Origin of the sequence: Pseudomonas sp. NFPP24 (genome assembly GCF_900112095.1) — a bacterium.
Lineage (GTDB): Bacteria > Pseudomonadota > Gammaproteobacteria > Pseudomonadales > Pseudomonadaceae > Aquipseudomonas > Aquipseudomonas extremorientalis.
Genome location: NZ_FOKD01000009.1, coordinates 171,449 through 271,923 on the forward strand (window position 1 = coordinate 171,449; position 100,475 = coordinate 271,923).

Sequence of the window (100,475 nt, forward strand, 5' to 3'; positions counted from 1 at the left end):
TGGGTACGCGGCTCGATCACCGCCTCGCCACGGCCCTGGATCGCCAGGCTGGCTTCGATGGCGCTAAGGATTTCATCGTTGGAGAGACCCAGTTCGTCGATGTCGAGGCCGTTGAGAAAATCGATGTAGATCGGTTGCATGGTCTGCTCACTGATTAAGGGCTTTTGTGGTTGTGGCAAGCCCGCTCACCACACATTCATGGCGCCTTGAAGACGGCTTGCTGCACGTCGACCTTTTTCGGGATCAGGCCGTTGGCGAAAAACAGGTCCGCTGTGCGTTGCTGGGTCGCGACGTCCGAGGCTTGCAGCGGCCGGATCGGCGCGGGCGAGCGGTGTTCGAAGTAGCTTTTCACCACCGCCGGTTGCAGGCCCAGGGTCTTGGCCATCAGTGCGATGCTTTCTTCGGGCTTGTCGAGGGACAGGCGCTGCGCCTTGCCCAGGGTCTGGATGATCGTGCCGATGGACTGCGGGTACTGCTTGGCAAACGGGCTGCTGACCACAAAGAAACTGCCGGCCGGGTTGAGGCCCTGTCCGTCACCCAGCACACGGGCGGAGCCGTCGACCACGGCGGCGGAGTAGTACGGGTCCCACACCACCCAGGCATCGACTTTGCCTTGCTCGAACGCAGCACGACCATCGGACGGCGACAGGTACACCACGTTCACGTCCTTCCATTGCAGGCCGGCGCGCAGCAGGCTTTTGAGGAACAGGTTGTGCGCGCTGGAGCCCTTGAGCAGCGCCACGCGCTTGCCCTTCAGTTCAGCCACGCTCTGCACCGGACTGGCCTTGGGCACCAGCACCGCTTCGGTCTTGCCCTCGTTGGGCTCGACGGCGAAGTATTGCAAGTCGATGCCGGCGGCCTGGGCAAAGATCGGCGGGATGTCGCCGATATTGCCGATGTCCAGGCTGCCGCCATTCAGCGCTTCGATCAGCGGCGGGCCACCGAGGAATTCGATCCACTGCACCTGCGTGCCGGGCAGCGCCGCTTCGAAGAGTTTGTGCTCACGGGCCAACACCATGCTCACCGAGCTTTTCTGGTAACCGATGCGCAAGGTGGAGGGCTCGGCCGCCAGCACGTGACCGGCGATCAACGAAAGTACAGCTGCAGCGAAGACTTTAAGCATCAGAGCGCTCCCTTGACCTTGGCCGCGACATCCGCCGGCACCCATTGTTGCCAGACGTCTGGATGGTCCTTGAGGAACGCCTCAGCCACCTGGAGGGGCGGCGTGCGTTTCTCGCTCATGTCGCCGAGAATGCCGTTGAGCAGATCAATCGGCAGGTCGACCTTTTCAAACACACTCACCAGTTGCGGGTACTGCGCCTTGAACGGCGCCGACACACCAATCGCCAGGCGTGCCGGCATCGAGCGGGTGCCGATGGGGTTGGGGTTTTTCGCGTCGGACAGGGTCTTCCAGGCATCAGCGTTGAACGGCGGCTCTTCCAGCTTGACCAGCTTGAACCGGCCCAGCAGCGGCGTTGGCGACCAGTAGTAGAACAACACCGGCTTGCCACGGCGGATCGACGAGGCCACTTCGGCATCCAGCGCCGCGCCGGAGCCGGTGCGGAAGTTGACGAAGCTGTCAGTGAGTTTGTAGGCCTTGAGTTTCTGGCTGTTGACGATCTCCGAGGTCCAGCCGGTGGGGCTGTTGAGGAAGCGCCCACGGCTCGGATCTTCGGGGTCGCGGAACACATCCTTGTAGCGCGGCAGGTCGGCCACCGACTTCAGGTCCGGCGCCAGGGGCTTGATACCGCGCGCCGCATCGCCCTTGATCACGAACTCCGGCACCCACCAGCCTTCGGTAGCGCCTTTGACCGTGTCGCCCAGGCCGAACACCTTGCCCTCGTTTTCCGCCTTGACCCACGCCGGACTGCGCCCGGCCCACTCTTCGCCGATCACCTGGATATCGTCCTTGGCCAGGGCGGCTTCCAGGCTCACGGTGCTGCCGGGCAGGGTGTCGGTGGGCAAGCCGTAGCCCTTCTCGACGATCAGGCGCAGCACCTCGGTGATCAGGCTGCCGCTTTCCCAGGTGATGTCACCGAAGTGGATGGGTTTGACGGCTTCGGTGGCGTGGACGGTTGGGGACAGCAGGCTCAGGGCCAGCAGGCCGCCGCCCAGGAGTTTCTTCAGATGCTTCATCGGCAACCTCATAGTTGTGCGGTGATGTTCGTTAAAAGTCATAACTGAGCCGCGTGTAGTAGAACGCCCCTTCCGGCGCCGACGGCGACAGGTAGCTGTACTGCTGGCCCGGGGTCTGGCGCAGGCGGGTGTTGAAGTCGTCGGGTTTGCTGTCGAACAGGTTGTTGGCGCCGATCGACAGGCTCAGTTGCTGGGTGAACGCGTAGTTCACGTCCAGGTCGGTGTTCCATTGCGCGGCGAAGGTCTGGTCGTACTGGGCATTGGCTGCGCTGGCGGCGTATTTGCGGTACTCGCCGTAGCGGGTTTCGCTGAGGGCGATGGTCCAGGCGCCGATGCGGTGGGTGGCGCCGAGCACCAGCTTGTCTTCGGGGTAACCGTGCTCGAGGAAACCACGGGCTTCGCGGGTGAGGATGTCGAACCCGTTGGGGTTCTCGTGGACCTTCTCAATCGTGGTGCGCGCCTTGGTGTAACCGGCCGACAGGCTCAATGCGCCGTACTGCGCCAGGTCCAGGTTGTACTTGCCGACGATGTCGACACCCCGCGTGCGCGTATTGGCCGCATTGGTCATGAACTGCGCCCAGGTGTACTGGCCAAACCCGGCCTGCTGCAGGATCTGTTCGGCGCGCGGCCCGGAAATGCCGCCGCTGTAGAGCAGGCGGTCACGGATCGAAATCTGGTAAGCGTCAATGGTCAGGGACGCGTTTTCGACCGGCCGCAGCACCAGGCCCAGGGAGTAGTTGGTGGACTTCTCGGGCTTGAGCGGCTCGGCGCCCAGGGCACGGGCGGCCGGGTTGTCGGCGGGCAGCATGCGCGTCAACACCGGGTTGCCGTTGATGTCGACGTTGGTGGTGGTGGTCCACGACGTGCCGATCTGGCCCAGGGTCGGTGCGCGGAAGGAGTTGTTCACCGTGGCGCGCAGGCCCACCTGCGGGGTGAAGTCATAACGCGCCGAGAGCTTGCCGGTGGTGGCCGAACCGAAGTCCGAGTAGTGCTCGGTACGCCCGGCCAGGCCGATCTGGAATTTATCGGTGAGCTGATGTTCGAGGCCGAAGTACACACCGCCGACTTCACGCTTGTAGGTGCCGGCGTCATCCGGCGTGAGCCCGGAGGCTTGCACCGCACCGACCTGCACGCCGTTGATGCCGCCAAAGGAGTAAGACTCGTAGTCGCCCTCTTCCAGCCGATATTGCTCATGGCGGTAGGCAATGCCCGCCGAGACGGTCAGCGGATGGCTCGACCAGTTGACGTCCAGATCCTTGGCGTAATCCAGGCCGAGGTTGGTCTGCTCGTTGACCAGGGTGGCCACGTCGAACTTGGTCGGGCTGTTCAAGCCGTAGCTGGGGTTGACCGTGTTGAAGGCCAGTTCATCGTGCTGGTCGCGCCCATAGGTGGCACTGAGGTCGAAGCGGCCGAGGGTCTCGTCTTCGTAGCGGGTGCCGACGGTCAGCGCACCGTCTTCATAGCGGTAGCGGTACTTGGGAATGGTGCCGTTGGGGTAGATGCCCGGCACGTTGTTCGGGTTGTTGGCCAGCAGCGGCGGCGTGTTGTTCACCGACTTGTCCTGGCCGAAGGTGGCGAAACTGTAGAGCCGCCACTGGTCGTTCAAGCCGATTTCGGCATTCGCCGCCAGGTTGAATTTATCGCGCCCGGCACCGCCCCAGCGGGGGTCTTGCAGTTGGCCGTCGGCGACATATTTGTCGCCAATGTCGGTGGGTTTGTTGTTGAGGGTGTTGAAGCTCAGCGTGAGGAAACCATCCCCCGGCAAGCCCAGGCCGTACCAGCCATCGGTGGTCTTGCTGAAGCCGTCGCCCTGGGCGTATTTGCCCAGCTGGGTGTTGACCTGGCCGCCGCTGTCACGCTCCTTGAGCACGATGTTGACCACGCCCGCCACCGCATCCGAACCGTATTGCGCCGAGGCGCCATCGCGCAGCACTTCGACGTGGTCGATGCTGCTGATGGGGATCATGTCCAGGTCCACCGGCTGCGCGCCAATGAACGGTACGCCACCGGAGATGTTCACCACCGCCGAAGCATGGCGGCGCTTGCCGTTGATCAGCACCAGCGTCTGGTCCGGGGCCAGCCCGCGCAGGGAAGCGCCCTTGGGGTTCTGGCCACGGGTGGCGCTCTGGTTCTGCGGAAAGTTGAACGACGGCAGCAGTTGGAACAAAGCCTGGTTGAGGCTGGTGGCGCCGGTCTGCTTGAGTTCTTCGGCGTTGATCACATCCACCGGCGCGGCGCTGGTGAGGGCCGTGGCGTCACTGCGCCGGGTGCCGATGGCGACCACGCGGTCCAGGGTCGGTGCTTGCGCGGCACTGGTTTGCGCTTTGACGTCGCGGGTGGCGTTGTTGCTCGCGCTTTCCTTGATGATGAACGCGCCGTCCGGGCTGACCTGGACGTGCAGGCCGGTGCCCTTCAGTGCGGCGTCGACGGCCTGTTGCGCCGACAGCGAACCGTCTACGCTGGACGAAGAATAGTTCGCCAACTGTGGCGTGAACGAGATCACTTGGCCGCTTTGCCGGCTGATATCGAGCAGTACTTCATCCAACGGGCCAGGGGCAATGTGGTAGACCTGGCGCGCCTCTTCGGCACTGGCGGCGAACGAGAAAAACAGACTGGCCAACGGCACCAGGGCAAAGGTTCGACGCGGCACACGGTTGAACTGACTCACTTTGGCTCCCCCCAAGGAAACTCGAGAACGCTGCTCCCCGCAGCGCTTACGGGAGTGATGTGGCACGGCCGGGGGAAAACTTGCAGATCGTTTGGTTATGTCGATAGAACCAAGGTCACGCGGCATTGACGTTCACCCACAGACCGGTGCGGCGAGTGATGTGGATCGGCAAGGTTCGCGCCAGGGTATCGAGGATTTGCTGGGGGTTGTCCAAGCGGTACAGGCCGCTGACACGCAGGCCCGCCACGGAGGGGTCCAGGCGCAACACGCCATTGTGGTAAGGCCGCAGCGCCTCGATGACTTCAGACAGCGGGCGGTCGCGCACTTGCAGGAAGCCGTCGACCCAGGCCGTGGCTCCGGAGGAGCTGGCCTGCACCGGGCCGAAACCGGCACGGTCATAGCGCACCTCATGGCCGGCGGCAAGTTGCAGGCGCTCGCCGTTCTGGCTGTCGATTTCCACCGCGCCGTTCAGCGCGACGACCTGGCCGTGCCCTGCCCGCTCGCGCACCAGGAGGCGGTTGCCATAGGCACGCAAACGCGCCTGGTCGGTCTGGATCATAAAAGGCCGAATGCGATCGCCAGCCACCTTGGCCAGCAACTCGCCTTCGCGCAGGCGCACCAGGCGCCGTTGTGGGTCGAACTGAATATCCGCCGCGCTTTGCGCGTTGAGCGACAGCTCGCTGCCGTCGTCCAACGTGACGGTGCGGCGCTCGCCGGTGCCGGTGCGGATATCCGCCGTGAGGTCCGCCAACGGCACACCCAGCGGCTTGGCCAACCAAGTCGCGCCGGCAGCCACACCAGCACCGACCAGCGCGACCTGTAACACCTGGCGACGGCTGGACGGTGCGTCCAATGCCTGCTGCAACAGCTGGCCGCTGACCCCTTGTGCCTGGGGAATCTGGAACACGCCGAGGCGCGTTTCCAACTGCCGGCACAACGCGTCATGGCGTGGGTCGGCGGCACGCCAGAGTTGGTAGCGCTGCCAGTCGCCCGCCGTGGCCTGGCCGGAACGCAGCAGCACGTACCAGCGCGTGGCGTCGTTGATCAGGTCGTCGTTCATTCCAGGCACAGCCGCAGGCAACGGTTGAAGGCGCGGGTCATGTAGTCGCTGACCGAGCGCTGGGAAATCCCCAGCTCGGCGGCGATTTCCGGGTAGGTCAGGCCATTGAGTTGCGAAAGCAAAAAAGTCGCCTTGACCTTGGCCGGCAAGCCGTCGAGCAGCTGGTCGATGGCGTGCAGGGCTTCGAGCATTTGTGCCAGCTCTTCCGGGGATGGCGCGGTAGACGTCGTATCGTTGTCGAGGGCATCAAGGTAGGCACGTTCCAGGTCACGGCGACGCCACAGCTGGTACATCAGGCGCTGGGCGATCGTAGTGAGCAAGGCGCGGGGCTGGCGGATCGGCACCACACCCGGCGCACTCAGGAGCTGGACGAAGGTGTCGGCGGCAATGTCTTCGGCGTGGGCGCGGGAATCAAGGTGGCGGTGCAAACGGCTGCACAGCCAGCCGTAATGACTGCGGAACAATCCGCCCACGTAATCGCTGTGAGAAGTGTCGGCGCCGGACATAGTGGCTCCATTTGAGAGGGTTGCACGTTATGTCCGGTGTTCCGGTGGAGCGATCCTAGCAAGGCTGCTTATTCTTTAATAATATTTAAAAGGTATTTTTATATAACTCTATTGAAGTACAGGATAGCCGACGCTGACGGCCTGATCCTGGTAGGTCAAGAGCACTGCGTAGTCGTCTTCGCTGGCGGGGAATACTTCATGCAAGCCCAGTGTTTCGGCCACCTCGGGTAAGTCCTGCAACGCCTGGTTCATCGCCTGGCGGACCTGGACCACCTGTTCATCGCTCAAGCCCGGCGGGCCGATGTAGGGCAAGGTCGGGCTCGGCGCGCTGTGGGTGACGATGCGCAGCCCCGCCACCTCTTGCGGCGCGAAGCGGGCGAGGTAGTCGTAGGTCACGCTGTCGATAGCGGCGAGGTCGGCACGGTCTTCGCGCAGCCAGCGCAGGCTTTCGCGATGGGCGCCGCTGATGCCGACACTGGCGAAGAAACGCCCGTCGCGCTGCAACGGCGCCAGGCGTTCGCGCAACAGGTTCATGCCGCTGTTGGAGTCGTGGCCGTTGATCACGCCACGGCTGTTGTAGAAGTCCGCCAGAGGGTGGCGCGGGTTGTCGTCGCGGGTCAGCAACAGGCTGCAATGTTCGCCCCGGCTGCTGTGGGGCAGCTCATAGCGCGGTCGACCGATCACGCGGACCTGGCCGCGCAATTGGGTCATCAGTGGATAACCGCAGGTTTGGGTCACCAGCAATTCGGGGGCGAGCCACAGGCCGGGCAAGTCCAGATGATCGGCATTGAGACGGCGCAGTCCGAGGTGTTCAAGGATGCGCTCCAGCCACTGTTGGTTGGCCTGCCGGATCGGCTCGGGCGCGACATACATCAGCAGTTCGGCGTAGTGCTCACTCATGCTCGTCTCTCACGCAAAGGGGTGCCGGGGGCTGTCGATGGCCTTGAGCCCGTGGCGGCCGATCAACTGGCCGTAGCCTTGCACCAGGAAGCCGCCGCTGCGCGCGATCCATTGTTCACGCCGGGCACGGTAGACCGTGGGCAGCAAGTACCAGGGCAGTTTCGGCAAATCGTGGTGCACCAGGTGCAGGTTGTTATTGAGGAACAGCCAGGTCCACGGCCAGGACGCTTCGTTGAGCACGCTGCGTTGCTCGGGCCGGGGGTGCGGGCGGTGTTCATAGTAGGAACGGATCGAGGCCAGGGACAAGGCCGGCACGCTGACCAGCAGCAGGTAATGCCCCACCGACAGCGCGCTGCAGTGGGCGATGAATATCAACATCAGCATGGTGACGGCACCGTGGGCCAGCCACATCGGCCATACCTGGGGCAGGCGCTGGCATTCGTGGCGGATCAGGCGGCCAATTGCCAAAGGGGCAGAAAGCAGGAAGCGGCCGAGCACGGTCTTGGTCACCCCGTGCACGCCGCGTTCGAACAGCGAGCTATGGTCCCATTGCTGCTGGGTGAGGTAGCGGCTTTCCGGGTCGATGCCCGGCAGGGTCAGGTCTTCGTCGTTGTGGTGCAGCAGGTGGCTGTCGCGGTACAACGTGTAGGGGTACCACACGGCAAAGGGTGCATAGCCGAGAAGTTTATTGAGCAGCAGCGAACGGGTGGGATGGCCGTGGAGCAGTTCGTGTTGGACCGACAACCACAGCGTCACGAGCGGGATCAACAGCAGTGTGCTCAACCACGGGCCCAGCCAGTGACTGCCAAGGATCACGGCAAACCAGCCGGCGTATACGCCGATCAACAGTAGCCAGGTCGGCCATTCGGTTCTGGCGGTAAAGCATTGGGCCAGGGTTTCGATTTCCCGGCGTTGGGCAGGATCAAGGTAGTGGGCCATCGGCAGCTCAGAGCAGGTGTTTCCTGCTCTGTGCAATGGCGCGGGAAAATCTTGCAGATCGTTTGGCTATAAGCTTGTAACTCAGTGACCGAACAGGCCTGTCTCGGTTTTCTTGGCTTTCTTGTCGGCGCGTTTTTCATCCGCGGTCTTCGCCGGTTTTTTCTTCGCGGCTTTCTTTGAATCCATACCTTTGGCCATGATGCGTACTCCACTTTAAGGGGTTGCAGTCATGGGTATACCACCTATTGCCTCGCACAAGGCGTTTATAATCCCCGGCCCTTGATCACGCTGCCTGAAGACCATGCCCCCATTGCACATCGAACCGCTGGCCGAGCCCTTGTGGCCCCTGCTGAACAAGTTTTACCGCAGCCACAATTCGTCGATGAAAGCACTCAAGGGCGGGCGCTTGTGGGTGGCGCGCGACAGCGAGATTGTCGCCGGCCTGTGCCTCACGCCCGTGGTTGGCGGGCAGTGGTTGACCGGGGTGTTCGTTGACCCGGCCTATCGCGGCCAAGGCTTGGCGGCGCGGCTGATCACGGCGGCTGCGGCCGATGTGGACGGTATGTTGTGGTTGCTGTGCCATCCGGAACTGGAAGGGATGTACCGGCGCATGGGCTTCACCCAGGACACGCTGTTGCCGCAGTCGCTCAACGAACGGCTGGTGCGCTACAAGCGCAACAAACCGATGATCGCGATGGGCTTAGATCGTTTGGTGAGGTCGACCACCGATAATGTGTGATCAGCATGTACAGGGCCCATGCTAGCCTCGGCGGCACAATGGCCCTTTACAGGATGATCATGAAAACGACGCTCGCAGCTCTCTCCCTCACCGCCCTGCTCGCCCCGGCCTTGAGCCAGGCCGCCGATGCACCGATCAGCGCCCGGCAGTACCAAAGCGTGCTGGCCGGCAGTTGGCGCGACCCGGCCAACAGTGCCCGCGACGGCTATCGCCACCCGCAACAGACCCTGGAGTTTTTTGGCCTGGGCGCCAGGCAAACCGTGATCGAGATCACCCCGGGCGGCGGCTGGTACAGCGAAGTACTGGCGCCGCTGCTCAAGGATCACGGGCAGTACATCGCCGCCGTGCAGGCCGCGAGCAGCAGCGCCTACGCGCGCACGTCGGAAGAGAACCTGAAGAAGAAATTCGCGGCCGACCCTACGCGCTACGGCAAGGCCTCGGTGGTGGAGTTCGATCCCAAGGCGCCGGTATTCGGCAAACCCGCTTCGGCGGATGCGGTGCTGACGTTTCGCAATGTGCATAACTGGGTAGCGGCAGGCACCGCGCCGGCCACCTTCAGTGCGTTCTACCGGGTACTGAAACCGGGCGGTGTGCTGGGTGTGGAAGATCACCGGGCCAAGGACGGGGCGGATCTGCAGGCAATCAAGGACAGCGGCTACCTGACCACCGCCCAGGTGGTGAAGCTGGCGACCGATGCCGGGTTCAAGCTGGCGGGACAGAGCGAGGTGAATGCCAACCCGAAGGACACCAAGGATTACCCGGCGGGCGTGTGGACGTTGCCGCCGACGTTGAAATTGGGAGAGCAGGACAAAGCGAAGTATGTGGCGATTGGCGAGTCGGATCGGATGACGTTGCGGTTCGTCAAACCGACCCAATAACCCGCCTTGAAATACAGTCACCCTGTGGGAGGAGGCTTGGCCCCCTCCCACAGGGTGATCTCAGTATGTCTGAGAGTTAGTCGTCGGCGGTGGGGTCCATGTCCGGGAACATCACCTCGATAAACCCGAACTTGCTGAAGTCGGTGATCCGCGACGGGTACAACCGGCCGATCAGGTGATCGCACTCATGCTGCACCACCCGCGCATGAAAACCGTCGGCAAACCGCACAATCGGCTCGCCCTTGGGATCAAACCCTTCATAGCGAATCTGCTGATAGCGGTTTACCGCACCACGCATACCGGGTACGGACAGGCAACCTTCGTACCCCTCTTCCAACACCGGGCTGAGGGGGGTAATCAACGGGTTGATCAGGATCGTCTGCGGCACCGGTGGCGCGTCCGGGTAACGTTCGCTGGCCTCGAAGCCGAAGATCACCAATTGCAGGTCCACGCCGATCTGCGGTGCGGCCAGGCCTACGCCGCCCACGTGCTCCATGGTCTGGAACATGTCATCGATCAATTGCCACAGCTCGGGGCTGTCGAACATTTCCGGCGGAACCGGAGGCGCGATACGCAGCAAGCGCTCGTCGCCCATTTTCAGGATTTCACGGATCATCGATCAGACTTCGTCAGGGGTGGGCTTGGAGTGGTCCCGGCCGAGGCCGGAGACGTGCTGTTTTTCGCCGACAGGCGGCGCGGACTGATCGAATTCCTTTTCACCCGGGTCCTTGCCTTCGGCGGACATGTGTTCGATCACCGCGTTCATTTCCGCCCCCAGCAGCAACACGGCGGCGGAAATATAGAAATACAGGAGCAGCACGATGATCGCACCGATACTGCCATACATGGCGTTGTAGTCGGCGAAGGTTTTGACGTAGTAGCCAAAGCCCAGGGACGCGACAATCCACACCACCACCGCCAGCACGGAGCCTGGGGTGATGAAGCGGAATTTCTGCTCGACGTCCGGCATCACGTAGTACATGAGGGCCACGGCGAACATCAACAAAATCACGATCAACGGCCAACGCAGGATGGTCCACAGGGTCACAACGAATTCCTGCATGCCGATCTGCCCGGCCAGCCACTCCATCACTTGCGGGCCCAGTACCATCAGCGCGGCCGCGGCCAGCAACATGCCGGCGATGCCGACGGTGTAGAAAATCGACAGCGGGAAGCGCTTCCAGATCGGCCGACCTTCCACCACGTCGTAGGCGGCGTTCATCGCGCTCATCATCAGGCGCACACCGGCCGAGGCGGTCCACAGCGCAATCACGATACCCACCGACAGCAGGCCACCCTTGGATTGCTGCAACTGGTCGATCACCGGGTTGACCTGCTCGAGGGCCTGGGGCGGCAACACCAGCTCCGATTGCAGGCGCAGCCAGGTGAAGAAATCCGGCAGGTGCAGGAAACCGATCAGGGCAATCAGGAACAGCAGGAAGGGGAACAGCGAGAACAGCATCTGGTAGGCCAGTGCCGAAGCGTAGGTGGGCATTTCGTCATCGACGAATTCCTTGACGGTACGCAACAGCACTTTATGCAGCTTGAGACCATCGAGAACCGGAAAAATCATAGCGTCTCCTTTCGCCGCATAAAGGTTGAGTTTGTGGGCGACTCAGGGGCCGTTTTCTACATCAAGGTAGCCTATTTGGCGACCTTGAAACAATTTCGAAACTTTAATCACGCCATGTGACATAAAAACGGCCATCCGTGGATGGCCGTCAGGTTGCGCAAAAGCAGGCCTATTTGGTCGCTTTTTTTACTGCATCCTTGGTATCGCCGACGGCTTTTTCCACCTGGCCTTTCTTTTCCTGCACCACGCCTTCAGCGCGCAGTTTGTCATTACCGGTGACTTTGCCGACGCCTTGCTTGATATTGCCGACGGCCTCGTCTTTCAAACCTTTTGCCTTATCCGCTGTGCTGCCCATGGTATTTCTCCGAAAGAACAATCAAAGGGTTTTGGTCATTACCTAAAGATTGACCCGGGGCCGTTCGGCAGAGTTTCAATTATTTTCGTCGGGCATTTCATCGCCGACCGCAGGTTTGGCTTTATGTTTTGCGGCCAACCCACGAGAATGCCCGGCACATTCAGGCTGTAACGCTGAATAACAGATCCCGTAGGAAGGTTATGAAACTCAATAAAGCACAGGCCATCGCCCGCAGAAACACCGAACTGGGCGGTGCCGTACTCGGCGTCAACAACTGCCACTTCACCGACCTGGACCGCAAGCGCAACATCTGGTGGTTCGACCTGCCAGTGGGCCGGATTGCCGTGGGCCAGTACGAGTGGATCCACCTGTTGATGCACAACGCCGAGACCGATCAGTTGCTGCACCTGAAGGTGCCGACGGTGTTCCTGCGTGAAAAGCTCGAAGGCCTGGTGGTGCGCAATGCGGGCAAGCGCAAGCCTGAGATCACTCTGGAGCTGAGCGCGGACAAGGACTCGTTCTTGAAAGATGTGCGCCCCGCCGGGGCTGGCGTGAGCTTCGCGCAGTTCGCCCTATAGAAACCGCTGTTCAAAATGTGGGAGGGGGCAAGCCCCCTCCCACATTTGTATAGCGTTACTTTTTAAGACCGAGCTTCTTCAACTCTTCATCACGCAGCTCACGCCGCAGGATCTTGCCTACGTTGGTGGTCGGCAGGGCATCGCGGAACTCGACAGCCTTGGGCACTTTATAGGCCGTGACGTTGGCGCGCATATGCTCCATCACTTGGTCCTTGGTCAGGGTGGCACCCGGCTTGACCACGATAAAAAGCTTGATGTGCTCCCCGGACTTCTCGTCCGGCACACCAATGGCCGCGCACTGCAGCACGCCCGGCAGGCCCGCCAGTACGTCTTCCAGCTCGTTGGGGTATACGTTGAAGCCCGAGACCAGGATCATGTCTTTCTTGCGATCGACAATGCGCATGTAGCCGTCCGGCTGGATGATCGCGATGTCACCGGTCTTGAGCCAGCCTTCGCTGTCGAGCATCTCGTCGGTGGCGTCCTGGCGCTGCCAGTAGCCCTTCATCACTTGCGGGCCTTTGACGCACAGCTCGCCGGTTTCACCCAGTGCGAGTTCGGTGCCGTCGTCGGCGATGACCTTGCAGACGGTGGACGGCACCGGGATGCCGATGGTGCCGATCTGGATATGCTGGATCGGATTGACCGTGGCCACCGGGCTGGTCTCGGTCATGCCGTAGCCTTCGCAGATGCCACAGCCGGTCACGGCCTTCCAACGCTCGGCCGCCGCCAGTTGCAGGGCCATGCCGCCGGACAGGGTGACTTTCAGCGCAGAGAAATCCAGCTTGCGGAACGCCTCGTTGTTGCACAGCGCCACAAACAGCGTGTTCAGGCCGACAAAGCCGCTGAACTTCCACTTCGACAGTTCCTTGACCATCGCCGGCAGGTCGCGCGGGTTGCTGATCAGGATGTTGTGGTTGCCGATCAGCATCATCGCCATGCAATGAAAGGTGAACGCGTAAATGTGGTAAAGCGGCAGCGGCGTGATCAGGATCTCGCAGCCTTCATTCAGGTTGGAGCCCATCAGCGCCTTGCATTGCAACATGTTGGCGACCAGGTTGCGGTGGGTGAGCATCGCGCCCTTGGCGACGCCGGTGGTGCCGCCGGTGTATTGCAGCACGGCCACATCGCTGCTGGCCGGGCTGGCATCGCTGACCGGTTGGCCGTGCCCCTTGGCCAGCACGTCGTTGAACTTGATCGCCTTGGGCAGGTGATAGGCCGGGACCATTTTCTTCACGTACTTGATGACGCTGTTGATCAGCAGGCGCTTGAGCGGCGGCAACAGGTCGGCGAGTTCGGTGACGATCACATGCTTGACGGCGGTCTTGGGCACGACCTTTTCCGCCAGGTGCGCCATGTTGGCAAGGCACACCAGGGCCTTGGCGCCAGAGTCGTTGAATTGGTGTTCCATTTCCCGCGCGGTGTACAGCGGGTTGGTGTTGACCACGATCAGGCCGGCGCGGATGGCGCCGAACACGGCGACCGGGTATTGCAGGACGTTGGGCAGTTGCACGGCGATTCGGTCGCCGGGCTTCAAGTCGGTGTGCTGTTGCAGGTACGCGGCGAAGGCGCCGGACAGTTCGTACAATTCACCGTAGGTGATGGTCTTGCCCAGGTTGCTGAAAGCCGGTTTGTTGGCGAAGCGCTGGCAGGACTGCTTCAGTACCGCCTGAATATTCGGATACTCGTCTGGATTGATTTCTGCGGCAATCCCGGCGGGGTACTTATCCTTCCAAAAGTCTTCGTTCATGGAAGCCCACTCCTCAGCGACGTCAGCGACGCGAATTCATCATCGCATTTGATGCGATTATTATTGGTGTATGTTTTTTTAGGTGAATCTGGCGCTTTCAAGCAGGCCGAGACGTCACAAAGCGCGCCGAGAGTAGCAGCTTTGCCAAAGGCCGCCTAGAGCCAAAAGAGGGGGTCACGGTCATAAACACGACTGTCCTACAATATTTGGTCACACTTTAAACCAAGCTGAAATAGCGGCATAGATGGCTCTGGAACGGGGCTTTCAGAACAACACAGTACAAATGTGGGAGGGGGCTTGCCCCCGATGGCAGTGGTTCAGTCTACGCAACTGGTGACTGACCCACCGCCATCGGGGGCAAGCCCCCTCCCACTTTTTTTCAGCATATTTCAGGTCAAGCGATATCGCGCAACTCACGCCGCAAGATCTTGCCCACCGGCGTCATCGGTAACGAGTCGCGCAACACGATGTGCTTGGGCACCTTGTATCCCGTGAAGTTGGTCTTGCAGTATGCCTTCAACTCTTCAAGGCTCACCCCTTGGGCACGCGCCACCACGAACAGCTTCACCGCCTCCCCCGTGCGTTCATCCGGCACGCCGATCACCGCGCAGTTGGCCACCGCCGGGTGGGCCATCACGACATCCTCGATTTCGTTGGGATACACGTTGAAGCCCGAGACGATGATCAAGTCTTTCTTACGGTCAACGATGCGCACAAAGCCATCGTCATCGATCACCGCGATATCACCGGTCTTGAGCCAGCCTTCGGCGTCCAGCGCCTCGGAGGTGGCGGCCGGCTGCTGCCAGTAGCCCTTCATCACCTGCGGGCCCTTGATACACAGTTCTCCGCGCTCGCCCAATGGCAGCTCGACACCCTGATCATCGATCACTTTCATCGCCGTGCCCGGCACCGGAATGCCCACCGTCCCCAGGCGGGATTTGCTGCCGTAGGGGTTGGTGCTGGCCACCGGTGAGGTTTCTGTCAGGCCATAACCCTCGCCAATCGCGCAACCGGTAATCTGCTGCCAGCGTTCGGCCGTGGCCTTGATCAGCGCAGTGCCGCCGGAATTGGTGAGCTTGAGGTGGGAGAAGTCCAGGGTCTTGAAGTCCGGGTGGTCCATCAACGCCACAAATAGCGTGTTGAGCCCCAGCAGCCCGGTGAACCGCCACTTTTTCAGTTCCTTGATGAAGCCGCCGATGTCTCGCGGATTGGTGATCAGCACGTTGTGATTGCCCGAGACCATCATGCACATGCAATTCGCCGTGAAGGCATAGATATGGTAAAGCGGCAGCGGCGCGATCATCACCTCCTGCCCTTCCTTGATCAGCGGATGACCGTCATCGCCGGTCTGGGACATACAGGCGCGCACCTGTTGCATGTTCGCCACCAGGTTGCCATGGGTGAGCATCGCGCCCTTGGCCAGGCCGGTGGTGCCGGCGGTGTATTGCAGCACCGCGATGTCGTCCAGTGTGACGGGGTGGCGGGTCACGCCCAGCCCCGCGCCCATGTGCAGGGCGCGCTTGAATGACACCGCGCGCGGCAGGTTGTAGGCCGGCACCATCTTCTTGACCTTGTCGACCACCGTGTTGATCAGCCACCCTTTGGCAGCGGGCATGAAGTCGCCCATCTTGGCTTCGATCAGGTAGTCGATCTCGGTGTCGCTGCACACCTCCTGCACCCGCGAACCGAACAGGTTGAGGTAGACCAGCGCACGCACGTCGGCGTCCTTGAACTGGTGACGCATCTCGCGCGGGGTGTAAAGCGGGTTGGTATTGACCACGATCAGCCCGGCGCGCAAGGCGCCGAACACCGCAATCGGGTAATGCAGCACGTTGGGCATCTGCACCGCGATGCGCTCGCCCGGCTTGAGGTCGGTGTGCTGCTGCAGGTAGCCGGCGAACGCGGCGCTCTGGCGTTCCAGTTCGGCGTAGGTCAGGGTGATGCCCATGTTGCTGAATGCCGGACGGTCGGCGAAGGCCTTGCAGGAGCGCTCGAAGACTTCGATCACCGACTTGTAGGCAGAGAGGTCAATGTCGTTGGGAACGCCCGCTGCGCGTTTGTCATTCCAGAAATCAGGTTGCATTATTCTTGTCCTCTTACCTGAGTGTGTCCGGCCGCTTTCTGACTGCTATGAAAAGCGGAGCTTTGGGGACGTTAGCAGCTATGGCCAAACAGGCAAATACAGGAAAGAGCGTCATTAATTGCGTGAATCTTCCTACAAGGCTTCGCACTGATCAGACGCAGCCGTGCGGATGAGCTATACACTGCAACGACGCTGAGCAGACCTTGAGCAGACCTTGAGCAAAGGAACCGCCATGAACCACACCTCCTTCTGGCTGACCGCGAATGACCGCAGCCGCCTGTACGTCAATCAATGGATGCCCGACGGTCCGCCCAGGGCGCTGGTGATGCTGTCCCATGGCATGGCCGAGCACAGCGGGCGCTATGCGCGCCTGGCGCAAGCCCTGTGCGACGCTGGCTACGGTTTATATGCGCCGGACCAACGGGGTCACGGCCGCACCGCCGACGAAGGCACCCTGGGCCTGTACGCCGAGCACGACGGCTGGAACAAGGTGGTGGGCGACCTCGCCAGCCTCAACCAGCACATCGGCCAGCAGCAGCCGGGGTTGCCGATCATCTTGCTGGGGCACAGCATGGGCAGCTATATCGCCCAGGCCTATCTGCTGCACCACAGCGCCAGCCTGGATGGGGCGATTCTCAGCGGTTCGAATTTCCAGCCGGTGGCGCTGTACCGCGCGGCGCGATTGATCGCACGGGTCGAACGACTGCGCCAGGGATTGCGCGGGCGCAGTGCGCTGATCGATTTCCTGTCGTTTGGATCGTTCAACAAGGCGTTCAAACCCAATCGCACCGCTTTCGATTGGCTCAGCCGTGACCCGGCCGAAGTGGACAAGTACATCAACGACCCGCTGTGCGGGTTCCGCTGCACCAACCAGCTGTGGATCGACTTGCTCGGCGGCTTGCAGCAAATCAGCAAAGCGTCCAATCTCGCGCAGATCGACCCGGGCCTGCCGATCCTGGTGATGGGTGGCGAATGTGATCCGGTGAGCGAAGGCAAGCGTCTCAACAGCCTGGCCGACGCCCTGCGTGAAGCGGGCTGCCAGCACCTGCAACTGAATATCTACCCGCAGGCGCGCCATGAAGTGTTCAACGAAACCAACCGTGATGAAGTCACGGCGGATGTACTGAGCTGGCTCGGCCAGGCCCTGACCTTGCGCAGACCGACGCGCTGCGAATAAATTTTCGATTAAAATCAGTCAGTTAAATTACCGATTAGCCACAGGATGCACGTTTAGATGACCCAGGTAACCAACACCCCGTACGAAGCCCTCGAAGTCGGCCAGACCGCCAGTTACAGCAAGTTGGTGGAGGAGCGTGATATCCAGCTGTTCGCCGCCATGTCCGGCGACCACAACCCGGTGCACCTGGATGCCGAGTACGCCAAGGCGACCATGTTCAAGGAGCGTATCGCCCACGGCATGTTCAGCGGTGCCCTGATCAGCGCAGCCGTTGCCTGCGAGCTGCCTGGGCCGGGCACGATCTACATCGGCCAGCAGATGAGCTTCCAGAAGCCAGTGAAAATCGGCGACACCCTGACCGTGCGCCTGGAAATCCTCGAGAAGCTGCCAAAGTTCCGCGTGCGCATCGCCACGCGTGTGTTCAACCAGCGCGATGAGTTGGTGGTGGATGGCGAGGCGGAAATCCTGGCGCCGCGCAAGCAGCAGGTGGTGACGCTGACCGAGTTGCCGCCGATCAGCATTGGCTGAAGTCTACGCAAGACAAATGTGGGAGGGGGCTTGCTCCCGATAGCGGTAGATCAGTCGATATTTCAATGACTGAGGCACTGCTATCGGGGGCAAGCCCCCTCCCACATTCTTTTACAGCGCAGGGCTTACGACTGAGCGCGAGCCTGGTTACGCAGAGCTTTCACCTGGTCGTGGTTGCGTTGCACGCCGTGGTACTGACGCTCAACCAGGTCACGAATGCCCAGCAGGTTGTGCTTGTTGATCTTCTCGATCGCTTCCTTGTAAGCCTTCAGTGCGTGGTCTTCACCGCGCTCGGCTTCGTTCAGCACCGCTTCTTCATCTTTACCGGTGAGCATCGACTTCACGTCGACCCAACCACGGTGCAAAGCGCCGGCAACGCTGCCGGAATCTTCCGGATCGCCACCCAGGGCACGCACGGCGGTTTTCAGCTCGGCGGCAGCGGTGGCGCAGTCGGCGGAACGCTTGGCGAACAGGGCTTTGAGCTCTGGGTGCTTGATGTCTTCAGCGCACTCCTTGAAACCCTTTTGGCCGTCGATGCTGGTTTCGATCAGGTCGTTCAGTACGGAGATCGATTCTTTATTGATGTCAGTCATTTTTCAATTCCTTGTACGGGTTAGAAGGTTGTCTTAGTGATTGCAGCGCCCGTGCCAGGTTTTAAAAAAACAAAATACATATATATTTCAATTACTTAAGATTAATTGAACCATCTGTATGTATGTTATTTGCATGATCTGTCATTTGGCCTTCATGCAGAATGCCTGTATTTTCCAAGGTCACGACTCAACCTTCCGAGCCTTCATGAATCCCGAAAAACTCGCACTGCTGATCACCCGCGAAATGCCCTTCGGCAAATACAAGGGACGGATCATCGCCGACCTGCCCGGCCCCTACCTCAACTGGTTCGCCCGTGAAGGTTTCCCCCACGGCGAACTCGGCGGCTTGTTGGCGTTGATGCAGGAAATCGACAGCAACGGATTGTCCGAGTTACTCGAACCGCTACGTGCCAAACACGGCAAACCCGCCCCGCGCCATTGAGAGCTCCCAATGCCACGCAACGCTGACAACGAACAACATTGGCAGGTCGTTTCCGAGCGCTACGCCTTGGAGCCCGGCCCGATCAACCTGGAAAACGGTTACTTCGGGCGTATGAGCCGAACGGTGCAATCCCATTACCTGGACCAGGTTGCGTTTATCAACCGGAGTAATTCGCTGCATGTGCGCCAGCGCTTCGAGCAAGGCGAGAACGTCGAGATTCGTCGGCAACTGGCCGAGCTGATTGATGTGGCCCCGGAGTCGGTGGCCTTTACCCGCAACGCCACCGAAGCCTTGCAATCACTGATCCGCAACTACAACCGCCTGCAACCGGGCGACCAGGTGCTGATCAGTGACCTGGAGTACGACACGGTCAAGGGTGCCATGCGTTGGCTGGCCGGCGTTCGCGGGGTGGAGGTGATCGAACTGTCCCACGTACACCCGGCCAGTTTCGACAGCCTGGTGCAGACGTATCTTGATGCGTTCGTCCAGTACCCACGTCTGAAGCTGATGGCGCTGACCCACGTCACCCACCGCACCGGCCTGGTGATGCCCGTCGAAGCGGTCGCCAGGGCGGCGCGTGAGCATGGCGTGGACGTGATCCTCGATGGTGCCCATGCCCTGGGCCAGATCGAGTTCAATCTGGCCGAGCTGGGCATTCAGTTTGCCGGCTTCAACCTGCACAAATGGATCGGCGCGCCACTGACCCTGGGCTTCCTGTACATCGCCCCGGAGCGCCTGGCCGATATCGACCCGGACATGGGTGAGTTTCACTACCCCGCCACCGATGTGCGTGCGCGTACGTCCTACAGCACGCCGAACTTTCCGGCGCTGATGACCTTGCCGCTGGTGTTTGAAGAGCATCGCCAATTAGGTGGCTCGGCGGCAAAAGGCGCACGGGTGAATTACCTGCGGGACCTGTGGGTCAGCCAGGTGCGGGCATTGCCGGGGATCGAGGTGCTGACGCCGGATGATCCGAGGGTGTATTGCGGGATTACGGCGTTCAAGTTCAGCGGGCGGGATCAGCAGGCGATGGTCGATAGACTGCTCAAGGACTACAACCTGTTTGTCACTACTCGAACCGGTGCGTCGTTCGGCACCTGTATCCGGGTGACGCCGGGGCTGGTGACGTCGGCAACCGAGATCGCCGTGCTGATCAAAGCCATCACCGAGTTGAGCGTCGGCTAAGCGCCTTTTCTACAGACAAAAAAAAGCGGTACACCGACCAAGTGCACCGCAAAAATGCCGTCAAGCACAGCAACAACGATTCAGTAAAAGCAGATCAATCCAGCAGGGCCAGCGCCTGCGCGGTAACTTCCTGGATACGCGCCCAGTCGCCGTTCTTGACCCATTCCGGGTCGAGCATCCAGCTACCGCCCACGCACATCACGTTTTTCAACGCCATGTAGTTTTTGATGTTGGCCGGGCCCACGCCGCCGGTCGGGCAGAATTTCACTTCGCCGAACGGCCCGCCCAAGGCCTTGATCGCCGCCACGCCGCCGCTGACTTCCGCCGGGAACAGCTTGAAGCGGCGATAACCCAGGCCATAGCCTTCCATGATGCCGGAGGCATTGCTGATGCCCGGCAGCAGCGGGATCGGGCTGTGTACCGAAGCTTCCAGCAAGTCGCGGGTGATGCCGGGGGTGACGATGAATTGCGAGCCGGCCACTTCGGCTGCTTCGAGCATGTGACGGTCCAGCACGGTGCCGGCACCGGTGCACAGTTCAGGGCGTTGTTCGCGCAGTACCTGAATGGCCTTGAGGCCGAACTCCGAACGCAGGGTCACTTCCAGTGCGGTCAAACCGCCGGCTGCCAGGGCATCGGCCAGCGGCAGGATGTCCTGTTCGCGGGCAATGGTGATCACCGGCAGGATCCGCGCCTTGGCGCAGAGGCTGTCGATCAAGGCAACTTTATCCGCCATGGACACGGTCGGTTGAGGGCTTTTCATAGCGGCTGATCCTTGGCTCATGGGCACCAGTAAATCTCTAATGTAGGTTGCAGAAACGCGCGAATCGGCATGGCAGCGACGTCATCGCTGGCCAGCGCGGCGCTCAAGGTGGTCAATTTCGAACTGCCGGAAATCGACAGTACGGTGTAGTTCGCCGTGGCCAGCAGCGCGCGACTCATGGTCAGGCGCTGGTGCGGCACGGTCGGCGCCAGCATCGGCCAGCAACGGCGGGTACCGTCGGCCTTCAACGCTTCGCCCAGGTTGGGACTGTCGGGGAACAGCGATGCGGTGTGGCCGTCATCGCCCATGCCCAGCACCAGCACGTCAATGGCTGGCAATTCGGCCAGCAGGCGATCGGCCTGCTCGGCTGCGTCTTCAAGATTGGCCGCGGCGCTGTACAGGCTCAAGAACCTGGCCTTGGCCGCCGGGCCTTGCAGCAGGTGCTGCTTCAACAGGCCGGCATTGCTGTCGGCATGTTCCACCGGCACCCAGCGCTCGTCGGCCAGGGTGATGGTGACCTTGGACCAGTCCAGGCCCTGCTTGGCCAGGTGCTGGAAAAACGCCACGGGGCTGCGGCCACCGGACACCACCAGGGTCGCTTCGCCACTGGCACTGATGGCCGTGCGCAGTTGCTCGGCCACGTCATTGGCCAGGCCTTCCGCCAACAGCACCGGGGTGCGGTACTCGTGAGGGTTTACGCCCTGGGGCAGTTTCAAATCAGATATCGCCATACCACGACCTCCCATCCCGCGTGATCAGTGCAATCGAGCTCATCGGCCCCCAGGACCCGGCCGCGTACGGCTTGGGCGCATCACCGGATTTTTTCCACCCGGCGATCAGCTGGTCACACCACTTCCACGCGGCTTCGATTTCATCTTTGCGAACAAACAGGTTCTGATTGCCGCGCATCACTTCCAGCAACAACCGCTCGTAGGCATCCGGGATACGGGCGCTGCGGTAGGTGTCGGAAAAATTCAATTGCAACGGGCCGCTGCGCAGTTGCATGCCCTTGTCCAGGCCCTGCTCCTTGGTCATCACTCGCAAGGAAATGCCCTCGTCCGGTTGCAGGCGGATGATCAGTTTGTTGCTGATCTGCAGGCGCTGCTCGGGGGCAAAGATGTAGTGGGACGGTTCCTTGAAGTGGATGACGATCTGCGACAGCTTCTGCGGCATGCGCTTGCCGGTGCGCAGGTAGAACGGCACCCCCGCCCAACGCCAGTTGCGGATATCGGCACGCAGGGCAACGAAGGTCTCGGTGTCGCTCTGGGTGTTGGAGTTCTCTTCTTCCAGGTACCCCGGCACCGGCTTGCCGGCGCTGTAGCCGGCGATGTACTGGCCGCGCACCACCTGGGTGGTCAGGCCGTCCGGGCTGATCGGCGCCAGGGCCTTGAGCACCTTGACCTTCTCGTCACGGATGCTGTCGGCGGACAGGTCCGCCGGCGGGTCCATGGCGATCAGGCACAGCAGCTGCAGCAAGTGGTTCTGGATCATGTCGCGCAGCTGGCCGGCCTTGTCGAAGTAGCCCCAACGGCCTTCGATACCGACCTGCTCGGCCACGGTGATTTCCACGTGAGAGATGTAATTCTGGTTCCACTGGGTTTCGAAAAGGCTGTTGGCGAAACGCAGGGCGATCAGGTTCTGGACGGTCTCTTTGCCCAGGTAGTGGTCGATGCGGTAGGTGCGGTTCTCCGGGAAGAACTGGGCCACGGCGTCGTTGACCTTGCGCGAGGACTCCAGGTCCGAACCAATCGGTTTCTCCAGCACCACGCGGGTGTTGTCCGCCAGGCCGACCTTGGACAGGTTCTCGCAGATAGCGCCGTACACCGCCGCCGGTGTGGCGAAGTAGGCGATCAAGCGTTGTTCGGTGCCGGCGACTTCCGCCAGGGCCACGTAGTCATCGGCTTTCATGAAGTCGACGTGAACATAGGTCAGGCGCGCCAGGAAACGCTGGGCGATGGTTTCGTCCAGTTCCTTGCCGACGTATTTACGCAGTTCTTTTTCAATGTGCGCCAGGTGCTGTTGCTCGGAACCGGCTTCGCGGGCCAGGGCCAGGATGCGCGTGTCGTCGTGCAGGAGCGCGGCGCCATCGAGTTGATAGAGGGCAGGAAATAACTTGCGCAGCGCCAGATCACCCAAGGCGCCAAACAGGGCAAAGGTGCAGGGTTCTACGGTTATCGAAGGCATGATGTTTGTTCTTTTATCAAGTTAAGCTACAAATACCTTTTTTCAAGGCATCACTCAAGGAAAAATGTAGTAATAACCATAACATTTTCCCGAAATACGCATTCCGAGTGGTGGTGTTCAGCTACCCTCAGTAGGATAGGCCACCGCAAAAGGCCACTCGTCGATTGGTTGCCACCCTAATTTGCATCGTCGCCCGAAGGAAAGACTGAATGGACCGCGTGCGAAATCTTCTGGAACAGATCCAGAACCGCCTCGAAGAATTGAACAAGGCCGAGAAAAAAGTTGCCGAGGTCATCCTGCTCAACCCGCAGCAGGCGACCCGCTTCTCCATCGCCGCCCTTGCCCAGGCCGCCTCGGTCAGTGAACCGACGGTCAACCGTTTCTGCCGTTCGTTCGGCGTGAGCGGCTACCCTGAACTGAAATTGCAGCTGGCGCAAAGCCTGGCCAGCGGCGCGGCGTATGTCAGCCGCGCAGTGGAAGCCGATGATAACCCCGAGGCCTACACCCAGAAGATCTTTGGCAGCGCCATCGCGTCGCTCGACAGCGCCTGCCAGGCCCTGGACCCGGCCCTGATCAGCAAGGCCGTGGACCTGTTGATCCAGGCGCGGCAGATCCACTTCTTCGGCCTGGGCGCTTCGGCCCCGGTGGCGATGGATGCGCTGCACAAGTTCTTCCGCTTCAACCTGGCGGTCACCGCCCATGCCGACGTGCTGATGCAGCGCATGATCGCCTCGGTGGCACACACCGGCGAGTTGTTCGTGATCATTTCCTACACCGGGCGTACCCGTGAACTGGTGGAAGTGGCGCGCATCGCCCGTGGAAACGGCGCTTCAGTGTTGGGCGTGACCGCCGAAAACTCGCCGCTGGCCAAGGCCAGTACGGTGAGCCTGAACATTCCACTGCCCGAAGACACCGACATCTACATGCCGATGACCTCGCGGATCATCCAGTTGACGGTGCTGGACGTATTGGCCACCGGCATGACCTTGCGTCGCGGGGTGGATTTCCAGCCGCATTTGCGCAAGATCAAAGAGAGTTTGAATGACAGCCGGTATCCGGTGGGGGATGAGTTCAACTAGGCCTGCCTTTGTGTTGGCTGTACTGGCCTCATCGGGGGCAAGCCCCCTCCCACACTTCGACCTGTGAATACATTCAAAATGTGGGAGGGGGCTTGCCCCCGATGAGGCCACCAGCAACACAGCTAAACCCCAGCCCTGGCCTGCAAACTCAAATGCGCCCTCTCCCCCGGCGCCAGGCTCGCCCCGGCCATCGCCGACTCCACGCACACAAACCCCGACGCCTCGTTGAAGCTCACGCCCAACAGCGGTCGGCTGCCCGGATGCCACACCACCGTGTCGGCGCTGTCGCCGGTGTCGATGCACAGTTCGCGCTGCCAGGCGTGGTCCTTGAGTTGCAATTCGCCTTCGTGCTGGAACACCCGCTGGCAACCGCCTTCTACCCGCAACTCACCCTCCTGCTGGCAGACCTGGCGGTTGAGCTGGTCGTAACCTTGCGCACCGTCGAGTCCAGACAGCGCTATCTCATCAACATGACCAATACGCCAGTAAGCGTGCAATGCATGGCTCAGTTGGCACGGCAACTCATCCTGATGCTCGGTGCTCAGGCGCAGCTCCAAGGTTTCGCCCAGGTGCGCGTGCAGGTCGACCTGCCAGTCGCACAGCTGCAATTGCCAGTGCAGGCGCACACCGTCGTCGTCAGTGCTGCTGTCGAGCAATTTCCAGTCGATCAAGCGCGCCCAGCCATGGGATGGCCAGGCATTTTCACTCGGGTGACGGCCATACCACGGCCAGCACACCGGCACGCCTCCACGGATGGCGCCGACTTGCGGCCACTTGGCGGCACACCACAACCACGGTTTCTGGCCGGTAGGCTGAAAGTGCAGCAATTGCGCGCCCTGGCGACTGAACACCGCCTGGCACAGCGGATGATCGATCACCAACACATCACGCATCTGAAAACGCTCCCAGGCGAACACCGGACGCTCGCGCAGGGATTTGAAAAAGCGTTGCAGCGGTTGCTCATGCATGTGCCACGGTCCTGATTGTCTTCACAGTGCGACCCAAAAAAAGCGGGTAGCCATGGCTACCCGCAAAATGCGCACAGAGAGAAGGAGCTTATCGCAACAGCGTTAGAACGTAGACTGAATTTTCAGGCCCGCCACCAACGCGTTGTCGACTTTGTCCACGCCGCCAGGCTGGACAACGTATTGCAGGTTAGGACGCACGGTCAGCCAGTTGGTGACGTGGAAGCCGTAGTTGAGTTCAACGTTGTACTCGGTCTCACGGATCGGCGTGTAGAGAGGATTGTCATAGTCGCTCACACCATTGGCGGCGTTGAGCAGTTCAGAGTTTTTCTTCACGTCATCGTTGACGTGCAGGCGCGCGACACCAATGCCGACGTCATCTTTCGGACGCGCGTCGAATGGGCCTTTGTACACCAGCATGAGCGACTGATAGTTGTCGACCAGGTTGGTTTCCTTATCGTGGAAGGTGGCGTTGGCCGCGATGTTCAGGCCGCGGGAGGCATCGCCGTTATGGGTGGTGAGTTGCTGTTGAGCAACGAACCAGTAGCCTTTCTTGCTGCTGCGGGTACGGTAGGCGGCGCGGGTGGTCGCAGCATCATTGCCGTTGATGTCTTCACGGACGTCAGAGGCATCAGCCGCGCTCTTGTAGTAACCCACACGGTATTCGCCCGGCAGGTTGTTAACCTTCGGCGACCAGACCAATTCCACTGGGATCACGGTGCCCTTGGTACCGCTGCCGCTGAGCTTGAAGCCATTACCGTGTTCGAGCTGCGAGGGGTTCTGGTTGTACGCGCCGATCTGCGCATACAGCTCAGGCGTGATGTTGTACTTCACACGGATCGCGGCCTGACTGACCGGCCAGTTGTACCAGGTGTTGACGTAGTTACCCACTTGCGAACCGCAGAACGACAGGTTCTGGAAGTCGCACGGGAAGGTGTTGAAGTCTTCGCCTTCGCCGAAGTAACCAAGCTTCACGTCCAACTTGTTATCGAACATCTGGTGCTGGATCCAGAACTGGGTCAGACGCACCATATGGCCACGGCCGTACACTTCTTGAGACGAGCTCAAGGTGCCGGCACGCGGATCGCCGATGCGGTCGTTGGAGATGTTCTGGCCATTACGGTTGGTCAACTGGATCTTGGCCTGGGTGTTATCCCAGCCCCACAGTTTTTGCAGGTCGAGTGCCACGCCGAGACCGAACTGGTCAGAGTAGCGACCGGTCTTGTCGTGGTTGTAACCGCCCTTGGCGTTGTAGCCCATCTCCCCAACGTAGTCAGCCTTGATGTCGATACCTTGCTCGATCAGCTTGGTACGCTCACCACCCCAATCGCCGGTCATCCACTTCGAATCAGCACTGAATGCATCGGCCGCCATCGCATTGGCGGACAAAACCAGGGCTGCTGCAGCTGACATTTGGCAGATCAGCCGAGTGTTGTTGTGTTGCTTTTTCATCCCTACATCCTCGTCTTTATTGTTATTAAACTGTTTTTATCTAACGCGGGTTACTTTTTTATTTGAAACAACAACTTAGCTGCTTCAGCGGCCTTTGAATTGGGCCACGTTGTCGGCATGCCCCTGTGCGGGCAATGAAGAAGCAGTGCCTAGGCGTTCGCCAGTGTTGGCGTCGAACAGCAATACCTTGGCCGGATCAAATTGCAGGGTCAGGGTCTCGCCGACCTGGGGCGCCACATCCGGCGCCAAACGGCAGCAGACCTTGGTGTCATTGAGCTGCACGAACACCAAGGTGTCCGGACCGGTCGGTTCGGTGACCTGGACTTCAGCGCGAATGCTCGACGAGCCGTTGCCCTCACCCGCCGCCAACACGATCTGCTCCGGGCGCAGGCCCAGAATCACATCACGGTCCTCCAGACCTGCGTCGTTCATGCCTAATGGCAATTCGCAACGGGCCTGGCCGCTGTCGAGCAGCGCGACCAAACGACCTTCCTTGCGTTTTAGGCGCATAGGAACGAAGTTCATCGGAGGTGAACCGATAAAGCTTGCCACAAACAGGTTGGCCGGGTCGTTGTAAATTTCTTTCGGCGTGCCAAATTGTTGGATGATGCCGTCCTTCATCACCGCCACTTTGTCGCCCAGGGTCATCGCTTCGATCTGGTCGTGGGTCACGTAGACCGTGGTGGTCTTGAGGCGCTGGTGCATCAGCTTCATTTCGGTACGCATCTCGACGCGCAGCTTGGCGTCGAGGTTGGACAGCGGCTCGTCAAACAGGTAGATCTTCGGCCGACGCGCCAGGGCACGGCCCATGGCCACGCGCTGTTGCTGGCCGCCGGAGAGCTGGCCCGGCTTGCGGTTGAGCAGGTGTTCGATCTGCAGCAGTTTTGCAACCCGCGCCACTTCGGCGTCGATATCCGCCTGGGCCATCTTGCGGATCTTGAGGCCGAACTCGATGTTCTCGCGCACGCTCATGGTCGGGTACAGCGCGTAGGACTGGAACACCATGGCGATGTCCCGGTCCTTGGGGCTCATGCCGCTCACGTCCTGGTCGCCGATCATGATCGCGCCGCCGGTGATGGTCTCTAGGCCGGCGATGCAGTTCATCAGCGTGGATTTGCCGCACCCTGAAGGGCCGACCAGGATCAGGAACTCGCCTTCCTTGATCGACAGTTCGATGTTCTTCAAGGTGTCGGGCAGGCCGGCGCCATAGGTCTTGTTTACATTGCGAAGTTCAAGCGTAGCCATGATTACCCCTTGACCGCGCCGGCCGTGAGGCCGCGCACGAAATACTTGCCTGCGATCACATAGACCAGCAGGGTCGGCAGCCCGGCGATCATCGCCGCCGCCATATCCACGTTATATTCCTTGGCCCCGGTGCTGGTGTTGACCAGGTTGTTCAGCGCCACCGTGATGGGCTGGGAATCGCCACTGGAGAACACCACGCCGAACAGGAAGTCGTTCCAGATCTGGGTGAACTGCCAGATCAGGCAGACCATGATGATCGGGGTCGACATCGGCAGAATGATCTGACGGAAGATGGTGAAGAATCCCGCACCGTCCAGGCGTGCCGCCTTGATCAGCGCGTCCGGGATGCTCACGTAGTAGTTACGGAAAAACAGCGTGGTGAACGCCAGGCCATAGACCACGTGCACAAACACCAGGCCGGTGGTGGTGCTGGCCAGGCCCATCTTGCCGAGGGTGAACGACGCCGGCAGCAGCACGGTCTGGAACGGCAGGAAGCAACCGAACAGCAGCAAGCCGAAGAACAACTGCGAGCCTTTGAAGCGCCAGAACGACAGCACATAGCCGTTCAACGCACCGATGGCGGTGGAGATCAGTACGGCCGGAACGGTGATCTTGATCGAGTTCCAGAAGTAACCGTCCACAGTGGCCCAGGCCTTGACCCAGCCGATGCCGGAGACCACGGTCGGCCAGCTCAGCAGGTTGCCGGTGCTGATGTCTTCCGGGGTTTTGAAGCTGGTCAGCAGCATCACCACCAGCGGCACCAGGTACAGCAGCACGGCGAGGATCAGCACCGCGTAGATCGCGATGCGACTCAGGCTGACAGGTGATTTGGAGGCGAGACTAGTCATGACGTTTGGTCCTCAGCTCGGAGTAGAGGTAAGGCACGATGATCGCCAGGATCGCACCGAGCATCAGGATCGCACTGGCCGAACCCATGCCCATCTGGCCACGGCTGAAGGTGAACGAGTACATGAACATGGCAGGCAGGTCGGACGAATAGCCCGGGCCGCCGGCAGTCATTGCCGCCACCAGGTCGAAGCTCTTGATCGCAATGTGCGCCAGGATCATCACCGCACTGAAGAACACCGGACGCAGGCTGGGCAGCACCACGCTCCAGTAGATGCGTGGCAGGCTCGCGCCGTCGATCTGGGCGGCACGGATAATCGACTGATCGACGCCACGCAGGCCGGCGAGGAACATCGCCATGATAAAGCCCGAGGCTTGCCATACAGCGGCGATCACCAGGCAGTAGACCACGCGGTCCGGGTCGATCAGCCAGTCGAGACGGAAGCCTTCCCAGCCCCAGTCACGCAGGAGTTTGTCCAGGCCCATGCCCGGGTTGAGCAGCCATTTCCAGGCCGTACCGGTGACGATCATCGAGAGCGCCATCGGGTACAGGTAAATGGTGCGGATAAAACCTTCACGACGGATTTTCTGGTCGAGGAAGATCGCCAGGGTCACCCCGATAACCAGGGTGATGCCGATGAACATCCCGCCAAACACCGCCAGGTTCTTGCTCGCCACCCACCAGCGGTCGTTGTCGAACAACCGCGCGTATTGCGCAAGGCCCGCCCATTTGTAGCTTGGCAGGAACGTGGAATTGGTGAACGAGAGTACAAACGTCCACAGGATGTAGCCGTAGAAGCCCACCAACACGATGAACATGCTGGGCGCCAGCACCAGTTTGGGTAGCCAGCGCTGCAGTGCATCGAACGGCGAGGCTTTGCTGAACACAGCAACAGAACTCATGGGAAAATCCAGTACAGGGAAAAAGGACTACAGGAACACGCCTTATGGGGGGCAAGGGAGTCCCCCCCATAAGGTCAACCGTTACTTGGCGGACTTGATCGCAGCGCCGAGTTTCTTGGCGGTGTCGGCCGGGTCGGCTTTCGGGTCGTTGATGTAGTTGGTCACAACGTCAAAGAATGCACCTTGCACCGCCAGGGTCGTGGCCATGTTGTGCGCCATGCTTGGCTGCAGGCCGCCGGTCTTGGCGTCTGCCAGGAAGTCCTTGGCAGCGGTCTGGGCGCAGGAGTCGAAGCCGTACGAGTCCATTTTGTTCAGCATGTCGTTACGCACAGGGATCGAACCCTTGTTGATGCTGAACACTTTCTGGAAGTTTTCACCCAGCACGACTCTGGCAATGTCCTGCTGACCCGCCGCAGTGCCTTTGTCTTTCTGCTTGAACACCGCCAGGGAGTCGATGTTGTAGGTGAAGGCTTTGTCGGTACCCGGGAAGGCTACGCACTCATAGTCTTTGCCGGCGACCTTCTTGGCGGCGGTCCATTCGGACTTGGCCCAGTCACCCATGATCTGCATGCCGGCCTTGCCGTTGATGACCTTGCCTGCTTCGAGGTTCCAGTCCTGGCCTTTGCCGTCGACGTCCATGTAGGTCGCGACTTTTTTCAGCTCGGTCAGGGCCTTGACCATTTCCGGGCCGGTCAGTGCAGCGTTATCCAGGTCGACCAGGGCTTTCTTGTAGCCATCGGCGCCCATCACAGAAAGCACCACCGCCTCGAACACGGTGCTGTCCTGCCAAGGCTGGCCACCATGGGCGAGCGGAATGAAGCCGGCTTTCTTCAGCTTGTCGCCAGCGGCGTAGAATTCTTCGAGGGTGGTCGGGTTCTTGGTGATACCGGCTTTCTTGAAGACTTCCGGGTTGATCCACAGCCAGTTCACGCGGTGGATGTTGACCGGTACGGCAACGTAGTCACCGTCGTACTTCACGGTATCGGAGACTTTCTTGTCGAGCAGGGAGTACCACTTTTCTTCTTTGGCGACGTCCTTGAGCACGTCGGTGTCGAGCAGGCCGGTGGACGCCCATTCCTGTATGTCGGGGCCTTTGATCTGGGCAACGCCTGGCGGGTTGCCGGCGACTGCGCGGCTTTTCAGCACGGTCATGGCCGTGGCGCCACCGCCACCTGCGACGGCACCGTCTTTCCAGGTGAAGCCGTCTTTTTCAACTTGGGCCTTCAGGACATCTACAGCCGCCTTCTCACCACCCGAGGTCCACCAATGCACAACTTCAACCGTCCCTTTCGAGTCGGCGGCAAATGCACTGAGGGGAAACAACGAGGCAATGGAAATAGCGACGGCGAGGCGATTAATCGCGTTCATCTGAGTACCTTTTCTTGTTGTTATGCATGCAAGTCTTAGGCTTGCGCTGCACGGAGTTTAAACAGGGTTTTTTGAGGCGCAGGTAACAAAGGGATGCACAAATGTCACCAGTTGGTGACATAGTGCCCAGCCCCGATGGCACTGGCCATGCTGGGTGCCAAGGGCAGTGCAGGCAGCACTACCGCTTGCCAGGCATGGTACAGGTCCGGCTTGCCGCCCCATATTCTGCTGCTGGGTTGGTTATGCGGGCTGAGTTCGTGATGCCAGCTGCCGTTGATGCGGTCGATGAAGTGGGTTTCGCAGAATTCCCAGAAGCGCCGGTACCAGGTTTCGTAATGCGATTGGCCGGTGCGTTTGAGCAGGGCCTGGGCAGCAGCGCTGGCTTCGGCGTGGGTCCAGTGCAGGCGCTCGCGCACCACCGGGCGGTGGTTCCAGTCGAGGGTGTAGACGATGCCGGGGGCACCATCCACCGCCCAGGCGTACTCGCAGGCACTGGCGAACAGGCCTTTGGCGTCGGTCACCAGCCACTCGGGTGTGGCGAGCCCGGCTTGCAGACGCGCGGCCTCAAGGTGCAGCACCAGCCGCGCCCACTCGAAGCCATGGCCGGGGGTAATGCCGTAGGGGCGGAAGCCATCGGCGGGATTGTCTTCGTTGTAACCGAGCAAGGGTTGCCAGCCTGTATCGAAATGCTCGATCACCATGAACTGGTTGACGGCGGCATGGGTATGGATCACGCGCTCGACGATCCGCAGCGCACGGTCCAACCAACCTGTATCGCCGGTCACATCGGCCAGGGCGAGGAAGGCTTCGGTGGCGTGCATGTTGCTGTTGGCGCCGCGATAGGCTTCGACGCCGCTCCAGTCCTGGGCAAAGGACTCGAGCATCACGCCCTCCTCTTCACTCCAGAAGAACTGGTCGATGATATGGATGGCGTCATTCAGCAAGTGTTGCGCGCCGGGAGCGCCCGCCACCACTGCAGAGCTGGCGGCCAGGGCCACGAAGGCGTGCAGGTACGCGGCCTTGCCACGGTTGCCGTCGACGGCGTGGGGTGCGGCGAACCAGCCGCCATGCTCACTGTCGCGCAACGGGCCGTTGAGGGAGGCAACCCCGTGTTCAATCAGTTCGGCATAGCCAGGCAACCCCATGGCGTGGGCCATGGCGAAACTGTGAGTCATGCGGGCGGTGTTCATGGTTTCAGCGCGGGCATCGGCCGGCAGCCGGCCTTTGTCGTCCAGGTTGCCAAAGCCATCGGGCAGTCGAGACGCCTTGGCAAACGCCAGCAGGCGCTGGCCTTCGGCAGCGAGCCAGGCGTGATGGGCAAGCGCGTTCAGCCAACTGCTGGCAGGCAGTGGTTGGGTGGTCATGGGTGGCCCTTATTATTGTTTGTGGGATAACCGGAGTCTAAACAAGGGCGCACTGGGAGCAAGTAACGAAGGGGATGGGAAATGTCACCGTGTGGTGACATTTCTACAAGAGACCTCATTGCCCGAGCGGGGTAACTCTCGCCGGCGCGTTAAGTTGTTGGTTGAGGTTCTGCACCTGGCTCTGCAAGGTGGTGATATTACGCGTGGTCTGGATGCGGAACACGTCGAACTCCTTGTTGGTAGGCGCATCACTGTTGGCCGACGCGTTGTCCTGGGCGCTCTTGAGCACCACGAGGTCCTGTTCGATCCGGGCGATGGCGGCGCTGGGGTTGCCCTGTTTCTTCAAGGCGGCCACGTCAGCGGCCAGTTCCTTGATCTCAGTATCGCGCTTGCCGGCGTCAACCTGCGCCGCCTTGAGGGTCGCCACGGCGTCGGTCAACGCCTGGACCTGGCCTTGCAGCTTGCTGTTGGCGTTGGACAGGTCGGTGGTGCTGGCGGTCATTTGCGCCAGGCGCTTGTCCAGCTCGGTGGCCTGGCCGGCCACGCCGATCTGCTGTTTACCCTGCTCCAGCAACTGGCTTTCAAGCTGCTTGATCTGCAGTTTCAGCGCTTCGCTGCCGTTGTTGACGCTGGCCTCGCTGGCCACCACCTTGCCGGAAATATCCTGCAGGCGCCCCGCCGCTTCTTCGCTGATGCGCGCAAAGCTCTCCTGGGTGGCCACCAACTGCTGGCCCATCAGGGAGATCTGCTGGAAGCTCCACCAGGCCAGGCCCGCAAAGGCGATCAGCAGCGCGCCGATCAAGGCCCACAACGGGCCGGTGCTGGCGCTCTTGACCTTGACCACCTTGGGGTTACGCGAACGCACTGAGGTGGCCGGGGTAGGTTCGAAGTCATCGTCATCCCCGACATCCGCCCGCAGGCTGGGAACGTTGTCGAAATCGTCTTTAGCATCGTTGCGCATGTATCAACCCTGAATCGGTGAGGTGGCGAGCGACGGGAGTATAAACCGCGTTCCCGACGCCCTGATCGACCCGGAACGCCGAATTCGGTTCCCGAAGTGTTGCCTGTTGTGTGCTTACTTCAACCCAGGGTCCTGGGCCTTCCACCAACTGCAAAACTCGTCGAGGGCGGTCCACAGGCTGACCTTGGGCTCGTAGTCCAGATAATGCCTGGCGCGGCTGATGTCGAGGGTGAAATCTTTGTTCATCACTTGCATGCCCAGGCGCGACAACGCCGGCTCGGGACGACCGGGCCACATCGCGCAAAACGCTTCGTTGAGTGCTGCCACGCTGTAGGACAAACCGTAGGACCGATACCGCGTCACCTGCGGCAACTCCATTTGGCGCATCACGTAGTTCACCACATCCCACACCGGCACTGGCGCACCGTTGCTGATGTTGTAGGCCCTGCCCAGCGCCGAGCCCGTGGCGAGCAAACTGCTGAGCAGCGCTTCGTTGAGGTTGTGCACGCTGGTGAAGTCGACCTTATTCAGACCATCGCCGACGATGGCCAGGCGATTCTTGCGCTGCATTTTCAGCAGGCGCGGGAAGATACTCATGTCACCGGCGCCCGTGACGAAGCGCGGACGCAGGGCCACGACTTCGAGGCCGAACTCCTGGGCACCGAACACCTTCTGTTCGGCCAGGTACTTGGTGGCGGCATAGGGGTGCCTGAAGCGCTTGGGCACTTGCTCTTCAGTCAGCCCCAGGTGATCGCGCCCATCGAAATAGATCGACGGCGACGACAGGTGCACCAAACGGCCCACGCGCTCCTTGAGGCAGGCCTCGACGACATTTTCGGTGACCAGCACATTGCCCTGATGAAAGTCCTGATACTTGCCCCACAGCCCGACGGCGCCGGCGCAATGCACCACGGCTTCGACATCGCGGCAGAGATCGCGCACCAGGTCGGCGTCATTCAAATCACCCTGGATAAACTCGGCGCCGCGCCTGACCAGGTGTTCCACACCTTCGGCACGTCGCCCGTTGACCCGCACGTCCAGGCCCTGCTCCAGGGCGAAACGCGCAAAGCGCCCGCCGATGAAGCCGCTTGCGCCGGTGACCAGAATCTTCATGTATTACCCCGTGTGCTTTCGTTTTTCATCGCTGTTGCCTTGACGCACGCCATCACTCCAACGGCACCAACCACTGCCCGCATGCCTGGGCCAGATGGTCGGTCAACAAGCCCAGCAGTTGCCCGCCACTGCGCCAATGATGCCAGTACAACGGCACATCGATGGGCTTATCTGGCAATAACTCGACCAACAGGCCCTTTTGCAGTTGGTCGCGCACCTGCAATTCCGGCACCAGCCCCCAACCCAGGCCCGCTTCGGTCAGGCGAATAAAGCCTTCGGACGATGGGCATAAATGGTGTTCGAAGCCGCCATCCACGCCGAGGGATGCCAGGTAGCGGTGTTGCAGGAAATCATCCGGGCCAAAAACCAATGCCGGGGTGCGTGCCAGTTGGTCGGCGCGCACGCCGTCGGGAAAGTGCCGGGCAATAAAGGCCGGGCTGGCCAACGCGCGATAACGCATGGCCCCCAGCAGCAGGCTGCGTGCCCCGGCCACCGGGCGCTCGCTGGCGCAGATACAGGCCGCCACTTCACCGGCGCGCATGCGCTTGAGGCCTACGGTCTGGTCCTCCACCACCAGATCCAACAGCAGATGCTGTTCGGCGCAAAAACCACTGACGGCCTCGGCCCACCAGGTGGCGAGGCTGTCGGCGTTCAACGCGATACGCAGGCGCTCGGGCATGCCTTCCTCATCCAGGGACGGCACCTGGCTTTGCAGGTCGCGCTCCAGCAGGCGCACCTGTTGCACATGGTTGAGCAGGCTACGGCCGATATCGGTGGGTGTCGGCGGCGTGGCCCGCACCAGTACCGGCTGGCCGATACGCGCCTCCAGCAACTTGATGCGCTGGGAGATCGCCGACTGCGACAACCCCAGCACCTGGGCGGCGCGCTCGAAGCCCGCCTGCTCCACCACCGCCGCCAGAGCGGAAAGCAATTTATAGTCGAACATCAGTTTCTCTAATGAGCGATCAGCAATATTGGTTTTTCTTATACAGCCTGCGCCATGAGAATAGCCAGCATCGCTTCTCTCTTTATAAGGAACCTCCCATGGCTGGCGAAACCGCCCTGGCTACCCTGCTGCGCAGCATGAGTCCTCATCTGAATGACGGCGACTACGTATTCTGCACCCTGCCCGATCAGCGAATCCCTGCCGATTGCGAGGTGATCGGCAGCTTCCGCGAACAAGAAGGCCTGACCCTGATCGTCGAACGCCAACAAGCGGAACAGGCTGGGCTGGCCTTCGACTACGTCGCCGCGTGGATCACCTTGAATGTGCACTCGGCCCTGGAGGCCGTGGGCCTGACCGCCGCCTTCGCCAGTGCCTTGGGCAAGGCCGGCATCAGTTGCAACGTGATTGCCGGCTATTACCACGACCACCTGTTCGTCGGCCGTGCCGATGCCCAGCGTGCCATGCACGTGTTGCAGCAACTGGCGGCAAACGCGGAGTAGACCCTATGTGGCAAAGCTACCTGAATGGTTTGCTGGTCGCCCTCGGCCTGATCATGGCCATCGGCACCCAGAATGCCTTTGTCTTGGCGCAAAGCCTGCGCCGTGAACATCATTTACCCGTGGCAGCGCTGTGTGTGGTGTGCGATGCGCTGCTGGTGGCCGCCGGGGTGTTCGGCCTGGCGACAGTGCTGGCGCAGAGCCCGATACTGCTGGCGATCGCACGCTGGGGCGGCGCGGCTTTCCTGATCTGGTACGGGGCCTGCGCACTCCGCCGGGCCTGTTCGAAACAGAGCCTGGACCAGGGCGGCAACCTGCAGGTGCGCTCGCTGCGCGCGGTGCTGCTGAGCGCGCTGGCCGTCACCCTGCTCAACCCTCACGTGTACCTGGACACCGTGTTGCTGATCGGCTCGCTCGGCGCCCAACAAACCGAACCCGGCGCCTACGTCGCCGGCGCGGCCAGTGCGTCGCTGCTGTGGTTCGCAACCCTGGCGCTCGGCGCGGCGTGGCTGGCCCCCTGGCTGGCACGCCCGGCCACCTGGCGCCTGCTGGACCTGTTGGTGGCCGTGATGATGTTCAGCGTGGCCTATCAATTGATCAGTGCCTGAGGAATATTCCAAAACGCTCTGGAACCTCTATCCCACACAGTTGTTGCGTGGTTTTGCCACAACCCCGGTGCTATGATCCTGACCCTGCGCCGCAAAGAGTACAAACTCCCCGGCGCTTGTTTGGCCGCCCGTGATCGGCCTTGCGCTCACCGCAACTGACCTGATTAGGAGATTTATCATGGCTTTCGAATTGCCGCCGCTGCCCTACGCACACGATGCCCTGCAGCCGCACATCTCCAAGGAAACCTTGGAATACCACCACGACAAGCACCACAACACCTATGTCGTGAACCTGAACAACCTGGTGCCAGGCACCGAGTTCGAAGGCAAGACCCTGGAAGAGATCGTCAAATCCTCTTCGGGCGGTATCTTCAACAACGCTGCCCAGGTCTGGAACCACACCTTCTACTGGAACTGCCTGGCGCCAAACGCTGGCGGCCAACCCACCGGCGCGCTGGCTGAAGCCATCAACGCTGCGTTCGGTTCGTTCGACAAGTTCAAGGAAGAGTTCACCAAGACCTCCGTCGGCACCTTCGGCTCCGGTTGGGGCTGGCTGGTGAAAAAGGCTGACGGTTCCCTGGCCCTGGCCAGCACCATCGGCGCCGGCAACCCGCTGACCAGCGGCGACACCCCGCTGCTGACCTGCGACGTCTGGGAACACGCCTACTACATCGACTACCGCAACGTGCGTCCAAAGTATGTGGAAGCGTTCTGGAACCTGGTCAACTGGAAGTTCGTGGCTGAGCAGTTCGAAGGCAAGACCTTCACTGCCTAAGCAACGCTTGCAGTAAAAAAAGCCCGGCGAATCAGGCTGTGTGAAAACCTAGCAATCTGCCGCCCGGTTTAAGAAAATGCCCGTATCGCAAGATACGGGCATTTTTCTTATGCGCTATATCCAAGGTGAAGACCGTACTCAAGGCGCTCTGTTTCCAGTCTCACTGGACGAAAGTGCGGTCGACGCGAAACACCGCCTGATCGTGCATCACGAAGTAACCCAGGAAGGTACTGATAACCGTCAGCTTGAGCCGATGGCGGCCAGTTCCAGGCGTGTGAAGATGCTGGTATCACCCCCTTTGTCCCGCCCAATCGAGCTGTAAATACCCAGGGTGGTGAAGCGCAAAATCTTGATCGCACACTTTTCAGTTACGACGAGGAAAGTGATAGCTACCACTGCCCCAACGGCACGGTACTCACGCTTAAAGCGCTCAACAAAGGCGACCGGAAATGGCACTTGCGATACAGGCGTACGACCTGAAACGAGCCATAAACGTGCTGGGTGTGCAAAAGATGATGGGGTTGATGGGCTGAAAAGCCCTTTTTCATTATCCGAAACCTAAAAAGCAAATGCCCCGATAAGTCGGGGCATTTGCTTTTGACCGGCGCAGGCTGCGTTTTCAGACAGCCTGGAATGCCGGTTTTTTTGCGCAACATATAGTCATTCAGGCTCAGGAACTCAGCCATTGTCATTTGCCACGTATTCAGTGAGACGAATTGAGGTCTCTTACCTGTCGGAGAAATAACAATGACTATTGGTGCACTGGCACAACTTCCCGTAGTGGGTGATCTGGTGAAAACAGGACTTCCTGTGGTTGGCGACATAGTCAAAGCGGTCGCGCCGCTGCTGCAACCCTTTGCCGATGCCCTGGCTAAACAGATTGCCGGCAAAGAGGAAGAGCCCCCAAGCAAAACCATTGAGCTCCCCATGGAGAAAGGCGCAGGAAAAATAGCCATCAGCTTCAAGCAATAAGCACTGACTGAGTTAAAGAAGAAACCAAGGGGTGGCGGGAGCGCCTCTCTCCGCCCCCCCTGATGACATAGGATCGAAACGTACAGATACGCCCAGTCAGAACCGGATTTGCGGTTGTTTGCTGACACCGCTTCCTGCCAAATCGATTGCACCGCCCACCATGTCCCTCGCGGCATCCGTAGCCACTTTTGCTGCCTGACCTGCAACGGATAGAACCACGGGGGCCACGGCGGCGGCGACGGGTGCCAGTGCTGCGGCGGCTATTGCTACGCTCATAAGTAAATACTCCGATATTCAATGAAAGGCACATTCCTCTCCCGCCCTGAGTGGGCATTTCCAAGGAGAGGGTTCCATGTCTCATGACCTTTTTGCGGCTGACCCAATGTCCCTTTGACTGCCAACCCCAGATTGCCAATACTCATGGCATATTGAAGGCCACCCGCATGAGACAAGGAATGCCCCTTTGAAGCTGGAACTCAAAAACAGCTTGTCGGTGAAGTTGCTACGGGTTGTGCTGCTGTCGGCATTGATCGTGGGCGTCGTGCTGAGCGTGGCGCAGATCGTGTTCGATGCCTACAAGACACGCCAGGCCGTAGCCGGTGATGCCCAGCGCATCCTCGACATGTTTCGCGACCCCTCGACCCAGGCCGTCTACAGCCTGGACCGCGAGATGGGCATGCAAGTGATTGAGGGCCTGTTCCAGGATGACGCGGTGCGCATGGCGTCCATCGGCCACCCCAACGAAACCATGCTGGCGGAAAAAAGCCGTGCCTTGCAGCAAGCGCCCAGCCGCTGGTTGACTGACCTGATTCTCGGCCGGGAACGCACCTTCACCACGGCGCTGGTGGGCAAAGGCCCCTACAGCGAGTATTACGGCGACCTGAGCATCACCCTCGACACCGCGACTTATGGCCAGGGCTTTATCGTCAACTCGGTGATCATCTTCATTTCCGGGGTGTTGCGTGCCCTGGCCATGGGCCTGGTGCTGGACCTGGTCTATCACTGGCTGCTGACCAAGCCGCTGTCACGGATTATCGAGCACCTGACGTCGATCAACCCGGACCGGCCCAGCGAACACAAGATCCCGCAGCTCAAGGGCCACGAGCGCAACGAGTTGGGGCTGTGGATCAACACCGCCAACCAATTGCTCGAATCCATCGAACGTAACACCCATTTGCGTCATGAGGCCGAAAGCAGCCTGTTGCGCATGGCCCAGTACGACTTCCTGACCGGCCTGCCGAACCGCCAGAAACTGCAGGAGCAACTGGACAAGATCCTCATCGACGCCGGCCGTCGACAACGGCGCGTAGCGGTATTGTGCGTGGGGCTGGATGACTTCAAGAGCGTCAACGAACAGTTCACCTACCAGGCCGGTGACAAATTGTTGCTGGCCTTGGCCGACCGATTGCGTGCCCACAGCGGCCGCCTCGGCGCACTCGCCCGATTGGGCGGCGACCAGTTCGCCCTGGTACAGGCCGATATCGACCAGCCTTACGAGGCCGCCGAACTGGCACAAAGCATTCTGGACGACCTGGAGGCGGAGTTCGCTCTCGACCACGAAGGCATCCGCCTGCGCGCCACCATCGGCATCACCCTGTTCCCGGAAGACGGCGACAGCACCGAAAAGCTGCTGCAAAAAGCCGAACAGACCATGACCCTGGCCAAGACCCGTTCGCGCAACCGCTATCAGTTCTACATCGCCAGCGTCGACAGCGAAATGCGCCGCCGCCGCGAGCTGGAAAAAGACCTGCGCGAAGCCCTCAGCCGCGACCAGTTCCACCTGGTGTACCAACCGCAGATCAGCTACCGCGATCACCGCGTGGTCGGTGTGGAGGCGCTGATCCGCTGGCAGCATCCAGAGCATGGCCTGGTACCGCCGGACCTGTTTATCCCGCTCGCTGAGCAGAACGGCACCATTATTCCGATTGGCGAATGGGTGCTGGACCAGGCCTGCCGGCAATTGCGCGAATGGCACGACCTGGGCTTCACCGACCTGCGCATGGCGGTCAACTTGTCCACCGTGCAACTGCACCACACCGAACTGCCACGGGTGGTCAATAACCTGATGCAGATCTACCGCCTGCCGCCGCGCAGCCTGGAACTGGAAGTCACCGAAACCGGCCTGATGGAAGACATCAGCACCGCAGCCCAGCATCTGCTGAGCCTGCGTCGCTCCGGGGCGTTGATTGCCATCGATGACTTTGGCACCGGTTACTCATCCCTCAGCTACTTGAAAAGCCTGCCCCTGGACAAGATCAAGATCGACAAGAGCTTCGTCCAGGACCTGCTGGACGATGACGACGATGCCACCATCGTGCGCGCGATCATCCAACTGGGCAAAAGCCTGGGCATGCAGGTGATCGCCGAAGGCGTGGAAACCGCTGAGCAGGAGGCCTATATCATCTCCGAGGGCTGCCATGAGGGTCAGGGTTACCACTACAGCAAACCCTTGCAGGCCAGGGAGTTGGCGGCATTTCTGAAGCAGTCGGAGCGTAACAACGCCGTCATTCTTTGACCGGCCAAAACGATACTGAATATTTCCCGCGCATAACCCTTTACACAAAATGCAAATCTTTCGCATTATGTCGCAGTTTTTGCGCTCCCCCCGCGCGCCCCATCAACAACCGAAGCAGGATGTTCGCCATGATTCGTATGCCCCTGGCCACCGCCAGTCTGCTGGCCATTGCCATTTCTCTCGCCGGCTGTGGCGAAGGTAAAGACAAGGCCGCAGCGCCACAGGCGCCGACCCCGGCTGCCAGCACTACCGCTCCAGCGGCTGCCACCCCTGCCGGTCAGGTCGACGAAGCGGCCGCCAAGGCCGTGGTCGCGCATTACGCAGACATGGTATTTGCGGTCTACAGCGATGCCGAGTCCACCGCGAAAACCCTGCAGACCGCGATCGACGCGTTCCTCGCCAAGCCGAACGACGAAACCCTGAAAGCCGCACGTACCGCCTGGATCGCGGCCCGCGTCCCGTACCTGCAGAGCGAAGTGTTCCGCTTCGGCAACACCATCATCGACGACTGGGAAGGCCAGGTGAACGCATGGCCGCTGGACGAAGGCCTGATCGACTACGTCGACAAGTCCTACGAGCACGCCCTGGGTAACCCGGGCGCCACCGCCAATATCATTGCCAACACCCAGATCCAGGTCGGCGAAGACAAGGTCGACGTGAAGGACATCACGCCGGAAAAACTCGCCAGCCTCAATGAGCTGGGCGGTTCCGAAGCCAACGTCGCCACCGGCTACCACGCCATCGAATTCCTGCTGTGGGGCCAGGACCTGAACGGCACCGGCCCAGGCGCCGGCAACCGTCCGGCGTCGGACTACCTGACGGGCGACGGTGCCACCGGTGGCCACAACGAGCGCCGCCGCACTTACCTGCGTGCCGTGACCCAACTGCTGGTCAGCGATCTGGAAGAAATGGTCGGCAACTGGAAACCCAACGTCGAAGACAACTACCGCGCCACCCTGGAGGCAGAACCTGCCACCGACGGCCTGCGCAAAATGTTGTTCGGCATGGGCAGCCTGTCCCTGGGCGAACTGGCCGGTGAGCGCATGAAGGTGTCCCTGGAAGCCAACTCGCCGGAAGACGAACAGGACTGCTTCAGCGACAACACCCACAACTCGCACTTCTACGACGCCAAGGGCATCCGCAACGTCTACCTGGGCGAGTACACCCGCGTCGACGGCACCAAAATGACCGGCGCCAGCCTGTCGTCCCTGGTGGCCAAGGCCGACCCGGCTGCCGACACCGCCTTGAAAGCGGACCTGGCGGCGACCGAAGCGAAGATCCAGGTCATGGTGGACCACGCCAACAAGGGTGAGCACTACGACCAGTTGATCGCGGCCGGCAATGACGCGGGCAACCAGATCGTGCGCGACGCCATCGCCGCATTGGTCAAGCAGACTGGCTCGATCGAAGCGGCAGCGGGCAAGCTGGGTATCAGCGACCTGAACCCGGATAACGCTGATCACGAGTTCTGATCCAGGTGGGAGGGGGCTTGCTCCCGATAGCGGTGTGTCAGTGAAGCAGGTGTTTACTGACACATCGCCATCGGAGGCAAGCCCCCTCCCACATTTGACTGCATTGCCTCAAACCCCGGTTTACATGCCCCGCACCCCAGGTAGAATGGCGCCTCTGCCCTACCTCGAGCGAATTTCATGGCGTTGCCGACCCTGCGTATCATCGGTTTCATCATCGGCATCTTCCTGATCACCCTCGCGATCGCCATGGTCGTGCCCATGGCCACACTGGTGATTTTCGAACGCACCAGCGACCTGCCTTCGTTCCTGTGGGCCAGCATGATCACCTTTCTCGCCGGCCTGGCCCTGGTGATTCCCGGTCGCCCCGAGCATGTGCACCTGCGCCCGCGGGACATGTACCTGCTGACCGTCAGCAGTTGGGTGGTGGTGTGTGTCTTCGCCGCGCTGCCCTTTCTGTTGACCCAGCACATCAGCTACACCGACTCGTTCTTCGAAAGCATGTCCGGCATCACCGCCACCGGCTCCACGGTGTTGAGCGGCCTGGACACCCTGTCGCCGGGCATCCTGATGTGGCGCTCGCTGCTGCACTGGCTCGGTGGTATCGGTTTTATCGGCATGGCGGTAGCGATCCTGCCGCTGCTGCGCATCGGTGGCATGCGCCTGTTCCAGACCGAGTCCTCGGACCGCTCGGAAAAAGTCATGCCCCGCTCGCACATGGTGGCGCGGCTGATCGTGGCGGCCTACGTGGGCATCACCATCCTTGGCAGCCTGGCGTTCTGGTGGGCGGGCATGGGCCTGTTCGATGCAATCAACCACGCAATGTCGGCGATTTCCACCGGCGGTTTCTCCACCTCGGATGAGTCCCTGGCCCATTGGAAACAACCGGCGGTGCACTGGGTGGCGGTGGTGGTGATGATTCTCGGCAGCCTGCCGTTCACCCTGTATGTGGCCACGTTGCGCGGCAACCGCAAGGCACTGATCAAGGATCAGCAGGTACAAGGCTTGCTCGGTTTGCTGATCGTGACCTGGTTGGTGCTCGGTACCTGGTACTGGTGGACCACCAACCTGCATTGGCTCGATGCCCTGCGCCATGTGGCGTTGAACGTGACCTCGGTGGTCACCACCACCGGTTTCGCGTTGGGGGACTACAGCCTGTGGGGCAACTTCTCACTGATGCTGTTCTTCTACCTGGGGTTTATCGGTGGTTGCTCGGGCTCGACAGCCGGCGGGATCAAGATCTTCCGTTTCCAGGTCGCCTACATCCTGCTCAAGGCCAACTTGAACCAGCTGATTCACCCGCGCGCGGTGATCAAGCAAAAGTACAACGGCCATCGTCTGGACGAAGAGATCGTGCGTTCGATCCTGACGTTTTCGTTTTTCTTCGCCATCACCATCTGCGCCATCGCCCTCGCTTTGTCGCTGCTGGGCCTGGACTGGATGACCGCCTTGACCGGCGCCGCCAGCACGGTGTCCGGTGTCGGCCCGGGCCTGGGGGAAACCATCGGCCCGGCGGGCAACTTCGCCAGCCTGCCGGATGCGGCCAAATGGATCCTGTCATTGGGCATGCTGCTCGGTCGACTGGAGATCATTACGGTCTTTGTTCTGTGTATTCCGGCTTTTTGGCGTCACTGACAACCGAGGTTTCCAACAACCGCGTCCGGTATTCACCGGGCGTGGCATCGAACCAGCGACGAAACGCACGGAAGAAGTTGCTCGGGTCGGCAAAACCCAACAGGTAGGCGATTTCCAGTAAGGTCATGCTCGGCTGTGCCAGGTATTGCTCGGCGAGTTCGCGTCGGGTGTCGTCGAGCAGGGTCTGGAAGCTGGTGCCCTCCTCTTGTAGCCGCCGCTGCAAGGTGCGCTGGGACAGGTGCAACGTCTGCGCCACCACTTCACGCTTGGGCTCGCCCTGGGGCAACAGCCGGCACAGCACTTGCCGCGCCTTGTGGGTCACGCGGCTTTCCGAGAAACGCGCCAGGTATTCACCGGCAAATCGATCATGCAACAGCGCCATGGCCTCGTTGGCCGTGGGCAGCGGCGCTTCCATGTCGGCCCGCTCGAAAATCAACGCGTCGTAGGGCGCGTTGAACTCCAGGGGTGCGTGGAAGGCTTGTTTGTACGGGCCAAGGTCCGCCGGCTGATCACCTTGCAGCACCACCTTGCGCGGCTGCAGGGTGCGGCCGGTGAGCCAGCCACACAGCGCCAGGGCACTGGCCAGCGAGGCTTCGGCGCTTTGCCGGGTCGGCGGCAGGTGATCCCCGTGCACCGTCAGAATCAGCGCATACCCTTCGGGGATCAGTCGGAAACTCAGGTCGGCACTTTCAGCGATGATGCGCTGGTAGCGCACCAGGCGCATAAAACCCTCGGCGAGGGTGTTGCTGGACATCAGCGCATAGCCGGCCACATGAAACGACGCCGGGCGCACCACCTTGCCCATGTTCAGACCGATCGCCGGATTGCCCGACAGCTCCACCGCGCGCTGCCACAGGCGGGTCATGCAATCCTGTGGAAACCGCGCATCGGGGTCATTCAGGGCGGCGTAGTCCAGGCCCAACTGCCTGAACAAGGCGCGGCAATCCAGGCCGTCCATTTCCAGTGCCTTGACTATCCCCATCGCCCAGCTTGCAGAAGTTGTTCGTTCGCTCATGGCGTCTTCTTAATAAAGCAGGCTCAAACGACAGCCAGGAAGCCAAGGATACTAAAGTGGCATCTATTGTCACTGGCTGTTACTACTGATCACTCTAGACTCAAATAAGCTCCCCGCCGAACATCTGTTGGGCGGCATAACAATCAAAGGGCCAGCCACTGTGGAAAACGTCAAGCGATTCAATAGCTTTGCTGAGTTCTACCCCTATTACCTGGCCGAGCACGCCAACAGTACCTGCCGGCGCCTGCATTTCATCGGTACCACGCTGGTAATCGGCATTCTGGCGTATGCCATCGGCCGCGGTTCGTTGGGTTTGCTGGTGGCGTTGCCGATTGCCGGCTACAGCTTTGCCTGGGTCGGCCACTTCTTCTTCGAAAAGAACCGCCCGGCGACCTTTCAGCACCCGTTTTACAGCTTGTTGGGGGACTTTGTGATGTACCGCGACATGATTCTGGGCAAGGTGCCGTTCTAGGCGAACGACCGTTTAAACGATGAAAGTTCCTGCATCCGGCGACATAAAAATCTTTTTGTCATTTGCGGTGCTGTATCCTGCCAAGGCTTTTTGAGAGCGCGGAATCACCTGCGATTGAAAAAACAGACCTTGCGAGGAGCGACCACGATGCACGAGATACCTAATCTCCCCTTCCCAAGCCTGCACCCTACAGAGCAGCCAACACCGCAGCAGGCCAGCGATAAACAGCCTGAGGCCAAAAAAGAAGCCAAACCAGTCGACAGCAAAAGCCAGGACTGACGCCGTACCAGACCGTGTGGAAAGCGCAATGTTGAGCGCTTTCCACACTGCCTGAATGAATCGAGGCCCCGCCATGACCGATACCCTCCCCGACAACCCGGACACCGCTGTACTCGACGCTGCCCTGCAGATGGTCGACGTGTGGAACCGCCTCAGCGTGGAGAAACAGGCCGTACTGCTCAAGCGTTTCGGCACCCAGGAAAACGCGCTGGCCGCCCTGGTCACCACCCAACTGCTGGCCCCTGCGCGCGCCTGAGGTCTTTTTGATCCGAGGTTTTTGTGTTTTAGCGCCCTGCGCGAAGCAAACCACCGGTATCATTAGCAACCTATCTTTACCTGCTGCGACAGTGGACCCCTCCCATGCTCGATACCCAGCGCCCCATGGCGGTCACGCTGCAAGTTGTTTCCATCGTCCTGTTCACCTTCATCGGCTACCTGAATATCGGCATCCCCCTGGCCGTGTTGCCGGGCTATGTCCACAGTGAGCTGGGCTACGGCGCGGTGATTGCCGGCCTGGTGATCAGCGTGCAATACCTGGCTACCCTGCTGAGCCGCCCGTACGCGGGCAAGATCATCGACAACCTGGGCAGCAAGCGCGCCGTGCTGATAGGCCTGGCCGGCTGCGGCCTGAGCGGCGTGTTCATGCTGCTCGCTGCGTGGTTCTCCAGCCTGCCGGCCTTGAGCCTGAGCAGCCTGTTGATCGGCCGCCTGGTGCTGGGCAGCGCGGAAAGCCTGGTGGGCTCGGGCGCCATCGGCTGGGGCATCGGCCGGGTCGGCGCGCAGAACACCGCCAAGGTCATTTCCTGGAACGGCATCGCCAGCTACGGCGCACTGGCGGTCGGTGCACCGTTGGGCGTCGTGCTGGTGAAGAGTTTCGGGCTGTGGAGCATGGGGGTCAGCATCATCCTGCTGGCCATCGTCGGCCTGCTGTTGGCCTGGAACAAGGTCGCCGCACCGATCGTGGCCGGCGTGCGCCTGCCCTTCATGAATGTGCTGGGCCGGGTATTGCCCCACGGCTGCGCGCTGGCGCTGGGCTCGATTGGATTTGGCACCATCGCGACCTTCATCACCCTGTACTACACCACCCAGCACTGGGATAACGCGGTGTGGGCCTTGAGCCTGTTCGGCGCCAGCTTTATCGGTGCACGTCTGCTGTTCGGCAACCTGATCAACCGGATCGGCGGGTTTCGCGTGGCGATTGCCTGCCTGTCGGTGGAGATCCTCGGCCTGCTGTTGCTGTGGCTCGCCCCGGATGCCAGCCTGGCCCTGGCCGGCGCGGCGTTGAGCGGGTTTGGCTTCTCCCTGGTGTTTCCCGCCTTGGGCGTCGAAGCCGTCAACTTGGTACCGGCGTCCAGCCGGGGCTCGGCGGTGGGGGCTTACTCGCTGTTTATCGACCTGTCGCTGGGCATCACCGGCCCGCTCGCCGGGGCCGTGGCGGCAGGCTTCGGCTTTGCGTCGATCTTCCTGTTCGCCGCCCTCGCCGCCGTGGGTGGCTTGCTGCTCAGTGTTTACCTGTACCGACAAGCGCCAAAAGCCCGTGAGGCACGTGGCGACTAAAAGTCGACCTTGCCACGCCCGGCCTTGATGCTGCCGCGCTTGGTCTTGGATTCGAGGCGACGCTTTTTCGAGCCCAGGGTCGGTTTGGTCGGGCGGCGCTTCTTCTCCACCTTGGTCGCACTGAGGATCAACTCCACCAGGCGCTCCAGCGCATCCGCGCGGTTCTGCTCCTGGGTCCGGTATTGCTGGGCCTTGAGCACCAGCACGCCCTCACTGGTAATCCGACTGTCGCGCAGCGCCAGCAAACGCTCCTTGTAGAACGCCGGCAGCGACGACGCCGGGATATCAAAGCGCAGGTGCACCGCACTCGACACCTTGTTGACGTTCTGCCCACCGGCGCCCTGTGCGCGAATGGCGGTCAGCTCGATCTCGGTGTCGGGCAGGTGGACGTTGTTGGAAATTACCAGCATGAGCGGCAGCTACCTCGAATGGAGAAGCTCAAGGATACGCGAATGCGCACTCCCTCCGTCCTCTAAGCAGCAAACCCGGCACACGGCCGGGTTTGCTTGATCACGGATTACGCTTACTTAACTGCGGGCACTGCCGCGTCCAAGGCTTGCTGCGCACGACGCTTGTTCTTGATCCAGTAACACACCGCCATAAACGCCACCCACACCGGTATCGCATACACCGACACCTGGATGCCCGGAATCATCAGCATGATCACCAGGATAAACACCACGAACGCCAGGCACACGAAGTTGCCGTAGGGGTACCACAATGCCTTGAACAACGGCACCTGGCCGGTGCGGTTCATGTGCTGGCGGAACTTGAAGTGCGAGAAGCTGATCATCGCCCAGTTGATCACCAGCGTAGCCACCACCAGGGACATCAGCAGTTCCAGCGCGTGCTGCGGGATCAGGTAGTTCATCAGCACCGCCACCAGGGTGATCGCCGCCGAGGCGAGGATGGAACGCACCGGCACGCCGCGTTTGTCGATCCTGGCCAATGCCTTGGGCGCATCGCCCTGCTCGGCCATGCCCAGCAACATGCGGCTGTTGCAGTAAGTGCCGCTGTTGTACACCGACAGCGCCGCTGTCAGGACCACAAAGTTGAGAATATGCGCGGCAGTGTTACTGCCGAGCATCGAGAACACCTGCACGAATGGGCTGCCGCTGTAGGCGTCACCCGAGGCGTTGAGGGTCTCCAGCAGGCTGTCCCACGGCGTCAACGACAACAGCACAACCAGGGCGCCGATGTAGAAAATCAGGATGCGGTAGATCACCTGGTTGATCGCCTTCGGGATCACGGTGCGCGGTTTGTCCGCCTCGGCAGCGGTGAAGCCGAGCATTTCCAGGCCGCCGAAGGAGAACATGATGATCGCCATGGCCATCACCAATCCGCCGACGCCGTGAGGGAAGAAGCCGCCGTGTTCCCACAGGTTGGTCACCGAGGCCTGTGGCCCGCCACTGCCGCTGACCAGCAGGTAGCTGCCCAATGCGATCATGCCGACGATGGCCACCACCTTGATGATGGCGAACCAGAACTCGGCTTCACCGAACACTTTGACGTTGGCCAGGTTGATCAGGTTGATCAGCACGAAGAACGCCGCGGCCGAGACCCAGGTCGGAATCTCCGGCCACCAGTAGTGCACGTATTTGCCGACGGCGGTCAGTTCCGACATGCCCACCAGGATGTACAAAATCCAGCAGTTCCACCCCGACAGGAAGCCGGCGAAACCGCCCCAGTACTTGTGGGCAAAGTGGCTGAAGGAACCGGCGACCGGCTCTTCGACGATCATTTCGCCAAGCTGGCGCATGATCATGAAGGCAATGAAGCCGCAGATGGCATAACCCAGAATCATCGACGGCCCGGCGGATTTGAGCACCCCGGCCGAGCCGAGGAACAGGCCGGTACCGATGGCGCCACCGAGGGCGATCAGCTGGATATGCCGGTTTTTCAGGCCGCGTTTCAGCTCGCCTGAAGAGGAATGGGGTCCACTCATGAAAAGGGTCTCACGCAAGGTTTGAGAATTTTGACTGCAGGTTGCTGCGTTGAATCAACGACTCAAGCAGCGCCGCTCAAACCCCAGCGCAGGCACCAGGAGTACAGCGTCTTTCTTACGGTCATGCGTCACCTGTTTGTTTTTATCTGTGACGAAATCGAACCCGTCCGGCTCATGGCCAGGCGGAGTGATCAGGGTGGGTGAACCCTGAGGTCTTGTCCTTTTGCGTGGTTACGCAAGGGGGTCACAGTAAAACGCGGCGGATTGTACACCGCTCGACAGCTTGGAGGCGCCCGCGAAAAGCGAGTGCGACGATCTGTCAGGTAATTCTTACAGGGCAAAAAAGGTCAATGATGCCGACATTTACTCGTAAATTAATCGTTACAGCACGGAAAATTAACGTTACAGCCATGATCTTCATAAAAATTGACGGTAGGAAGATTCTGACCCAGCAGTCGCTTCAGCCGCCTGTATTTACTCAAGAAAAAATCAAATGGGAAAAACAGAACAAAATATCTAAATGAAACCGTGTCAATAAAAATTTTGCATTTTGAAACACTCTCTCCTAGGTTCATCCCACTTGCTGACGAAGCCCGTTGGCAAGCCGTTCTCAAACACCGTCCTCTAGGAGATACACCATGCAAGCACTGGAAAACGACCTGGAAACCGAACTGCAACTCGACGACTGGTTTGAAGCACCGACCCATGACGCCGCCGTTGAGATGATGCAAGCCGATGCCGTTGTGCCATTTGGCACCGCGATGTGGCCCTTCTAAAACCGGCACGCTCCCGGCAGGTGCCGCGCTCGGCACCTGCTCCCTTACCCAAGGCACAGAAGGATGTACGTCATGGACAAGGCCCGCGCCGTCGAACACTTTCTCTACTACCTCGCGCACCATCCGGCCCTCAGTGGCTTGAGCCGCCCCACCGTGCTGCTGGGCCATACCGAGCGCTACGACGCCATCGCCCAGGCGATCACCCAGGGCAGCGCCGCGCGTTTCAACTTCCAGGTGCAGCGCCTGGACCTCGCCGCCAGCGACACCCTGGCCACTGCCATCGAAGCCTGCGACCTGTACCTGTTTCTCTACGATTCCTCCACCCTGCCCAACCCACGCGCCGAAGGCCCGGACTTCATCCGTGCCCTGCAGGGCGTGATGGCCGAGCACTGGAAAAAATCCCTGCTGTTCAAGGATTACGGCGACTATTTCTACGACACCTTCAGCGTCGAGCCGCAGCGCATCGCCGACCTCAACGCCACGCTGATTCGGCGCATGTCCCAGGCCAACGTGCTGAGCTTTACCGACAAACATGGCTCGCGGCTGGAAGCGCCAATGAGCAGCATCAAGAAGTGGACCAATATCAACGGCGTCGGCAACCACGACCTGGCGCCGGGTGAGATCGCCACGCACAGCGAAGCGATCAATGGCCAGGTGCGGTTTGTCGGCACCTTTCTCAGCACTATCCCGTTCGCACGCAAATACGGCGTGCTGGAGTCACCGCTGGAGCTGTGGATCGAGAACTCGACCATCTGCAGCGTGGCCAGTGAAGTGCCGGGGTTGGCCGATGATTTCAACAAGTACCTGAATGCCAATCCGTCGAACCGGCGTGTGGAAGAGTTGGGGATTGGTACCAATGAAGGGGTGAAGGATCTGTATGCGCGCAACGCCGGGTTCGAGGAGCGCCATTGCGGGTTGCACCTGGGACTGGGAGGTGGGCAGAAAGGCAGCCATCATCTGGATCTGATCTTTGCCAGTGGGGTGTTGGCGCTGGATGACAAGCCGGTGTTTGACGGGGCCTTTGCGTTCTGAGCAAAGCTTTAACTAACACTGAAAATCTGAATGTGGGAGGGGGCTTGCCCCCGATGGCAGTCGGTCAGTTGATGTATGTGGTGGCTGCCATACCGCTATCGGGGGCAAGCCCCCTCCCACAGTTGAATGCATTTCAAATTCAGATAAAAAAAAACGCCAACTTGAGGGTTGGCGTTTTTTATGCGGCGATCAAATCACTGCGGCTTCTTGCGACCAAAACCAGGACGCTGGCCGGAACCGGCCGGTGCGCCACGGCGCTTGCCAGACGGCTCGTCCGCGACCAGTTTCGGGCCAGGGCGCTTGTTCGCCGCCGGCCTGGCTGGACGCTTGGTGCTGGCGTTGTCGGCTGGGCGATCCTCTTCACCCCGGTTGCTGCGACCACCGGCCGGGGCCGGACGCGGTGCACGCGGCGCACGCTCGCCTTCCTGACGCGACGGCGCGGTTGGGCGGCGTTCACCTTCGATCTGCGGCTCTCGGGAGATACGACCGCCAGTCGCCGGTGCATTCAACGCAGGTCGCAGGGTGCGGGCAACACGCTCGGTGCGCGCCACCGGGCGCGACGATTTACGCTGCATCCGCTCAAGCTTGTCTTTGCTCTTGGCATTCATCTGCGGCATCGCCACCGGCGTCAGGCCGACTTCGGCGCTGAGGATGTCGACTTCGTACTGGCTCATTTCGCGCCAGCGGCCCATCGGCAGGTCGGAGTTGAGGAACACCGGACCGAAACGCACGCGCTTCAGGCGGCTGACCACCAGGCCCTGGGATTCCCACAGGCGACGCACTTCACGGTTACGGCCTTCCATCACCACGCAGTGGTACCAGTGGTTGAAACCTTCGCCACCCGGTGCCTGCTTGATGTCGGTGAACTTGGCCGGGCCGTCTTCCAGCACCACGCCCGCCTTGAGGCGCTCGATCATCTCGTCATCGACTTCGCCGCGTACACGCACGGCGTACTCGCGGTCCATCTCGTAGGACGGGTGCATCAGGCGGTTGGCCAGCTCACCGTCAGTGGTGAACATCAGCAAGCCGGTGGTGTTGATGTCCAGACGACCGATGTTGATCCAGCGGCCTTCTTTGGGTTTGGGCATCTTGTCGAACACGGTCGGACGGCCTTCCGGGTCGTCACGGGTGCAGATCTCGCCATCGGGTTTGTTGTACATGATCACGCGGCGCACCGATTCGGCGGCCTCTTCACGCTTGATGACCTTGCCATCGATGGTGATTGCGTCGTGCAGGTCGACGCGCTGGCCGAGGGTAGCCTCGACGCCGTTGACCTTGATGCGCTTCTGGGTGATCCAGGCTTCGACGTCGCGGCGCGAGCCCACGCCGATACGCGCCAGCACCTTTTGCAGTTTTTCGCCTGCTGGGCCGATTTCCTGGCTGTCGTTCTGGTCTTTGTCGTTCATCTTAAGCACCTCCCGGTGGGTCGATTCAGGCATGGCCTGAAGAGTGTTGAAAGCGGGGCTTTGGCCGAATAGCTCGGCAAAGGGTCGCGAATCATACGCGCATGGCGCGCGTTGCGCATCAGAGACTAGTCGATTAGTGGCCGGTCGTCGGTTTTTCCGCCGACCGGTGAGCCATGTGGGGTCCGGGTCAATCTTCGAACTGGCGGCGCTCGGCCTCAATGGCTTCAGCCAGGGCCCGGGCTTCGTCTTCTTCGTCGCTCAACGGCGGCTGTTCGAGGGCGGCGACGGCGGCCAGGAGTTTTTCGCGGGCTTCAGCGACGCCGAGGATGTCTTCTTCAGGGTCGGGTTCCGGCTCGGGGTCAACGGTTTCCTGGGGTTCTGCCTCAGTCACACCGTCACGCAACAAGTCATCAAAGTCGGTCTTGATGCCCTGCTCCATGTCGTCCAGTTCCAGCAGCAAGGTATGGAAACTGGTTTCGTCCTTCGGCTCTTCCGGCTCTGCCGTCGCATCGGCGAGCTCTTGCAGGCTGGCCGGCACCGGGGCATCGTCGAAGTCGAGCACCGGCTCCGCTTCCATCTCGCGCAATTCGGCCAGCGGCGGCAAGTCGTCGAGGTTTTTCAGGTTGAAATGGTCGAGGAACACCTTGGTGGTGGCAAACATCGCCGGTTTGCCGGGCACGTCACGGTAACCGACGATGCGGATCCACTCGCGCTCCAGCAGCGTCTTGACGATGTGGCTGTTGACCGCCACGCCCCGCACGTCCTCGATCTCGCCCCGGGTGATGGGCTGGCGATAGGCGATCAGCGCCATGGTCTCCAGCATCGCCCGCGAGTAGCGCTGGGGGCGCTCTTCCCACAGGCGGCCCACCCAAGGGGAAAATTTCTCACGAATCTGCAGGCGATAACCCGACGCCACCTCGCGCAGTTCGAACGCACGACCGTCGCAGGACTTGCGCAGAATCTCCAGCGCCTTCTTGAACACTGGCGGTTCGGGGCGTTCGGCTTCTTCAAAGAGTTCGAACAAGCGTTCCAGGGATTGCGGTTTGCCCGACGCCAGTAGGAAAGCTTCCAGCAGCGGTGCCAGTTCGCGGGGTTCAGTCAGATTCATCGATTCAGCTCGTTATTCGGCTCGCGCCCGCACGTGGATAGCCGCAAAAGGCTCATTCTGGACCAGCTCGACCAGGGACTCCTTGACCAGTTCGAGGATCGCCATAAACGTCACCACCACTCCCAGGCGCCCTTCTTCGGCGGTGAACAGCTCGACAAACGGCACGAAACCACCGCCCTTGAGGCGCTCCAGTACGTCGCTCATGCGCTCGCGGGTGGACAGCGCCTCGCGGCTGACCTGGTGACTTTCAAACATATCGCCACGGCGCAGCACCTCGGCCATGGACATCAGCAATTCTTCCAGGCTCACGTCCGGCAACAGTTTGCGCGCACGGGCCTCGGGGGCATCCAGCTTGGGCACCACCACGTCGCGGCCCACCCGGCTCAGGCCATCGATGCCTTCGGCGGCGGCCTTGAAGCGTTCGTACTCCTGCAGGCGGCGGATCAGTTCGGCGCGCGGGTCATCTTCTTCGGCTTCCACCGTCTCCGAGCGCGGCAGCAGCATGCGCGACTTGATCTCGGCGAGCATGGCAGCCATCACCAGGTACTCGGCGGCCAGCTCCAGACGCACCGACTGCATCAACTCCACATAGCCCATGTACTGACGGGTGATCTCCGCCACCGGGATGTCGAGGATGTTGATGTTCTGCTTGCGGATCAGGTACAGCAGCAAGTCCAGCGGGCCTTCGAACGCCTCAAGGAAGACTTCCAGCGCGTCCGGCGGAATGTACAGGTCCAGAGGCATTTCCATGACCGCCTGGCCATACACCATGGCAAACGGCAGTTCCTGCTGGGCCCCCGCCTGGCTGTCGACGGTTTCCACGGCCGACATTCAGGCCTCGACCATGAACGGAGCCGGATCGCCGCAACCCACGCGGATCACTTCGGGTTCGCCGTCGGCCAGGTTGATCACGGTGGAGGCCTTGTTGCCGCCATAGCCGCCGTCGATGATCAGGTCGACGTGCTTTTCCAACAGCCGGCGCATTTCGTAAGGATCGTACAGCGGCTCGACTTTACCCGGCATGATCAACGACACGCTCATCAACGGCTCACCCAGCTCTTCGAGGAGCGCCAGGGCAATGGGGTGCTCTGGCACCCGCAGGCCGATGGTGCGCTTCTTGGGGTGCAGCAGCAGGCGCGGCACTTCGCGGGTAGCGTTGAGAATAAAGGTGTAGGGCCCCGGCGTGTGCGCCTTGAGCAGGCGGAAGGTGCCGGTGTCGACCTTGGCAAACAGCCCCAATTGGGACAGGTCGCTGCAGATCAGCGCGAAGTTGTGCTTGTCGTCCAGCTGACGCAGGCGTCTTACCCGCTCGACCGCACCCTTGTCGCCGATCTGGCAACCAATGGCGTAGGACGAGTCGGTGGGGTAGATCACCACGCCGCCGGCGCGGATGATCTCGACGGCCTGTTTGATCAGGCGCGCCTGGGGGTTTTCCGGATGAATCTGGAAGAATTGACTCACGTGTTCTACCTGTTCAGACGGTGGCAATAATGGGGTCATGCTTGAATCGCCCCCACAAGAGCGGCAAATCTTCCGGGACGGGGCGATACTCGCCGATCTCGGACCAGCCGCCTGGGCCATGAAAATCACTGCCGGCGCTGACCAGCAGACCAAATTCGCGGGCAAGAATCGCCAGGCTGCCGACCTGTTCGGCGGGTTGATGCCCGTTGACCACCTCGATTGCGTGGCCGCCCGCTCCAATATAGTCGGCAATCAGCTTGCGGCGCTTGCTGCGGGTGAAATCGTAGTGCCAGGGATGGGCCAGGCTGACCCAGGCCCCGGAGGTGCGCAGGGTCTCGACGGTGTCTTCCAGGGTCGGCCAGTGTTGCTTCACATCCCCCAACTTGCCGGCGCCCAGCCATTTGCGGAACGCTTCGGCGCGGTCCTTTACAAAACCTTCACGTACCATCCAGTCGGCAAAGTGCGGCCGGGCCGGTGCGTTACCGCTGTCACCCAGTTCCTGCTGGATGGCGCGGGCGCCGTCCAGGGCACCGGACATACCTTTAAGGCCGAGTTTGCGGCTTATTTCTTCGGACCGCAGCCAGCGGCCATCGTGCAGTTGGGCGATGGCTTCAACCAAAGGCGGGGCGTTTTGATCAAAACCGTAGCCGAGCACATGAATGGTGGCGCCGCCCCAGGTGCAGGACAATTCCACACCGTTGACCAACTGCATGCCCAAGGCATGCGCGGCTTCCCGGGCTTCGTCGAGGCCTTCGAGGGTGTCGTGGTCGGTCAACGCCAGGACTCGCACGCCTTTTTCAAACGCACGCGCAACCAGTACCGCGGGCGCCAGGGCGCCGTCGGAGGCCGTGCTGTGGCAGTGCAAATCAACATTCACGGGGATCTGTAACCTCAAGTCAGCTGGCGCTTTCGCTACCAAGGATGTTTGTTATTATGCCGCCACATCCAGCTTCTGGCTCTTACTGTGAAACAATTCATCGACTTCATCCCGCTGTTGCTGTTTTTCATCGTTACCAAGCTCGACCCCAGGGTCATCGAAATCGCCGGTCATGCGTTCTCGTTCGGGGGCATCTACAGCGCCACCGCCGTGCTGATCATCAGCTCTATCGTCGTCTACGGCGCCATTTTCATCTCCCAGCGCAAGCTGGAAAAAAGCCAATGGCTCACCCTGGTCGCATGCCTGGTATTCGGCGGCCTGACCCTGGCGTTCCACAGCGAAACCTTCCTCAAATGGAAAGCACCGGTGGTGAACTGGCTGTTCGCCCTGGTCTTTATCGGCAGCCACTTCATCGGTGACCGTCTGCTGATCAAGCGGATCATGGGCCATGCGCTGACCCTGCCGGATCCGGTGTGGACACGCTTGAACGTTGCGTGGATCGTGTTCTTCCTGTTCTGCGGCGCCGCCAACCTGTTCGTGGCCTTTACCTTCCAGGACTACTGGGTCGACTTCAAGGTCTTCGGCAGCCTGGCCATGACCGTGCTGTTCCTGGTCGGCCAGGGTATCTATCTGTCGCGCCACCTGCATGACGTCGCCCCTACCACTCCGAAAACCGAGGATTGACATGCTCTACGCCATCATTGCCACCGACGTTGCCGACTCGCTGGAAAAACGCCTGAGCGTGCGCCCGGCCCATGTCGAGCGCCTCAAGCAGCTGCAGGCCGAAGGCCGTATCGTGCTGGCGGGTCCACACCCTGCGGTAGACAGCAACGACCCAGGCGACGCCGGGTTCACCGGTAGCCTGATCGTCGCCGAGTTTGCCTCCCTGGCCTTGGCCCAGGCCTGGGCCAAGGCTGATCCTTATGTAGCTGCCGGCGTTTACGCCGACGTCGTGATCAAGCCGTTCAAGCAAGTCCTGCCTTGATCACGGCCACGCCGAACCTAATCGGTTCGGCGCGCTCCTAATTGCTCATTATTCTCGGTAACCTGCCGACAACGTTCTGAATATTCGTGTGGAATCAGGAGTTCCGATGCGCTTACGTCAGTTGTGTCTGTTGGCAGTGGTAATGATCGGGGCTACGGCCCACGCTGAAGAAACCTCGAACACCGGCAGTTCCACGCCTCTGTCCTTGAGTGCCGGCGCCCAGATCACCGAGTTGCAGCAGCGGTTGAAAGAAAGCGAACGCCAGCGTGAAGAATTGAGCAAGCAACTGCAAAACGTAGAGGCTACCCGCGAAAGCGCCCAACTGAGTCGCCTTCGCCAAGAGAACCAACGCCTGGCCCAGCAACTCAAAGAAACACAGGGCGGCGCCTTGACCCGATGGCTGACCGAGCAGCAACAATGGTTCGTCACCGGTGGGGCCGTCGCGCTGATCGCCTTGCTGTGCGGGATCTTCGCCAGCGGTGGGCACCGTCGCCGTCGACAATGGCTAAATTGAGTGAGTCATGAGCGAGCTGTTACTGATAGATGATGACCAGGAGCTCTGCGAGCTGCTGACCAGTTGGTTGAGCCAGGAAGGCTTCCAGGTGCGTGCCTGCCATGATGGCTTGAGCGCCCGCAAAGCCTTGGCCGACAGTGCCCCGGCCGCGGTGGTACTCGACGTGATGCTGCCCGACGGCAGCGGCCTGGAACTGCTCAAGCAATTGCGCAACGACCACCCGGAGCTGCCGGTGCTGATGCTCTCGGCACGCGGCGAACCGCTGGACCGCATCCTCGGCCTGGAACTGGGCGCCGACGATTACCTGGCCAAGCCCTGCGACCCACGCGAGCTTACCGCCCGGCTGCGCGCCGTGCTGCGCCGCAGCCACCCGGCCGCCGTGTCCACCCAGCTCGAATTGGGCGACCTGTGTTTCAGCCCGGTGCGCGGCGTGGTCAGCATCGATGAACAGGAATTTTCCCTCACCGTCTCCGAAAGCCGCCTGCTTGAAGCCTTGCTGCGCCAGCCCGGCGAGCCGCTGGACAAACAGGAACTGGCGCAGATCGCCCTGGGTCGCAAGTTGACCCTTTACGATCGCAGCCTGGACATGCACGTGAGCAACCTGCGCAAAAAAATCGGCCCGCACCCGGACGGACGGCCACGCATCGTGGCGTTGCGCAGTCGGGGTTACTACTACAGCCTGTAAAAACACGCGGGGTCCATTCTGATGCAAAAAGCCCAGCTGGCAGGCTGGGCTTGTTGTTCAAGGGGTTTTCATCGCGTCGGTCGTCGCCTTGATGATCGCTTTCGCCGCTTCGACACTGATGGGCAGCGGTGCCTGCAAATCATCTGGATCTGACTTGGGCCGGTGGTGGAAATACCGTAGCAGCGCGATCAACAGCAGGGTCGGGACGGTTGAGAGGGCCACGATGATGGGAATATCACCCGTACTGTGCGGGCGCACGGCGCTGAAAAAATACCAGGCGCCGGCTGAGACCCGGATGTTTCCCAAAAAGACGAAGCCCAACAGCGCAATGTAAAACAACAAGATCAAGACGACGGTGACGGTCGTCAGTCGCTTCTCCCACCTGAAGCGCCAGGACTCTCTTCTCAGATAGTCGCTGATCAGGCCAGGATTATCAGCCTCCCCTCCCGCCAGGTCGTCGCTGGTATCAATCATAAAAGCCCAATCGCCTTCAGCCTGAATTCCATTGCTGCCGTCGACACACCAAAAGCACTGGCCAGCTTTACGATGTCTGTGACGCGCTGCTCAAGCACCATATGTTTCACCAGCGCGGCCGGCATCAACAGAGCAGCGGCAAATCGATTGGCTGCGATCTCTTTCGGGTCCCTGGACTTGGCACTGAACTGCTCGGAAGTATCTCGAGGTGCGTCCAGGTCTCCGTGCACATGGTGACCAATCTCGTGCGCAATGGTGAAACGCTGCCTTACCGGCGCATCCATGAAGTTGTAAGTAATCAGCGGAGCGCCGTCCCGGAAGGAGTAATGGCCGCTTTCATTCGGTCGCCAGGTATCCGGTTCAAAAGGTGCAAGCGCCTTCACCTCGATAGCCATTGCCTCGGCAATGGCTATCGGGTTCACCGGCAACCGACCATTCCAGTGGGCACGCAGGACGTCGTCTGCAGTTCGGTACTCCATGCGGCCTCCTTAATAGATGGCGGGAACGGTAGTTTGACGGGGTCAGAAATGAGATCGAAGTCTGAACAAGTCGATAGACCCCGTCAAATTGTAGTTGACAGGTTAAAAATGTTTAGCACTCAGGGTCTCATCGAAAAAAGCTGTTCATTTATACAGCCATCACGACCACACGCCAACTCCCTCAAGACATGCTGTAGCAATTGAGTGAGCCCCTCTTTTTTTATAGCTATCGGCAGTTTTGTCAACTCAGCCCAAAACCCTCTTTACCCAAGCTTTACCCACACCTGACCGCCGCTGACCTTGATCGCCTTAATCTACTCACATCCGGACTCACCGGAATAGAGACAGGAGAATCACCATGCGCAAGACCCTTATCGCTTTGATGTTCGCCGCTGCCCTGCCGACCGTTGCCATGGCGGCAGTGCCCGAAGGCCCAGGCCCGATGGGCGGCCCTGAAGGCCATATGATGGGTGGCCCGGGTCACGGCGGCGAACACGGTCCGCGTGGCAAAGGCGGGCCCTTCAGCCAACTGGACCTGAGCAAGGAACAGCGCGAGCAGATCCGCAAATTGATGGGCGACCAGTGGCACGCTCGCAAGGACCTGACCAGGAAGTACCTGGACAAGCTCCCGGCTGCTGACCAGAAGGCCATGCAGGACGAAATCGCCGCCGGCAAGCAGAAAACCCAGGCGGATATCCGCGCCGTACTCAAGCCTGACCAGCAGAAGAAATTCGACGAGATCATCAAGCAGCAGGAACAGCGCCGCGCCGAATGGAAGGAATTCCAGGCCTGGAAAGCGCAACAGCCGCAAAAAGCGCAATAATGCCCCCGCGTTAACGCTCCCAGCCCAGTGGCCCCCGCCACTGGGCTTTTCCTGCTTGAGGGTTTCCTGTGCGTTCATTGTTCTGGCGCATCCTGGCCAGTTTCTGGCTGGCCATCGCCTTGGTTGCCGGGTTGTCGATCCTGCTTGGGCATATGCTCAATCAAGATGCCTGGATTCTCAGCCGTCACCCAGGCCTCAACAACCTGGCCGAAGAGTGGACCCAACTCTACGAAACCCAGGGTGAGGACGCTGCCCAGGATTTGCTGCAACAGCGCAAACGCCAGTACCACATCGACGTGCAGGTGCTGAACGAAAGCGGCGAGCCGGTGGTGCGCGGCACCTTTCCCCGCCGTGCCGCCGCCTTCGAAGCCCGCCAGAACGATAGCAAGGACGGCCACCTGCCCTGGCGTCGCCTGACCGCTGAATACACCAGTGAGAAGACCGGCGACACTTACCTGTTGATCTACCGCATCCCGCACCCGGAACTGGACGAATGGCATCGCAGCAGCCTGACATGGCCGTTGAGCGCATTGGTCATCGCCTTGGTGGTGCTGACCCTGTTCAGCCTGTTCGTGACGCTGTCCATCACGCGCCCCTTGAGCCGACTGCGCGGCGCCGTGCATGACCTGGGGCAAGCCACCTACCAGCAAAACAGCCTGGCGCAGCTGGCCAACCGACGCGATGAATTCGGCGTGCTGGCCACCGACTTCAACCGCATGGGCGCGCGCCTGCAAAGCCTGATCGGCAGCCAGCGCCAGTTGCTGCGCGACGTGTCCCATGAACTGCGTTCGCCGCTGGCCCGCCTGCGCATCGCCCTGGCCCTGGCCGAACGCGCCAGCCCCGAAGAACGGGAAAAACTCTGGCCTCGCCTGACCCGCGAATGTGATCGCCTGGAGGCACTGATCAGCGAGATCCTGGTACTGGCCCGCGTCGATGCCGATAACGCCAGCGCCGAAGAGATCGACCTCAACACGTTGCTCAAGACCCTGCAAAAGGACGCCCAACTCAGCGCGCCCGACCAGGTGGTGCAGCTCACCACCGATCCCGAACTGCATCTCAAGGGGTGGCCGACCATGATCGAACGGGCAGTGGACAACCTGCTGCGCAACGCCCAGCGCTTCAACCCGCCGGGCCAGCCGATCGAGCTGCACGCCCACCTTCACGGCGAGCATATTGTGATCAGCGTGCGCGACCACGGCCCCGGCGTTGACGCCGAACACCTGAGCCAATTGGGCGAACCGTTCTACCGCGCCCCAGGCCAGACCGCACAAGGTCACGGCTTGGGCCTGGCGATTGCCCGTCGCGCCGCCGAGCGCCATGGCGGCAGCCTGTTCCTGGCCAATCACGCCCAAGGCGGTTTTATCGCCAGTATCGACCTGCCGCTGGAACCTGGGATTGTCACACCGGCCTGATGATCTTCTATAGTGGCCCTTCTCTCATGGAGGGCCTTTGATGACAAACCTGCTGACTCCCATCCAAGCCGCACTCGATCTACCGCCCACGCCGCTGACCAGCACCGAAGCCGGCGCCCTGCCCTCGGCCTTTGCCGTCACCGACCTGGCCGTTGCCAGTATCGGTGCGGCCGGCCAGGCCGTGGCCCAGCTGATCCAGCAACAGACCGGGCGCCTTCCCGGCGTCAGCGTAGACCGGCGACTCGCGTCCTTCTGGTTCTCGTCTTCGATTCGTCCGGTAGGCTGGGAGACGCCGCCGCTGTGGGACCCGGTGGCCGGTGACTACGCCAGCGCCGATGGCTGGATTCGCCTGCACACCAACGCACCCCACCACCGCGCCGCCGCCGAACGGGTACTGGGCAAGGTGGCTGATCGCATCGCGATGGCCAACAAAGTTGCCACTTGGAATACCGCCGAACTGGAACAGGCGATTGTCGATGAAGGCGGTTGCGCCGCGCAGATGCGTACCTGGCAAGCCTGGCAAACCCACCCTCAGGGCCTGGCCGTCAATGCCGAGGCCCTGGTGCAGCGCCAGACCTTTGCAACCTCCGTCAAAAAGCCCTGGCTCGGCTCGGTGGCGCGGCCGCTGGCGGGCCTCAAGGTGCTGGACCTGACCCGCGTGCTGGCCGGCCCGGTGGCCAGCCGCTTCCTCGCAGGGTTGGGTGCGGATGTATTGCGTATCGACTCGCCGACCTGGAACGAACCCGGCGTGGTGCCGGAAATGACCCTGGGCAAACGCTGCGCCCGCCTGGACTTGAAAAGCGCCCAAGACCGCGAGGTTTTCGAACGCCTGCTCACGGACGCCGACATTGTGTTCCACGGTTACCGTGCCGACGCCCTGGAACAACTGGGCTACAGCGCCAGTGAACTGCAAACCCTCGCCCCCGGCCTGATCGACGTGAGCCTCAACGCCTACGGCTGGAGCGGCCCGTGGCGCAATCGCCGGGGTTTCGACAGCCTGGTGCAGATGAGCAGCGGGATTGCCGCCGCGGGCATGGCCTGGAAACAAGCGGACAAACCGGTGCCGCTGCCATTGCAGGCGCTGGATCACGCCACCGGGTATTTGATGGCGGCCAGTGCGATTCAGGCACTCAGTGAGCGATTGAAATCCGGCCGTGGTGGGTCGGCGCTGTTGTCGCTGGCGCGTACGGCGAAGTTGCTGGTGGACGCCGGACAAGTGCCGGAGCAGCCGGCGTTGCGGGCCGAGCAACCGAGCGATCAAGGCCTGGTAGTGGAACAGACGGCCTGGGGCCAGGCGCATCGATTGTTGCCGCCGGTGACTATCAGCGGCACGCCGTTGCAGTGGGATCTGCCGGCTGGGGAACTGGGTTCACACCGAGCGCAGTGGTGACTCGACTATCGCCATCGGGGGCAAGCCACTTCCCACATCTTGACCACATTCCAAAGGATGTACTCGGTCAAGTGTTGGAGCTGGCTTGCCTGCGATGAGGCCAGTACAGGCAACATCAATCTAAGCGCTGCAACGACGTCCAGAGATGCTGCGCTGCATACGCCCGCAACGGCCGCCACGCCTCGGCCCGCGCCAGCAACTGCCGCGCCGACACCGGCCCTCCTTCCAGTGCCGCCAACGCATTGATCAACCCGATATCCCCCGACGCAAATGCATCCGCCTCACGCATCTGGCGCATGGCGATGTACTGCGCGGTCCAGTCGCCAATCCCCGGCAACGCCACCAAGCGCGCCACACCTTCCTTGAGGCTGGCCTTGGGTTCGAACACCTCAGGGTCATCCAGGAGCGCCTGCGCGACACCGGACAAGGTCCGCCCACGCGCCTTCGGCATGCCCAAGGTGGCCAGGTCCGCCGCCGCCAGCACCTCGGGCGCGGGGAACACATGGGTGATACCGGCGTACGGCGTCTCAAGCAGTTGGCCATACTGCGCCACCAACTTGCCCGCCAGGCGAATCGCCGCCACCACCGTAATCTGCTGGCCCAGCACTGCACGAATCGCCAACTCCAGGCCGTCCCAGGTGCCCGGCACACGCAGGCCGGGACGGGCCGCAACCAGCTGAGCCATCAAGGGATCAGTCGCCAGTTGAGCGCTGATCCGTTGAGGTTGGGCGTCCAGATCAAACATGTTGCGCACGCGCCGCTCGATCTCGGGCAGCGCCGCCTCCGGAAAATCCACCGCGACGTCCAGCCAGTCACCCGCGCCCGGCGCGACGCTGAGCCAGCCATGCCGGCCACCCACGCTGATGCTGCGCCGGTAAACGCCGGCCTCGACGGTCTCCATACCCGTAATTGCCCGCGCCGCCAGAAAACCCACCATCGCCGTCCAATCATAAGGCGGCTGATACGTCAGCCTCACAACGACAATACCCCACTGTACAGCCCATACGCCGCCAGCCCCGCGCCGGTGATCACACAGCTGAAAATGCCTTTTTCCATGTGGGTAAACAAGGGCTGGCGCTGCTCACGCTTGGCGAGGGCAAACAGTATCACCCCCGGCGCATACAACAGCGCCGACAGCAGCAGGTACTTCAAGCCCCCGGCGTAGAGCAGCCACACGGCGTAGCCGAGTGCAATCAGGCCCACCAGCAAGTCCTTCAAGCGCTGGCCGTGGGCATCTTCGTAGGTTTCGCCGCGCCCGCTCAATAACACGGCATACGCCGCCGACCACAGGTAGGGCACCAGGATCATCGACGAGGCCAGGTAAATCAGGGTGGTGTAGGTGCTGTGGGAAAACAGCGTGATCACCAGGAACACTTGGATCATCACATTGGTCAGCCACAGCGCGTTGACCGGCACCTGGTTGGCGTTTTCCTTTTTCAGGAACGCCGGCATGGTCTTGTCATGGGCCGTGGCGTAGAGGATTTCCGCACAGAGCAGCGCCCAGGACAACAAGGCGCCGAGCAGTGACACCGCCAGGCCGATGCTGATCGCCATCGCCCCCCAGGGGCCGACGATATGCTCCAGCACACCGGCCAGGGACGGGTTTTGCAATTGCGCGAGTTCCGGCTGGCTCATGATGCCCAGGGACAACACATTCACCAGCACCAGCAGGGCCAGCACGCCCAGAAAACCGATCACCGTGGCGCGGCCCACGTCCGAGCGTTTCTCGGCCCGCGCCGAGTACACACTGGCGCCCTCGATGCCGATAAACACAAACACGGTGACCAGCATCATGTTGCGCACCTGGTCCACCACGTTGCCCATATTCGGGTTGCCCAGGCCCCAGATATCGCGAGTGAAGATATCCGCCTTGAACGCTACGGCGGCGATCACGATAAACATCAGCAACGGCACGATCTTCGCCACCGTGGTGATCTGGTTGATGAACGCTGCCTCCTTGATCCCGCGCAGCACCAGGAAATGCACGGCCCACAGCAACAATGATGCGCAGCCGATGGCCACCGGCGTGTTGCCCTGGCCGAACACCGGGAAAAAGTAGCCGAGGGTACTGAATAGCAACACGAAGTAACCGACGTTGCCCATCCACGCGCTGATCCAGTAGCCCCAGGCCGACGAGAACCCCATGTAGTCACCGAACCCGGCCTTGGCGTAGGCATACACGCCCGAATCCAGTTCGGGCTTGCGATTGGCCAGGGTCTGGAACACGAAGGCCAGGGTCAGCATGCCGACCGCGGTGATCGCCCAGCCGATCAACACGGCCCCCACCTCGGCGCGTGCGGCCATGTTTTGCGGCAAGGAAAAAATCCCGCCGCCGATCATCGACCCCACCACCAAGGCAATCAGGGCACCAAGACGCAGTTTCTGGGCCGGTTGAGACATGAACACTCCTGAATGAACTGCAACTTGAGCTGACAACCGTGCACTCGGCTAATTAACTCAGCGAGTGTAGCGGTTATTAGTGAAGGCGATAAAACAGACGAGCTCATAACACAATGGCATGTCAGGTCGTCCCGTTCAGGCGTATTTAGAATTTAAATACGCCTGGGTCTGAGACTTCGTAAAACATCGTTCAAAAAGTTTGCACATTCAGGAATACGGACTAGCTTCAAACGTCCATAGACTTGGCCAAATGATTAATCAAAAAGGGATAGATGGCTCTGCGCCAAGCTTTCCCGAGGATTTGCATCGCCCACGAACTTCTACCCTAAGTCATTAATTCACAATGGAATGTGCCAATGAAGTGATCTGAGTCAGCTGTTTGATTAGCGCACGGATTTATTCTGTGGTCTCTCTTCTCCTGCATTGGAGTTATGCGATGTCTGAATCTCCCGGAAAACTACGACTCGGCGCACTGGTTGCACTTGTCGTGGGCTCGATGATTGGCGGCGGGATCTTTTCACTGCCGCAAAACATGGCCGCCAGTGCCGATGTTGGCGCGGTATTGATTGGTTGGGTAATTACCGCCATCGGCATGTTGACCCTCGCTTTTGTGTTCCAGACCCTCGCCAACCGCAAGCCCGACCTCGACGGTGGCGTGTACGCCTACGCCAAGGCGGGTTTCGGCGATTACATGGGTTTCTCGTCCGCCTGGGGTTACTGGATCAGTGCGTGGCTGGGCAACGTGGGTTACTTCGTGTTGCTGTTCAGCACCCTGGGTTACTTCTTCCCCATTTTCGGCGAAGGCAACACGCCGGCTGCGGTGATCGGTGCCTCGGTGCTGCTGTGGGCCGTGCATTTCCTGGTGCTGCGCGGGATCAAGGAAGCGGCGTTCATCAACCTGGTGACCACCGTCGCCAAGGTCGTGCCGCTGGTGCTGTTCGTGCTGATCGCGCTGTTCGCATTCAAGCTGGACATCTTCACCGCCGACATCTGGGGCGTGAAAAACCCCGACCTGGGCAGTGTGATGAACCAGGTGCGCAACATGATGCTGGTCACCGTGTGGGTGTTCATCGGCATCGAAGGCGCGAGCATCTTCTCGTCCCGTGCGGAAAAACGCTCCGACGTGGGCAAGGCCACCGTGATCGGCTTTATCACCGTGCTGCTGTTCCTGATGCTGGTGAACGTGCTGTCCCTGGGGATCATGACCCAACCGGAACTGGCCAAGCTGCAGAACCCGTCGATGGCCGCCGTGCTGGAGCATGTGGTGGGCCACTGGGGCGCGGTGCTGATCAGCGTCGGCTTGATCATCTCGCTGCTGGGGGCGCTGCTGTCGTGGGTGCTGCTGTGTGCGGAGATCATGTTCGCCGCAGCCAAGGACCACACCATGCCGGAGTTCCTGCGCAAGGAGAACGCCAATCACGTACCGGCCAACGCCCTGTGGCTGACCAACGCCATGGTGCAGATATTCCTGGTGATCACGCTGTTTTCCGCCAGCACCTACCTGTCGCTGATCTACCTCGCCACCTCGATGATCCTGGTGCCCTACCTGTGGTCGGCGGCATACGCGTTGCTGCTGGCGGTACGCGGCGAGACTTACGAAAACGCCATTGCCGAGCGCAAGAAAGACCTGTTCATCGGCGCTATCGCGCTGGTCTATGCGGTCTGGCTGCTTTACGCCGGCGGCGTCAAATACCTGCTGCTTTCCGCCCTGCTGTATGCCCCCGGCGTGATCCTGTTCGCCAAGGCCAAGCATGAACTGGGCAAACCGATTTTCACCAACGTCGAGAAGCTGATTTTCGCCGCGGTAGTCATTGGCGCCCTGGTGGCTGCCTATGGCCTCTACGACGGCTTCCTGACTCTGTAATTCTGACTGGAGGATCTGTAATGACCACGGAAAAAGTGAAGTACGGCGTACATTCCGAAGCCGGCAAACTGCGCAAAGTCATGGTGTGCTCCCCAGGTTTGGCCCACCAGCGGCTGACCCCCAACAACTGCGATGAACTGCTGTTCGATGACGTGCTGTGGGTGGCCCAGGCCAAGCGCGACCACTTCGACTTCGTCACCAAGATGCGCGAGCGGGATATTGATGTGCTGGAAATGCACAACCTGCTCACCGACATCGTCGCCATCCCCGAAGCATTGGACTGGATCCTGGAGCGCAAGATCACCGCCAACACGGTTGGCCTCGGTCTGGTCGATGAAGTCGGCTCCTGGCTGCGCAGCCTGGAGCCGCGCAAAATCAGCGAGTACCTGATTGGCGGCGTGTCGGCCGACGACCTGCCGAGCAGCTTCGGCGGCAAGACCATCGAGATGTTCCGCGACTTCCTCGGGCATTCGAGCTTCATCCTGCCGCCGCTGCCCAACACCCAGTTCACCCGCGACACCACCTGCTGGATCTACGGCGGCGTGACGCTGAACCCGATGTACTGGCCGGCGCGACGCCAGGAAACCCTGCTGGCCTCGGCCATCTATAAATTCCACCCCGAGTTCACCAACGCGGACTTCCAGATCTGGTACGGCGACCCCGACCAGGAGCACGGCGCCTCCACCCTGGAAGGCGGCGACGTGATGCCGATCGGCAACGGCGTGGTACTGATCGGCATGGGCGAGCGCTCATCCCACCAGGCCATCGGCCAACTGGCGCGCAACCTGTTCAAGAACAAGGCCGTGGAGCGCGTGATTGTCGCCGGCCTGCCGAAATCCCGCGCGGCGATGCACCTGGACACCGTGTTCAGCTTCTGCGACCGCGACCTGGTGACCGTCTTCCCCGAAGTGGTCAACCAGATCGTGCCGTTCACCCTGCGCCCGGATGAGAGCAAGCCGCACGGCATCGACATCCAACGCGAGAAAACCAACTTCCTCGAAACCGTGGCCGCAGCCCTCAACCTCAAGGCACTGCGCGTGGTCGAGACCGGCGGCAACAGCTTCGCCGCCGAGCGCGAACAGTGGGATGACGGTAACAACGTGGTGGCCGTGGAGCCTGGCGTGGTGATCGGTTACGACCGCAATACCTACACCAACACCCTGCTGCGCAAGGCCGGCGTGGAAGTCATCACCATCAGCGCCGGTGAACTCGGCCGCGGGCGTGGCGGCGGCCACTGCATGACCTGCCCGATCATCCGCGACCCTATCGACTATTAAGGAGATTCCATCATGGCTTTCAATATGCGCAACCGCAGCCTGCTGTCGCTGATGCACCACACCACCCGCGAACTGCACTACCTGCTGGACCTTTCACGCGACCTCAAGCGCGCCAAATACACCGGCACCGAGCGTCCGCACCTGCAGGGCAAGAACATCGCGCTGATCTTCGAAAAAACCTCGACCCGCACCCGCTGCGCGTTCGAAGTCGCGGCCCATGACCAGGGCGCCCACGTCACCTACATCGACCCGGTGTCGTCGCAGATCGGCCACAAGGAAAGCATGAAAGACACCGCCCGCGTGCTCGGCCGCATGTTTGATGCGATCGAGTACCGTGGCTTCGAGCAGGAAATCGTCGAAGAGCTGGCCAAGTTCGCCGGCGTGCCGGTGTTCAACGGCCTCACTGCCGAATTCCACCCGACCCAAATGATCGCCGACACCCTGACCATGCGCGAGCACAGCGACAAGCCGCTGCATGACATCAGCTACGCCTACCTCGGTGACGCGCGCTACAACATGGGCAATTCGCTGTTGATGATCGGCGCCAAGCTGGGCATGGACGTGCGCATCGGCGCACCGAAAGCGCTGTGGCCGCACGCGGACTTCATCAAGCAATGCCAGGCGTTTGCCGAAGAAAGTGGCGCACGCATCACCATCACCGAAGACCCGAAGGAAGCAGTGAAAGGCGTGGACTTCATCCACACCGATATCTGGGTCTCCATGGGCGAGCCGGTGGAAGCGTGGGACGAGCGCATCGAGCAACTGCTGCCGTACCAGGTCAACGCCAAGATGATGAAAGCCTCGGGCAACCCACGGGTGAAATTCATGCACTGCCTGCCTGCGTTTCACAACAGCGAAACCAAGGTGGGCAAGGACATCGCCGCGCGGTACCCGAACCTGGCCAATGGCGTGGAGGTGACTGAAGAGGTGTTCGAGTCGCCGGCCAACATCGCGTTCGAGCAGGCGGAAAACCGCATGCATACCATCAAGGCGATTCTGGTGTCGGCTCTCGCAGATATCTAAACCTCTAGTTGGCAATGAGGACAAATGTGGGAGCCGGGCTTGCCCGCGATGCAGGCACCTCGGTCTTTCAAGAAGGCTGCAGTGATGCTATCGCAGGCAAGCCAGCTCCCACATTGACCGCGCTCCGTCATCAGAACTTTCAGAAGGACATTTTGTATGCGCATCGTCGTAGCCCTGGGCGGCAACGCCCTCCTGCGCCGTGGTGAACCCATGACCGCGGACAACCAGCGCTCCAATATCCGCATCGCCACCGAACAGATCGCCAAGATCCATGCCGGCAACGAGCTGGTGATCGCCCACGGCAATGGCCCGCAGGTCGGCCTGCTGTCGTTGCAGGCGGCGGCCTACACCCAGGTGTCACCGTACCCGCTGGACGTGCTCGGCGCCGAGACCGAAGGCATGATCGGCTACATCATCGAACAGGAACTGGGCAACCTGCTGGACTTCGAGGTGCCCTTCGCTACCCTGCTCACCCAAGTGGAAGTGGACGCCAAGGACCCTGCCTTCAAGAACCCGACCAAGCCCATCGGCCCGGTGTACTCCAAGGCCGAAGCGGAGAAACTCGCCGCCGAAAAAGGCTGGGCCATTGCGCCGGATGGTGACAAGTACCGTCGCGTTGTTGCCAGCCCACGGCCTAAACGCATTTTTGAAATCCGCCCGATCAAGTGGCTGCTGGAAAAAAGCGCTATCGTGATCTGCGCCGGCGGCGGCGGCATCCCGACGATGTATGGCGAAGACGGCAAGCTGCGCGGGATTGAGGCCGTGATCGACAAGGACCTGTGTTCCTCGCTGCTGGCCTCGCAACTGGACGCCGATTTGCTGGTGATCGCCACCGACGTCAACGCGGCCTTCATCGACTACGGCAAGCCGACCCAGAAAGCCATCGGCCAGGCCCATCCCGACGAAATGGAAAAGCTCGGCTTCGCCGCCGGTTCCATGGGCCCCAAGGTGCAAGCGGCCTGCGAGTTCGCCCGCAAGACTGGCAAAACCGCCGTCATCGGTTCACTCTCGGACATCGAAGCCATCGTCCAGGGCAGCGCCGGCACCCGCATCAGCACGGCAACACCTGGCATCACCTATCTGTGAAGTAGAGGAGAGACGCCTATGGCCACCTTTGAACCCGGTCACTTGCATGTTGAACGTCACGCACTGAATGCCCAGGACTACAGCTACAACCTGTGCATCGACTACGAAGTCAGCCAGGACCCAAAGGAGGGCAAGGGCATGCTGTTCAAGCTGCATGGCTCGGTGCAGGGCAAGGACCTCAAGGAAGAGTTCTTCCTGCCCAAGGACCAGGCGTTCGACTTTGCGCGGCATGCGATGAACATCGCGCAGAAGTATGGGATGCCGAAGGTCGCGGTATTGAACGGCTCGATGCACAAGCAGTACGACCTGATGTTCGAGGATGTGCGGCATCAATTGGATGTGAAGGCCGGGGACCCGATCAAACCCGAACACCTGGAATAAAGGACACTCAGCTTCAACGGTGGGAGGCGGCTTGCCCCCTCCCACATTTTGATCTCCAACATCTGCAAGGCATACTTGCCGCCTCCAGCTCCCCAGAATCGTTAGCGCCCCATGCGTATCCACGTCAGCTTCATCGACCGCGTCGGCATTACCCAGGAAGTCCTGGCCCTGCTCGGTGGGCGCAATCTCAATCTGGATGCGGTGGAGATGGTGCCGCCCAACGTCTACATCGACGCGCCGACCCTCAGCGCCGATGTGCTCGAAGAACTGCGCGACGCGCTGTTCAGCGTGCACGGCGTGCAGGCGGTGACCGTGGTGGACATCCTCCCCGGCCAACGCCGTCACCTGCAACTCGACGCCCTGCTGGCCGCCATGACCGACCCGGTGCTGGCGCTGGACAGCGCGGGCAAGATCCTGCTCGCGAACCCGGCGCTGATCGCCCTGTATGGCCGCGAACCGGCCGGCGAAAGCATCAGCGCACTGTTCAACGACCCTACGCTGCTGGACACCTTGCTGGAACAGGGCTTTCGCTTGCCGCTGCGCGAGATCAGCGTCAACGGTCAGACCCTGCTGCTGGACGCCACGCCGATCACTGACGCGGGCGCCCTGCTCACCCTCTACCAACCCAACCGCATCGGTGAACAACTGTCGGCGCTGCACCATGATCATGCGGAGGGCTTTGACGCGCTGCTTGGCGAGTCGCCGGTGATCCGCACCCTAAAGGCGCGCGCGCAGCGCGTGGCGGCGTTGGATGCGCCGCTGTTGATCCAGGGTGAGACCGGCACCGGTAAAGAATTGGTGGCGCGTGCCTGTCACGCCATCAGTGCACGTCACAGTGCGCCGTTCCTGGCCTTGAACTGCGCGGCGCTGCCGGAAAACCTCGCCGAGAGTGAACTGTTCGGCTATGCGCCCGGCGCCTTTACCGGCGCGCAGCGCGGTGGCAAGCCGGGGCTGATGGAACTGGCCAACCAGGGCACGGTGTTCCTCGATGAGATCGGCGAGATGTCGCCGTACTTGCAGGCCAAGCTGCTGCGTTTTCTCAATGACGGCAGCTTCCGGCGTGTCGGTGGCGACCGTGAAGTGAAGGTCAATGTGCGCATCCTCAGCGCCACCCACCGCGACCTGGAGAAGATGGTCAGCGAAGGCACCTTCCGCGAAGACCTGTTCTACCGCCTCAACGTGCTCAACGTCGAAGTACCGCCCCTGCGCGCACGCGGCCAGGACATCCTGTTGCTGGCCCGCTATTTCATGCAGCAGGCCTGTGCGCAGATCCAGCGCCCGGTCTGCCGCCTGGCGCCCGGCACTTACCCGGCGCTGCTGGGCAACCGCTGGCCGGGCAACGTACGCCAGTTGCAGAACGTGATCTTCCGCGCCGCAGCGATCTGCGAAAGTAGCCTGGTGGACATCGGCGACCTCGACATCGCTGGCACCTCGGTGGCGCGCCAGAGCGACGGCGAAATCGACAGCCTGGAACAGGCGGTGGAAGACTTCGAGCGCAACCTGCTGGAAACCCTCTACACCAGCTACCCCTCGACTCGCCAACTGGCCAGCCGCTTGCAGACTTCCCATACGGCGATTGCCCATCGTCTGCGCAAGTACGGCATTCCCACCGGCAAGCCCTGACTGGCTGGGTCGATAGAGGTCAAATGTGGGAGGAGGCCTGCCCCCTCCCACATTGGCACCATTCCAAACGTTGACCGCATTACAGATTTTGGTCTGAGAACGACATCCGCTGTACTGAAAGCGCTACAGCGTAACGATATCGCTACAACCCTGTTTTTTACGCGCCATGCAAGGCTTTGATCCACATAGGCTTTTTTTCACAGGCCCAACTGTAGCGAAATCGATACAGCCAACATGCATATCCTCATAACCGATTTTATCAAGCTATTGATTTACAACGGTTTAATCACGTTGGCCGCGATATTGCTAAGCAACTCCTCATTATTCCAATCCCGTCCACCAGACGAATCTGGCCCTGAGGAGTTTCCATGAGCGAGTTGCGTTTCACTGAAGATCACGAATGGCTGCGCGCCGAAGCCGACGGCAGCGTCACCGTGGGTATCACCGCTTTTGCGCAGAACGCGCTGGGTGATGTGGTTTTCGTGCAACTGCCGGAGTTGCAGGCCTACGACAAGGGCGCCGAAGCGTCCACCGTGGAATCGGTCAAGGCCGCCAGCGGCGTGTACATGCCGCTGGACGGGGAAGTCCTCGAAGTGAACGACAAGCTTGACGGCAGCCCGGAACTGGTCAACGAAGACCCGATGGGCGAAGGTTGGTTCTTCCGCTTTAAACCGGCCGATGCCGGGGCAGTCGCTAAACTGTTGGATCAGGACGCGTACGATCGCCTGATCAAAGCCAACGCTGAAGCTTGAGGAGCGCGCCATGACCGTTAATCTCACCACCGCCAACGAATTCATCGCCCGCCATATCGGCCCGCGCCACGAAGACGAGCAACAGATGCTCGCCAGCCTGGGCTTTGACTCCCTGGAAGCCCTGAGCGCCAGCGTGATCCCGGAAAGCATCAAGGGCACCAGCGTGCTCGGCCTGGAAGACGGCCTCAGCGAAGCCGAGGCCCTGGCCAAGATCAAGGCCATCGCCGGCAAGAACCAACTGTTCAAGACCTACATCGGCCAGGGCTACTACAACTGCCACACGCCGTCGCCGATCCTGCGCAACCTCCTGGAAAACCCGGCCTGGTACACCGCCTACACCCCGTACCAGCCCGAAATCTCCCAAGGCCGCCTGGAAGCGCTGCTGAACTTCCAGACCCTGATCAGCGACCTCACCGGCCTGCCGATCGCCAATGCCTCCCTGCTCGACGAAGCCACCGCCGCCGCCGAAGCCATGACCTTCTGCAAGCGCCTGAGCAAGAACAAGAGCAGCAACGCCTTCTTCGCCTCGATCCACAGCCACCCGCAGACCCTCGACGTGCTGCGCACCCGTGCCGAACCGCTGGGCATCGACGTGGTCGTCGGCGATGAGCGTGAACTGACCGACGTCAGCCCATTCTTCGGCGCCCTGCTGCAATACCCGGCCAGCAACGGCGACGTGTTCGACTACCGCGAACTGACCGAGCGCTTCCACGCCGCCAATGCCCTGGTGGCCGTGGCCGCCGACCTGCTGGCCCTGACCCTGCTGACCCCACCGGGTGAGTTCGGCGCCGACGTGGCCATCGGCAGCGCGCAACGCTTCGGCGTGCCGCTGGGCTTTGGTGGCCCGCACGCGGCGTACTTCTCAACCAAGGATGCGTTCAAGCGCGACATGCCGGGCCGTCTGGTCGGCGTGTCCGTCGACCGTTTCGGCAAGCCGGCCCTGCGCCTGGCCATGCAGACCCGTGAGCAACATATCCGTCGCGAGAAAGCCACGTCGAACATCTGCACCGCCCAGGTACTGCTGGCCAACATCGCCAGCATGTACGCCGTGTACCACGGCCCCAAGGGCCTGACCCAGATCGCGCGGCGTGTGCACCAGCTGACGGCGATCCTGGCCAAGGGCTTGACCGCCCTGGGCCTGACCGTCGAACAAGCCAACTTCTTCGATACCATTACCCTGAATACTGGCGCCAACACTGCCGCCCTGCACGACAAGGCCCGCGCACAAAACATCAACCTGCGCGTGGTGGATGCCGAGCGCCTGGGTATTTCGGTTGACGAAACCACCACCCAGGCCGATATCGAAGCCCTGTGGTCGATCTTCGCCGACGGCAAGTCCCTGCCGGCCTTCAACGCCAGCGTAGACAGCACCCTGCCTGCCGCCCTGCTGCGCCAGTCGCCTGTGCTCAGCCACCCGGTGTTCAACCGCTATCACTCGGAAACCGAGCTGATGCGCTACCTGCGCAAACTGGCCGACAAGGACCTGGCGCTGGACCGCACCATGATCCCGCTGGGCTCGTGCACCATGAAACTCAACGCCGCCAGCGAAATGATCCCGGTGACCTGGGCCGAATTCGGTGCCCTGCACCCATTCGCCCCGGCCGAACAAAGCGCCGGCTACCTGCAATTGACGTCCGAGCTGGAAGCCATGCTGTGCGCGGCCACCGGCTACGACGCGATCTCGCTGCAACCGAACGCCGGTTCCCAAGGTGAGTACGCCGGCCTCCTGGCCATTCGCGCCTACCACCAGAGCCGTGGCGAGGAACGTCGCGACATCTGCCTGATCCCGTCATCGGCCCACGGCACCAACCCGGCGACCGCCAACATGGCCGGCATGCGCGTGGTCGTCACCGCGTGCGACGCACGTGGCAACGTCGACATCGAAGACCTGCGCGCCAAGGCCATCGAGCACCGCGAGCACCTTGCGGCCTTGATGATCACCTACCCGTCCACCCACGGCGTGTTCGAAGAAGGCATCCGCGAAATCTGCGGCATCATTCACGACAACGGCGGCCAGGTGTACATCGACGGTGCCAACATGAACGCCATGGTCGGCCTGTGCGCCCCGGGCAAGTTCGGCGGCGACGTGTCCCACCTGAACCTGCACAAGACCTTCTGCATCCCCCACGGCGGTGGCGGCCCGGGCGTCGGCCCGATTGGCGTCAAGTCGCACCTCACGCCGTTCCTGCCCGGCCACGCGGCCATGGAACGCAAGGAAGGCGCGGTGTGCGCCGCGCCGTTCGGCAGCGCGAGCATCCTGCCGATCACCTGGATGTACATCAGCATGATGGGCGGCGCAGGCCTCAAGCGCGCTTCGCAATTGGCGATCCTGAATGCCAACTACATTTCCCGTCGCCTGGAAGAGCACTACCCGGTGCTGTACACCGGCAGCAACGGCCTGGTGGCCCACGAATGCATCCTGGATCTGCGCCCGCTGAAGGACAGCAGCGGCATCAGTGTGGATGACGTGGCCAAGCGCCTGATCGACTTCGGCTTCCATGCGCCGACCATGTCGTTCCCAGTGGCCGGCACCTTGATGATCGAGCCGACCGAAAGCGAATCCAAGGAGGAATTGGACCGTTTCTGCAACGCCATGATCGCCATCCGCGAAGAAATCCGCGCAGTGGAGAACGGCACGCTGGACAAGGACGACAACCCGCTGAAAAACGCACCCCACACCGCAGCTGAACTGGTAAGTGAGTGGACCCACCCCTACACCCGCGAACAGGCGGTGTATCCAGTGCCATCGTTGATCGAAGGCAAGTACTGGCCGCCGGTGGGGCGTGTCGACAACGTGTTTGGTGACCGTAATCTGGTGTGTGCGTGCCCGTCGATCGAGAGCTACGCATAACCAAAGGATGCATTGGGTACAAATGTGGGACGGGGCTTGCCCCCGATTGCGGTGCATCAGCCACAGATAAGCTGACTGACACACTGTCATCGGGGGCAAGCCCCCTCCCACACTAGATCGAGTCAACTTTCAGAAAATAATAAGAAACCGGAGAACAACCATGTCCCTTAGCGTGTTCGACCTGTTCAAGATTGGCATTGGCCCCTCCAGCTCCCACACCGTCGGCCCGATGCGTGCGGCCGCTCGATTCGTCGAGGGTCTCAAGCGTGACCACCTGCTGGGCGCCACCACCTGCGTCAAGGTGGAACTCTATGGGTCGCTGGGCGCCACCGGCAAAGGCCACGGCAGCGACAAAGCCGTGTTGCTGGGCCTGGAAGGCGAACACCCGGACACCGTGAATACCGAAACCGTGGCAACACGCCTGGCGCAGATGCGCAAGGACGGCCACCTGAATCTGCTCGGTGAACACCGCATTGCGTTCAACGAGAAAGAACACCTGGCGATGATTCGCAAACCCCTCGCCTACCATCCCAACGGCATGATTTTCCGTGCCTTCGACGCCGCCAACATCCAGATTCGCAGCCGCGAGTACTACTCGGTGGGCGGCGGTTTTGTGGTGGATGAGGACGCCGCCGGTGCCGACCGGATTGTCGAAGACGCCACACCCCTGACCTTCCCGTTCAAGCACGCCAAGGACTTGCTGAGCCATTGCACCACCTATGGGCTGTCCATCAGCCAGGTGATGCTGACCAATGAAAGCGCCTGGCGCCCGGAAGCGGAAACCCGCGCCGGCCTGCTGAAGATCTGGCAGGTGATGCAGGAATGCGTGGACGCCGGTTGCCGCAACGAAGGGATTCTGCCCGGTGGATTGAAGGTCAAGCGTCGCGCGGCGGCCCTGCATCGCCAGTTGTGCAAGAACCCGGAGTCGGCGTTGCGCGATCCGTTGTCGGTGCTCGATTGGGTCAACCTCTACGCCCTGGCGGTCAATGAAGAAAACGCCAACGGCGGGCGCGTGGTCACGGCGCCCACCAATGGTGCGGCCGGGATTGTGCCGGCGGTGCTGCATTACTACATGCGCTTCATTCCCGGCGCGAATGAGGATGGCGTAGTGCGCTTCCTGCTCACGGCGGCCGCCATCGGCATTCTGTACAAGGAAAACGCCTCGATCTCCGGCGCCGAAGTCGGCTGCCAGGGCGAGGTCGGCGTGGCCTGTTCCATGGCCGCCGGTGCGTTGTGCGAAGTGTTGGGCGGCAGCGTGTCCCAGGTGGAAAACGCCGCCGAAATCGGCATGGAACACAACCTCGGCCTGACCTGCGACCCGATTGGCGGACTGGTGCAGGTGCCCTGCATCGAGCGTAACGCCATGGGCTCGGTCAAGGCGATCAACGCAGTGCGCATGGCCTTGCGCGGCGATGGGCAGCACTTTGTGTCCCTCGATAAAGTGATCCGCACCATGCGCCAGACCGGCGCCGACATGAAAAGCAAATACAAGGAAACCGCCCGCGGCGGTTTGGCGGTCAACATTATCGAGTGCTGACGCCTAACAGCGCGCCAGCACGTTTTTCAGGAGCTGAATATGTCCACCGAAACCCTGTTGAAAACCCCTCTGCACGCCCTGCACCTCGAACTGGGCGCACGCATGGTGCCCTTCGCCGGCTACGACATGCCGGTGCAATACCCACTGGGCGTGATGAAGGAACACCTGCACACCCGTGATCAAGCCGGTTTGTTCGACGTGTCCCACATGGGCCAGATCCGCCTCACCGGTGCCAACGCTGCCAAGGCCCTGGAAACCCTGGTGCCGGTCGACATCATCGACCTGCCGGTGGGCATGCAGCGCTACGCGATGTTCACTAATGAGCAGGGCGGCATTCTCGATGACCTGATGGTGGCGAACCTGGGTAACGACGAACTGTTCCTGGTGGTCAATGCCGCCTGCAAGGATCAGGACCTCGCGCACCTGCGCCAACACATCGGCGACCAGTGCACCATCGAGCCGCTCTTCGAAGAGCGTGCGTTACTGGCGCTGCAGGGCCCGGCCGCGGTCAAGGTGCTGGCGCGCCTGGCACCGGAAGTCACCAAGATGACCTTCATGCAATTCGCCGCCCTGCGCCTGCTGGGCGTGGACTGCTATGTCAGCCGTTCGGGCTATACCGGTGAAGACGGCTTCGAAATCTCCGTACCTGCGGCCAATGCCGAAAGCCTGGCGCGCAGCCTGCTGGCCGAGACCGAAGTACAGGCCATCGGCCTGGGTGCCCGCGATTCGTTGCGCCTGGAAGCCGGCTTGTGCCTCTACGGCCACGACATGAACACCGACACCACCCCCATCGAGGCCAGCCTGTTGTGGGCTATCTCGAAGGCCCGCCGTGCCGACGGTGCACGTGCCGGTGGCTTCCCTGGCGCCGACCAGATCTTCACCCAGCAGCAAACCGGCGTGAGCCGCAAACGTGTAGGCCTGCTGCCACAGGAGCGCACACCCGTGCGTGAAGGCGCGGAAATTGTCGACGCAGACGGCACCGTGATCGGCAGTGTGTGCAGCGGTGGTTTCGGCCCGACCCTCGGCGGCCCGCTCGCCATGGGTTACCTGGACAGCGCTTTTATTGCACTGGATACCGAAGTCTCTGCGCTGGTGCGTGGGAAAAAGGTGCCACTTCGTGTAAGTAAAATGCCATTTGTGCCACAACGTTACTATCGTGGCTGATTGACTGTTTCTATAAGTAACGAGGTTGCGTTAACGTGCACTAATCTGTAACGCAACCGCCATAAAACAGTGCACTTCCGATAGTCTTTTATAGAGGGTTCAACCTATAACAAGTGACCAACTCTATCGAATAAGTCAGTTCCACACTGTTCAACCAAGTGTCATGAGCCCCAGCAAAACCTGGGCTTTTGGCAGGGCTTGTTTTTTCTCTATTAGTTGGCGTAGAGTTTGCCCACTGTGTTTGCATGGGTCGCTTGGAACCTGGACCTGGGCAGTAGCTGAAGAAGTCCGCTACAACCCGTTCGACGTCTCTTACTTTCCTGCAACCCAGCCCAGTACTCTTTCATGCGAAAGGGGCTGTCATTAATTTTTAGCGTCAAGGAAATAAGAAAATGGCTGAACGTCAGAGCGGTACCGTCAAGTGGTTTAACGACGAGAAAGGGTTTGGTTTTATCACTCCAGAAAGCGGTCCGGATCTGTTCGTGCATTTCCGCGCTATTCAGGGCAACGGCTTCAAGAGCCTGAAAGAAGGCCAGAAAGTGACATTCGTTGCTGTGCAAGGCCAGAAGGGCATGCAGGCTGACGAAGTACAAGCAGAAAACCACTGAGTTCTTCTGCGACAAAAAGCCCCTGATGGTGACATCAGGGGCTTTTTTATGTGCATTTGCTCGTAAAATGGCTTTTTTTCATAAGAGAGCCCTGCCATGTCGAAACCCCTGCTGAGCCCGCAAGGCGAATTCCCCGCCGTTGGCCTGGGCCGTCGCCTGGCAGCGATGTTCTATGATTTCCTGCTATGCACCGCACTGCTGATCGTCACCGCGTTTATCTACAAGCTGATCTGGATCGCGTTTGTCGGTGAAGCCAGGATGCGCACCCTCACCGAATCCGGCGCGCTGGACGGCGACCCGTTGCTGTCGACGATCCTGTTGTTTGTGCTGTTCGGCTTCTTCGCCAAGTTCTGGACTCATTCCGGCCAGACCCTGGGCATGCAGGTGTGGGGCGTACGCGTGCAGAACGCTGACGGCTCGCGGATCAGCCTGTGGCAGGCGTTGCTGCGCTTCGTGGTGTCGATTGCGTCGTGGTTGTGCGTAGGGCTGGGGTTTATCTGGTCGCTGTTTGATAAGCGCAAACGCAGCTGGCATGACATCTATTCCGACAGCCAGCTGGTTCGTATCCCCAAACAGAAAAAGTAGCGACTCAGGCGTTACCCGCCAGCTTCAAGCGCGCGGCCTGGGTAAAGTCCAACATGCGCTTGAGCGGACGCACAGCCTGCGGGATCACCGAAGGCTCGACGAATATCTCGTTACTGCCTTCACGCAGGCACTGCAACGTGCGCTCCAGCGTGTTCATTGCCATCCATGGACAATGCGCGCAACTGCGGCACGCCGCACCATTGCCGGCGGTAGGCGCCTCGACGAAGACCTTGTCCGGGCACAGTTGCTGCATCTTGTAGAAGATGCCGCGGTCGGTCGCGACGATAAAGGTTTTATTCGGCAGGCGTTGGGCCGCGGCAATCAGCTGGCTGGTCGAGCCTACGGCATCCGCCAGTTCGATCACCGATGTCGGCGATTCCGGATGCACCAGGATGGCCGCATCCGGGTACAGCGCTTTCATGTCTTCCAACTGCTTGGATTTGAATTCTTCGTGGACGATGCAGGCGCCGTCCCATAGCAGCATATCTGCACCGGTCTGGCGCTGGATGTAAGTGCCCAGGTGTTTGTCCGGCCCCCAGATGATCGTCTCGCCGTTGTCCATCAGGCTTTCGACGATTTCCAGCGCGCAGCTTGACGTCACCACCCAATCCGCCCGGGCTTTGACCGCCGCCGAGGTGTTGGCATACACCACCACGGTGCGTTCGGGATGCTGATCGCAGAACGCCGAGAACTCATCGACGGGGCAGCCCAGGTCCAGGGAGCAGGTGGCCTCCAGGGTGGGCATGAGGATACGTTTTTCAGGGGTGAGGATCTTGGCGGTCTCGCCCATGAAACGCACACCGGCGACCAACACGGTCTTGGCCGGGTGAGCGGCGCCGAAGCGCGCCATTTCCAGGGAGTCAGAGACACAGCCACCGGTTTCTTCGGCCAGGGCCTGGATCACCGGGTCACAGTAGAAGTGGGCAACCAGCACCGCATCCTGAGCCTTGAGCTCGGCGGCGATGGCAGTGCGCAGGCTCGCCTCTTCATCGGCGCTGAGGGCCTTGGGCTGCTTGGCGTCGAGGTGGGCTTGAACCAGAAGGCGTTCGGAAATTTGCGTCATGTTCGCAAGACCTGCAGGCGCAGTTGCGCGAAAGTCGAGTGTACCACCGGCTCTGGAGCCCTTCGGGCGCCGCCGGACGAAGTGATTGTGTTCATCAAGCACGGGTTAAGGTGAAGCTCGGCAAGGCTACAGAATATCGAATGGTTTCAAAAGCCTAATCTGGTGTTCGCGTGCGCCTGCGTCGGGCAAAAAAACGGGAAGCCCCGCATGGGGCTTCCCGTATTTACCGCCGGTTTTTTTATCAAAAACGGTAAGTCACCGAGCCACCAAACCCGTTGGCACTGTTTTCATATTTGGCATCGTAAGTCAGGCCAACCTGGGAAAGGTTCTGCCGCACCTTGATCGGTTCTTCCTTGAGGTAGGAATACGCCACATCGAAGGTCAGGTTATCGACGGGCGTCCAGCCAGCACCCAAGCTGAAAACAGTGCGGTCCCCCGTAGGAATTCGAACGGAGCGGTCGGTGTTGTTGGTAGGCGTCTGGTCCACCGAGAAACCGGTCCGCAGTACGAGTTCTTTGTTGACCCGATAGGCCGCGCCAATGGCATGGGACCAGGTGTCATGCCAATGCTGTTGTTCGGTGATCGAACCCAGGCCACCGAATTGAGCGGTGAGGTCGGAGACCCCGTCGTTGTTGATGGTGATCTTCTTCAACTGGCTCCAACGGGTGTAGGTGCTGCCGAGGTACAAGGTCCAGTCATCATTGAGTTGATGGGTTACCGAGAAATCCACCGAAGAGGGCGTAGTCACATCCAGGCTGGCGTCATACTTTTGTGGCCCACCGTCGAAGGCATCGGAGATCAAACCGGACGCGTGGGTCTTGCCGCTGAGGTGGTAGACCACCTGCGAGTGATAGGTCACACCGATGCGCGTACTTTCAAGGGGCTGCACCAGGAGACCGGCATTGAACCCGGTGGCGTTGTCGTCGCCTTTGACCTTCACGCTTTCGCCGGCTCCGCCACCCAGCGGCACATTGGAATCCAGCTCGCCACTGATGCGATTGAAGGTCGGGCCAAAGCCCACCGACACTTTGTCGTTGAAGGCATAGCTGACCGTCGGCTGCACGGTGATGACCTGGACCTTGCTCTTGTTGCCAAAGCCATTGCCCTGGAAGCTGTGCTCATAGTCGGTCACCAGGCCGAACGGCGCGTAGATACCCAGGCCGAACGCCCAGTGCTCATCAATGGGCGTGACCAGGTACCCCATCGGCACGGCAATGCCGGGCACCATGTCGCCCTTATTGGTGCCTGGGTTGTTGGCACCGAACTGCGAGGAACTGGCGTCCTTGATGTTGGATTTGGCATCGAGGTAAGTCGCGCCGAGGCTGACTTCATTCTGCTTCAGACGCGACATGCCGGCGGGGTTGCCGAACACCGTGCTGGCGTCTTCGGCGGAGGAGGAACGACCGGCGTAGCCCGTGCCCATTGAACTGATGCTTTGTTCATTGAGCGCGAAACCACCGGCGAACAACGGGGTTGAGGCAAGGGAAACGGCGAGCGCCAAGGCGCCTTTAAGAGTTTTGTTATTCATTATTAGGACTCGAATTGTGGGGCAGCGATGGGGAAGCTACCAACGTTCGAGCGGCCGGTTTATGAAGAGTTTTTCATGCGCAGGATTGTCGGACAATTCTATGCATTTCAAAGACTTTGCCTGTTTTTTCGTTTCCAGTAATGACCTTGAAACCCGATTGTGACCCACGGGTTTCGGCGATAGCGTCAGCCTCGCGCAGATGCAAAAAAACCCCAGGCTTTTCGTTGGCCTGGGGCTGTCGGGTTTTCAGGCAGGCAAAAAAAACCCGGAAATCCTCACTTGCGTGGGCCTTCCGGATTTTCTAAACCGCCAAAAATGGTGGGTCGTGTGGGATTCGAACCTACGACCAATTGGTTAAAAGCCAACTGCTCTACCAACTGAGCTAACGACCCGCTGTGTGGTGGCGCGTATAATACTGATTTCTAAGGATTATTCAACACCTTATTTGAAATAAATCAGAAATAACGCGTTGGGTCAGTAATTCCGGCGGCTTGGAAGCCTTCTGCACGCAGTCTGCAGCTGTCGCATTTCCCACAAGCACGGCCGTCATCGTCTGCCTGATAGCAGGAAACAGTCAGCGAATAATCGACGCCAAGTCCTACGCCTGCCTTCACGATGTCAGCCTTGCTCAGGTTTTGCAGCGGCGCCAGGATACGGAAGCCCTGCCCTTCTACACCGGCCTTTGTCGCCAGGTTGGCCATGCGTTCGAACGACTCGACGAACTCCGGACGGCAGTCAGGGTAACCTGAATAATCCACCGCGTTGACGCCGATGAAAATGTCGCGAGCGTGAAGTACCTCTGCCCAGCCAAGCGCCAGGGACAGGAACACCGTGTTACGTGCCGGCACGTAGGTCACCGGGATGCCTTCACCGGGGGTTTCTGGCACATCGATGCTGCTGTCGGTCAGTGCTGAGCCGCCGATGCCGTTGAGGTTCAGGCCAATCACCTTGTGTTCGACCACGCCCATGTCGCGGGCGACGCGGGCCGCAGCGTTCAACTCGGCACGGTGACGCTGGCCGTAGTCGAAGCTCATGGTGTAGCAGCTGTAGCCTTGCGCCTGCGCCATGGCAACCACCGTGGCGGAGTCGAGGCCGCCGGACAGCAGGATTACCGCGCGTTTTTGATCCATGGTGTGTTCAGTCATATCAGCGTCCTGGCTCGTCGTTCCAAAGGTATTTATGCAACTGCAATTGCAGGCGCACCGGCAGATTGTCCGCAACCACCCAATCGGCGAGGTCACGTGCATTCAGGTCATGGTGGCTTGGTGAGAACAGCACTTCGCCTGCACGGCGGTCCAGCCCGTATTGAATCAGCTTGGAGTTCGCCCAGTCGTAGTCGTCACGCGAACAGATGACGAACTTGACCTGGTCGTTGGCCGTCAACAGCTCGATGTTCTCGTAGCGGTTGCGATGCGATTCCTTGGAATCGGGGGTCTTGAGGTCGACTACCCGGCTTACGCGGGGGTCAACTGCAGAGATATCCAAGGCGCCACTGGTTTCCAGGGAAACCTCGTAACCGGCGTCACACAGCTGCTTGAGCAATGGGATGGCATTGGGCTGGGCCAGCGGCTCACCGCCGGTCACACAGACATAGCGCGGCTTGTAGCCGGCAACCTGCTCCAGGATGTCATCGAGGGTGCGCACCGTGCCACCACTGAAGGCGTAGGCGCTGTCGCAGTACTGGCAACGCAAGGGGCAACCGGTCAGGCGCACAAATACTGTGGGCAGGCCGGCCGTCCGCGTTTCACCCTGCAACGAGTAAAAAACTTCGGTAATACGTAATGTGTCTTGCATAGTCGCCACGGGCGTAACAGCTAAACAGGCTGTCCGCCTCCGTCAGGCACTTTGAGGGACCCCGCCAACGCGTAGACCCCAAAAAGCGTGTTTCATAAAAGGGCGTGGATTCTAACGAAAAAACCCGCGCCAGGCGCGGGTTTCTTCTAAACGGGCAAACATCGCTTACAAGCGCTGCAAGTCCCGTTGGGCCAACTGGGCAGCGGAAGTCCCGGGATACTGGGCCACCACCTGTTGCAGAATGCCTTTGACCTTGTCGGTATGACCCAGGCGGCGTTCTACGTCAGCGAGTTTGTACAGCGAGTCCGGCACCTTGGCGTGCTTGGGGTACAGCTGGCTGACCTTGGCAAATGCCTGGCCCGCGCCCTGTAGGTCACCCTTTGCCAGGTTGACTTCACCTAACCAGTATTGGGCGTTGCCCGCATATTGGCTGTTCGGGTATTTACGCAGGAAAGCGGTAAAGGCCTGGCTGGCCTTGTCGAAATCCTTGGCTTTGATCAGGTCGAAGGCTGCATCGTAATACAGCTTTTCCTTCGCCGGATCACCCGGTTCGCTGCTCGCGGCAGGGGCTTGGCTGGCAGCCGCCCCTGCTGCTGCACCGGCAGCAGCGCTAGGCGCGCCACCGGCAGGAGAATTATCAGGAGTTGCGGCAGGTTGAACGCCGGCTCCAATACGTTGATCAAGATCCTTGTAACGCTCCAGGCCTTCTTGCTTGAGCTGGTTCACCTGGTTTTGCAGTACCTCAATAGCGCCTTGCTGCTGCGCGATTTGATCCTGCATGCGTTGCAATTGGTTGAACAGTTCGCCCTGTGCCGAGGGAGCGGACGTAGCCGCTCCCCCCGCATAGGCGCCGTTCGTGCCATAACCCGCTGGCGGATAACTGCTCCCGCTATTGTTATAGCCAGAGTTGCTATCTTCCACAGGAACCGCAGCCCACACCGCAAGCGGTGCGAGGCTGAGAGCCAATACAGTCAGAGCACGACGGCACGTTCGCATGACGAATTACTTACGCAGTTCGACGCGACGGTTTTGAGCCCAGGACTGCTCGTCGTGGCCAGTAGCAACTGGACGCTCTTTACCGTAGGAAACCAGTTCCAGTTGGCCTGGAGCAACACCTTGCAGTACCAGGTAGCGCTGAACGGCTTTCGCACGACGCTCGCCCAGTGCCATGTTGTACTCACGAGTACCACGTTCGTCAGTGTTACCTTCCAGAACAACGCGAGCGCCGTTAGCTTTCAGGTCCTTCGCGTGAACGTCCAGAGCGCGCATGGCTTCTGGTTTCAGGTCCGAACTGTCGTATTCGAAGTAGAAAGTGGTGATAGCGCGCAGAGCAGCTTCTTCGCTCAGGGAGCCGTCAACCGCACCAGTGTTAGCGCCGTAACCAGCGTTTGGATCAACAGCTGCGCCTTCACCGGCATTGTCGCCGCCTTTAGACGAGCAACCAACGGCTACGGACAGAGCCAGAGCCAGAGCAGCAAACTTACCAAACTTCAGCATTTCCATCGTGAAACTCCTAATGAACCCCAGTGTGTTAAGCAAATCTTTTTGTAGCGCCGCGTCAGTTCAGGTAAGGGGACCAGGATGGTTCTCTGACTTCGCCTTGTGCGGTAGGAAGCGGGAGCCTTACGCGTCCATTAATGGACACGAGCATCAAGACTCCCCGGCCCTGCTGGCGGGTGGCGTAGATTACCATGGTGCCGTTGGGCGCAACAGTGGCTGACTCATCAAGGTTGGTATCTGTAAGGATTTTTACGGTTCCGCGCTGCAAATCCTGGGCCGCAACCCGGAAATTAGTGAAACCATCCTGACGGTGAATCATCACCAACGTCTTTTCATCAGCCGAAAGCTTAGGGTTGGCGTTGTAGTTACCGATAAAAGTAACGCGCTCTGCACCACCACCATTCACATTCGCCTTATAGACCTGTGGCTTGCCGCCACGGTCAGAGGTGAAGTAGATGGTCGAACCATCCTTGCCCCAGAACGGTTCGGTATTGATACCTGGGCCGCTGGTTGCGCGAGTGATCTGGCGTGAAGCCATGTTCATCACGTAGATGTCCGGGTTGCCGTCTTTAGACAGCACGAACGCCAGGCGCGAACCATCCGGTGACCAAGCCGGCGCACCGTTGAGGCCTTCGAAGTTGGTGATCTGCTCACGACGGCCAGTATCAATGTGCTGGACGAAGATACGCGGACGCTTCTGCTCGAAAGACACGTAGGCAATACGCTTGCCGTCCGGCGCGAAACGCGGCGACAGGATTGGCTCACGGGATTGCAGCAAGGTCACAGCGCGAGCACCGTCGTAGTCCGAACGCTGCAAGGTGTAACGAGTGTTGTCTACGGAGAAACGCTCAGCCGTTACATACAGAAGACGCGTCGAGAAAGCCCCCTTGATACCGGTGAGTTTTTCGAACGACTGGTCCGAGATGTAGTGGGCCATGTCGCGGATCTGCTCGGCCGTGCCCGAGACGCTGCCGGTCAAGACCTGCTGCTCGGTCGCCACGTTGAACAAGGCGTAGGTGATTTGCAGACGACCACCGGCCGGCGTGATATTGCCGACCATCAGGTACTGCGCGCCCACTGCTTTCCAGTCACGGAAGATGACTTCGCTGGCCTGGGTAGGCTGGCTGATCATGTTGCCTTTCGGAATCGGTGCGTAATAGCCGGAGTTGCGCAGGTCATCACTGACGATCTGGGCCATGTCGTCCGGCAGTACGCTGCCGCCCTGCCAGCCGAACGGTACTACTGCGATCGGAGTGGCCCGATCACTACCGCTGGTAACCAGGATGTTCTTTTCATCCGCCGCCGCTATCCCTGCCATACAGCAAATAACGACAAGCATTCCTCGAAGAAGGTTTCTCACAAGGCTAGATCCTCAGGTGTGAATGTCATCTTGAATGAACGATAGGGAGCGAAGTCGCTTGGTTTCATTCCCTGCATCTCGGTCAACCGGCCAATGTTCTTGACTGCGGCAACCGCCGAACTGTCGAACGAACCGTCACCACTGGACTTGGCCACGCTGACCGAAGTCACCGTACCGTCCGGCAACATGCCGATCTGCAGCACTACTGTCATGCCTTTGCGCGCCGAAGGTGGACGTGTCCAGCCTTCCGCTGCCCGTGCCCGAATCAGATCGTCGAAACTGCCCGCGACTTCATCACCACGTTCATCGGCCAAGGCTTGCTGACGCTGCGGCGTGTCGGAGAGCAAATCTGCCAAGGCCTGGGCCTTCTTCTCTTCGGCGGATTTGCGCGCTGCTTCCTGGGCCTTTTTCTTCTGGGCGTCGGCGGCAGCTTTCTTCTTCGCGTCGTCGGCGACTTTTTTCTTCGCCTCGTCTGCTTCAGCTTTTTTCTTGGCGTCTTCGGCGGCTTTTTTCTTCGCGTCTTCGACTATTTTCTTCTTGGCGTCTTCAGCGGCCTTTTTCTTGGCCTCTTCTTCGGCAGCCTTCTTGGCTTCTTCTTCAGATTTCTTCTTGGCTATATCAGCCAATTGTTTCTCTTCGGCCTTTTTCGCTTCGGCAGCTTTCTCGGCTTTCTTGGCTTCATCAGCCTTTTTCGCCTCGTCAGCCTTCTTGGCTTCGTCAGCCTTTTTCGATTCCTCGGCCTTTTGAGCCGCCTCTTCTTTCTTTTGTTCCGCAGCCGCCTTCACCGCTTCCTGCTCGACCTTCTTCTGTTCCATCTGTTCGACTTCAGTCTGGCGCGCAGCCGACTTCTGGGCTTCACCCGCAATCTTCTGATTGGTCTGGGTGGTGGCCTGGCTTTTCGACTTCAGCTGATACAGGGTCGCCTGCACGATCGGCTTGGCTGGCGGCAGGTCCGGGGTCATGGCGAAGCTGACGAACAGCATGCCAAACACCAGGACATGCAGCGCAATCGCCCAGACGCTAGGCCAGAAGTAGCTTTCCGAGGCGGACGGCTCTCGCTGTTGCTGCATCAGGGCGCCTCGGTAATCAAGCCAACGTTACCCACGCCGGCCTTCTGCAGCCCGCCCATGGCGCCCATGACGGAGCCGTAGTCGACCGATTTGTCGCCACGGATGAACACCTGGGTGTGCTTGCCGCCTTCGTTGCCGGAGCGAATGATCTTGGTCACTGCATCGGTCATCGCAGGCAAGGTGAGCGCCTTGTCTTGCTGCTTCTGCGTGTCGACTTCGCTGCCAAGGTTCCAGTAATAGGTCTTGTCAGCCTTGATCGAAATGGTCAGGACTTGAGTGTTGTTGTCTTGCGGCAAGGCTTCACTGGAAACCTTGGGCAAATCAACCTTCACGCCCTGGTTGAGCATCGGCGCGGTCACCATGAAGATAACCAGCAGCACCAGCATCACGTCGATGTAAGGCACTACGTTCATCTCGGCGACCGGCTTGCGCTTTTTGCGAGCTCGAGCGATTAAAGCCATTGGGAATTACCTGCTTATTCTTCGCTGGTGTGCACTTTACGGTGCAGGATCGCCTGGAACTCGTCGGCGAAGGTGTAGTAACGACCGATCAACGTTTCGCTGGTAGCAGCGAAGCGGTTGTAGGCGATTACTGCGGGGATAGCGGCAAACAGGCCGATCGCGGTGGCGATCAGGGCCTCGGCGATACCCGGCGCCACGGTGGCCAGTGTCGCTTGCTGGGCCTGGGCCAGGCCACGGAAGGAGTTCATGATCCCCCACACGGTACCGAACAGACCGATGTACGGGCTCACGGAGCCGACGGTGGCGAGGAACGGCAGGCTTTGCTCAAGCTTTTCTTCTTCGCGGGAAATGGCCACGCGCATGGCACGGGCCACACCTTCCATCACCGCTTCCGGGTCAACGCCTGGCTGCTGGCGCAGACGGGAGAATTCCTTGAAGCCGGCGCGGAAGATCTGCTCGACGCCCGAGTCCGGGTCCGGGTTGCTGCCGGCCTGGCGGTACAGCTTGGACAGGTCGATACCCGACCAGAAGCGCTCTTCAAAGCTCTCCAGGGCACGTCGACCGGCACGCAGCAGGTTGCTGCGCTGAAAAATCATGACCCAAGAGGTAACCGATGCGGCTACCAGGGTCAGCATGACCAGTTGAACCACAACACTGGCATTGCTGACCAGGCTCCACATGGAGGAATGGTCGACGACGGTAGGTTCCACGCTAAATCTCCTGCTTTGATTGTTTACCCGCGCCGCTTACGTCAGCAAAGGCCGCACGTAGAGCTTCGGGAATGGCCCGGGGTTTCAAGCTATTGGTGCGCACACAGGCCACCAGGAACTGCCCCTCACAGAGCAGCGTTGCATCCGTTGCCCGCCTGACCTGCTGCTTGAAACGCAGGCTGACACGGTTCAATTCGATTACTTCAGCGCTGACCAACAATTCGTCGTCCAGCCGCGCCGGCGCGTGATACCGCGCCTCGCTGGAGTGCACGACGAATAACAGGTCCTCCCCTGCCAGCTCGGATTGGGCAAAGCCCAGCTCCCGTAGCCGCTCGGTTCGAGCCCGCTCCATGAACTTGAGGTAATTGACGTAATACACGATGCCGCCGGCATCGGTGTCCTCGTAATAAACGCGACAGCGATGTGCGAACGACTGATCCCCGTTTTGCGCGCGCATACTCTAGTGCTTACTCCTCAGGTTGCCAATCCGGCTGGGCAACTGTTTTTTCATTGTCTGAAACATTTCTAACGACTGAATGACGACACCAGCCACTAGGACAGCACAAACCTCGGATAAATCGACTGGCTATAGGTTTTTAATCGTCCACTGCATCGAGGAATTCGTCTACTACGGGCATCTCGCCCAATCGTGACGGAATGTTTAACCCAAAGTGCAGATAGGCGTGACGCGTCACCACCCTGCCCCTTGGCGTGCGCATGATGTAGCCCTGCTGGATCAGGTACGGTTCCAACACATCCTCAATGGTGTGGCGCTCTTCACTGATGGCCGCCGCCAGGCTGTCGACGCCCACCGGGCCACCGTCGAACTTCTCGATCATGGTCAGGAGCAGACGTCGATCCTGGTGATCGAAGCCGTGCTCATCCACGTCCAGCAGGTTCAAGGCCAGGTCGGCCACGGCCTTGGTGATGTGCCCCTTGGCCCGCACCTCGGCAAAGTCTCGCACGCGTCGCAGCAGGCGGTTGGCGATCCGCGGCGTGCCGCGGGCCCGACGGGCGATTTCAAACGCGCCTTCCGGGTCCAGCGGCAAGCCGAGAATGCTCGCCGAACGGCTGACAATGGTCGCCAGATCAGCCGTGCTATAGAACTCTAGACGTTGAACAATGCCGAAACGGTCTCGCAGTGGGTTGGTCAGCATCCCTGCGCGGGTTGTAGCGCCGACCAGCGTGAACGGCGGCAGGTCGAGCTTGATCGAGCGGGCGGCCGGGCCTTCGCCGATCATGATGTCGAGCTGGAAGTCTTCCATGGCCGGGTACAACACTTCTTCGACGATCGGGGATAACCGATGGATCTCGTCGATAAACAGCACATCGTGCGGTTCAAGGTTGGTCAGCAACGCCGCCAGGTCACCCGGACGTTCCAGCACCGGGCCGGAGGTGGACTTGATCGATACGCCCATTTCCTGGGCAATGATGTTGGCCAGGGTGGTCTTGCCCAGGCCCGGTGGGCCGAAGATCAGCGTGTGGTCCAGGGACTCACTGCGCCCACGCGCAGCCTGGATGAACAATTCCATCTGCTCGCGCACGGTGGGCTGGCCAATGTATTCGGCCAGGCTCAGGGGGCGGATGGCGCGGTCCTGGACCTCTTCACGGTCGCGCGGGCCGGTGGCTGCAATCAGACGATCAGCTTCAATCACTTAAATCATTCCCTTCAGGGCGCGGCGGATCATGTCTTCACTGCTCAGGTTCTTGTCCTTGATGGCCGATACGGCCTTGCTGGCTTCCTGGGGTTTGTAACCCAGGGAAATCAGCGCGCTGACCGCATCGCTTTCGGCGCTCGCCACCTGGCCGGCCGGCATGTCCGGCTGGTTCGGTACAAGGGCGAACATGCTCGGTACGACCTCCCAGGCCTTGAAGCGGTCCTTGAGTTCCACCAGCAGGCGCTCGGCGGTCTTCTTGCCGACGCCTGGCACCTTGGTCAGCGCCGAGGTGTCCTGGGCCGAAACGGCACGCACCAGCTCATCCACTTCCAAGCTCGACATCAACGCCAGGGCCAGTTTCGGCCCTACGCCGTTCAGGCGGATGAGCTCACGGAAGAAGTCACGGTCACGCTTGCCAATGAAACCATAGAGCAATTGCGCATCTTCACGTACCACCAAGTGAGTATGCAGCGTAATCGGCTCACCGACTGACGGGAGGCGATACAAGGTGGTCATGGGCACTTCCAGCTCATACCCCAACCCATTTACATCCAGAATCAGGTGTGGCGGCTGTTTCTCAGCCAGAGTGCCGCGCAAGCGTCCAATCACGGTTCAGATCCTTAAAGCTAGGGTCAGAGCAGGGCCCGACCGGAAATAACGATTGCGCTGATGCTATCAGAGACGCAGGCGCCCGCCACGACTGCGTGCCGTGCCCAGGCCGTGAGGCAGTAAGCTTGAGCGAGTGTGCGCATGGCAAATGGCAATAGCCAGGGCGTCCGAGGCGTCGATCTGCGGTTTTGAAGTGAGCTTGAGCATATGCATGACCATCATCTGCACCTGCTCTTTGTTCGCCGCGCCGGTGCCGACCACGGCCTGTTTGACCTGGGTGGCGGTGTACTCGGCGATTTCCATGCCCTCCTCGGCGCCGGCAACGATGGCGGCGCCACGGGCCTGGCCAAGCTTCAACGCGGAGTCGGCATTCTTTGCCATGAACACCTTTTCGATACCCATGGTCACCGGCCCGTAGGTCTGGATCACCTCACGCACGCCGCGATAAACGATCTGCAGGCGCTCGGCCAACTCGCCCGCGCCGGTGCGGATGCAGCCCGAAGCCACGTACACGCAGCCACGCGGGGTCTGTTGCACCACGCCAAAACCGGTGATGCGCGAACCGGGGTCGATACCTAGGATTAAAGTCATAACGCCTGCGGGTTGGGTAAGCACATTTTTTGACACAGAGAAGACCCTATGTGGGAGGGGGCTTGCCCCCGATAGCGGTGAATCAGTCGATTTATACGTAACTGACACACTGTCATCGGGGGCAAGCCCCCTCCCACTTTTTGATCTACATCGTCCTTCAGCCTAGCTGTTCGGCTACAGACTCAGGGATGTCGGCGTTGGAATACACGTTCTGCACATCATCCAGGTCTTCGAGCATATCCAGCATCTTCAGCACTTTCTGCGCACCGTCCAGGTCCAGCTCGGCGCTGGTGGTCGGCAGCATCACGATTTCCGCGTCGGTACCTTTGAAACCGGCCGCTTCCAGGGCATTGCGCACCGCATAGAAGCTGGCGAACGAAGTGAACACGTCGATGGAACCGTCTTCGTTGGTCACCACGTCGTCGGCATCCGCCTCCATCGCCGCTTCCATCAGCGCATCTTCATCGGTGCCCGGCGCGAAGGTAATCTGCCCCTTGCGCTCGAACAGGTAGGCCACCGAACCGTCAGTGCCGAGGTTGCCACCACATTTGCTGAATGCATGACGCACAGCGGCGGCAGTACGGTTGCGGTTGTCGGTCATGCACTCGACCATCACGGCCACGCCACCCGGGCCATAGCCTTCGTAGCTCAGCTCGACCATGTCGTCGGTATCGGCAGCGCCGGCACCGCGGGCCACGGCGCGGTCGATGATGTCGCGACTCATGTTCGCGCCAAGGGCCTTGTCCAGCGCCAAGCGCAGACGCGGGTTGGAGCCTGGATCACCCCCACCCTGGCGGGCCGCGACGGTCAGCTCGCGGATCCATTTAGTGAAAATCTTGCCTTTCTTGGCATCCTGACGCTCTTTGCGGTGCTTGATGTTCGCCCACTTGGAATGGCCAGCCATAACACAACTCCAAAAATTCTCTAGAAACCTTATCAATTCCGCCCCAGGCGGAATGCAACCCTTGTAACGCAAAGGCGCATCCGAAGATGCGCCTTTTTTGACTGCGTAAACCTCAACGCGCTTTCACGCAGCAGCCTTACTCAGCCTTCGGCGTCTCGCGCAGACGGATGTGCAGCTCGCGCAATGCCTTGGCATCCACCACACCTGGCGCCTGGGTCATGACGTCCGCAGCGCTCTGGGTTTTCGGGAAGGCGATCACTTCACGGATCGACTGGGCGCCGGTCATCAGCATCACCAGGCGGTCCAGGCCGAACGCCAGGCCACCATGGGGCGGCGCACCGTATTTCAGCGCGTCGAGCAGGAAGCCGAACTTCTCTTCCTGTTCCGCTTCGTTGATGCCCAACAGGCGGAACACCGCTTGCTGCATTTCCTTGCGGTGGATACGGATCGAACCGCCACCCAGCTCGGTACCGTTCAATACCATGTCATACGCGCGGGACAGCGCGCCAGCCGGGTTGGCTTCCAGTTCGGCCGGCGAGCATTTCGGCGCGGTGAACGGGTGGTGCAAGGCGCTGAAGCTACCGTCGTCGTTTTCTTCGAACATCGGGAAGTCAACGACCCACATCGGGGCCCATTCGCAGGTCAGCAGGTTCAAGTCGTGACCCAGCTTGATGCGCAGCGCGCCCAAGGCTTCGCTGACGATCTTGGCCTTGTCGGCGCCGAAGAACACGATATCGCCGTCGACTGCGCCGACGCGATCGAGGATCGCGTTCAGGTTGTCCAGCGGAATGTTCTTCACGATCGGCGATTGCAGGCCGTCAACGCCATTGGCGCGCTCGTTGACCTTGATATACGCCAGGCCCTTGGCACCGTAGATGCCAACGAACTTGGTGTAGTCGTCGATCTGCTTGCGCGGCATGCTCGCGCCGCCAGGCACGCGCAGGGCGGCGATGCGGCATTTAGGGTCGTTGGCCGGGCCGCTGAACACCTTGAAGTCGACTTCTTTGAGTTGGTCGGCCACGTCCACCAGTTCCAGCGGGTTACGCAGATCTGGCTTGTCGGAACCGTAGCGGCGCATGGCCTCTTCGAAGGTCATGTGCGGGAAGTCGCCGAATTCCAGGCCCAGCACTTCCTTGAACAGGTTGCGGATCATCTGTTCGGTCAGGCCCATGATCTCTTTTTCATCGAGGAAGCTGGTCTCGATGTCGATCTGGGTGAATTCAGGCTGGCGGTCAGCGCGCAGGTCTTCGTCGCGGAAGCACTTGGCGATCTGGTAGTAGCGGTCGAAGCCGGCGACCATCAGCAGTTGCTTGAACAGCTGAGGCGATTGCGGCAGGGCGAAGAAGGAACCGGCGTGGGTGCGGCTAGGCACCAGGTAGTCACGCGCGCCTTCCGGGGTGGCCCGGGTCAGGATCGGGGTTTCGACATCGAGGAAGCCGTTTTCGTCGAGGAAACGACGGATGCTGGTGGTCATGCGCGAACGCAGACGCAGCTTCTCGGCCATTTCCGGACGACGCAGGTCCAGGAAGCGATAGCGCAGGCGGGTTTCTTCGCCCACGTCAGAGTATTCGTTGAGTGGGAACGGCGGGGTTTCCGACTCGTTCAGTACTTCCAGCTCATAGCCCAGCACTTCGATGCCGCCGGACGCCATGTTCTTGTTCACGGCACCCGCCGGACGCAGGCGAACCTTGCCGGTGATCTTCACGACGTATTCGCTGCGCACGCGGTCGGCGGCGGCGAAGCTTTCGGCGCGATCCGGGTCGAACACCACCTGGGCCAGACCATCACGATCACGGATATCGAGGAAGATCACCCCGCCGTGGTCGCGGCGACGGTGAACCCATCCGCAAAGGGTGATTTCCTGACCTTCCAGGGTCTCGTTCAGTTGGCCGCAATAGTGGCTGCGCATCATGGTAGTGGTTTCACTTCTCGTAATTCGAAATTCGGTGGAGGCCTGCCTCGTCACCGTACATTAAAGCAGGGGACGGATAATGCAGGAGCCTGCGCGTAGAGTTCAACTCAGTCTGCTTTGTCGCCGCCGGCCAGGTTCTTCTTCGAGCCGGTCTTGAAGTCGGTCTCGTACCAGCCGTTGCCGCTCAAGCGGAAGCCCGGCATGGACAACATCTTCTTGAGCTCAGGCGCCTGGCAGGCTGGGCAATCGACCAACGGCGCTGCGCTGATCTTCTGAATGGCTTCCAGCTGATGACCGCAGGAAGCACATTGGTAGTCGTACATGGGCATGGCGATGTCTCGGCGATCAGAACGTTACTGCGCCACGCCTGCCCTACGGGTCCGCAGCATGCGTAGCAAAGCGCGGGATTATATCTGGTAAATCGAGGCAGCGCAGCCGGCATTCTGCCCAGGGCCCTGCCCGCCATGATGGAGGGCCGGCCCCGAAGCCCGGTGGCTATCCCGGTGAGCACGCAGGGTCAAAACGCCCTTTGAGGACATGAACCACGCACACCACCCTGACCAACCCACTGAAGTTCTTCACACCGCCATAACGCAAGTGTACTTCCCGATCGACATAAGACAGCAACGCACTGACTGAACAGGCATTGATCCTGGCGATTTCCGTGAGGATATTCCAATAGATCTGCTCCAGCCGCAGGCACGTGGAAAAACCATTGAGCCTCACCGACCGGGACAGCGGCTTGGCCAGCCCCATATCGAACCCTTTTGCAAAAGGGTCGATCTTTATCTTATGGAAACCACCGGTTTCCATCACTCCATTACCGACTCCGCGTGACATACACCTGACACTCCATTGCCAAACAACCGCCCATGGGTCGTCCCATTGGGCAATGCCCTATAAAAACAGCAGGGAGCGGCAGGCAGCCAGAAGACGCGGAGTTGATCGACGTAGGACAACGCCAGGAAATGCGCGGAAACAAGCGAGCGGCGCCAGGGCGGCGCCACTCAAGGTCAGCGTTTACTGATTTTCAAGCAGGGACCGCAGCATCCACGCGGTTTTCTCATGCACCTGCATACGCTGGGTCAGCAGGTCGGCCGTCGGCTCATCGCTGACCTTGTCGAGCAGCGGGAAGATACCGCGCGCGGTGCGGGTGACCGCTTCCTGGCCAGCCACCAGCTGCTTGATCATCTCTTCGGCACTGGGCACGCCCTCTTCTTCCTTGATGGAAGAAAGACGGGCATAGATGGAGTAGGCACCCGGCGCAGCAAACCCCAGGGCACGGATACGCTCGGCAATGGAGTCCACGGCCAGGGCCAGTTCGTTGTACTGCTCTTCGAACATCAAGTGCAGCGTGCGGAACATGGGGCCCGTGACGTTCCAATGGAAGTTGTGGGTTTTCAGATACAGAACATAGGTATCGGAAAGCAGTCGCGAAAGCCCGTCGACGATGGATTTACGATCTTCTTCACTGATACCGATATCGATTGCCATGTTTATCCCCTTCAATTGACAAGCATTCATTGATCAGGTGCAGGACCACTCTAGCAAGAGTGCCGGTGATGCGCAGCCCGGCGCGGCAATTCGCCCCGGTGCGCCCTGCCGACCGGAGCAACCCAAGCCTTTGAGGCAAGTAGGAAATTTCTCTGCTGGCCGTTTGAAAAACCTGCACGTGTCTAGGACAAGCGTTTGCTGCAGAAATGCCATCGCCCTTGCAATACCCCGAAATGCTTGATTTGAGTAGGCACAGCCTTTGCTGTTAAATAGACAGCGTGTCGCCGCCGTTACTTTCTGCGGCAGCGGCATAGGCTGATACCCCGCGCACGTGCCCAACGCCTCCCATTGTTCAGAAGCGAACCGTGCCAGTCAGCTCTTCCTTGTGATCCGTCTTAACGTGAGTTAATCAAAATGTTGAAAATCGTCCACCTGCTAACGGGCGTTGCAGCTTTGCTGCTGTCCTTTATCCCGAGCCTGCAGCCTGAAAGCCTGCCGTATCTGGAACAACACGACGCTCTGTACCTGGCCATGTTCGGCCTTCTTAACCTGACGCTGGCACCGGTGATCCCTTACTGGAATAAAGGCACGCGTCATCAACTGCAAAACCTGGTCAGCGCGCTGCTGGTACTGACCGTTGTCGTACAAACCCTCACCCTCCTGGCACCCATGCCTGAAGTCGGCGGCCACCCGGCCATCCTGCTCAGCCTGGTGATCGCTGTGGTCGCCATCGTTCTTCACCTGGCCATCAGCTTCTACCGTTCGTCCCCTGCGGCCTCGTCGCAAACCTACGACATGACCAATCGGGATACCGGTACCGTCAAGTGGTTCAACACATCCAAAGGCTTCGGCTTTATTTCCCGTGATTCGGGCGACGATATCTTCGTCCACTTCCGGGCCATTCGCGGCGAAGGCCATCGCGTCCTGGTGGAAGGCCAGCGCGTGGAGTTCTCCGTGATGAATCGCGACAAAGGCCTGCAGGCCGAAGACGTGATCGCTGCACTGCCGCGCCGCTGATACCTGCGTTCGCAGCAAAAAACCGCGATCCAGCCTGGCTGGGTCGCGGTTTTTTTATGCGTGGCTATCAATAGTGAGGAGGCGGCGCTTCTTCTTCGGAGGTTTCGAACTGGCCGCCCATTTCTTCCTGGCGCTTGAGCAGCGCGGTCATCTGCAATTGCAGGCGCTCTACAGCACGCTGCTGCGTGACGAGGATGTCATTGAGGGTCTCGATGGTGTCGTCCTGAAAGGCCAGGCGGCTTTCCAGGTCGGTGACGCGGTCTTGCAGGTCCATGATTCAGCCCTGGTTGAAAATGAAGTCGGCAGGCAACAGCTCGCGCAGACGGGCGCGGATGGCAGCGACTTGCTCATCGGTGTAAGGCTGCGCCGGATGCTTGCCCCATACCGGCGCCGGCCAGGCAGCATCGTCGCGCTTGCGCACGATCACATGCACGTGCAATTGGCTGACCACATTGCCCAGGGCGCCGATGTTCATCTTGTCGGCGGCCAAGCCTTCATTCAACAACTGGGCCAGGGCAGTCGTCTCTTGCCACAAACGCTGCTGGTCGGCGACATCCAGTTGAAACACTTCGCTGATAGCGTTGATGCGTGGCACCAGGATGAACCACGGATAGTTTGAGTCATTGGACAGCAGCAGGCGGCACAGCGGGAAGTCCCCGATGACCAGTGTGTCTTGTTGCAGGCGTTGATCTAGGGCGAACACCGTGGGCACTCCGTTCGGCAAGTCAGGTTCAGGCGCCCAGCATACCTTCGAATGCGCACGGCTTCACGGCGAATGCAGGAAAGCGCCGGCGCCAGTGATGAAAAAACATGCACTCTTTCGAGGCGGTCGAATATTTGAGCTACGCTAAACCGGGCCTCACCGGGACGCACCAAAATGACCCACTTGTGCCTCAAAGGGATCCGCCAATTACCCACTCATGAGGGTGAACCGGTAACGTTTTTCCCGCGCACAGGTTTTATGTACCACCGAAGAGGGGTAACACAGCCGCGTCAAGCCCAAACCAAACGGCGTAAAAAGCCCGTGCTTATGCGGTTTTTACAGGGCCGGAACGGTTTTCACGAAAAAATGACATTCGGTTACCGCTTTGTGCACGCTTGTTGCATTGACACCTGCATCGTCGGCAACGACACCCGATTGGAAGCAGGTGTTTCGCGATAAAGAACAGCAGCGTTTCAATGCGTATCAAGGAAGCGTTCAAACTTTGAAAAGGGTTTGGAAACAGTATTGAAGTTGTCAGTCCGGTTACAACAGGACTGTGGATTTGCGACATGGAGCTAGCAATTTACGACAGCCTCGTAAAGAAGCTGAAAGGATAGATGGGTAAGTATCGTCAATAGAGTCTGCGTGATATAACTTTGCGCCGACACATAAAAGAAAGAGCCGCCCAGATAAAAATACAGGTGGGACGGCAGTACTCTTCCTAAAACCAAAGGAGCAAATCACGATGCGCGTGATGAAGTGGAGCATGATCGCCCTGGCTGTTTCAGCAGGCACCTCGCAGTTCGCAATGGCGTCCGCCCAGGACGATTCCAAGGGCTTTGTTGAAGACAGCACTTTCAGCATCAATACTCGCGCTCTGTACTTCAGCCGCGACTTCCGCAACGAACCACTGCGTGGCTACGAGCAAGTCAACGGCAAGAACAAAAGTCGTGCCGAAGAGACTGGCCTGGGCTTCAACGCCCTGTACCAATCGGGCTTCACCCAAGGCACCATCGGTGTTGGTGTTGACGTGATCGGCCTGCTGGGCGTCAAGCTCGACAGCGGAAAGGGTCGCGCCGGTACCGGTCTGTTCCCCACCGGTGCAGACGGTCGCTCGCAAGACGATTACTCCAAAGGCGGCGGCGCGGTTAAATTCCGTATCTCCGATACTGTGCTGAAAGTGGGTGATCAGTACACCACAGCCCCAGTATTCGCCTCCGACGACAGCCGTTTGCTGCCTGAGCTGCCACAGGGCATCTCGATCACCAGCAACGAGATCAAGGGCCTGAAACTGGAAGGCGGTCACTTCACCTCCAGCGTCGCACAGAACCAGACCTTCCGTGACAGCCTGGGCCTGACGAAAACCGACTTTGCCGGTGCCGTCTACTCTTTCACCCCAGAGGTCACTGGCAGCCTGTACTACGCAAAAACCGAAGATTACTTCCGCAAGTGGTACAGCAACCTTAACTGGACCCACGCGCTGAGCAACGATCAGTCCTTCGCACTGGACTTCAACATCTACGACACCAAAAGCGACGGCGAAGGCAAGCAACGCGCTTACTACGACAACTCCGTCAAGCTCGATAACCGTGCATTCAGCTTGCAGGGTGCGTACACCATTGGCGCTCACACCTTCACCCTGGCAGCACAGAAAGTCACCGGTGATGGCGACTACGGCTACGGCGTAGATGGCGGCGGCTCTGTATTCCTGGCCAACTCCATTGCCCGTTCCGACTTCAACGCCGAAGGCGAGAAGTCCTATCAGGCGCGTTATGACATCAACATGGCGACCTTCGGCATTCCTGGTCTGAGCTTCATGACTCGTTACGTAACCGGTAGCGGCGCTCAAACCGCCACAACCTCCAACGGTAAAGAGTGGGAACGCGATATCGAAGCCAAGTACGTGATCCAAAGTGGTCCCGCCAAGGACCTGAGCCTGCGTCTGCGTCAAGCCACCTATCGTTCGGGTGATGGCGTTTACTACGGTTCGCCTTCGATCGACGAACTGCGTCTGATCGCGAACTACCCGCTGAACATCTTGTAATTGACCGTTTGATTACAACGATGGCTTAGGGCTTCGGCCTTAAATAAAAAGCCGCCCCCTTGCAGACAAGGAGGCGGCTTTTTTATTGCCGTTTAATTTCAATCGAAAAATAACTAGCAAGCTAACTAACGAGATTAACCGTAACCGATCCATCACCCACACATTCAAAGCCGCCCATTGAAGCCCGATGCTGCGCTCCCGATCTCTTTCTGGAGCCAGCACCTCATGATGCGTCCCGACGCCAAAGTCGAAAAAGTTTACCTTTACCCCAAGTCCGTGGACTTCCGAAAATCCATCGACGGCCTGGCCGCCCTGGTCGAGCTGGATATCAAGGTGGCCGTCTTCGACCCGGTACTTTTCGTTTTTCTGAATCGCTCCCGCAACCGGGTGAAAATCCTCTATTGGGAGCGCAACGGCTTCTGTCTTTGGCTCAAGCGCCTGGAATCCGAGCGTTTCAAAACCTCGCCCGACG

General features: G+C 60.4%; 103 protein-coding genes, 1 tRNA gene and 1 pseudogene (1 of these 105 cut by a window edge). 43 read left to right on the forward strand and 62 right to left on the reverse strand.

The annotated features are described in order from the left end of the window. The 8 genes from BM026_RS20395 to BM026_RS20430 all read right to left on the reverse strand — a co-directional run. On the reverse strand, positions 1-140 hold the start of the coding sequence (locus BM026_RS20395; RefSeq protein WP_093513935.1) for an ornithine cyclodeaminase family protein. 865 nt of this gene lie to the left of the window's left edge; the window shows 140 of its 1,005 coding nt (coding positions 1-140); the start codon lies at positions 138-140; its stop codon lies beyond the left edge, outside the window. A gap of 56 nt (positions 141-196) precedes the next feature. Continuing rightward, positions 197-1,123, reverse strand: coding sequence for an aliphatic sulfonate ABC transporter substrate-binding protein (locus tag BM026_RS20400; protein ID WP_092247027.1), 927 nt, complete (start codon positions 1,121-1,123; stop codon positions 197-199). Then, on the reverse strand, positions 1,123-2,136 hold the full coding sequence (locus BM026_RS20405) for an ABC transporter substrate-binding protein (protein ID WP_093529868.1): 1,014 nt from the start codon (positions 2,134-2,136) through the stop codon (positions 1,123-1,125). Before BM026_RS20405 ends, BM026_RS20400 begins: the two co-directional genes overlap by 1 nt. Before the next feature lie 31 nt (positions 2,137-2,167). After that, positions 2,168-4,804, reverse strand: a complete 2,637-nt coding sequence (locus BM026_RS20410; protein ID WP_093529870.1) for a TonB-dependent receptor plug domain-containing protein — start codon at positions 4,802-4,804, stop codon at positions 2,168-2,170. A 115-nt stretch (positions 4,805-4,919) separates the two neighbouring features. Continuing rightward, entirely contained in the window at positions 4,920-5,864 is a 945-nt protein-coding gene (locus tag BM026_RS20415; RefSeq protein WP_093529872.1) for a FecR domain-containing protein, read from the reverse strand. Beyond that, entirely contained in the window at positions 5,861-6,370 is a 510-nt protein-coding gene (locus tag BM026_RS20420) for a sigma-70 family RNA polymerase sigma factor (protein WP_093529874.1), read from the reverse strand. The genes BM026_RS20415 and BM026_RS20420 overlap by 4 nt, the downstream gene beginning before the upstream one ends. Positions 6,371-6,478: 108 nt before the next feature. Further along, on the reverse strand, positions 6,479-7,270 hold the full coding sequence (locus tag BM026_RS20425; RefSeq protein WP_093513932.1) for a phosphate/phosphite/phosphonate ABC transporter substrate-binding protein: 792 nt from the start codon (positions 7,268-7,270) through the stop codon (positions 6,479-6,481). Between the two features lie 9 nt (positions 7,271-7,279). Next, positions 7,280-8,209, reverse strand: coding sequence for a fatty acid desaturase (locus BM026_RS20430; protein WP_093513931.1), 930 nt, complete (start codon positions 8,207-8,209; stop codon positions 7,280-7,282). Positions 8,210-8,510: 301 nt separating this feature from the next. Between BM026_RS20430 and BM026_RS20435 the strand changes: the two genes are divergently transcribed. Both BM026_RS20435 and BM026_RS20440 read left to right on the forward strand, forming a co-directional pair. Next, positions 8,511-8,948, forward strand: a complete 438-nt coding sequence (locus BM026_RS20435) for a GNAT family N-acetyltransferase (RefSeq protein ID WP_092247006.1) — start codon at positions 8,511-8,513, stop codon at positions 8,946-8,948. 59 nt (positions 8,949-9,007) lie between these two features. After that, positions 9,008-9,826, forward strand: coding sequence for a class I SAM-dependent methyltransferase (locus BM026_RS20440; protein ID WP_093513930.1), 819 nt, complete (start codon positions 9,008-9,010; stop codon positions 9,824-9,826). Positions 9,827-9,902: 76 nt separating this feature from the next. Here the strand turns inward: BM026_RS20440 and def are convergent, their stop codons facing one another. From def to BM026_RS20455, 3 genes are all read right to left on the reverse strand, one after another. Further along, on the reverse strand, positions 9,903-10,442 hold the full coding sequence (gene def, locus BM026_RS20445; RefSeq protein ID WP_092247002.1) for a peptide deformylase: 540 nt from the start codon (positions 10,440-10,442) through the stop codon (positions 9,903-9,905). Positions 10,443-10,445: 3 nt separating this feature from the next. Beyond that, the gene (locus BM026_RS20450; RefSeq protein WP_058423207.1) at positions 10,446-11,399 is read right to left on the reverse strand and encodes a YihY/virulence factor BrkB family protein; all 954 of its coding nucleotides are present in this window, start codon (positions 11,397-11,399) and stop codon (positions 10,446-10,448) included. Between the two features lie 169 nt (positions 11,400-11,568). Continuing rightward, positions 11,569-11,754 (reverse strand): CsbD family protein, encoded by a 186-nt coding sequence (locus tag BM026_RS20455; RefSeq protein WP_016973106.1) that lies wholly within the window; start codon positions 11,752-11,754, stop codon positions 11,569-11,571. 200 nt (positions 11,755-11,954) lie between these two features. On the opposite strand from BM026_RS20455, the gene BM026_RS20460 reads away from it, so the two are divergent. After that, positions 11,955-12,332: a hypothetical protein gene (locus BM026_RS20460; protein ID WP_016973105.1), complete on the forward strand. Its 378-nt coding sequence runs from the start codon at positions 11,955-11,957 to the stop codon at positions 12,330-12,332. Positions 12,333-12,387: 55 nt separating this feature from the next. On the opposite strand, the gene fadD1 is transcribed toward BM026_RS20460, so the two are convergent. Next, on the reverse strand, positions 12,388-14,079 hold the full coding sequence (gene fadD1, locus BM026_RS20465; RefSeq protein WP_093529876.1) for a long-chain-fatty-acid--CoA ligase FadD1: 1,692 nt from the start codon (positions 14,077-14,079) through the stop codon (positions 12,388-12,390). A 394-nt stretch (positions 14,080-14,473) separates the two neighbouring features. Beyond that, positions 14,474-16,162: a long-chain-fatty-acid--CoA ligase FadD2 gene (fadD2, locus tag BM026_RS20470; RefSeq protein WP_093529878.1), complete on the reverse strand. Its 1,689-nt coding sequence runs from the start codon at positions 16,160-16,162 to the stop codon at positions 14,474-14,476. 232 nt (positions 16,163-16,394) lie between these two features. Between fadD2 and BM026_RS20475 the strand changes: the two genes are divergently transcribed. Together BM026_RS20475 and BM026_RS20480 are read left to right on the forward strand one after the other, a co-directional pair. Next, positions 16,395-17,339 carry an alpha/beta hydrolase gene (locus BM026_RS20475; RefSeq protein WP_092246993.1) on the forward strand — a complete coding sequence of 315 codons (945 nt, stop codon included), beginning with the start codon at positions 16,395-16,397 and terminating at the stop codon, positions 17,337-17,339. 57 nt (positions 17,340-17,396) lie between these two features. Continuing rightward, positions 17,397-17,867: a MaoC family dehydratase gene (locus BM026_RS20480; RefSeq protein ID WP_010208208.1), complete on the forward strand. Its 471-nt coding sequence runs from the start codon at positions 17,397-17,399 to the stop codon at positions 17,865-17,867. 125 nt (positions 17,868-17,992) lie between these two features. On the opposite strand, the gene BM026_RS20485 is transcribed toward BM026_RS20480, so the two are convergent. Continuing rightward, complete coding sequence (locus BM026_RS20485; RefSeq protein WP_010208206.1) at positions 17,993-18,460, reverse strand: ferritin-like domain-containing protein; 468 nt, start codon at positions 18,458-18,460, stop codon at positions 17,993-17,995. 205 nt (positions 18,461-18,665) lie between these two features. Between BM026_RS20485 and BM026_RS20490 the strand changes: the two genes are divergently transcribed. Both BM026_RS20490 and BM026_RS20495 read left to right on the forward strand, forming a co-directional pair. Then, positions 18,666-18,902 (forward strand): DUF3820 family protein, encoded by a 237-nt coding sequence (locus BM026_RS20490; protein ID WP_092247157.1) that lies wholly within the window; start codon positions 18,666-18,668, stop codon positions 18,900-18,902. A gap of 9 nt (positions 18,903-18,911) precedes the next feature. Further along, the gene (locus tag BM026_RS20495) at positions 18,912-20,087 is read left to right on the forward strand and encodes an aminotransferase class V-fold PLP-dependent enzyme (RefSeq protein ID WP_093529880.1); all 1,176 of its coding nucleotides are present in this window, start codon (positions 18,912-18,914) and stop codon (positions 20,085-20,087) included. 94 nt (positions 20,088-20,181) lie between these two features. Here the strand turns inward: BM026_RS20495 and BM026_RS20500 are convergent, their stop codons facing one another. From BM026_RS20500 to zwf, 3 genes are read right to left on the reverse strand one after another with little or no spacing between them, the layout of a single operon-like run. Continuing rightward, positions 20,182-20,847, reverse strand: coding sequence for a bifunctional 4-hydroxy-2-oxoglutarate aldolase/2-dehydro-3-deoxy-phosphogluconate aldolase (locus BM026_RS20500; RefSeq protein ID WP_026013852.1), 666 nt, complete (start codon positions 20,845-20,847; stop codon positions 20,182-20,184). Positions 20,848-20,864: 17 nt separating this feature from the next. Further along, positions 20,865-21,578, reverse strand: a complete 714-nt coding sequence (gene pgl, locus BM026_RS20505; RefSeq protein ID WP_093529882.1) for a 6-phosphogluconolactonase — start codon at positions 21,576-21,578, stop codon at positions 20,865-20,867. Further along, positions 21,565-23,031, reverse strand: a complete 1,467-nt coding sequence (gene zwf, locus BM026_RS20510) for a glucose-6-phosphate dehydrogenase (protein WP_092246987.1) — start codon at positions 23,029-23,031, stop codon at positions 21,565-21,567. Before zwf ends, pgl begins: the two co-directional genes overlap by 14 nt. A gap of 218 nt (positions 23,032-23,249) precedes the next feature. On the opposite strand from zwf, the gene BM026_RS20515 reads away from it, so the two are divergent. Next, the gene (locus BM026_RS20515; protein ID WP_170856097.1) at positions 23,250-24,110 is read left to right on the forward strand and encodes a MurR/RpiR family transcriptional regulator; all 861 of its coding nucleotides are present in this window, start codon (positions 23,250-23,252) and stop codon (positions 24,108-24,110) included. 122 nt (positions 24,111-24,232) lie between these two features. On the opposite strand, the gene BM026_RS20520 is transcribed toward BM026_RS20515, so the two are convergent. From BM026_RS20520 to BM026_RS20565, 10 genes are all read right to left on the reverse strand, one after another. Beyond that, positions 24,233-25,078: a D-hexose-6-phosphate mutarotase gene (locus BM026_RS20520; protein WP_071489446.1), complete on the reverse strand. Its 846-nt coding sequence runs from the start codon at positions 25,076-25,078 to the stop codon at positions 24,233-24,235. Between the two features lie 102 nt (positions 25,079-25,180). After that, the gene (locus tag BM026_RS20525) at positions 25,181-26,527 is read right to left on the reverse strand and encodes a carbohydrate porin (protein WP_071489445.1); all 1,347 of its coding nucleotides are present in this window, start codon (positions 26,525-26,527) and stop codon (positions 25,181-25,183) included. A gap of 84 nt (positions 26,528-26,611) precedes the next feature. Continuing rightward, complete coding sequence (locus BM026_RS20530; protein ID WP_071489444.1) at positions 26,612-27,772, reverse strand: ABC transporter ATP-binding protein; 1,161 nt, start codon at positions 27,770-27,772, stop codon at positions 26,612-26,614. 2 nt (positions 27,773-27,774) lie between these two features. Then, on the reverse strand, positions 27,775-28,620 hold the full coding sequence (locus tag BM026_RS20535; RefSeq protein WP_071489443.1) for a carbohydrate ABC transporter permease: 846 nt from the start codon (positions 28,618-28,620) through the stop codon (positions 27,775-27,777). Then, positions 28,613-29,521, reverse strand: coding sequence for a carbohydrate ABC transporter permease (locus tag BM026_RS20540; protein WP_071489442.1), 909 nt, complete (start codon positions 29,519-29,521; stop codon positions 28,613-28,615). The genes BM026_RS20535 and BM026_RS20540 overlap by 8 nt, the downstream gene beginning before the upstream one ends. An 81-nt stretch (positions 29,522-29,602) precedes the next feature. After that, positions 29,603-30,889 carry an ABC transporter substrate-binding protein gene (locus BM026_RS20545; RefSeq protein ID WP_093529884.1) on the reverse strand — a complete coding sequence of 429 codons (1,287 nt, stop codon included), beginning with the start codon at positions 30,887-30,889 and terminating at the stop codon, positions 29,603-29,605. 104 nt (positions 30,890-30,993) lie between these two features. Continuing rightward, the gene (locus tag BM026_RS20550) at positions 30,994-32,253 is read right to left on the reverse strand and encodes a D-mannose isomerase (RefSeq protein WP_093529886.1); all 1,260 of its coding nucleotides are present in this window, start codon (positions 32,251-32,253) and stop codon (positions 30,994-30,996) included. A 115-nt stretch (positions 32,254-32,368) separates the two neighbouring features. Further along, the gene (locus BM026_RS20555; RefSeq protein WP_093529888.1) at positions 32,369-33,214 is read right to left on the reverse strand and encodes an ATPase; all 846 of its coding nucleotides are present in this window, start codon (positions 33,212-33,214) and stop codon (positions 32,369-32,371) included. 114 nt (positions 33,215-33,328) lie between these two features. Continuing rightward, a complete protein-coding gene (locus BM026_RS20560) occupies positions 33,329-34,327 on the reverse strand; it encodes an NAD-dependent epimerase/dehydratase family protein (protein WP_093529890.1) in 999 nt (332 codons plus the stop codon). A 52-nt stretch (positions 34,328-34,379) separates the two neighbouring features. After that, positions 34,380-35,273, reverse strand: coding sequence for a LysR family transcriptional regulator ArgP (locus tag BM026_RS20565; protein WP_093529892.1), 894 nt, complete (start codon positions 35,271-35,273; stop codon positions 34,380-34,382). Positions 35,274-35,371: 98 nt separating this feature from the next. On the opposite strand from BM026_RS20565, the gene BM026_RS20570 reads away from it, so the two are divergent. The 8 genes and pseudogenes from BM026_RS20570 (at position 35,372) to BM026_RS20610 (ending at position 43,744) form a co-directional block, all read left to right on the forward strand. Continuing rightward, on the forward strand, positions 35,372-35,773 hold the full coding sequence (locus BM026_RS20570; RefSeq protein WP_093513925.1) for an ACT domain-containing protein: 402 nt from the start codon (positions 35,372-35,374) through the stop codon (positions 35,771-35,773). A 5-nt stretch (positions 35,774-35,778) separates the two neighbouring features. Then, on the forward strand, positions 35,779-36,378 hold the full coding sequence (locus tag BM026_RS20575; RefSeq protein ID WP_092246970.1) for a LysE/ArgO family amino acid transporter: 600 nt from the start codon (positions 35,779-35,781) through the stop codon (positions 36,376-36,378). Positions 36,379-36,556: 178 nt separating this feature from the next. Further along, on the forward strand, positions 36,557-37,153 hold the full coding sequence (locus BM026_RS20580) for a superoxide dismutase (RefSeq protein ID WP_003212997.1): 597 nt from the start codon (positions 36,557-36,559) through the stop codon (positions 37,151-37,153). 169 nt (positions 37,154-37,322) lie between these two features. Next, positions 37,323-37,600, forward strand: a pseudogene (locus BM026_RS20585) (IS5/IS1182 family transposase); the annotation flags it as partial. Positions 37,601-37,900: 300 nt separating this feature from the next. After that, complete coding sequence (locus BM026_RS20590; protein WP_092246967.1) at positions 37,901-38,125, forward strand: hypothetical protein; 225 nt, start codon at positions 37,901-37,903, stop codon at positions 38,123-38,125. A gap of 463 nt (positions 38,126-38,588) precedes the next feature. Then, positions 38,589-40,640 (forward strand): putative bifunctional diguanylate cyclase/phosphodiesterase, encoded by a 2,052-nt coding sequence (locus tag BM026_RS20600; RefSeq protein ID WP_093529894.1) that lies wholly within the window; start codon positions 38,589-38,591, stop codon positions 40,638-40,640. A gap of 128 nt (positions 40,641-40,768) precedes the next feature. Next, positions 40,769-42,112, forward strand: a complete 1,344-nt coding sequence (locus BM026_RS20605; protein WP_071489432.1) for an imelysin family protein — start codon at positions 40,769-40,771, stop codon at positions 42,110-42,112. Positions 42,113-42,289: 177 nt separating this feature from the next. Continuing rightward, positions 42,290-43,744 (forward strand): TrkH family potassium uptake protein, encoded by a 1,455-nt coding sequence (locus BM026_RS20610; RefSeq protein ID WP_071489431.1) that lies wholly within the window; start codon positions 42,290-42,292, stop codon positions 43,742-43,744. Here BM026_RS20610 and BM026_RS20615 read toward each other — a convergent pair. Next, entirely contained in the window at positions 43,701-44,759 is a 1,059-nt protein-coding gene (locus tag BM026_RS20615) for an AraC family transcriptional regulator (RefSeq protein ID WP_071489430.1), read from the reverse strand. The genes BM026_RS20610 and BM026_RS20615 overlap by 44 nt on opposite strands. Positions 44,760-44,919: 160 nt before the next feature. Here BM026_RS20615 and BM026_RS20620 point away from each other — a divergent pair, with 160 nt between their 5' ends. Continuing rightward, complete coding sequence (locus BM026_RS20620) at positions 44,920-45,231, forward strand: Mpo1-like protein (RefSeq protein WP_092246957.1); 312 nt, start codon at positions 44,920-44,922, stop codon at positions 45,229-45,231. Between the two features lie 12 nt (positions 45,232-45,243). On the opposite strand, the gene BM026_RS29215 is transcribed toward BM026_RS20620, so the two are convergent. Continuing rightward, positions 45,244-45,585, reverse strand: coding sequence for a hypothetical protein (locus BM026_RS29215; RefSeq protein ID WP_156682176.1), 342 nt, complete (start codon positions 45,583-45,585; stop codon positions 45,244-45,246). Here BM026_RS29215 and BM026_RS20625 point away from each other — a divergent pair. Together BM026_RS20625 and BM026_RS20630 are read left to right on the forward strand one after the other, a co-directional pair. Next, a complete protein-coding gene (locus tag BM026_RS20625; RefSeq protein ID WP_093529896.1) occupies positions 45,584-45,766 on the forward strand; it encodes a hypothetical protein in 183 nt (60 codons plus the stop codon). The genes BM026_RS29215 and BM026_RS20625 overlap by 2 nt on opposite strands. 104 nt (positions 45,767-45,870) lie before the next feature. After that, positions 45,871-47,067 (forward strand): MFS transporter, encoded by a 1,197-nt coding sequence (locus BM026_RS20630; RefSeq protein WP_092246951.1) that lies wholly within the window; start codon positions 45,871-45,873, stop codon positions 47,065-47,067. Here the strand turns inward: BM026_RS20630 and arfB are convergent. Beyond that, positions 47,064-47,477 (reverse strand): alternative ribosome rescue aminoacyl-tRNA hydrolase ArfB, encoded by a 414-nt coding sequence (arfB, locus tag BM026_RS20635; RefSeq protein WP_093125308.1) that lies wholly within the window; start codon positions 47,475-47,477, stop codon positions 47,064-47,066. The genes BM026_RS20630 and arfB overlap by 4 nt on opposite strands. A 113-nt stretch (positions 47,478-47,590) precedes the next feature. Next, a complete protein-coding gene (locus BM026_RS20640) occupies positions 47,591-49,012 on the reverse strand; it encodes an amino acid permease (RefSeq protein WP_092246945.1) in 1,422 nt (473 codons plus the stop codon). A 638-nt stretch (positions 49,013-49,650) separates the two neighbouring features. Between BM026_RS20640 and BM026_RS29220 the strand changes: the two genes are divergently transcribed. Both BM026_RS29220 and BM026_RS20645 read left to right on the forward strand, forming a co-directional pair. Further along, a complete protein-coding gene (locus BM026_RS29220; RefSeq protein ID WP_163034543.1) occupies positions 49,651-49,788 on the forward strand; it encodes a hypothetical protein in 138 nt (45 codons plus the stop codon). 72 nt (positions 49,789-49,860) lie between these two features. Next, entirely contained in the window at positions 49,861-50,820 is a 960-nt protein-coding gene (locus tag BM026_RS20645) for a CgnE/CgnB domain-containing protein (protein WP_093513921.1), read from the forward strand. 194 nt (positions 50,821-51,014) lie between these two features. On the opposite strand, the gene rluB is transcribed toward BM026_RS20645, so the two are convergent. The 5 genes from rluB to BM026_RS20670 form a co-directional block, all read right to left on the reverse strand. Continuing rightward, positions 51,015-52,226, reverse strand: a complete 1,212-nt coding sequence (gene rluB, locus BM026_RS20650; protein WP_093513920.1) for a 23S rRNA pseudouridine(2605) synthase RluB — start codon at positions 52,224-52,226, stop codon at positions 51,015-51,017. A 187-nt stretch (positions 52,227-52,413) separates the two neighbouring features. Continuing rightward, positions 52,414-53,334, reverse strand: a complete 921-nt coding sequence (gene scpB, locus BM026_RS20655; protein WP_093513919.1) for an SMC-Scp complex subunit ScpB — start codon at positions 53,332-53,334, stop codon at positions 52,414-52,416. Positions 53,335-53,346: 12 nt separating this feature from the next. After that, positions 53,347-54,045, reverse strand: coding sequence for a segregation and condensation protein A (locus tag BM026_RS20660; protein ID WP_164365898.1), 699 nt, complete (start codon positions 54,043-54,045; stop codon positions 53,347-53,349). A gap of 120 nt (positions 54,046-54,165) precedes the next feature. After that, a complete protein-coding gene (locus tag BM026_RS20665) occupies positions 54,166-54,795 on the reverse strand; it encodes an L-threonylcarbamoyladenylate synthase (protein ID WP_093125290.1) in 630 nt (209 codons plus the stop codon). A 13-nt stretch (positions 54,796-54,808) separates the two neighbouring features. After that, complete coding sequence (locus tag BM026_RS20670) at positions 54,809-55,672, reverse strand: PHP domain-containing protein (RefSeq protein ID WP_092246932.1); 864 nt, start codon at positions 55,670-55,672, stop codon at positions 54,809-54,811. A gap of 87 nt (positions 55,673-55,759) precedes the next feature. Between BM026_RS20670 and BM026_RS20675 the strand changes: the two genes are divergently transcribed. The 4 genes from BM026_RS20675 (at position 55,760) to BM026_RS20690 (ending at position 57,856) form a co-directional block, all read left to right on the forward strand. Then, positions 55,760-56,356, forward strand: a complete 597-nt coding sequence (locus BM026_RS20675; protein WP_071489418.1) for a septation protein A — start codon at positions 55,760-55,762, stop codon at positions 56,354-56,356. Position 56,357: 1 nt separating this feature from the next. Beyond that, on the forward strand, positions 56,358-56,657 hold the full coding sequence (locus BM026_RS20680; RefSeq protein ID WP_092246929.1) for a YciI family protein: 300 nt from the start codon (positions 56,358-56,360) through the stop codon (positions 56,655-56,657). A gap of 106 nt (positions 56,658-56,763) precedes the next feature. Beyond that, positions 56,764-57,171 carry an SH3 domain-containing protein gene (locus BM026_RS20685; RefSeq protein ID WP_092246926.1) on the forward strand — a complete coding sequence of 136 codons (408 nt, stop codon included), beginning with the start codon at positions 56,764-56,766 and terminating at the stop codon, positions 57,169-57,171. A 7-nt stretch (positions 57,172-57,178) separates the two neighbouring features. Beyond that, a complete protein-coding gene (locus tag BM026_RS20690; protein WP_071489415.1) occupies positions 57,179-57,856 on the forward strand; it encodes a response regulator transcription factor in 678 nt (225 codons plus the stop codon). Positions 57,857-57,913: 57 nt separating this feature from the next. Here BM026_RS20690 and BM026_RS20695 read toward each other — a convergent pair whose 3' ends face one another. Together BM026_RS20695 and BM026_RS20700 are read right to left on the reverse strand one after the other, a co-directional pair. Beyond that, a complete protein-coding gene (locus BM026_RS20695; protein WP_092246924.1) occupies positions 57,914-58,330 on the reverse strand; it encodes a hypothetical protein in 417 nt (138 codons plus the stop codon). Then, entirely contained in the window at positions 58,327-58,809 is a 483-nt protein-coding gene (locus BM026_RS20700) for an ImmA/IrrE family metallo-endopeptidase (protein ID WP_092246921.1), read from the reverse strand. The genes BM026_RS20695 and BM026_RS20700 overlap by 4 nt, the downstream gene beginning before the upstream one ends. A gap of 358 nt (positions 58,810-59,167) precedes the next feature. Here BM026_RS20700 and BM026_RS20705 point away from each other — a divergent pair, with 358 nt between their 5' ends. The 3 genes from BM026_RS20705 (at position 59,168) to BM026_RS20715 (ending at position 62,434) form a co-directional block, all read left to right on the forward strand. After that, the gene (locus BM026_RS20705; protein WP_093529898.1) at positions 59,168-59,632 is read left to right on the forward strand and encodes an LTXXQ domain protein; all 465 of its coding nucleotides are present in this window, start codon (positions 59,168-59,170) and stop codon (positions 59,630-59,632) included. Between the two features lie 68 nt (positions 59,633-59,700). Further along, positions 59,701-61,044 (forward strand): sensor histidine kinase, encoded by a 1,344-nt coding sequence (locus BM026_RS20710; protein WP_093529900.1) that lies wholly within the window; start codon positions 59,701-59,703, stop codon positions 61,042-61,044. 40 nt (positions 61,045-61,084) lie between these two features. Beyond that, on the forward strand, positions 61,085-62,434 hold the full coding sequence (locus BM026_RS20715) for a CoA transferase (RefSeq protein ID WP_093529902.1): 1,350 nt from the start codon (positions 61,085-61,087) through the stop codon (positions 62,432-62,434). Positions 62,435-62,549: 115 nt separating this feature from the next. Here the strand turns inward: BM026_RS20715 and BM026_RS20720 are convergent, their stop codons facing one another. Further along, positions 62,550-63,410: a DNA-3-methyladenine glycosylase family protein gene (locus BM026_RS20720; RefSeq protein ID WP_093529904.1), complete on the reverse strand. Its 861-nt coding sequence runs from the start codon at positions 63,408-63,410 to the stop codon at positions 62,550-62,552. Further along, on the reverse strand, positions 63,407-64,834 hold the full coding sequence (arcD, locus tag BM026_RS20725) for an arginine-ornithine antiporter (RefSeq protein WP_071489408.1): 1,428 nt from the start codon (positions 64,832-64,834) through the stop codon (positions 63,407-63,409). The genes BM026_RS20720 and arcD (BM026_RS20725) overlap by 4 nt, the downstream gene beginning before the upstream one ends. Positions 64,835-65,270: 436 nt before the next feature. Here arcD (BM026_RS20725) and arcD (BM026_RS20730) point away from each other — a divergent pair, with 436 nt between their 5' ends. The 12 genes from arcD (BM026_RS20730) (at position 65,271) to BM026_RS20785 (ending at position 79,585) form a co-directional block, all read left to right on the forward strand. After that, on the forward strand, positions 65,271-66,698 hold the full coding sequence (gene arcD, locus BM026_RS20730) for an arginine-ornithine antiporter (RefSeq protein WP_071489407.1): 1,428 nt from the start codon (positions 65,271-65,273) through the stop codon (positions 66,696-66,698). 20 nt (positions 66,699-66,718) lie between these two features. Next, positions 66,719-67,975: an arginine deiminase gene (gene arcA / locus BM026_RS20735; RefSeq protein ID WP_071489406.1), complete on the forward strand. Its 1,257-nt coding sequence runs from the start codon at positions 66,719-66,721 to the stop codon at positions 67,973-67,975. Positions 67,976-67,987: 12 nt separating this feature from the next. Continuing rightward, a complete protein-coding gene (locus BM026_RS20740) occupies positions 67,988-68,998 on the forward strand; it encodes an ornithine carbamoyltransferase (protein ID WP_058423254.1) in 1,011 nt (336 codons plus the stop codon). A 156-nt stretch (positions 68,999-69,154) separates the two neighbouring features. Further along, positions 69,155-70,084: a carbamate kinase gene (gene arcC, locus BM026_RS20745; protein ID WP_071489405.1), complete on the forward strand. Its 930-nt coding sequence runs from the start codon at positions 69,155-69,157 to the stop codon at positions 70,082-70,084. A gap of 18 nt (positions 70,085-70,102) precedes the next feature. Then, entirely contained in the window at positions 70,103-70,465 is a 363-nt protein-coding gene (locus BM026_RS20750) for a DUF5064 family protein (protein ID WP_058423256.1), read from the forward strand. A gap of 111 nt (positions 70,466-70,576) precedes the next feature. Beyond that, complete coding sequence (locus BM026_RS20755) at positions 70,577-72,088, forward strand: sigma-54-dependent transcriptional regulator (RefSeq protein WP_093125254.1); 1,512 nt, start codon at positions 70,577-70,579, stop codon at positions 72,086-72,088. 368 nt (positions 72,089-72,456) lie between these two features. Beyond that, positions 72,457-72,840 (forward strand): glycine cleavage system protein GcvH, encoded by a 384-nt coding sequence (gene gcvH, locus BM026_RS20760; RefSeq protein ID WP_010208126.1) that lies wholly within the window; start codon positions 72,457-72,459, stop codon positions 72,838-72,840. A 10-nt stretch (positions 72,841-72,850) separates the two neighbouring features. Next, positions 72,851-75,691: an aminomethyl-transferring glycine dehydrogenase gene (gene gcvP, locus BM026_RS20765; protein ID WP_093529906.1), complete on the forward strand. Its 2,841-nt coding sequence runs from the start codon at positions 72,851-72,853 to the stop codon at positions 75,689-75,691. Between the two features lie 160 nt (positions 75,692-75,851). Continuing rightward, on the forward strand, positions 75,852-77,228 hold the full coding sequence (locus BM026_RS20770; protein ID WP_092246892.1) for an L-serine ammonia-lyase: 1,377 nt from the start codon (positions 75,852-75,854) through the stop codon (positions 77,226-77,228). A 39-nt stretch (positions 77,229-77,267) separates the two neighbouring features. After that, on the forward strand, positions 77,268-78,392 hold the full coding sequence (gene gcvT / locus BM026_RS20775) for a glycine cleavage system aminomethyltransferase GcvT (protein WP_093125244.1): 1,125 nt from the start codon (positions 77,268-77,270) through the stop codon (positions 78,390-78,392). A gap of 392 nt (positions 78,393-78,784) precedes the next feature. Beyond that, positions 78,785-79,000, forward strand: a complete 216-nt coding sequence (locus BM026_RS20780; RefSeq protein ID WP_071496541.1) for a cold-shock protein — start codon at positions 78,785-78,787, stop codon at positions 78,998-79,000. 96 nt (positions 79,001-79,096) lie between these two features. Next, positions 79,097-79,585, forward strand: a complete 489-nt coding sequence (locus BM026_RS20785) for an RDD family protein (protein ID WP_071489399.1) — start codon at positions 79,097-79,099, stop codon at positions 79,583-79,585. A gap of 4 nt (positions 79,586-79,589) precedes the next feature. On the opposite strand, the gene nadA is transcribed toward BM026_RS20785, so the two are convergent. The 20 genes from nadA to BM026_RS20885 form a co-directional block, all read right to left on the reverse strand. Further along, the gene (gene nadA, locus BM026_RS20790) at positions 79,590-80,648 is read right to left on the reverse strand and encodes a quinolinate synthase NadA (protein ID WP_060754176.1); all 1,059 of its coding nucleotides are present in this window, start codon (positions 80,646-80,648) and stop codon (positions 79,590-79,592) included. A gap of 241 nt (positions 80,649-80,889) precedes the next feature. Beyond that, positions 80,890-82,176 carry an OmpP1/FadL family transporter gene (locus tag BM026_RS20795; protein ID WP_092246886.1) on the reverse strand — a complete coding sequence of 429 codons (1,287 nt, stop codon included), beginning with the start codon at positions 82,174-82,176 and terminating at the stop codon, positions 80,890-80,892. Between the two features lie 316 nt (positions 82,177-82,492). Next, positions 82,493-82,568, reverse strand: a tRNA-Lys gene (locus BM026_RS20800). A gap of 63 nt (positions 82,569-82,631) precedes the next feature. Continuing rightward, entirely contained in the window at positions 82,632-83,306 is a 675-nt protein-coding gene (gene queC, locus BM026_RS20805; protein ID WP_071489524.1) for a 7-cyano-7-deazaguanine synthase QueC, read from the reverse strand. A gap of 16 nt (positions 83,307-83,322) precedes the next feature. After that, a complete protein-coding gene (gene queE, locus BM026_RS20810; RefSeq protein ID WP_058423265.1) occupies positions 83,323-83,970 on the reverse strand; it encodes a 7-carboxy-7-deazaguanine synthase QueE in 648 nt (215 codons plus the stop codon). Positions 83,971-84,135: 165 nt separating this feature from the next. Further along, the gene (gene ybgF / locus BM026_RS20815; protein WP_071489396.1) at positions 84,136-84,966 is read right to left on the reverse strand and encodes a tol-pal system protein YbgF; all 831 of its coding nucleotides are present in this window, start codon (positions 84,964-84,966) and stop codon (positions 84,136-84,138) included. A gap of 6 nt (positions 84,967-84,972) precedes the next feature. After that, positions 84,973-85,473, reverse strand: coding sequence for a peptidoglycan-associated lipoprotein Pal (gene pal, locus BM026_RS20820; RefSeq protein ID WP_003209827.1), 501 nt, complete (start codon positions 85,471-85,473; stop codon positions 84,973-84,975). Between the two features lie 55 nt (positions 85,474-85,528). Next, positions 85,529-86,809, reverse strand: a complete 1,281-nt coding sequence (tolB, locus tag BM026_RS20825; protein WP_071489395.1) for a Tol-Pal system beta propeller repeat protein TolB — start codon at positions 86,807-86,809, stop codon at positions 85,529-85,531. A gap of 17 nt (positions 86,810-86,826) precedes the next feature. Further along, positions 86,827-87,900 carry a cell envelope integrity protein TolA gene (gene tolA / locus BM026_RS20830; RefSeq protein WP_034109149.1) on the reverse strand — a complete coding sequence of 358 codons (1,074 nt, stop codon included), beginning with the start codon at positions 87,898-87,900 and terminating at the stop codon, positions 86,827-86,829. After that, positions 87,900-88,352 (reverse strand): protein TolR, encoded by a 453-nt coding sequence (tolR, locus tag BM026_RS20835; protein WP_161793227.1) that lies wholly within the window; start codon positions 88,350-88,352, stop codon positions 87,900-87,902. The genes tolA and tolR overlap by 1 nt, the downstream gene beginning before the upstream one ends. 23 nt (positions 88,353-88,375) lie before the next feature. Then, positions 88,376-89,071 carry a protein TolQ gene (gene tolQ / locus BM026_RS20840; protein WP_015885609.1) on the reverse strand — a complete coding sequence of 232 codons (696 nt, stop codon included), beginning with the start codon at positions 89,069-89,071 and terminating at the stop codon, positions 88,376-88,378. 1 nt (position 89,072) lies between these two features. Next, positions 89,073-89,528 carry a tol-pal system-associated acyl-CoA thioesterase gene (ybgC, locus tag BM026_RS20845; protein WP_025854760.1) on the reverse strand — a complete coding sequence of 152 codons (456 nt, stop codon included), beginning with the start codon at positions 89,526-89,528 and terminating at the stop codon, positions 89,073-89,075. A gap of 139 nt (positions 89,529-89,667) precedes the next feature. Then, positions 89,668-90,726, reverse strand: a complete 1,059-nt coding sequence (gene ruvB / locus BM026_RS20850; protein WP_003193867.1) for a Holliday junction branch migration DNA helicase RuvB — start codon at positions 90,724-90,726, stop codon at positions 89,668-89,670. Then, entirely contained in the window at positions 90,727-91,338 is a 612-nt protein-coding gene (gene ruvA / locus BM026_RS20855) for a Holliday junction branch migration protein RuvA (RefSeq protein ID WP_003175802.1), read from the reverse strand. Between the two features lie 66 nt (positions 91,339-91,404). Then, positions 91,405-91,929: a crossover junction endodeoxyribonuclease RuvC gene (gene ruvC / locus BM026_RS20860; RefSeq protein ID WP_016975450.1), complete on the reverse strand. Its 525-nt coding sequence runs from the start codon at positions 91,927-91,929 to the stop codon at positions 91,405-91,407. A gap of 157 nt (positions 91,930-92,086) precedes the next feature. Continuing rightward, positions 92,087-92,833 carry a YebC/PmpR family DNA-binding transcriptional regulator gene (locus BM026_RS20865; protein ID WP_071489392.1) on the reverse strand — a complete coding sequence of 249 codons (747 nt, stop codon included), beginning with the start codon at positions 92,831-92,833 and terminating at the stop codon, positions 92,087-92,089. A gap of 136 nt (positions 92,834-92,969) precedes the next feature. Further along, positions 92,970-94,745: an aspartate--tRNA ligase gene (aspS, locus tag BM026_RS20870; RefSeq protein WP_071489391.1), complete on the reverse strand. Its 1,776-nt coding sequence runs from the start codon at positions 94,743-94,745 to the stop codon at positions 92,970-92,972. A 107-nt stretch (positions 94,746-94,852) separates the two neighbouring features. Beyond that, on the reverse strand, positions 94,853-95,074 hold the full coding sequence (locus tag BM026_RS20875) for an FmdB family zinc ribbon protein (RefSeq protein WP_003209804.1): 222 nt from the start codon (positions 95,072-95,074) through the stop codon (positions 94,853-94,855). Between the two features lie 166 nt (positions 95,075-95,240). Continuing rightward, positions 95,241-95,585: a ribbon-helix-helix domain-containing protein gene (locus BM026_RS20880; protein WP_092246880.1), complete on the reverse strand. Its 345-nt coding sequence runs from the start codon at positions 95,583-95,585 to the stop codon at positions 95,241-95,243. Positions 95,586-95,765: 180 nt separating this feature from the next. After that, complete coding sequence (locus tag BM026_RS20885) at positions 95,766-96,239, reverse strand: Dps family protein (RefSeq protein WP_071489389.1); 474 nt, start codon at positions 96,237-96,239, stop codon at positions 95,766-95,768. A 414-nt stretch (positions 96,240-96,653) separates the two neighbouring features. On the opposite strand from BM026_RS20885, the gene BM026_RS29510 reads away from it, so the two are divergent. After that, a complete protein-coding gene (locus BM026_RS29510; protein ID WP_092246878.1) occupies positions 96,654-97,256 on the forward strand; it encodes a cold-shock protein in 603 nt (200 codons plus the stop codon). A gap of 67 nt (positions 97,257-97,323) precedes the next feature. Here the strand turns inward: BM026_RS29510 and BM026_RS20895 are convergent, their stop codons facing one another. Together BM026_RS20895 and BM026_RS20900 are read right to left on the reverse strand one after the other, a co-directional pair. After that, the gene (locus BM026_RS20895; protein ID WP_015885618.1) at positions 97,324-97,530 is read right to left on the reverse strand and encodes a SlyX family protein; all 207 of its coding nucleotides are present in this window, start codon (positions 97,528-97,530) and stop codon (positions 97,324-97,326) included. A gap of 3 nt (positions 97,531-97,533) precedes the next feature. After that, complete coding sequence (locus BM026_RS20900) at positions 97,534-97,959, reverse strand: HIT domain-containing protein (protein WP_071489388.1); 426 nt, start codon at positions 97,957-97,959, stop codon at positions 97,534-97,536. A 745-nt stretch (positions 97,960-98,704) separates the two neighbouring features. Between BM026_RS20900 and BM026_RS20905 the strand changes: the two genes are divergently transcribed. Together BM026_RS20905 and tnpB are read left to right on the forward strand one after the other, a co-directional pair. Further along, a complete protein-coding gene (locus BM026_RS20905; RefSeq protein WP_071489387.1) occupies positions 98,705-100,003 on the forward strand; it encodes an OprD family porin in 1,299 nt (432 codons plus the stop codon). 228 nt (positions 100,004-100,231) lie between these two features. Further along, on the forward strand, positions 100,232-100,475 hold a 244-nt coding region (tnpB, locus tag BM026_RS20910), incomplete at its 3' end, for an IS66 family insertion sequence element accessory protein TnpB (RefSeq protein WP_093529908.1).

Coding starts and splice junctions, on each gene's coding strand:
- BM026_RS20615 (WP_071489430.1), bottom strand. CDS start 44,759: ATGAGCGAACGAACAACTTCTGCAAGCTGGGCGATGGGGATAGTCAAG.
- BM026_RS20865 (WP_071489392.1), bottom strand. CDS start 92,833: ATGGCTGGCCATTCCAAGTGGGCGAACATCAAGCACCGCAAAGAGCGT.
- BM026_RS20705 (WP_093529898.1), top strand. CDS start 59,168: ATGCGCAAGACCCTTATCGCTTTGATGTTCGCCGCTGCCCTGCCGACC.
- gcvH (WP_010208126.1), top strand. CDS start 72,457: ATGAGCGAGTTGCGTTTCACTGAAGATCACGAATGGCTGCGCGCCGAA.
- gcvT (WP_093125244.1), top strand. CDS start 77,268: ATGTCCACCGAAACCCTGTTGAAAACCCCTCTGCACGCCCTGCACCTC.
- BM026_RS20570 (WP_093513925.1), top strand. CDS start 35,372: ATGGCTGGCGAAACCGCCCTGGCTACCCTGCTGCGCAGCATGAGTCCT.
- BM026_RS20520 (WP_071489446.1), bottom strand. CDS start 25,078: ATGCATGAGCAACCGCTGCAACGCTTTTTCAAATCCCTGCGCGAGCGT.
- arcD (WP_071489408.1), bottom strand. CDS start 64,834: ATGTCTCAACCGGCCCAGAAACTGCGTCTTGGTGCCCTGATTGCCTTG.
- ybgC (WP_025854760.1), bottom strand. CDS start 89,528: ATGCGCGCGCAAAACGGGGATCAGTCGTTCGCACATCGCTGTCGCGTT.
- BM026_RS20485 (WP_010208206.1), bottom strand. CDS start 18,460: ATGACTGACATCAATAAAGAATCGATCTCCGTACTGAACGACCTGATC.
- BM026_RS20795 (WP_092246886.1), bottom strand. CDS start 82,176: ATGAATAACAAAACTCTTAAAGGCGCCTTGGCGCTCGCCGTTTCCCTT.
- BM026_RS20565 (WP_093529892.1), bottom strand. CDS start 35,273: ATGTTCGACTATAAATTGCTTTCCGCTCTGGCGGCGGTGGTGGAGCAG.
- BM026_RS20450 (WP_058423207.1), bottom strand. CDS start 11,399: ATGATTTTTCCGGTTCTCGATGGTCTCAAGCTGCATAAAGTGCTGTTG.
- BM026_RS20645 (WP_093513921.1), top strand. CDS start 49,861: ATGGACAAGGCCCGCGCCGTCGAACACTTTCTCTACTACCTCGCGCAC.
- BM026_RS20500 (WP_026013852.1), bottom strand. CDS start 20,847: ATGAAAAGCCCTCAACCGACCGTGTCCATGGCGGATAAAGTTGCCTTG.
- pgl (WP_093529882.1), bottom strand. CDS start 21,578: ATGGCGATATCTGATTTGAAACTGCCCCAGGGCGTAAACCCTCACGAG.
- arfB (WP_093125308.1), bottom strand. CDS start 47,477: ATGCTGGTAATTTCCAACAACGTCCACCTGCCCGACACCGAGATCGAG.
- BM026_RS20875 (WP_003209804.1), bottom strand. CDS start 95,074: ATGCCCATGTACGACTACCAATGTGCTTCCTGCGGTCATCAGCTGGAA.
- ruvC (WP_016975450.1), bottom strand. CDS start 91,929: ATGACTTTAATCCTAGGTATCGACCCCGGTTCGCGCATCACCGGTTTT.
- BM026_RS20440 (WP_093513930.1), top strand. CDS start 9,008: ATGAAAACGACGCTCGCAGCTCTCTCCCTCACCGCCCTGCTCGCCCCG.
- BM026_RS20550 (WP_093529886.1), bottom strand. CDS start 32,253: ATGACCACCCAACCACTGCCTGCCAGCAGTTGGCTGAACGCGCTTGCC.
- BM026_RS20885 (WP_071489389.1), bottom strand. CDS start 96,239: ATGGCAATCGATATCGGTATCAGTGAAGAAGATCGTAAATCCATCGTC.
- def (WP_092247002.1), bottom strand. CDS start 10,442: ATGATCCGTGAAATCCTGAAAATGGGCGACGAGCGCTTGCTGCGTATC.
- BM026_RS20425 (WP_093513932.1), bottom strand. CDS start 7,270: ATGAGTGAGCACTACGCCGAACTGCTGATGTATGTCGCGCCCGAGCCG.
- BM026_RS20680 (WP_092246929.1), top strand. CDS start 56,358: ATGCTCTACGCCATCATTGCCACCGACGTTGCCGACTCGCTGGAAAAA.
- BM026_RS29510 (WP_092246878.1), top strand. CDS start 96,654: ATGTTGAAAATCGTCCACCTGCTAACGGGCGTTGCAGCTTTGCTGCTG.
- arcA (WP_071489406.1), top strand. CDS start 66,719: ATGACCACGGAAAAAGTGAAGTACGGCGTACATTCCGAAGCCGGCAAA.
- tolA (WP_034109149.1), bottom strand. CDS start 87,900: ATGCAGCAACAGCGAGAGCCGTCCGCCTCGGAAAGCTACTTCTGGCCT.
- gcvP (WP_093529906.1), top strand. CDS start 72,851: ATGACCGTTAATCTCACCACCGCCAACGAATTCATCGCCCGCCATATC.
- BM026_RS20780 (WP_071496541.1), top strand. CDS start 78,785: ATGGCTGAACGTCAGAGCGGTACCGTCAAGTGGTTTAACGACGAGAAA.
- tolB (WP_071489395.1), bottom strand. CDS start 86,809: ATGCTTGTCGTTATTTGCTGTATGGCAGGGATAGCGGCGGCGGATGAA.
- nadA (WP_060754176.1), bottom strand. CDS start 80,648: ATGACGCAAATTTCCGAACGCCTTCTGGTTCAAGCCCACCTCGACGCC.
- BM026_RS20535 (WP_071489443.1), bottom strand. CDS start 28,620: ATGACTAGTCTCGCCTCCAAATCACCTGTCAGCCTGAGTCGCATCGCG.
- BM026_RS20905 (WP_071489387.1), top strand. CDS start 98,705: ATGCGCGTGATGAAGTGGAGCATGATCGCCCTGGCTGTTTCAGCAGGC.
- BM026_RS20880 (WP_092246880.1), bottom strand. CDS start 95,585: ATGTCACGCGGAGTCGGTAATGGAGTGATGGAAACCGGTGGTTTCCAT.
- arcC (WP_071489405.1), top strand. CDS start 69,155: ATGCGCATCGTCGTAGCCCTGGGCGGCAACGCCCTCCTGCGCCGTGGT.
- BM026_RS20685 (WP_092246926.1), top strand. CDS start 56,764: ATGCGCTTACGTCAGTTGTGTCTGTTGGCAGTGGTAATGATCGGGGCT.
- BM026_RS20755 (WP_093125254.1), top strand. CDS start 70,577: ATGCGTATCCACGTCAGCTTCATCGACCGCGTCGGCATTACCCAGGAA.
- BM026_RS20435 (WP_092247006.1), top strand. CDS start 8,511: ATGCCCCCATTGCACATCGAACCGCTGGCCGAGCCCTTGTGGCCCCTG.
- BM026_RS20715 (WP_093529902.1), top strand. CDS start 61,085: ATGACAAACCTGCTGACTCCCATCCAAGCCGCACTCGATCTACCGCCC.
- BM026_RS20590 (WP_092246967.1), top strand. CDS start 37,901: ATGACTATTGGTGCACTGGCACAACTTCCCGTAGTGGGTGATCTGGTG.
- BM026_RS20430 (WP_093513931.1), bottom strand. CDS start 8,209: ATGGCCCACTACCTTGATCCTGCCCAACGCCGGGAAATCGAAACCCTG.
- BM026_RS20640 (WP_092246945.1), bottom strand. CDS start 49,012: ATGAGTGGACCCCATTCCTCTTCAGGCGAGCTGAAACGCGGCCTGAAA.
- BM026_RS20415 (WP_093529872.1), bottom strand. CDS start 5,864: ATGAACGACGACCTGATCAACGACGCCACGCGCTGGTACGTGCTGCTG.
- BM026_RS20750 (WP_058423256.1), top strand. CDS start 70,103: ATGGCCACCTTTGAACCCGGTCACTTGCATGTTGAACGTCACGCACTG.
- fadD1 (WP_093529876.1), bottom strand. CDS start 14,079: ATGAACGAAGACTTTTGGAAGGATAAGTACCCCGCCGGGATTGCCGCA.
- BM026_RS20480 (WP_010208208.1), top strand. CDS start 17,397: ATGACCCAGGTAACCAACACCCCGTACGAAGCCCTCGAAGTCGGCCAG.
- BM026_RS20405 (WP_093529868.1), bottom strand. CDS start 2,136: ATGAAGCATCTGAAGAAACTCCTGGGCGGCGGCCTGCTGGCCCTGAGC.
- arcD (WP_071489407.1), top strand. CDS start 65,271: ATGTCTGAATCTCCCGGAAAACTACGACTCGGCGCACTGGTTGCACTT.
- rluB (WP_093513920.1), bottom strand. CDS start 52,226: ATGAACGACAAAGACCAGAACGACAGCCAGGAAATCGGCCCAGCAGGC.
- BM026_RS20530 (WP_071489444.1), bottom strand. CDS start 27,772: ATGGCTACGCTTGAACTTCGCAATGTAAACAAGACCTATGGCGCCGGC.
- BM026_RS20695 (WP_092246924.1), bottom strand. CDS start 58,330: ATGATTGATACCAGCGACGACCTGGCGGGAGGGGAGGCTGATAATCCT.
- queC (WP_071489524.1), bottom strand. CDS start 83,306: ATGGATCAAAAACGCGCGGTAATCCTGCTGTCCGGCGGCCTCGACTCC.
- BM026_RS20575 (WP_092246970.1), top strand. CDS start 35,779: ATGTGGCAAAGCTACCTGAATGGTTTGCTGGTCGCCCTCGGCCTGATC.
- BM026_RS20690 (WP_071489415.1), top strand. CDS start 57,179: ATGAGCGAGCTGTTACTGATAGATGATGACCAGGAGCTCTGCGAGCTG.
- zwf (WP_092246987.1), bottom strand. CDS start 23,031: ATGCCTTCGATAACCGTAGAACCCTGCACCTTTGCCCTGTTTGGCGCC.
- BM026_RS20895 (WP_015885618.1), bottom strand. CDS start 97,530: ATGGACCTGCAAGACCGCGTCACCGACCTGGAAAGCCGCCTGGCCTTT.
- BM026_RS20630 (WP_092246951.1), top strand. CDS start 45,871: ATGCTCGATACCCAGCGCCCCATGGCGGTCACGCTGCAAGTTGTTTCC.
- pal (WP_003209827.1), bottom strand. CDS start 85,473: ATGGAAATGCTGAAGTTTGGTAAGTTTGCTGCTCTGGCTCTGGCTCTG.
- scpB (WP_093513919.1), bottom strand. CDS start 53,334: ATGAATCTGACTGAACCCCGCGAACTGGCACCGCTGCTGGAAGCTTTC.
- BM026_RS20420 (WP_093529874.1), bottom strand. CDS start 6,370: ATGTCCGGCGCCGACACTTCTCACAGCGATTACGTGGGCGGATTGTTC.
- BM026_RS20785 (WP_071489399.1), top strand. CDS start 79,097: ATGTCGAAACCCCTGCTGAGCCCGCAAGGCGAATTCCCCGCCGTTGGC.
- BM026_RS20700 (WP_092246921.1), bottom strand. CDS start 58,809: ATGGAGTACCGAACTGCAGACGACGTCCTGCGTGCCCACTGGAATGGT.
- BM026_RS29215 (WP_156682176.1), bottom strand. CDS start 45,585: ATGGCGGGGCCTCGATTCATTCAGGCAGTGTGGAAAGCGCTCAACATT.
- BM026_RS20545 (WP_093529884.1), bottom strand. CDS start 30,889: ATGAACGCGATTAATCGCCTCGCCGTCGCTATTTCCATTGCCTCGTTG.
- BM026_RS20605 (WP_071489432.1), top strand. CDS start 40,769: ATGATTCGTATGCCCCTGGCCACCGCCAGTCTGCTGGCCATTGCCATT.
- fadD2 (WP_093529878.1), bottom strand. CDS start 16,162: ATGCAACCTGATTTCTGGAATGACAAACGCGCAGCGGGCGTTCCCAAC.
- BM026_RS20475 (WP_092246993.1), top strand. CDS start 16,395: ATGAACCACACCTCCTTCTGGCTGACCGCGAATGACCGCAGCCGCCTG.
- BM026_RS20495 (WP_093529880.1), top strand. CDS start 18,912: ATGCCACGCAACGCTGACAACGAACAACATTGGCAGGTCGTTTCCGAG.
- BM026_RS20525 (WP_071489445.1), bottom strand. CDS start 26,527: ATGAAAAAGCAACACAACAACACTCGGCTGATCTGCCAAATGTCAGCT.
- BM026_RS20490 (WP_092247157.1), top strand. CDS start 18,666: ATGAATCCCGAAAAACTCGCACTGCTGATCACCCGCGAAATGCCCTTC.
- BM026_RS20555 (WP_093529888.1), bottom strand. CDS start 33,214: ATGCGCAACGATGCTAAAGACGATTTCGACAACGTTCCCAGCCTGCGG.
- BM026_RS20625 (WP_093529896.1), top strand. CDS start 45,584: ATGACCGATACCCTCCCCGACAACCCGGACACCGCTGTACTCGACGCT.
- aspS (WP_071489391.1), bottom strand. CDS start 94,745: ATGATGCGCAGCCACTATTGCGGCCAACTGAACGAGACCCTGGAAGGT.
- BM026_RS29220 (WP_163034543.1), top strand. CDS start 49,651: ATGCAAGCACTGGAAAACGACCTGGAAACCGAACTGCAACTCGACGAC.
- BM026_RS20560 (WP_093529890.1), bottom strand. CDS start 34,327: ATGAAGATTCTGGTCACCGGCGCAAGCGGCTTCATCGGCGGGCGCTTT.
- BM026_RS20455 (WP_016973106.1), bottom strand. CDS start 11,754: ATGGGCAGCACAGCGGATAAGGCAAAAGGTTTGAAAGACGAGGCCGTC.
- BM026_RS20770 (WP_092246892.1), top strand. CDS start 75,852: ATGTCCCTTAGCGTGTTCGACCTGTTCAAGATTGGCATTGGCCCCTCC.
- BM026_RS20740 (WP_058423254.1), top strand. CDS start 67,988: ATGGCTTTCAATATGCGCAACCGCAGCCTGCTGTCGCTGATGCACCAC.
- ybgF (WP_071489396.1), bottom strand. CDS start 84,966: ATGCGAACGTGCCGTCGTGCTCTGACTGTATTGGCTCTCAGCCTCGCA.
- BM026_RS20460 (WP_016973105.1), top strand. CDS start 11,955: ATGAAACTCAATAAAGCACAGGCCATCGCCCGCAGAAACACCGAACTG.
- BM026_RS20540 (WP_071489442.1), bottom strand. CDS start 29,521: ATGAGTTCTGTTGCTGTGTTCAGCAAAGCCTCGCCGTTCGATGCACTG.
- queE (WP_058423265.1), bottom strand. CDS start 83,970: ATGCAAGACACATTACGTATTACCGAAGTTTTTTACTCGTTGCAGGGT.
- BM026_RS20610 (WP_071489431.1), top strand. CDS start 42,290: ATGGCGTTGCCGACCCTGCGTATCATCGGTTTCATCATCGGCATCTTC.
- BM026_RS20400 (WP_092247027.1), bottom strand. CDS start 1,123: ATGCTTAAAGTCTTCGCTGCAGCTGTACTTTCGTTGATCGCCGGTCAC.
- BM026_RS20580 (WP_003212997.1), top strand. CDS start 36,557: ATGGCTTTCGAATTGCCGCCGCTGCCCTACGCACACGATGCCCTGCAG.